At 70.3% G+C, this 112,399-nt stretch carries 112 protein-coding genes and 1 tRNA gene; 48 read left to right on the forward strand and 65 right to left on the reverse strand.

Annotated features, from left to right (window positions below; translation table 11 throughout):
• The coding region (locus BU204_RS11725) for a VCBS repeat domain-containing M23 family metallopeptidase (protein WP_143229460.1) at nt 1-977 on the reverse strand (977 nt) is incomplete at its 3' end.
• Nucleotides 978-1,119: 142 nt separating this feature from the next.
• On the opposite strand from BU204_RS11725, the gene BU204_RS11730 reads away from it, so the two are divergent.
• Nucleotides 1,120-4,167: an AfsR/SARP family transcriptional regulator gene (locus BU204_RS11730; protein WP_075125659.1), complete on the forward strand. Its 3,048-nt coding sequence runs from the start codon at nt 1,120-1,122 to the stop codon at nt 4,165-4,167.
• A gap of 16 nt (nt 4,168-4,183) precedes the next feature.
• On the opposite strand, the gene BU204_RS11735 is transcribed toward BU204_RS11730, so the two are convergent.
• Nucleotides 4,184-4,438 carry a hypothetical protein gene (locus tag BU204_RS11735; protein ID WP_075125660.1) on the reverse strand — a complete coding sequence of 85 codons (255 nt, stop codon included), beginning with the start codon at nt 4,436-4,438 and terminating at the stop codon, nt 4,184-4,186.
• 29 nt (nt 4,439-4,467) lie between these two features.
• Nucleotides 4,468-5,439 carry an NAD(P)-dependent alcohol dehydrogenase gene (locus tag BU204_RS11740; protein WP_075125661.1) on the reverse strand — a complete coding sequence of 324 codons (972 nt, stop codon included), beginning with the start codon at nt 5,437-5,439 and terminating at the stop codon, nt 4,468-4,470.
• Nucleotides 5,440-5,693: 254 nt separating this feature from the next.
• Here BU204_RS11740 and BU204_RS40020 point away from each other — a divergent pair, with 254 nt between their 5' ends.
• The 6 genes from BU204_RS40020 (at nt 5,694) to BU204_RS11765 (ending at nt 10,525) form a co-directional block, all read left to right on the forward strand.
• Complete coding sequence (locus BU204_RS40020; protein WP_158073446.1) at nt 5,694-5,858, forward strand: hypothetical protein; 165 nt, start codon at nt 5,694-5,696, stop codon at nt 5,856-5,858.
• A 21-nt stretch (nt 5,859-5,879) separates the two neighbouring features.
• Nucleotides 5,880-6,584 (forward strand): DUF4142 domain-containing protein, encoded by a 705-nt coding sequence (locus BU204_RS11745; RefSeq protein ID WP_075125662.1) that lies wholly within the window; start codon nt 5,880-5,882, stop codon nt 6,582-6,584.
• On the forward strand, nt 6,581-7,411 hold the full coding sequence (locus BU204_RS11750) for a ferredoxin (RefSeq protein WP_075125663.1): 831 nt from the start codon (nt 6,581-6,583) through the stop codon (nt 7,409-7,411). The genes BU204_RS11745 and BU204_RS11750 overlap by 4 nt, the downstream gene beginning before the upstream one ends.
• Nucleotides 7,408-8,778, forward strand: a complete 1,371-nt coding sequence (locus tag BU204_RS11755; RefSeq protein ID WP_075125664.1) for an NAD(P)/FAD-dependent oxidoreductase — start codon at nt 7,408-7,410, stop codon at nt 8,776-8,778. Before BU204_RS11750 ends, BU204_RS11755 begins: the two co-directional genes overlap by 4 nt.
• Nucleotides 8,779-8,949: 171 nt before the next feature.
• Complete coding sequence (locus BU204_RS11760) at nt 8,950-10,392, forward strand: FAD-binding protein (protein WP_075125665.1); 1,443 nt, start codon at nt 8,950-8,952, stop codon at nt 10,390-10,392.
• Between the two features lie 60 nt (nt 10,393-10,452).
• Nucleotides 10,453-10,525 (forward strand) — tRNA-Lys (locus BU204_RS11765).
• Between the two features lie 60 nt (nt 10,526-10,585).
• Here BU204_RS11765 and BU204_RS11770 read toward each other — a convergent pair.
• The 12 genes from BU204_RS11770 to BU204_RS11820 all read right to left on the reverse strand — a co-directional run bounded on the left by BU204_RS11770 (nt 10,586) and on the right by BU204_RS11820 (nt 17,872).
• Nucleotides 10,586-11,764, reverse strand: a complete 1,179-nt coding sequence (locus BU204_RS11770) for a tyrosine-type recombinase/integrase (protein ID WP_075125666.1) — start codon at nt 11,762-11,764, stop codon at nt 10,586-10,588.
• On the reverse strand, nt 11,764-11,949 hold the full coding sequence (locus BU204_RS11775) for a helix-turn-helix transcriptional regulator (RefSeq protein ID WP_075125667.1): 186 nt from the start codon (nt 11,947-11,949) through the stop codon (nt 11,764-11,766). Before BU204_RS11775 ends, BU204_RS11770 begins: the two co-directional genes overlap by 1 nt.
• A complete protein-coding gene (locus BU204_RS11780) occupies nt 11,946-13,295 on the reverse strand; it encodes a replication initiator (RefSeq protein WP_075125668.1) in 1,350 nt (449 codons plus the stop codon). The genes BU204_RS11775 and BU204_RS11780 overlap by 4 nt, the downstream gene beginning before the upstream one ends.
• 6 nt (nt 13,296-13,301) lie before the next feature.
• The gene (locus tag BU204_RS11785; RefSeq protein WP_075125669.1) at nt 13,302-13,901 is read right to left on the reverse strand and encodes a DUF2637 domain-containing protein; all 600 of its coding nucleotides are present in this window, start codon (nt 13,899-13,901) and stop codon (nt 13,302-13,304) included.
• 11 nt (nt 13,902-13,912) lie between these two features.
• A complete protein-coding gene (locus BU204_RS11790) occupies nt 13,913-14,593 on the reverse strand; it encodes a hypothetical protein (protein ID WP_143229461.1) in 681 nt (226 codons plus the stop codon).
• On the reverse strand, nt 14,590-14,808 hold the full coding sequence (locus BU204_RS11795) for a hypothetical protein (RefSeq protein ID WP_143229462.1): 219 nt from the start codon (nt 14,806-14,808) through the stop codon (nt 14,590-14,592). The genes BU204_RS11790 and BU204_RS11795 overlap by 4 nt, the downstream gene beginning before the upstream one ends.
• Nucleotides 14,805-15,032 (reverse strand): hypothetical protein, encoded by a 228-nt coding sequence (locus BU204_RS11800; protein ID WP_075125672.1) that lies wholly within the window; start codon nt 15,030-15,032, stop codon nt 14,805-14,807. Before BU204_RS11800 ends, BU204_RS11795 begins: the two co-directional genes overlap by 4 nt.
• 1 nt (nt 15,033) lies before the next feature.
• Nucleotides 15,034-16,410 carry an FtsK/SpoIIIE domain-containing protein gene (locus BU204_RS11805; protein ID WP_075125673.1) on the reverse strand — a complete coding sequence of 459 codons (1,377 nt, stop codon included), beginning with the start codon at nt 16,408-16,410 and terminating at the stop codon, nt 15,034-15,036.
• Nucleotides 16,411-16,492: 82 nt separating this feature from the next.
• Nucleotides 16,493-16,696: a hypothetical protein gene (locus BU204_RS11810; protein ID WP_075125674.1), complete on the reverse strand. Its 204-nt coding sequence runs from the start codon at nt 16,694-16,696 to the stop codon at nt 16,493-16,495.
• Nucleotide 16,697: 1 nt separating this feature from the next.
• Nucleotides 16,698-16,961: a hypothetical protein gene (locus BU204_RS11815; RefSeq protein WP_075125675.1), complete on the reverse strand. Its 264-nt coding sequence runs from the start codon at nt 16,959-16,961 to the stop codon at nt 16,698-16,700.
• A gap of 4 nt (nt 16,962-16,965) precedes the next feature.
• The gene (locus tag BU204_RS40025; protein ID WP_158073447.1) at nt 16,966-17,139 is read right to left on the reverse strand and encodes a hypothetical protein; all 174 of its coding nucleotides are present in this window, start codon (nt 17,137-17,139) and stop codon (nt 16,966-16,968) included.
• 379 nt (nt 17,140-17,518) lie between these two features.
• Entirely contained in the window at nt 17,519-17,872 is a 354-nt protein-coding gene (locus tag BU204_RS11820) for a hypothetical protein (RefSeq protein WP_075125676.1), read from the reverse strand.
• Between the two features lie 142 nt (nt 17,873-18,014).
• On the opposite strand from BU204_RS11820, the gene BU204_RS11825 reads away from it, so the two are divergent.
• Complete coding sequence (locus BU204_RS11825; RefSeq protein WP_075125677.1) at nt 18,015-18,779, forward strand: GntR family transcriptional regulator; 765 nt, start codon at nt 18,015-18,017, stop codon at nt 18,777-18,779.
• Between the two features lie 12 nt (nt 18,780-18,791).
• Nucleotides 18,792-19,457, forward strand: coding sequence for a YdcF family protein (locus tag BU204_RS11830; RefSeq protein ID WP_233160067.1), 666 nt, complete (start codon nt 18,792-18,794; stop codon nt 19,455-19,457).
• Between the two features lie 344 nt (nt 19,458-19,801).
• On the opposite strand, the gene BU204_RS11835 is transcribed toward BU204_RS11830, so the two are convergent.
• The 5 genes from BU204_RS11835 to BU204_RS11850 form a co-directional block, all read right to left on the reverse strand.
• Complete coding sequence (locus tag BU204_RS11835; protein ID WP_158073448.1) at nt 19,802-22,693, reverse strand: class I SAM-dependent DNA methyltransferase; 2,892 nt, start codon at nt 22,691-22,693, stop codon at nt 19,802-19,804.
• 1,187 nt (nt 22,694-23,880) lie between these two features.
• Nucleotides 23,881-24,342 carry a hypothetical protein gene (locus BU204_RS39075; protein ID WP_143229463.1) on the reverse strand — a complete coding sequence of 154 codons (462 nt, stop codon included), beginning with the start codon at nt 24,340-24,342 and terminating at the stop codon, nt 23,881-23,883.
• Nucleotides 24,343-24,881: 539 nt separating this feature from the next.
• Complete coding sequence (locus BU204_RS11840) at nt 24,882-25,562, reverse strand: hypothetical protein (RefSeq protein ID WP_198942845.1); 681 nt, start codon at nt 25,560-25,562, stop codon at nt 24,882-24,884.
• Nucleotides 25,559-25,831, reverse strand: a complete 273-nt coding sequence (locus BU204_RS11845) for a hypothetical protein (RefSeq protein WP_075125679.1) — start codon at nt 25,829-25,831, stop codon at nt 25,559-25,561. The genes BU204_RS11840 and BU204_RS11845 overlap by 4 nt, the downstream gene beginning before the upstream one ends.
• Before the next feature lie 185 nt (nt 25,832-26,016).
• The gene (locus tag BU204_RS11850; protein ID WP_233160075.1) at nt 26,017-27,252 is read right to left on the reverse strand and encodes a helix-turn-helix domain-containing protein; all 1,236 of its coding nucleotides are present in this window, start codon (nt 27,250-27,252) and stop codon (nt 26,017-26,019) included.
• 85 nt (nt 27,253-27,337) lie between these two features.
• Here BU204_RS11850 and BU204_RS11855 point away from each other — a divergent pair, with 85 nt between their 5' ends.
• From BU204_RS11855 to BU204_RS39085, 4 genes are all read left to right on the forward strand, one after another.
• Nucleotides 27,338-28,081 (forward strand): haloacid dehalogenase-like hydrolase, encoded by a 744-nt coding sequence (locus BU204_RS11855; protein WP_075125681.1) that lies wholly within the window; start codon nt 27,338-27,340, stop codon nt 28,079-28,081.
• A gap of 577 nt (nt 28,082-28,658) precedes the next feature.
• Entirely contained in the window at nt 28,659-28,871 is a 213-nt protein-coding gene (locus tag BU204_RS11860) for a hypothetical protein (RefSeq protein WP_075125682.1), read from the forward strand.
• Between the two features lie 52 nt (nt 28,872-28,923).
• A complete protein-coding gene (locus tag BU204_RS39080; RefSeq protein WP_332888573.1) occupies nt 28,924-29,388 on the forward strand; it encodes a DUF6879 family protein in 465 nt (154 codons plus the stop codon).
• Nucleotides 29,385-29,636 (forward strand): helix-turn-helix domain-containing protein, encoded by a 252-nt coding sequence (locus BU204_RS39085; RefSeq protein WP_143229465.1) that lies wholly within the window; start codon nt 29,385-29,387, stop codon nt 29,634-29,636. The genes BU204_RS39080 and BU204_RS39085 overlap by 4 nt, the downstream gene beginning before the upstream one ends.
• Before the next feature lie 13 nt (nt 29,637-29,649).
• Here BU204_RS39085 and BU204_RS41900 read toward each other — a convergent pair whose 3' ends face one another.
• Nucleotides 29,650-30,117: a MarR family winged helix-turn-helix transcriptional regulator gene (locus BU204_RS41900; RefSeq protein ID WP_198942846.1), complete on the reverse strand. Its 468-nt coding sequence runs from the start codon at nt 30,115-30,117 to the stop codon at nt 29,650-29,652.
• Nucleotides 30,118-30,198: 81 nt separating this feature from the next.
• On the opposite strand from BU204_RS41900, the gene BU204_RS11880 reads away from it, so the two are divergent.
• Both BU204_RS11880 and BU204_RS11885 read left to right on the forward strand, forming a co-directional pair.
• A complete protein-coding gene (locus tag BU204_RS11880) occupies nt 30,199-30,663 on the forward strand; it encodes an ester cyclase (protein ID WP_075125685.1) in 465 nt (154 codons plus the stop codon).
• Between the two features lie 120 nt (nt 30,664-30,783).
• Nucleotides 30,784-31,899: a glycosyltransferase family protein gene (locus tag BU204_RS11885; protein ID WP_075125686.1), complete on the forward strand. Its 1,116-nt coding sequence runs from the start codon at nt 30,784-30,786 to the stop codon at nt 31,897-31,899.
• A gap of 7 nt (nt 31,900-31,906) precedes the next feature.
• Here BU204_RS11885 and BU204_RS11890 read toward each other — a convergent pair whose 3' ends face one another.
• Nucleotides 31,907-32,455, reverse strand: a complete 549-nt coding sequence (locus BU204_RS11890) for a TetR/AcrR family transcriptional regulator (RefSeq protein ID WP_075125687.1) — start codon at nt 32,453-32,455, stop codon at nt 31,907-31,909.
• A 51-nt stretch (nt 32,456-32,506) separates the two neighbouring features.
• Between BU204_RS11890 and BU204_RS11895 the strand changes: the two genes are divergently transcribed.
• The 3 genes from BU204_RS11895 (at nt 32,507) to BU204_RS11905 (ending at nt 33,805) form a co-directional block, all read left to right on the forward strand.
• Nucleotides 32,507-33,136 (forward strand): FMN-dependent NADH-azoreductase, encoded by a 630-nt coding sequence (locus BU204_RS11895; protein WP_198942847.1) that lies wholly within the window; start codon nt 32,507-32,509, stop codon nt 33,134-33,136.
• Nucleotides 33,133-33,447: a DMT family transporter gene (locus tag BU204_RS11900; protein WP_075125689.1), complete on the forward strand. Its 315-nt coding sequence runs from the start codon at nt 33,133-33,135 to the stop codon at nt 33,445-33,447. Before BU204_RS11895 ends, BU204_RS11900 begins: the two co-directional genes overlap by 4 nt.
• A 154-nt stretch (nt 33,448-33,601) precedes the next feature.
• On the forward strand, nt 33,602-33,805 hold the full coding sequence (locus BU204_RS11905; protein WP_075125690.1) for a hypothetical protein: 204 nt from the start codon (nt 33,602-33,604) through the stop codon (nt 33,803-33,805).
• Here BU204_RS11905 and BU204_RS11910 read toward each other — a convergent pair whose 3' ends face one another.
• Together BU204_RS11910 and BU204_RS11915 are read right to left on the reverse strand one after the other, a co-directional pair.
• Nucleotides 33,806-34,468 (reverse strand): response regulator, encoded by a 663-nt coding sequence (locus BU204_RS11910; protein WP_075125691.1) that lies wholly within the window; start codon nt 34,466-34,468, stop codon nt 33,806-33,808.
• The gene (locus tag BU204_RS11915) at nt 34,465-35,598 is read right to left on the reverse strand and encodes a sensor histidine kinase (protein ID WP_198942848.1); all 1,134 of its coding nucleotides are present in this window, start codon (nt 35,596-35,598) and stop codon (nt 34,465-34,467) included. The genes BU204_RS11910 and BU204_RS11915 overlap by 4 nt, the downstream gene beginning before the upstream one ends.
• A 119-nt stretch (nt 35,599-35,717) precedes the next feature.
• Between BU204_RS11915 and BU204_RS11920 the strand changes: the two genes are divergently transcribed.
• Nucleotides 35,718-36,917: an alpha/beta hydrolase family protein gene (locus BU204_RS11920; protein WP_233160077.1), complete on the forward strand. Its 1,200-nt coding sequence runs from the start codon at nt 35,718-35,720 to the stop codon at nt 36,915-36,917.
• A gap of 12 nt (nt 36,918-36,929) precedes the next feature.
• Here the strand turns inward: BU204_RS11920 and BU204_RS11925 are convergent, their stop codons facing one another.
• Nucleotides 36,930-38,066, reverse strand: coding sequence for a hypothetical protein (locus BU204_RS11925; RefSeq protein WP_075125692.1), 1,137 nt, complete (start codon nt 38,064-38,066; stop codon nt 36,930-36,932).
• Nucleotides 38,067-38,332: 266 nt separating this feature from the next.
• On the opposite strand from BU204_RS11925, the gene BU204_RS11930 reads away from it, so the two are divergent.
• From BU204_RS11930 to BU204_RS11945, 4 genes are read left to right on the forward strand one after another with little or no spacing between them, the layout of a single operon-like run.
• Nucleotides 38,333-39,706 carry a GH1 family beta-glucosidase gene (locus tag BU204_RS11930; protein WP_075125693.1) on the forward strand — a complete coding sequence of 458 codons (1,374 nt, stop codon included), beginning with the start codon at nt 38,333-38,335 and terminating at the stop codon, nt 39,704-39,706.
• Nucleotides 39,703-40,914, forward strand: coding sequence for an MFS transporter (locus BU204_RS11935; RefSeq protein ID WP_075125694.1), 1,212 nt, complete (start codon nt 39,703-39,705; stop codon nt 40,912-40,914). The genes BU204_RS11930 and BU204_RS11935 overlap by 4 nt, the downstream gene beginning before the upstream one ends.
• A 50-nt stretch (nt 40,915-40,964) precedes the next feature.
• A complete protein-coding gene (locus BU204_RS11940; protein ID WP_075125695.1) occupies nt 40,965-42,536 on the forward strand; it encodes a class I SAM-dependent methyltransferase in 1,572 nt (523 codons plus the stop codon).
• Nucleotides 42,524-42,787, forward strand: coding sequence for a DUF6752 domain-containing protein (locus BU204_RS11945; RefSeq protein WP_075125696.1), 264 nt, complete (start codon nt 42,524-42,526; stop codon nt 42,785-42,787). Before BU204_RS11940 ends, BU204_RS11945 begins: the two co-directional genes overlap by 13 nt.
• A gap of 12 nt (nt 42,788-42,799) precedes the next feature.
• Here BU204_RS11945 and BU204_RS11950 read toward each other — a convergent pair whose 3' ends face one another.
• Together BU204_RS11950 and BU204_RS11955 are read right to left on the reverse strand one after the other, a co-directional pair.
• Entirely contained in the window at nt 42,800-43,426 is a 627-nt protein-coding gene (locus BU204_RS11950) for a DUF1349 domain-containing protein (RefSeq protein WP_075125763.1), read from the reverse strand.
• A 74-nt stretch (nt 43,427-43,500) separates the two neighbouring features.
• Nucleotides 43,501-43,989 (reverse strand): beta-class carbonic anhydrase, encoded by a 489-nt coding sequence (locus tag BU204_RS11955; protein ID WP_075125697.1) that lies wholly within the window; start codon nt 43,987-43,989, stop codon nt 43,501-43,503.
• Nucleotides 43,990-44,203: 214 nt separating this feature from the next.
• Here BU204_RS11955 and BU204_RS11960 point away from each other — a divergent pair, with 214 nt between their 5' ends.
• Complete coding sequence (locus tag BU204_RS11960) at nt 44,204-45,463, forward strand: glycosyltransferase family 87 protein (protein WP_143229466.1); 1,260 nt, start codon at nt 44,204-44,206, stop codon at nt 45,461-45,463.
• On the opposite strand, the gene BU204_RS11965 is transcribed toward BU204_RS11960, so the two are convergent.
• A complete protein-coding gene (locus BU204_RS11965) occupies nt 45,396-46,553 on the reverse strand; it encodes a trans-sulfuration enzyme family protein (protein ID WP_075125699.1) in 1,158 nt (385 codons plus the stop codon). The two genes, BU204_RS11960 and BU204_RS11965, sit on opposite strands and share 68 nt — an antisense overlap.
• A 180-nt stretch (nt 46,554-46,733) precedes the next feature.
• Between BU204_RS11965 and BU204_RS11970 the strand changes: the two genes are divergently transcribed.
• The 5 genes from BU204_RS11970 to BU204_RS11990 all read left to right on the forward strand — a co-directional run bounded on the left by BU204_RS11970 (nt 46,734) and on the right by BU204_RS11990 (nt 51,329).
• Complete coding sequence (locus BU204_RS11970) at nt 46,734-47,711, forward strand: thiamine pyrophosphate-dependent dehydrogenase E1 component subunit alpha (RefSeq protein WP_075125700.1); 978 nt, start codon at nt 46,734-46,736, stop codon at nt 47,709-47,711.
• 25 nt (nt 47,712-47,736) lie between these two features.
• Nucleotides 47,737-48,765, forward strand: a complete 1,029-nt coding sequence (locus BU204_RS11975; RefSeq protein WP_075125701.1) for an alpha-ketoacid dehydrogenase subunit beta — start codon at nt 47,737-47,739, stop codon at nt 48,763-48,765.
• Between the two features lie 23 nt (nt 48,766-48,788).
• Nucleotides 48,789-49,184, forward strand: a complete 396-nt coding sequence (locus BU204_RS11980) for a nuclear transport factor 2 family protein (protein WP_075125702.1) — start codon at nt 48,789-48,791, stop codon at nt 49,182-49,184.
• Nucleotides 49,185-49,189: 5 nt separating this feature from the next.
• A complete protein-coding gene (locus tag BU204_RS11985; protein ID WP_075125703.1) occupies nt 49,190-50,626 on the forward strand; it encodes a tryptophan 7-halogenase in 1,437 nt (478 codons plus the stop codon).
• A gap of 67 nt (nt 50,627-50,693) precedes the next feature.
• The gene (locus BU204_RS11990) at nt 50,694-51,329 is read left to right on the forward strand and encodes an NAD(P)-dependent oxidoreductase (protein WP_075125704.1); all 636 of its coding nucleotides are present in this window, start codon (nt 50,694-50,696) and stop codon (nt 51,327-51,329) included.
• Here the strand turns inward: BU204_RS11990 and BU204_RS11995 are convergent.
• Nucleotides 51,326-52,033, reverse strand: a complete 708-nt coding sequence (locus BU204_RS11995; RefSeq protein WP_143229467.1) for a hypothetical protein — start codon at nt 52,031-52,033, stop codon at nt 51,326-51,328. The two genes, BU204_RS11990 and BU204_RS11995, sit on opposite strands and share 4 nt — an antisense overlap.
• A gap of 495 nt (nt 52,034-52,528) precedes the next feature.
• On the reverse strand, nt 52,529-52,915 hold the full coding sequence (locus tag BU204_RS12000; protein ID WP_075125706.1) for a nuclear transport factor 2 family protein: 387 nt from the start codon (nt 52,913-52,915) through the stop codon (nt 52,529-52,531).
• Between the two features lie 92 nt (nt 52,916-53,007).
• On the opposite strand from BU204_RS12000, the gene BU204_RS12005 reads away from it, so the two are divergent.
• Genes BU204_RS12005 through BU204_RS12015 form a run of 3 tightly spaced genes read left to right on the forward strand, consistent with a single transcriptional unit; the run spans nt 53,008 to nt 60,609 of the window.
• Nucleotides 53,008-53,712, forward strand: a complete 705-nt coding sequence (locus BU204_RS12005; RefSeq protein WP_075125707.1) for a hypothetical protein — start codon at nt 53,008-53,010, stop codon at nt 53,710-53,712.
• Between the two features lie 45 nt (nt 53,713-53,757).
• Nucleotides 53,758-58,941, forward strand: a complete 5,184-nt coding sequence (locus BU204_RS12010; protein ID WP_075125708.1) for a type I polyketide synthase — start codon at nt 53,758-53,760, stop codon at nt 58,939-58,941.
• 12 nt (nt 58,942-58,953) lie between these two features.
• Nucleotides 58,954-60,609, forward strand: coding sequence for a (2,3-dihydroxybenzoyl)adenylate synthase (locus BU204_RS12015; RefSeq protein ID WP_075125709.1), 1,656 nt, complete (start codon nt 58,954-58,956; stop codon nt 60,607-60,609).
• Nucleotides 60,610-60,635: 26 nt separating this feature from the next.
• Here BU204_RS12015 and BU204_RS12020 read toward each other — a convergent pair whose 3' ends face one another.
• The 7 genes from BU204_RS12020 to BU204_RS12050 form a co-directional block, all read right to left on the reverse strand.
• Nucleotides 60,636-61,211, reverse strand: a complete 576-nt coding sequence (locus BU204_RS12020; protein ID WP_075125710.1) for a toll/interleukin-1 receptor domain-containing protein — start codon at nt 61,209-61,211, stop codon at nt 60,636-60,638.
• 438 nt (nt 61,212-61,649) lie between these two features.
• Nucleotides 61,650-62,510: an LLM class flavin-dependent oxidoreductase gene (locus BU204_RS12025; protein WP_075125711.1), complete on the reverse strand. Its 861-nt coding sequence runs from the start codon at nt 62,508-62,510 to the stop codon at nt 61,650-61,652.
• Entirely contained in the window at nt 62,510-62,890 is a 381-nt protein-coding gene (locus tag BU204_RS12030; RefSeq protein ID WP_075125712.1) for a SchA/CurD-like domain-containing protein, read from the reverse strand. Before BU204_RS12030 ends, BU204_RS12025 begins: the two co-directional genes overlap by 1 nt.
• A gap of 24 nt (nt 62,891-62,914) precedes the next feature.
• Nucleotides 62,915-63,667, reverse strand: a complete 753-nt coding sequence (locus BU204_RS12035) for an SDR family NAD(P)-dependent oxidoreductase (protein ID WP_075125713.1) — start codon at nt 63,665-63,667, stop codon at nt 62,915-62,917.
• Nucleotides 63,664-64,602: an amidohydrolase family protein gene (locus BU204_RS12040; protein ID WP_075125714.1), complete on the reverse strand. Its 939-nt coding sequence runs from the start codon at nt 64,600-64,602 to the stop codon at nt 63,664-63,666. Before BU204_RS12040 ends, BU204_RS12035 begins: the two co-directional genes overlap by 4 nt.
• 6 nt (nt 64,603-64,608) lie before the next feature.
• Nucleotides 64,609-65,094, reverse strand: a complete 486-nt coding sequence (locus BU204_RS12045) for a cupin domain-containing protein (RefSeq protein ID WP_075125715.1) — start codon at nt 65,092-65,094, stop codon at nt 64,609-64,611.
• 130 nt (nt 65,095-65,224) lie between these two features.
• Nucleotides 65,225-66,487 (reverse strand): MFS transporter, encoded by a 1,263-nt coding sequence (locus BU204_RS12050; protein ID WP_075125716.1) that lies wholly within the window; start codon nt 66,485-66,487, stop codon nt 65,225-65,227.
• A gap of 255 nt (nt 66,488-66,742) precedes the next feature.
• Between BU204_RS12050 and BU204_RS12055 the strand changes: the two genes are divergently transcribed.
• Genes BU204_RS12055 through BU204_RS12070 form a run of 4 tightly spaced genes read left to right on the forward strand, consistent with a single transcriptional unit; the run spans nt 66,743 to nt 71,043 of the window.
• The gene (locus tag BU204_RS12055) at nt 66,743-68,302 is read left to right on the forward strand and encodes an MDR family MFS transporter (protein ID WP_075125717.1); all 1,560 of its coding nucleotides are present in this window, start codon (nt 66,743-66,745) and stop codon (nt 68,300-68,302) included.
• On the forward strand, nt 68,295-69,731 hold the full coding sequence (locus tag BU204_RS12060; protein ID WP_075125718.1) for a DHA2 family efflux MFS transporter permease subunit: 1,437 nt from the start codon (nt 68,295-68,297) through the stop codon (nt 69,729-69,731). The genes BU204_RS12055 and BU204_RS12060 overlap by 8 nt, the downstream gene beginning before the upstream one ends.
• A gap of 4 nt (nt 69,732-69,735) precedes the next feature.
• Nucleotides 69,736-70,290: an NUDIX hydrolase gene (locus tag BU204_RS12065; RefSeq protein WP_075125719.1), complete on the forward strand. Its 555-nt coding sequence runs from the start codon at nt 69,736-69,738 to the stop codon at nt 70,288-70,290.
• 18 nt (nt 70,291-70,308) lie between these two features.
• Nucleotides 70,309-71,043 (forward strand): class I SAM-dependent DNA methyltransferase, encoded by a 735-nt coding sequence (locus tag BU204_RS12070; protein WP_075125720.1) that lies wholly within the window; start codon nt 70,309-70,311, stop codon nt 71,041-71,043.
• Nucleotides 71,044-71,051: 8 nt separating this feature from the next.
• On the opposite strand, the gene BU204_RS12075 is transcribed toward BU204_RS12070, so the two are convergent.
• Together BU204_RS12075 and BU204_RS12080 are read right to left on the reverse strand one after the other, a co-directional pair.
• A complete protein-coding gene (locus BU204_RS12075) occupies nt 71,052-72,170 on the reverse strand; it encodes a DegT/DnrJ/EryC1/StrS family aminotransferase (protein WP_075125721.1) in 1,119 nt (372 codons plus the stop codon).
• The gene (locus BU204_RS12080; RefSeq protein WP_233160079.1) at nt 72,167-72,616 is read right to left on the reverse strand and encodes a sugar 3,4-ketoisomerase; all 450 of its coding nucleotides are present in this window, start codon (nt 72,614-72,616) and stop codon (nt 72,167-72,169) included. Before BU204_RS12080 ends, BU204_RS12075 begins: the two co-directional genes overlap by 4 nt.
• A gap of 93 nt (nt 72,617-72,709) precedes the next feature.
• Here BU204_RS12080 and BU204_RS12085 point away from each other — a divergent pair, with 93 nt between their 5' ends.
• The 3 genes from BU204_RS12085 (at nt 72,710) to BU204_RS12095 (ending at nt 76,424) form a co-directional block, all read left to right on the forward strand.
• On the forward strand, nt 72,710-73,882 hold the full coding sequence (locus BU204_RS12085; protein WP_075125723.1) for a glycosyltransferase: 1,173 nt from the start codon (nt 72,710-72,712) through the stop codon (nt 73,880-73,882).
• Between the two features lie 159 nt (nt 73,883-74,041).
• Nucleotides 74,042-75,388, forward strand: a complete 1,347-nt coding sequence (locus BU204_RS12090) for a nucleotide sugar dehydrogenase (RefSeq protein ID WP_075125724.1) — start codon at nt 74,042-74,044, stop codon at nt 75,386-75,388.
• A 49-nt stretch (nt 75,389-75,437) separates the two neighbouring features.
• Nucleotides 75,438-76,424 carry an NAD-dependent epimerase/dehydratase family protein gene (locus BU204_RS12095; RefSeq protein ID WP_075125725.1) on the forward strand — a complete coding sequence of 329 codons (987 nt, stop codon included), beginning with the start codon at nt 75,438-75,440 and terminating at the stop codon, nt 76,422-76,424.
• Between the two features lie 55 nt (nt 76,425-76,479).
• Here the strand turns inward: BU204_RS12095 and BU204_RS12100 are convergent, their stop codons facing one another.
• On the reverse strand, nt 76,480-77,025 hold the full coding sequence (locus tag BU204_RS12100; protein ID WP_083661233.1) for a DUF2269 family protein: 546 nt from the start codon (nt 77,023-77,025) through the stop codon (nt 76,480-76,482).
• 217 nt (nt 77,026-77,242) lie between these two features.
• On the opposite strand from BU204_RS12100, the gene ccrA reads away from it, so the two are divergent.
• A complete protein-coding gene (gene ccrA / locus BU204_RS12105; RefSeq protein WP_075125765.1) occupies nt 77,243-78,577 on the forward strand; it encodes a crotonyl-CoA carboxylase/reductase in 1,335 nt (444 codons plus the stop codon).
• 153 nt (nt 78,578-78,730) lie between these two features.
• Here ccrA and BU204_RS12110 read toward each other — a convergent pair whose 3' ends face one another.
• The 6 genes from BU204_RS12110 to BU204_RS12135 all read right to left on the reverse strand — a co-directional run bounded on the left by BU204_RS12110 (nt 78,731) and on the right by BU204_RS12135 (nt 84,687).
• Entirely contained in the window at nt 78,731-79,090 is a 360-nt protein-coding gene (locus BU204_RS12110; RefSeq protein ID WP_075125726.1) for a hypothetical protein, read from the reverse strand.
• A 297-nt stretch (nt 79,091-79,387) separates the two neighbouring features.
• Nucleotides 79,388-80,161, reverse strand: coding sequence for an SDR family NAD(P)-dependent oxidoreductase (locus tag BU204_RS12115; protein WP_075125727.1), 774 nt, complete (start codon nt 80,159-80,161; stop codon nt 79,388-79,390).
• 16 nt (nt 80,162-80,177) lie between these two features.
• Complete coding sequence (locus BU204_RS12120) at nt 80,178-81,026, reverse strand: GNAT family N-acetyltransferase (RefSeq protein ID WP_083661234.1); 849 nt, start codon at nt 81,024-81,026, stop codon at nt 80,178-80,180.
• Between the two features lie 16 nt (nt 81,027-81,042).
• The gene (locus BU204_RS12125; protein ID WP_075125729.1) at nt 81,043-82,341 is read right to left on the reverse strand and encodes an erythromycin esterase family protein; all 1,299 of its coding nucleotides are present in this window, start codon (nt 82,339-82,341) and stop codon (nt 81,043-81,045) included.
• Nucleotides 82,342-82,423: 82 nt separating this feature from the next.
• The gene (locus BU204_RS12130; RefSeq protein ID WP_083661235.1) at nt 82,424-83,458 is read right to left on the reverse strand and encodes a methyltransferase; all 1,035 of its coding nucleotides are present in this window, start codon (nt 83,456-83,458) and stop codon (nt 82,424-82,426) included.
• Between the two features lie 44 nt (nt 83,459-83,502).
• Complete coding sequence (locus BU204_RS12135; RefSeq protein ID WP_075125730.1) at nt 83,503-84,687, reverse strand: RCC1 domain-containing protein; 1,185 nt, start codon at nt 84,685-84,687, stop codon at nt 83,503-83,505.
• 187 nt (nt 84,688-84,874) lie between these two features.
• On the opposite strand from BU204_RS12135, the gene BU204_RS12140 reads away from it, so the two are divergent.
• Nucleotides 84,875-86,083 (forward strand): cytochrome P450, encoded by a 1,209-nt coding sequence (locus BU204_RS12140; RefSeq protein WP_075125731.1) that lies wholly within the window; start codon nt 84,875-84,877, stop codon nt 86,081-86,083.
• 18 nt (nt 86,084-86,101) lie between these two features.
• The gene (locus tag BU204_RS12145; RefSeq protein ID WP_233160100.1) at nt 86,102-86,284 is read left to right on the forward strand and encodes a ferredoxin; all 183 of its coding nucleotides are present in this window, start codon (nt 86,102-86,104) and stop codon (nt 86,282-86,284) included.
• 199 nt (nt 86,285-86,483) lie between these two features.
• On the opposite strand, the gene BU204_RS12150 is transcribed toward BU204_RS12145, so the two are convergent.
• Together BU204_RS12150 and BU204_RS12155 are read right to left on the reverse strand one after the other, a co-directional pair.
• A complete protein-coding gene (locus tag BU204_RS12150; RefSeq protein WP_158073449.1) occupies nt 86,484-87,635 on the reverse strand; it encodes a DUF418 domain-containing protein in 1,152 nt (383 codons plus the stop codon).
• A 204-nt stretch (nt 87,636-87,839) separates the two neighbouring features.
• Nucleotides 87,840-89,063: a CaiB/BaiF CoA transferase family protein gene (locus tag BU204_RS12155; protein ID WP_075125733.1), complete on the reverse strand. Its 1,224-nt coding sequence runs from the start codon at nt 89,061-89,063 to the stop codon at nt 87,840-87,842.
• A gap of 186 nt (nt 89,064-89,249) precedes the next feature.
• Between BU204_RS12155 and BU204_RS12160 the strand changes: the two genes are divergently transcribed.
• Nucleotides 89,250-90,647, forward strand: coding sequence for an SLC13 family permease (locus BU204_RS12160; RefSeq protein WP_075125734.1), 1,398 nt, complete (start codon nt 89,250-89,252; stop codon nt 90,645-90,647).
• A 339-nt stretch (nt 90,648-90,986) separates the two neighbouring features.
• On the opposite strand, the gene BU204_RS12165 is transcribed toward BU204_RS12160, so the two are convergent.
• From BU204_RS12165 to BU204_RS12205, 9 genes are all read right to left on the reverse strand, one after another.
• On the reverse strand, nt 90,987-92,606 hold the full coding sequence (locus BU204_RS12165; protein ID WP_233160102.1) for an outer membrane protein assembly factor BamB family protein: 1,620 nt from the start codon (nt 92,604-92,606) through the stop codon (nt 90,987-90,989).
• A gap of 144 nt (nt 92,607-92,750) precedes the next feature.
• Nucleotides 92,751-93,218, reverse strand: a complete 468-nt coding sequence (locus BU204_RS12170) for a hypothetical protein (RefSeq protein WP_075125735.1) — start codon at nt 93,216-93,218, stop codon at nt 92,751-92,753.
• 13 nt (nt 93,219-93,231) lie between these two features.
• Nucleotides 93,232-93,567 carry an antibiotic biosynthesis monooxygenase family protein gene (locus BU204_RS12175; protein ID WP_075125736.1) on the reverse strand — a complete coding sequence of 112 codons (336 nt, stop codon included), beginning with the start codon at nt 93,565-93,567 and terminating at the stop codon, nt 93,232-93,234.
• Complete coding sequence (locus tag BU204_RS12180; RefSeq protein WP_075125737.1) at nt 93,564-94,799, reverse strand: beta-ketoacyl synthase N-terminal-like domain-containing protein; 1,236 nt, start codon at nt 94,797-94,799, stop codon at nt 93,564-93,566. The genes BU204_RS12175 and BU204_RS12180 overlap by 4 nt, the downstream gene beginning before the upstream one ends.
• Complete coding sequence (locus BU204_RS12185; protein WP_075125738.1) at nt 94,796-96,085, reverse strand: beta-ketoacyl-[acyl-carrier-protein] synthase family protein; 1,290 nt, start codon at nt 96,083-96,085, stop codon at nt 94,796-94,798. The genes BU204_RS12180 and BU204_RS12185 overlap by 4 nt, the downstream gene beginning before the upstream one ends.
• Nucleotides 96,082-96,972 carry a cupin domain-containing protein gene (locus BU204_RS42150; protein ID WP_075125739.1) on the reverse strand — a complete coding sequence of 297 codons (891 nt, stop codon included), beginning with the start codon at nt 96,970-96,972 and terminating at the stop codon, nt 96,082-96,084. The genes BU204_RS12185 and BU204_RS42150 overlap by 4 nt, the downstream gene beginning before the upstream one ends.
• A 14-nt stretch (nt 96,973-96,986) precedes the next feature.
• The gene (locus tag BU204_RS12195) at nt 96,987-97,232 is read right to left on the reverse strand and encodes a phosphopantetheine-binding protein (RefSeq protein WP_075125740.1); all 246 of its coding nucleotides are present in this window, start codon (nt 97,230-97,232) and stop codon (nt 96,987-96,989) included.
• Between the two features lie 11 nt (nt 97,233-97,243).
• Nucleotides 97,244-97,594, reverse strand: coding sequence for a TcmI family type II polyketide cyclase (locus BU204_RS12200; protein ID WP_269844638.1), 351 nt, complete (start codon nt 97,592-97,594; stop codon nt 97,244-97,246).
• A gap of 219 nt (nt 97,595-97,813) precedes the next feature.
• A complete protein-coding gene (locus tag BU204_RS12205) occupies nt 97,814-98,827 on the reverse strand; it encodes a medium chain dehydrogenase/reductase family protein (protein WP_075125741.1) in 1,014 nt (337 codons plus the stop codon).
• 196 nt (nt 98,828-99,023) lie between these two features.
• On the opposite strand from BU204_RS12205, the gene BU204_RS12210 reads away from it, so the two are divergent.
• Nucleotides 99,024-99,500: an ester cyclase gene (locus BU204_RS12210; RefSeq protein WP_075125742.1), complete on the forward strand. Its 477-nt coding sequence runs from the start codon at nt 99,024-99,026 to the stop codon at nt 99,498-99,500.
• Nucleotides 99,500-100,408, forward strand: coding sequence for an NAD(P)-dependent oxidoreductase (locus BU204_RS12215; RefSeq protein ID WP_075125743.1), 909 nt, complete (start codon nt 99,500-99,502; stop codon nt 100,406-100,408). Before BU204_RS12210 ends, BU204_RS12215 begins: the two co-directional genes overlap by 1 nt.
• 180 nt (nt 100,409-100,588) lie before the next feature.
• Here the strand turns inward: BU204_RS12215 and BU204_RS12220 are convergent, their stop codons facing one another.
• Genes BU204_RS12220 through BU204_RS12235 form a run of 4 tightly spaced genes read right to left on the reverse strand, consistent with a single transcriptional unit; the run spans nt 100,589 to nt 104,977 of the window.
• Entirely contained in the window at nt 100,589-103,177 is a 2,589-nt protein-coding gene (locus BU204_RS12220; protein WP_083661239.1) for an ABC transporter permease, read from the reverse strand.
• Nucleotides 103,174-103,959 (reverse strand): ABC transporter ATP-binding protein, encoded by a 786-nt coding sequence (locus tag BU204_RS12225; protein WP_075125745.1) that lies wholly within the window; start codon nt 103,957-103,959, stop codon nt 103,174-103,176. Before BU204_RS12225 ends, BU204_RS12220 begins: the two co-directional genes overlap by 4 nt.
• Nucleotides 103,959-104,498, reverse strand: coding sequence for a hypothetical protein (locus BU204_RS12230; protein ID WP_075125770.1), 540 nt, complete (start codon nt 104,496-104,498; stop codon nt 103,959-103,961). The genes BU204_RS12225 and BU204_RS12230 overlap by 1 nt, the downstream gene beginning before the upstream one ends.
• A gap of 23 nt (nt 104,499-104,521) precedes the next feature.
• The gene (locus BU204_RS12235; protein ID WP_075125771.1) at nt 104,522-104,977 is read right to left on the reverse strand and encodes a DUF1707 SHOCT-like domain-containing protein; all 456 of its coding nucleotides are present in this window, start codon (nt 104,975-104,977) and stop codon (nt 104,522-104,524) included.
• A gap of 181 nt (nt 104,978-105,158) precedes the next feature.
• Here BU204_RS12235 and BU204_RS12240 point away from each other — a divergent pair, with 181 nt between their 5' ends.
• From BU204_RS12240 to BU204_RS12250, 3 genes are all read left to right on the forward strand, one after another.
• Nucleotides 105,159-106,361, forward strand: coding sequence for a sensor histidine kinase (locus BU204_RS12240; RefSeq protein WP_158073450.1), 1,203 nt, complete (start codon nt 105,159-105,161; stop codon nt 106,359-106,361).
• The gene (locus BU204_RS12245; RefSeq protein WP_075125746.1) at nt 106,358-107,023 is read left to right on the forward strand and encodes a response regulator transcription factor; all 666 of its coding nucleotides are present in this window, start codon (nt 106,358-106,360) and stop codon (nt 107,021-107,023) included. Before BU204_RS12240 ends, BU204_RS12245 begins: the two co-directional genes overlap by 4 nt.
• A 153-nt stretch (nt 107,024-107,176) precedes the next feature.
• Entirely contained in the window at nt 107,177-107,887 is a 711-nt protein-coding gene (locus tag BU204_RS12250) for a hypothetical protein (RefSeq protein WP_075125747.1), read from the forward strand.
• Between the two features lie 66 nt (nt 107,888-107,953).
• On the opposite strand, the gene BU204_RS12255 is transcribed toward BU204_RS12250, so the two are convergent.
• The 4 genes from BU204_RS12255 to BU204_RS12270 all read right to left on the reverse strand — a co-directional run bounded on the left by BU204_RS12255 (nt 107,954) and on the right by BU204_RS12270 (nt 112,313).
• A complete protein-coding gene (locus BU204_RS12255) occupies nt 107,954-108,628 on the reverse strand; it encodes a response regulator (protein WP_075125748.1) in 675 nt (224 codons plus the stop codon).
• Nucleotides 108,625-109,353 (reverse strand): sensor histidine kinase, encoded by a 729-nt coding sequence (locus BU204_RS12260; RefSeq protein WP_075125749.1) that lies wholly within the window; start codon nt 109,351-109,353, stop codon nt 108,625-108,627. The genes BU204_RS12255 and BU204_RS12260 overlap by 4 nt, the downstream gene beginning before the upstream one ends.
• A gap of 92 nt (nt 109,354-109,445) precedes the next feature.
• Entirely contained in the window at nt 109,446-110,336 is an 891-nt protein-coding gene (locus BU204_RS12265; RefSeq protein WP_075125750.1) for a hypothetical protein, read from the reverse strand.
• 105 nt (nt 110,337-110,441) lie between these two features.
• Entirely contained in the window at nt 110,442-112,313 is a 1,872-nt protein-coding gene (locus BU204_RS12270; RefSeq protein ID WP_075125751.1) for an AfsR/SARP family transcriptional regulator, read from the reverse strand.
• Nucleotides 112,314-112,399: the final 86 nt, after the last annotated feature.

Here is a 112,399-nt window from a genome sequence, read left to right on the forward strand (position 1 = left end):
TCGCCCGATTCGGTCCGCCCGAGCAGGTCCGACTTCCCATCGCCGGTCACGTCGCCGAGCAGGACCGCTGTCATGCCGCCCCAGCCGTGGCTGACCTTGGTGTGCGACCGCCAGGTGGCTTCGCCGTTCACGGAGCCGGAGTGCGGGTAGAGCAGCAGATCGCCCGAGGCCGTCCGGCCGACCAGGTCCGGTCGTCCGTCGCCGGTGACGTCGCCGGGCATCATCGCGGTCATGCCGCCCCAGCCGTGGCTGACCTTGGTGTTCGACCGCCAGGTGGCTTCGCCGTTGACCGTGCCGGAGTGCGGGTAGAGCAGCAGATCGCCCGAGGCCGTCCGGCCGACCAGGTCCGGTCGTCCGTCGCCGGTGACGTCGTCGGAGGAGCCGCCCCCGCCGCCGCAGTTCCTGCTCACCACGTTGCGCCACTCGCCGCCGGCGCCGGGGCCGTACGCCACGCCGTTGAACCGGGCCGTCACCCGCTCGGCACCCGCGAAGCCCCAGCTGGCGCTGCCGTCACCGTTGCTGTCGTAGCCCTGCTCGTAGTGCAGGTGGGGAACGCCGTTGGAGGTGGGCCCGGTGTGCCCGACCCGACCGATCCCCTGACCCTGCGACACCCGGGTGCCGACCCCCACCGAACGGGACTGCAGGTGGATGTAGGTCGTGAAGTGACCGCCACCGTGGTTGATCTGGATCACGTTGCCGGCGTTGCTGTGGTAGAAGGACTGGTTCACCGTGCCCGCCGCGGGCGCGATCAGGGGCTGGCCTTCGGTGTTCGACTGCGGCTCGTGCACCATGTCCAGCGCGGGGGCGTGGCCGCTGTCCCAGGTGTTCAGACGCCACTTGTCGTTGCACTGGAAAGGCAGTTGGAAGTTCGGTGCGGCGGACGCCGTACCAGGGGCGACGATGGCGATCCCGGCGGCTAAGCCCACGGCCGCGACGGCGCTGCCCACCACCCTCGCGAGCCGAATATTGCGGAACATGGCACTCCTTGCAAGAAGTTAACCGAACCTGGTTTCTCTAGGTAAGAATCGAACGAGCACAGAGTGGTCTTCGCCGCTGACGGCTCGTTGAACCGGCGCTGACGGCAACGGGTGCGCACCGCTGTTCGGAGATGAGGACGTGATGCGGTTTCAGGTACTCGGCCCGCTCAGAGTCGCGACCGGCTCCGGCTGGACAGCTGTCCGGGCGCGACAGCAACGCCTCGTCCTCGCGATCCTGCTGACCGAGTCCGGCAAGGTCGTCAGCACCGATCGGCTGACGACCGAGCTGTGGGGAGATCGTCCGCCATCCTCCGCGCTGAACACCGTGCAGGCCTACGTGCTGCGGCTGCGGCGGCTGCTCGGCGACGCCGGCAGTGCGCTGCTGGTGACGGCGGGCAGCGGCTACCAGCTGGTGGCCCCCGACGACGAGGTCGACTCCCGCGTGTTCACCCAGCTCGTCCACGATGGACAGCAGAGCCTGGCCGCGGGGCGACTGTCCACAGCGGTCGACCAGCTGGCCAGGGCGGAAGCCTTGTGGCGTGGCCCCGCGCTGAGCGAGACGGCGGACACCCCAGCCCTGGCTGCGGAGGCCGCCCAACTAGAACGGCTGCGTCTGGTCGCCGTCGAGACCAGGATGTCGGTCGAGCTCGGGCTCGGTCGGCACGCCGACGTGGTCGGCGAGCTCGCCCGCTTGGTGACCGCCCATCCGCTGGTCGAGGGCCTGCGCGGCCAGCTGATGCTGGCCCTGGCCAGGTGCGGGCGCCGGTCTGAGGCGCTGACGGCGTACCAGCAGGGGCGCATGGTGCTCGACGACGAGCTGGGCATCCCGCCGATGCACGAGCTCGCCGAGCTGCACCGGGCGATCCTGGCCGGTGAGCCGGTACTCGCCAGCCCCTTCGAGCGGTGCACGACCTCGGTGGCGGCTTCGCCGCCCGACACCGCTCCGGCGCCCAACCAACTTCCGCCGGACATCGGGGACTTCGTCGGCCGCGAGGACGAGGTGGGTGCGGTCGTCGATGCCCTGACCGGCGGTTTGTCCACCACCGCCACGCCGGTGCTGGCGGTGACCGGGCAGGGCGGGGTCGGCAAGACGACGCTCGCCGTGCACGTTGCCCACCGGCTGCGGGAGTCCTTTCCAGACGGTCAGCTCCACGCCGACCTGCGCGGCACAGAGCCGGAACCGGCCGACCCGGCACGCGTACTCGCCCAGTTCCTGGTCGCGTTGGGCATGGACGGTCAGGCGCTGCCGACCGGTGTGGAGGAACGGGCGATCGCCCTGCGCATGCTGCTGGCCGACCGCCGGGTGCTGCTCGTGCTCGACAACGCGGCCGGCGAGCAGCAGGTTCGCCCACTCCTACCCGGCAGCGCCACCTGCGCGGTGCTGGTAACAAGCCGCACGACGCTCACCGGGTTGAGCGCTCGGCAGGTTCCCCTCCTTCCCCTCGACCACGCGGCGGCGGTTCGGCTGCTCGCGACGATCCTCGGAGAGGAACGGGTGGCGGCCCAGCCGGCCGACGCCGCGGCGATCGTGGCCAGGTGCGACTACCTGCCGCTCGCCGTGCGCATCGTGGGCGCGCGGTTGGCGGCCCGGCCGGCCTGGCCGTTGGCCCGCATGGCGGCCCGGCTCGACGACGAGGCGCAGCGGCTGGGCGAGCTGGCCACCGGCGACCTCGCCGTCCGGGACAGCATCGAGGCGAGCTACCGGAAGCTCGACCCGGACAGCCAGCGGGCCCTGCGCATGCTCGCGCTGTTGGAACTGACGGCCTGGCCGACCTGGCTCCTCGCCGCGTTGCTCGATCTCCCGCCGGCCAGGACGGACACCCTGCTCGAGCGGCTCGTCGACACCCAGCTGCTGGTCGGCACGGCCACTGAGACCGGACATTTCCACTACCGCCTGCACGGCCTGGTCGGTCTCTACGCACGCGAACGGGCCGAGCACGAGGAGACCGAGCAGGAGCGGGTCGCCGCGCTGACCAGGGCTCTGGACACCCTGCTCGCCGTCGCCGGGGTCGCCGACCGGGCGCTGGCGGAGCACATCGTCTGGCCGGGTGAGGCGCCCAGCTGGCACCCGGACGAGAACCTGGCCGCCGAGGTGGTCCGCGACCCACTGACCTGGTTCGACACCGAGCGCGGCACCCTGGTCGCGGCCGTCCGCCAGGCCGTGCGGTCCGGGCTCACCACCCACGCCTGGAAGATCGCGGTCCAGGTCGTCGACTACTACGCCCACCGCGGCCACTACGACGACTGGCTGCTCACCCACCAGCTCGCGTCGCGGGCGTGCGTCGAGGCCGGAGACCGCCTCGGTGCGGCCGTCATCACGCGCAACCTCGGGTACCTGCAGGCCGTCGGCGCGCGGACCCCGCCGCTCGACCTGGAGGCCGCCGAGGCGACCCTTCGCGAGCTCGGCCACCGGCGCGGCGTGGTGGACGTGTGCGGCCTGCGTGCGCTGGTCAGCCTGCGCCGCGGCGACCTGGCCGAGGCCAACGCCCTCGCCCAGGTCGCGGCGCGGATGGCGGAGGGCCTCGGCTACGAGTTCGCCCAGGCCCGTCCGTGGCACCTGCGCGCCCTGACCAGCCGCCACCAGGGCCGATACGACGAGGCCACCGGCTGTGCCGAACGCGGCCTCGAGCTCGCCGAACGCACCGGCAACATGTACGACCGGGTGCTCGCTCTCGTTGAGCTCGCCCGTGCGTGCACGAGCCGGGCCTCGGCCGCGCCAGTACTGAGCAGGCTCGACGACGCGGTCGACCGGTACTGCCGGCGGCGCGAGCCGCTGCTCGGGACCTCCCTGATGCTGGCCCGCGCGGAGCTGGCGGTGCGCCTGGGCCTGGCCGTGAACCGCCGGACGATCGAGCGCTGCATGGCCGTGTTCGACCAGCACGGTGTTCTCTGGGGACAGGCCACGTGCCTGAGGCTGCTGGGAACCCTCGAGACCCGGGCCGGGCGGGCGGCCGCCGGCATCGAGCTCCTCACGAGGGCGGTCGAGCTCGCGGAGCGACCGGGCCTCGATCTCGAGCTGGCGCAGGCCCTCACCGCACTTGGTACTGCCCACCAGGCCGACGGCGACACGGCGCGCGCGGTGCACGCCTTTCACCAGGCCCTCGCTCGCTACGACCACCTGGGCAACGAGATCGAGGGCCTGGCCGTGTTGGCCCTGATCCCCGAGGACAGACCCGCTCCGCAGCGGTGAGGCGAGCTCCGGACGCCTACCCGTCGTTGCTCGCGAACGAGACGACATAGGCACCGGTCGCGCTGTCCACCTCGGCCTCGCCGGTCGAGACCCCCCGGCTCTCCCCGGTCGGCAGCTCGATCCGCGTCGCCTCGCGCGCGCGTTCCCGCTCCTCCTGACCGACGACGATGGTCCCCTCCCACAGACGCTTGCTGGTGCGGATCGTCGCCTGGCCCTCGATCGTCGTCTCGTCGCGCATGACCAGCGTCGCCTGGCCCTGGTAGCTACCCATTCGGCGATTCCACCACGGCCGTTGCGACCTCACACCGTGAGCACGACCTTGCCCCTGGCGTGCTCGTCCTCCAGGTACCGGATCGCGGCGGCCGCGTCGGCCAGGGGGAAGGTCCGGTCGACGACCGGGGTGACCGTGCCGGCGGCCAGCAGGTCACGCAGGACCTCGAGGTCGGCCAGGTTGCCCTTGGCCAGCATCGGGGTCAGGGTCTGGCTGCCGAACAGCGACCGCACGGCCAACGTCAGCGGCCCGGTGAGCGGGCTCACCCACATGCCTTTGATCGGTCCGCCCACCGAGACCAGCACGCCTTTGCGCGTGAGCACCCGCTTGATCTCCGAGGGGGTCCGGCTGCCCGCTATGTCGATCACGGCGTCGTACCGGGGCTCGCCGGCGGTGAAGTTCTCCGCCGTGTAGTCGACGACGTGGTCGGCGCCGATCGAGCGGACCAGCTCCACGTTCCTGGTGCTGCACACACCGGTCACTTCGGCGCCGAGCGCCTTGGCGACCTGGACCGTGAAGGTCCCGACGCCCCCCGACGCCCCGTTGACCAGGACGTGCTGGCCGGCCCGCACCCCTGCCTTCTTCCGCAGCGCCTGCAGGGCGGTGAACGCGGCGATTCCGACCGCACCGGCCTGTTCGAAGGTCAGCCGCTCCGGCTTGGGCAGCAACACCCCGTCGGCCCGGAGGGCGACGTACTCGGCCCACGTGCCGGTTCCGTAGCCGAACACCTCGTCGCCCGCCCGGTAGGTCGTCACGTTCCGGCCCACCGCCTCGACGACCCCGGCCAGGTCCGCGCCCAGCCTGCCCGTCCTCGGCCGGGGCAGGCCCATCACCGCCCGGACCAGGTACGGCTCACCGCGCATGAGGTGTGCTTCCAGGGGGTTGACCGAGGTTGTCCGTACCCGCACCAGGACGTCGTCGTCGCCCACCGGCGGCGGATCGAGGTCCACGAGCTCGAGGACATCGGGTGGACCGTACCGGCGGTAGTGGATCGCCTTCATCGTGCTCCCCAGGAGATGGCGTGGTCCCCGACCGACGTCGGCGATCATCGCAGAGACGCCGTACGCGAACCATGCTCACAGTTGTCCTGAGCTGCCTGTCTCCGCGCGGAGGCGGCCGAGGAGCTGGCGAAACGCCTGACGGCTGAAATGTGACCTGCATCACTCCGCGTGGTCGTGATCGCGTTGAACGTCGTCCCGTTATCCGCCGTATATAGAGGCGTCGACCGGCGACCAGCTCTGGAAGGAGCAGTGACATGAGGACTCGGGTGGTGGGACTGGTGACGGTGACCGCCATGGCCGTGGCCGCGCTCAGCGCCTGCAACCTGCGTGAGGGCACCAGCAGTGAGTACGGGGCGGTGCCCGGCTCGTCGGTCGACCACCCGACGCACGACATCGTCGGCCAGAACTCCACGAACTAAATCGTCGAATTGAGAAACAGAATGCGTCGCGCGGTTATTCGCTCGGTTGCGGCCGGGGTTCTCGCGATCCTCCTGTCGGCCTTCCCCGCGGCTTGGTTGGCGTTCGCGCAACCAGCCCAGACCAACTCGAAGGAGCTTGACGCGCGGGACCGGGAGTTCCTCTTCACGATCAAGTTCGCCAACCTCTGGGAAATCCCGATGGGCGACCTCGCGGCAGAGCGCGGCAACTCGGAGAAGGTCAGGGAGGTCGGCCGGACCCTGTCCACCGACCACAAGCAGCTCGAGGTGCAGATCGCGGAGATCGCGGAGGAGTTCGGGGTCGACCTCCCGGACGCCCCGGGCTCCAAGCAGCAGCAGTGGATGGACGAGATCTCCGCGGCGTCCGGCGACGACTTCGACCGGGTGTTCGCCAACCGGCTGCGTGCCGCGCACGGTTCCGTCTTCGGGCTCGTCGCCGAAGTCCGGGCCGGCACGCGCAACGACACCATCCGCGACTTCGCCCAGGCGGCCAACGACATCGTGATGAAGCACATGACGATCCTCGAGGGGACCGGTCACGTGATGTCCAACGGCCTGTTCGGGGAGGCCTCGGCGCGCTCGCTGGACAACCCCGAGAACCAGCTGGGCGGCAGCGACCTCGCTCTCGCCGGAATCCTCGGCGTCTTCGCCGTCGGGGCGACCCTCGGCCTGGTGCGGACGTTCAGCGCGCACGGAGCCGAGAGATGACCCTCGAGCTCGCCCTGCCCGGCCACGACGTCGGGGTGCGCGAAGTCGCCGCCCTCTCCGCCCGGGCCGCCTACGTCCTGATGTGCCTGACCCTCTGCTGGGGCATCTTCACCGCGACCGGCTGGATCAAGCGACTGACCGGGTACCAGGCCATCCGCTCCGGGCACATGATCCTGGCCTCGTTCACGCTGGCCGCCGGAACCACGCACGCGATCGTCTTCCTCCTGCTGCGCGAGCAGGGACTGGACCTGACCGGCATCGCGGTGCCGTTCAGCGGGCTGTTCCGGCACACCCTCGGCATCCTCGGCCTCGAGCTCATGATGGCGATCGCGATCGCCGTCGGGCTGAAGCGGTTCGTCAACTACCGCCGCTGGCTGCGGTTCCACCAGCTCGCGTACATCGCGGTGGCGATGCTCGTGCTGCACTCCTGGTTCGGCGCGATCGCCAACGGTCACCTGTCCACTCTCTGGCTGGGCGGGTTCACCGTGCTGGTCCCGGCGGTCACGTTGACCGTGCTGCGGTGCGTGCCGCCGCGGGTGCTGATCCGCGCCGGTCTGCTCGGAGCCGCCCCGGTCGCCGCCTCTCCCGTGCAGGAGCCCTCGGGAGTCAGCGGAGGCGCCCGGCAGGTGCGGGTGGCGGTCGACAACCAGCGGTGCAAGCGGTACGGCATCTGCCAGATGGAATCACCAGAACTGTTCACGCTTCTGGAGGACGGACGGTTGCGCTACGTCCGCGATCCGGATGACGACAGCCGGGCCGGCGCGCAGGCGGCAGCCCGAGCCTGTCCTATGCGGGCAATCCAGTTGCAGGAGGTAGGGAGCAAATGAGCCGGCTCGAACGAGTTGTCGTGGTGGGCGCCGGACTGGCAGGCCTGCGCGCGGCGGAGCGGCTCCGAGAACTCGGGTTCAACGGTGAGCTCATGATCGTGGGATCCGAGGCGACCCCGCCCTATCACCGGCCGGCGCTGTCCAAGCAGCTGCTGACCGGGGCGATGAAGCCCGCGGACCTGATGTTGCCCGCGTACCGGGAGATCGGTGCGAAGTGGCGGCTCAGCACCCCGGCGGCGTACCTCGTGCCGCAGAAGCGCGTCGTGCGCCTCCCCGGCGGCGAGGACGTCCAGTACGACGGGCTGGTGATCGCGACCGGCATGGAGGCCAGGCGCATCGCCGGCGTGCCGTACCACGACCCGCGCGTGCTCGGCCTGCGGACGATGCAGGACGCGCTCGCGATCGAGCGGGCCGTGTCCGCCGGCCGCGGCCCGATCGCGATCATCGGTGGTGGCTTCACCGGGTGCGAGATCGCCTGCAGCCTGCGTCACCTCAACCGGGAGGTGACGATCATCGGCCGCGGCCCCAACCTGCTTGGGAACGTGCTCGGCCCGCAGCTGGGCAACTGGATGACCGAGATGCACCGCAACCACCACGTCGACCTGGCGATGGAGACGTCGGTGCGGCACTGGGTGCCCCGGCCCGACGGCATCGAGTTGCACCTGAGCGATGGCACGTACATGCTCGCCTCGTGCGCGATCGTCGCCGCCGGTACGGTCCCGGCGACGTCCTGGCTGCGGGGATCCGGGTTGCCGCTGGACGACGGCGTGGTCTGCGAGCCGACCTGCCACGTGGTGGGTGCCGAGGACGTGGTGGCCGCCGGTGACGTCGCGCAGTGGCCGAACCTCCGGTTCGACGACAAGCCGCGGCGCATCGAGCACTGGCTGAACGCGGTGGAGATGGGTCGGGCCGCTGCCGAGAGCCTGCTGGCCGGCCGCGCCGCCGCCCGCCCGTTCACGCCGATGCCGAGGTTCTGGACCGAGCAGTTCGGCGTGCGCATCCAGGCCGCCGGCGTGCCGAAGATGGGTACGGAGACCATCTCGCTCGGTACGCCCGCGGAGGGCAACGGCACGGTCGTCGGGTACGTGAAGGAAGGCCGCCTGATGGGCGTGATCGGCCTCGACAGCCCGGGCGCCGTGCTGACCTGGACCGAGACCGTGATGCGGCACAACCCCGCCCCCGGCGAGCGGCCCGTCCCGGTCGACCCGCGCCCGATTCCGGCCGAGGCGATGGCCGCCCGTCAGCCCAACCGCGCCAGGGCGACCGGTCGCCACTCGCTGCCCACGCAGCGCGACCTGCACAAGGTGGACAGGCCGGCCCAGCGGGCCAACCCCGTCCGCTCCCCGCAGTTCGCCCCGGCCTACTGAGGGATGGACCCGGCGGGTGGGCGCGCCCCCGCCCGCCGGGGACCCTCCTCATCGTCCCAAGTGGACTGGTCCGCCGTTCGTTCCATGCGGACCTGGCAACAGGGGTAACGGATCCCCGTTGTGGTGAGTTATGGTGCGCCGGCCTCCAATCGAGCCGAAGGAGAGACCGCGATGGACTCCCGCCTGGGCCGGCGTGCGTTTCTGACTGGTGCTGCCGCCGTGGGGGTGGTCGCGTTCGACCCCGCCGGGACCGGCTGGGTCACCGCCGCCGAGGCCGCGCCGGACGCGGTCCGGCTCCCGGAGCTGGACGGGGAGCTGGTCGTCGACGAGGCGTCGCTCGCCGAGGCCGCGGACGACTACGGGCACATCGTGCACCGGCGGCCGGTCGCCGTACTGCGGCCGGGTTCAGTTCGGGACATCGTGCTGGTCGTCCGGTACGCCAACCGGCACGGGCTGCGGGTGGCCATGCGCGGGCAGGGCCACTCGACGTTCGGCCAGGCCCAGGTCCGCGGCGGCGTGGTGATCGACTCGCGGACGCTGGCCACGGTGCACCGGGTGGAGGCCGACCACGCGGTCGTGGACGCCGGCGTGCAGTGGCTCGAGCTGGTGCGGGCGTCGCTGCAGAAGGGGCTCACACCCCCGGTGAACACCGACTACCTCGGTCTCTCGGTGGGCGGCACGCTGTCGATCGGCGGGATCGGCGGCGCCTCCTCGCACTTCGGCCTGCAGGTGGACAACGTGCTGGCCCTCGAGGTGGTGACCGGTGAGGGCCGACTTCTCCGGTGTTCGCCCACGGAGCGGCCCGACCTGTTCGATGCCGTCCTGGGCGGCCTCGGCCAGTTCGCGATCATCGTCCGCGCGACCGTACGGCTGGTGCCGGCGGAGACCACCGCGCGCGTCTACAACCTCTTCTACCCCGACCTCGAGTCGATGACCGCCGCCCAGCGCCGGGCGCTGGCCGACCGCCGGTTCAGCTACCTCGAGGGCCAGCTGCTCCCCGCCGAGGGCGGCGGCTGGCAGTTCATGCTCGAGGGCGTCGAGTACTACACCCCACCCGCGGCGCCCGACGACGCCGCACTGCTGGCCGGCCTGGACCCGGCGTCGACCCAGGTGTCCGAGGTCCCGTACTTCGAGTGGCTGAACCGGGTGTACGCGCTGGTCGAGCAGCTCAAGCCGTTACGGCTGCCGGGCCCGTGGATCAACGTGTTCCTACCCGACGGGGCGGTGGATGCCTACGTCACCGAAGTCCTGGCCGACCTGACCCCAGCCGACACCGGCGGTGTCGTCCTGCTGTACCCGGTGCCACGTGACCTGGCCACGCGGCCGTTCGTCTCCCTCCCCGACAGCGAGGTGGTGTTCCTGCTGGCCATCCTGCGCACCGTGCCCACGCAGGACGAGGCCGAGGTGCGCCGGCTCCTGGCGGTCAACCGGACTCTGTACGACCGCGCCCGGGCTGTGGGAGGCACCCACTACCCGGTAGGCGCCATCCCCCTCACCCCAGCGGACTGGCGCGCCCACTACGGGCCGGACTACGGGCGGTTCGCCCGGGCCAAGCGAACCTACGATCCGCGGCACGTTCTGGCCCCCGGCCAGCGCATCTTCGACCACCGGTGAGCCAAGTCCGGCCATACCGGACACGCTCCCCAGGACCTCGGTAGCATGACGCCCAAGTACGGGCCGTTAGCTCAATTGGTAGAGCTGCGGACTTTTAATCCGTAGGTTCTGGGTTCGAGCCCCAGGCGGCCCACTCTTCTGCCTGGTCAACGAGGCTGTTCAGCCGGGAACCTTGATCGACTCCCACCGAAACTCACCTCTTTCCCAGAGTGGCGTCCAGCGCGTTCGCGCCGTCGCGGCTGGCCGCCTGCCGTCCCATGTACACGTCCTGGGTCATCGACGGGTGTGCGTGGCCCAGGATGTCCGCGATCTGGCGTGCCGTCAGCCCCGCGTCGTCGAGCAGGGTCGCCACGGTCTTGCGGAAGGTCCGGAAGGTCACCCACTCGAACCCCGCACGCTGCTTGAACGGGTTCCACGCCCGGTTACGGACGTTGGTCGCTTCGCGGATCGTGCCGGTCGTGCTCGGGAAGATCGGACCGGACGTCGGCCGCCCGAGCAGCTCGTGCCGGTCGACGAGCATCGTCACGCACCAGCGCGGGAGCGGGATCGGCCGCTCCGCGTTGTCCGTCTTCCCGCGGTTGACGATCCTGCCCTTCCCCGTCGCCCGAATCACATTGCCGGCCATCGTGAGTTCCCCGGCATCAGGGTCGAAGTCGCGCCAGTCGGCGGCGAGCGCTTCGCCGGTCCGCTCACCGGTGGCCAGGAAGAACCGCACGAGGTCGGGCAGGTCGGCGGCCACCGCCTTGTCGTCGGTGTCGAGCTTGCCGAACAGCTCCAGCACCTCGGACGTGGTCAGCGCTCGCGGCCGTTGTGGCCGGTTCCTGGCTTTCTTGGACTCGATGCGGCCGATGTCCCGGGCCGGGTTGGTCTCGAACGCGCCGACCCGGACGCCGAACATGCACACGTTCCCGATGACCGACTTCACGATCTTGGCCGAACTGGCGCTCATCCTGTCGCGCGTCTTCTGGCACACCTGGTCGAGCACAACGGGAGAGGTCGCGATCTCCCGAGCCCGCAGTTCGCCGATCTCCGGCAGGACGATCAGCGTCAGCCGGTTCCGGTACGTGTCGACGGAGCCCCACGAGTTGAACCCGCGGCCGGCGTCTCGCTCGAACTCCGCGAGCCACCCGAGAGCGACATCTCGGAACCGGCTGTCCGGTCCGAACGTGCCTGCTTGTGCGGGCGTCACCCAGTCCCGAATGGCTTCCTTGAGCCGGTTCACGGCTGCCGTCTCGGAGCCGGCGTCCCGCTGAACCTGGTAGACCTTCCCGTCGTAGTGGCGGTACTTGCACCGCGCACGGAACCGCCCCGGTGTCACCTCGTTCACCTTGATCTTCCCGTAGGTGCCGAGCGGCATCGGCGGCCGAGGCATCAGGCGACCTCCGCGGGAAGCCTCTCGAACCACTCGATCACGTCGGCCGGGCGGAAGCGGACGTACTTGCCGACCCGGCGTCCGGGCGGGCCGTAGCCCTTGGTGCGCCACTGGTAGAGGGTCTGCTCGGGGATTCCCAGGTACTCCGCGACGTCTTTGATGCCCCAGAGCTTGTTGGTGGTCATGCTGCTGGTTCCTGTTCTGCTCTGTGCCTTGTGAGGCGCGATTGCCGGGTGCGATCGGCGATGGCTGCGGCGAGTTCGCGTTCGGCGTCGTCGGCGTAGCCGGTACCGGTGAACTCCCAGTCGTTGATCACGGTGATGTCGTCGAAGTCCTCGGCGGGAATGCCCAGGGCGGTCAGGCGCTCGGCGAGCTGGTGCGCTTGTCGATCACCCCGGAGGGCCTTGAAGGTGGTCGAGTAAGCGCGGGACTTGGTGAGGAAGTGGCCGCGGAAGCCGAGCATGTGCGCCCAGCGCCGCAGGTTCAGGTCCTCGTACCGGTCGAGCCCACCGAGGTTCCACGCGGTTTGGATCATGCGCCGGTGGTGGTCGGAGACGCGCAGGTGGTCGATGTCCAGTTGGGAGCGGATGGGGCGGTCGGCGGCTTCGGTCTTGCCGGTTCCTTTGGTGGCGTACTTGGCGATGTAGCCGGCGAGGCGTTTCTCGCTGATCTGCCCGTCGTCGTCCTCGACGTCGTGTTCGCGGGTGATGGGGCGGATGTCGACTTGTGCGCCCCACGCGAGCTGGAGAACACCGCCGTCGGGTCGGACGGTCTTGACCTCGGCGGCGGCTGCCGCCGCTCGGATGGAGGTTTCCAGGAGGTCGGTGGTGGCCCAGGCCGGCGGAGTGTCGGCCGCGCCCTCGGGGCCGTCGAGGCGGACCACGGCATGGAAGTGGACGAGGCCGCGTCGCTGGTACTCGGCCACCTTGCCGTAGGAGAGGCGGGCGACCTGGGCGAACTCGCGGACGCGGATGCCGGCGCGTTTGGCGATCTCGCGTCGGAGGCGCGTGACGAATCGGTGCCACAGGACGCCGGTGTGGGCTTGCCAGAGCACCGCGCCGGGGTAGTCGTAGTGGTCAGGGTCCAGCGGTGTGCCGATGCGCGGGTCGTGCTCGTGGTGACGGTCGCCGCAGGGGCAGCGCAGCGGGCGGCCGGCAGAGCTGAACGCTCGGTTGTGGACCTGTCCGAAAGAGGGCGGGGTGAGGGTGACGAACGCGCGTGGGCGGTCGGTGACCGATTCGGGGACGCCTTTGGAGCCACCGGAAAGGCCAGCGCGAACGAGGTGGAAGGCGTCGGCGGCGTAGCGGTCGGAGCAGGTCGGGCAGATCGCGCTGCGGCGGTTGCCGCAGGGCACCCAGGCCGTTCCCGCGTGCTCGTCGACCAGGGCGCCGGTGGGGGTGTGCACGAGGCGGGAGGAGCCGAGGAGCCGGATCGGTTTCGCGCATCCGCCGATCGCTTCGACCCGTGTGCGCCAGTCCTGGTAGTCGGCGGCGCGGAGCCGGGCGGCGATTCGATCGTCTGTTGTGAACAGAGGGCATCACCTCCTTGTGTCTGTTGTTTCGAGGACTCGCCGGGCGAGGTCGGCCGGCACACGGGCGAGACGTTGGATGTCCTCGGGGGACGGTTCTCGGCCGTCCGCTCGTGTTGTCGTGATCGCGGCGTCGATGCGTGCGGTGATGTCCGCTGGGAGCTTGACGCGCGCCGGTGTTGGCTCAGCCGGTGGGAGCGCGGGCGGGGTTGGCTGAGCGGGAGTGTCTGGTGTGGACGTGTGGGGCATCCGTCGCATGAGGAGCTTGACGACCGCCAGGAAGCCGAGTGCTGGCATGGCGGCGACCAGCCAGCCCGCCGGGGAGCGTTCGGCCTCGGCGACTTGGGCCGTCATCTGGACCAGGACGCCGAAGACGAGCACCAGCATGGGGAAGGTGAACGGTCGGCCGGCGGAGCGGTCGTGGTGGATCTCGATACCGGCGACGATCGCGATGCCCTCGATCACGACCGCTGTGGCCCAGGCGAGCCAGCCGGTTTGGCCGTGGTTCGCGGCCCAGTCGTGGGTGTGGGTGAAGCCGGCCGCCGCGCCGATCCCGCCGAGCACGACCGCGACGCCGATCCGGATCGTGTCGGCGAACCGAGCACGCATGGTCCCTCCAGTCAGGTGATGGCGCGTCGCACCGCGGCGACCGCTTCGGCCGGGGTGAGGTCCAGCTCGCCGGCCCAGCTCGTGACGTGCGCCCAGTGGCGGTGGCCGGGTCCGGTGGCGCCGGCCGCGACGTGTTCGGCGAGCACGAGCGCGGTGGTGGCCTGGTTGTGGGAGACGGTGCGACCCGGCAGCCAGGAGACCCGCCACCGCCCGTACGGCTTGTGCTTGTCGACGGCGTGAGCGGTGTGGCCGCTGGTTCCGTGCATGGTCGTCTCGCCGCCGGTGATCTTCATGGGTTTGGCTGGGGTCAGCGCCTGCCAGCGGTTGAGCAGGGCGTGTCCGCGTCTGGTCAGCCGTAGCGGTGTCACTGGGCGACGGACCGCGCCGTGTCGGCAGGTCACGGTGTCCCGGACGGGTCGCCGTTCGATGTAGTCGCCGGCCGTGAGCGAGGCCAACACGTTGTCGTCCGCGGCGAGCCGGACGCGGGTGTCGTCCTCGAACACCACGTACCGGTCGCTGTCGTCGAGCATCCCGTAGCGGCCCTGGTGCACCTCGGCGAGGACATCCGCCGCAACCTCTGGCCGCCCCGACGAGCGTGCTCGACGAGCGCGAGCGGGTGGAGACTGCCGAGTGGAGGTGCCCGACGCCGGCCGGGGTGCGGCGCCGAAGAGGTCGAGCTGGTCGCGGCTCACCAGAACCACCACCAGTGGCCCCGAGCGTCGAACGCCCACTCGCGCAGCAGCCCACGCACGGCTAGGAGGTCGAGCAGGATCGCGGCGATCACGGCGAGGGTGAAGGGGTGTGTTCCGGGACTCCAGACCAGTGCCGCGAGGCCGACGAGCGCGGCCAGGATGAGCGTGACCTTGAGCCAGGTCCGCAGGACCCATGCGGTGGTCGACCACATCACGCGACCTCCCGCCGTACCGCTGGCGCCGGGACGCGGTGGACTGGTTCGGGTGTTTCGAATCGGGTGGTGTGCCAGGCCCAGATCAGCCATCTGATCCCGCCGAGTCCGGCGAGGACCAGCAGCACGAGCAGCAACAGCGCGACGAGGGGGATGGCCGCGCTCACTGCCCCGAGGACGCAGAAGGCGAGCAGGGCGCGGGTGACGAGGGTTCGTTCGGTGTGCATGTCAGGCCACCACTTCCAGGTTGGTCCGGCCGGGGTTGCCGGCGCGGACGAAGGTGACGAGCTGGTCGATCTCGCGGTCGTCGACGTAGGCGGCGCGAACGCGGACCGGGGTACGGGTCCGGGGGCGCACGACGTAGCCGATGCCCGCGGTTTCGGGGACGTTGGGGATCTCGTCGGCGAGCGCGCCGCGCAGTCGGGCGTCCTCGCCGAGCACGCCGTCGACCTGACCGGCCGCGGTGAGACGCAGGCAGACGCGGACGGTGAACAGGTCCCGAACGGGCACGGTGTCCTTGGTGGGCTCCTGAACGAACCCGACCATGTGATGACCCGACGAGCGGCCCTGAGAGCCGACGAGAGCGAGGTTGCGTCGGTTCTCCCGGGCGTGGTCGCCGTACGCGAGCAGCGCGCCCAGCTCGTCGGCGATCAGCAGGTTGATCGGGTTCTCCGCACTGACCGAAAGCTTCCGCTTACCGCGCCCGGCGAGCCGCCGTTGCCCCTCGCCCAGGTCGGTGACGTAGTCGGCGATCAGGTCGGCGCAGTCCTCACCGGTCGCGGCGTAGCGGTGAGCGATCGGCGCGAGCTTGGCGAACTCCATCTGCTTCGGGTCGCACACCCACAGCCGCACCAGCCCGTCGCGCAGCATCGGCGCGAGCGTCCGCAGCAGCGACCACCCGATCGAGTTCTTCCCCGCGCCGGTCGCCCCGGCGACAAACCAGTGGTTGCCGGTCAGCGACTCGCGCCACTCCCCGCCGTACTCGTCGTCACCCAAGTAGATCGATCCGAGGTCGACGGCGTCGGAGTCGGCCGGCATCTCCGGGGCGTCGATGATCTCGGTGAACGGTTCGGAGTGCTGGACGATCAGCCCGATCACCCGCGGCTTGACCTTCTCGACGCCGACCCGCTCGACGTTGAGCGCCGCGCACAGCTCCTCCACGCGGTCGGTGAACGACCGCATCGACTGACCGCGCGCCAGCTGCACCCACACCGTGTCCACGGTCGGCGAGTGCGCCCGCACCTTCAGCACCCGCGGGAACCGGTCCACTCCGGTCTTGCGGTGGGTGGTGAACAGCTCGCAGTCCTCCATGGCCCGCCGCCACCGCGCACCCATGTAGGTCCACCATCGGCGCCGCCAGGACCGCAGCTGCGGAGCCACCCACCGGTCGAACGTGTCGGGGTGAGCCCGGTACCAGGCACCCAGCACCACCGCCGCCGTGCCAGCTCCCGTCCCGACCGCAGCCGGCCCCAGTTCGGCGGTCCCGACCCCGATCGCTCCCGGCACCGCGAGGCTGCCCGGATGTCGTACCGCCCAGGCCGCCGCACGCCACTCCGCACCCGGCCGGCGCCGCGACTCACCGCCCGCCCTGCTGGTCTTGCCCATCTCGTCACCTCACGTGCTCGAGGCAGCAGAAGGCCCCGACCACCACCTGTGGGTGATCGGGGCCGACCGCTGCTCCTGTGTCCTACCGCTTCCGGCGCTTGCCCTCCGACGCGATCACCGACCGCGAGTCCGACAACGCCACCGTCAACTCCGCGACCCGCCGCGCCATCCGGTCGTGGTTCGCCTTGAACGCCCGCCGCCGAGCCGGGACCTCCCTGATCGCCTGCCGCAGCTGGGCCATCGCCTTGTCGAGGTCCTCCAACGTCCGGTCCAGCTGGTGCGCCACCTCAGAGCCTCCATTCGCGGGAGATCAGCTCCGCCTCGTACTTCTTGCTCTTGCGCCGCAGCCGCTCCAGCTCCTCGAACGCGGCCCGCCGCATCCCGCGCAGCTCCTCCTTCGTCGCCACCGTCCAGCCCGGCCCGGCCGGCTTGCGCTGTACCTGGTTGATCAGTGCGTTGGTCTCGTCCAGGGCGTGCAGGACCATGTCCATCGCGCCCACGAACGTCCCGTACCGCTCCCGGGCACGCCGGTTCAATGCCTCGATCTGCATCGCGCTACGCCGCCTTCCGCGAAAGCGTCGAAGCGAACTCCCCGGCAGTCGTCAAATCCACCGTCAGGAACTTCACCGCGTTACTCACCAAGTCCCGCACCTCACGATCCGGCTCTGTCGCGACGAACTCCCGGTAAGCCGCATTAGCAACCTCGATGATCTGCTGAATTTCCCGCATCACCGACCACCCTCTCGAACGATCACTCGCGCCACCCGCAGACCCGCGAGGTAGCCCTGCCGCCACCCCACCGGCTCAACTCTTGTTATCTCCACCTGCGCATACTCGCGATCCAGCCGCGCCACGATCCGCGCTCGCAACACCGCCGGCCGCACCCGTCTCGACACGATCCGTCCACCTCCACTGAGTCGAGGAAACGCCACGAATGCCCCCGCGCGCCCGAATCAAGACGCGCGGGAACAAACGAAACACATCCTCTTCCGACACCTGTTTCAGCACCGGAAGAAGGCATAGATCGGCCCACTATGGAGTTATCAAGGAACAAGCAGCCGACAACCGGCTTAGAAACTCAAGCGGCGACAGAGTCAGCCGCTACGACTCAGGCGACCGGCTTGATACCCGTCGCACGCCACGCGAGGCCCGACATCTGCCGACCGTCGATCTCGTTCTCCCAGTGCGACACCCGAGGGTTGATCAGCTCCACCAGGTCACCCTCGGACACCTCCGCGCCCGGATCGGTCTCCAGCGTGCACTTGATCTCCGCACCCTTACCGGCACGGCCCTGGTCGTTGGGACGCGGCTTCACGAACAGCACAACCACGTACTGGGTGGCCCCGCTGTAGTCCGTGACGACCTCGGGCTCACCGTTGCGCCCGTCCCGCATCTTCACGGTCGGAGCCTCGGTCACGAGCACCTTGTGACCGGACAGCTCCACCGGGATGTTCCGCAACATCGCTGCCTCCAAGCAGGTAGATTAGAACTATCTCTATAGAACAGCATCGCTCGACAGCTGTCAATAGAACTAGCTCTATAAGGCTGCGGAAGCCGGGTTGCGCAGTAGAGATAGAGTTATCCGCAACCTGAGGAGGCGACCCATGGGCATCGGCTACCGCGAGCTGGCGTCAGCACTACGCGACGCCATCCAGGCCGGGACCTACCCGGCCGGCAGCACGCTGCCCAAACAAGACGAGATCGCTGAGGAACACGGCGTCAACGTCAACACCGTCCGCAAGGCGGTGGGCGTCCTCGAAGCCGAAGGCCTGGTCACCCCGGTCCGCCGCAAAGGCACCGTCGTCCGCGACCGCCCCCCGATGAGGCGCCTCGGCGTCCAGCGCTACGCCAAGAGCAAATGGAAGTTCGGCCTGGTCGCCTTCGCCGCCGACCGCGAGCAGTCCGGCCGCGACTGGAAGCCCACCGACCAGACCAACAAGGTCCAGCGCACCGAGGCCGACGCCCACACAGCCGAGGCCCTCGGTGTCGAGATCGGAGCACCGGTCTACGAGCGCGCCCGCCTGGTCAAGGACGCCGGCACGCCGACCCACACGCTCACCAGCTACTACCTCCCCGAACACGTGGAAGGCACCCCGTTGGTCGACCCGACACCCGGCCCAGCCACCCCCGGTGGCGGTTTCGCCGTCCTCACGATGCAGGGCTACGAGCCAGACCACATGACCGAAACCTTCCACGCCCGCATGCCCACCCCCGAGGAACTGGCCGAACTCGAACTACCCGCCGGTGAGCCCGTGATGGTCCTCCACCGCACCACATACACCGCCAACGACGTGGCGGTGGAGTTCGCCCGAGGCATCCACGCCGCCAGCCGCTTCTCGTGGTCCTACAGCTTCAAACTCCCCGACTGAGAGAGGACGACCGTGCCCGACACCATCCCGGCCGAAGTCCGTGCCGACGTCGAGACCCTGTGGAACTACCACCGCCTCAACCACAAGCTCAAGCCCACGGATGTCGGCATCGGCCTAGGCAGCCACGACATCGGCGTAGCCGACTACACCGCCGAGCTCTACCACCGCGGCCTGTTCCCCCTCATCGTCTTCACCGGCGCCAACGCCCCCACCACCATCGACCGCTTCCCCCGCGGCGAAGCCGTCCACTACCGCGAACGCGCACTAGAGCTGGGCGTCCCCGACGAGGCCATCAAGGTCGAACCCCAAGCCCGCAACACCGGGGAGAACCTCCTCCTCACCCGCGACCTCCTGGCCGCCGAGGGCATCACCCCAGCGTCCATCACCCTCATCTCCCGGCCCTACCAAGAGCGCCGCGCCTACGCCACCTGCCGCAAACTCTGGCCCGAAGTAGACGTCACCTGCACCTCCCAACGCATCACCCTCGACGACTACGCCGCCAGCATCGGCGACATCCCCCGCATGATCAACGTCATGGTCGGCGACACCCAGCGTATCCGCCTTTATGCGGAGAACGGCTACGCCATCCCCCAAGACATCCCCGCCGACGTGCAAACCGCCTACGATCGTCTCGTTAGTGCCGGTTACAGCTCCCATCTCATACCGGAAGCTGCATAGCGCGCGTTCGGACCTACCGCCACGGCCGGGCAATCAGAAACGTTTAGCGCAGACCGCATCCGTCGCACTCTCATGCCGAAACCAGGCACCCGGCCGCCGCTGCGCGCGCGATCGGATGAGTTCCGACAGCGCTATTCAGCATGCTAGGAGCTCACATCACCCACCGGTCATCAATCGAGCAGCTCGGCAGGCGCTCAACCGTAGACCATATGCCTGACTGGTCATATCATCAACTATTTGGGTCGCATCCCAATGTCCGAGTGGTGGAGGACGTTCGACCGCATTTGAAACTCCTCTAATCCTTTGGTAGTTGGACTAGAATCACACGTGCACCAGGCATGACGTTACGATCGTCCCCATTCTTGCAGCGTCGTAAAAACAAATTCGCTCTCCAGCTCGTGGCCCCGGTCAAGACTCTTTAGGAGGGCCGTGGACCTCGTCATGCGGTCAGGATAGTAAAGCTCTGGTGCCAGGCACGTGGGGCAGTCGCTCAGAAGACAGAACGGTGACAGCGGGAGGGGCATGTCGTGTTGAGTGATGAGGTAAAGATGGTCGTTTGCCAAAGGACGCGAGGTGTCGAAGGTAAACATTTCGAAGTCAGGGTGATCGCCCATCAGGGCCAGACCCGAAACTCGAAACCTTCCGGAGGTGGGTAGCCATTGGAGGCGCTCTGTATGAACCCACCGGGTACGGGCGAGGAAGGCGCATCCTGACAGGCTGCTGAGCATCGGCGTTTCAACGCGCCCAAGGCTCTTTTCCAGCTCTGCCCGTGTCCGAGGGCCCGCGCCGTGCCGAATTTTGTTGCGCAGCTTAACCAGTTGCTCGAGATCGGCGATCAGGCCCGTGCCGCCCTTCTTGCGGGCGGTCGCCTCGACGAGGCCGACAGCAGGTTCACCGTGCTGCCGGGCATCCTCAGCCACTGCTTTGACCACCGCCAGCCAGTGTCCGAGGGAGACGCCGCCCTGCTCAACGGACTGACTCCACTGCACGATGGGTGGCAGATCCTGACGACCTCGGTCGGCGGCCACAGCAAGCGCCATGATGCCCAAAGAGAGGATCAAAGCCTCGGTACATTGGATCGCCGCCTCGTGCTTCTCGGCCAGGGAGAGAGAGTGCCGGAACTTGCGTACTGCGCGGGCGACCGCGTAGGGGTATGACTCCTGGAACAGCATGTAAGGATCGTTATGCCGACGCAGGTTCTGCGCTGTCAAGGAACTAATCGCGGCGGCATCATCCAAACGAATTCGCCGCGCTGATCCCGACCCACTTTCAAAGATTCGGGTCCGAGCCCGGCGGAGTTCGTCCTGAATGTGCGCGGCTTCCCGTTCCCCTTCCTCGAGCCTGGCAAGAGAGGCGCGGATCTCTGATGGGTCGCCGTCGCACTTGGGGATCCAAATGTCAGCCATCTCCCGCGCCTTGATGCGCGGGATAGTTCCATACTTAGGAAACTGCTGTTCAGCCAGCGGGCTGGACAGGTATGCGATCAAGTATTCGAGGGGAAGAACCTCCTGGATAATCCTGATGATAATCAGGCCCTGGCCAGGCTGTACACCGTCGTACTGGCTTGGGATAGGCGTCCAGTGACGCGCTCCGGCAAGATCTCGCCCGACGATGTCGCCCTGTCGCAACCGGTGCCGAGGATCACGCGCGTCTGCACGTACGGGAAGTTCAGCCACGTCCGGCAGCGTGCTGGTCAACAAGGTCGGTGTCAGAACTCGCCTTCGTTCATCCGTATCAGTCGAGTTCGGCTCCTTGTCCAGGTCGGAACTGCGCACTGCCCCGGAGAAAGTCTCAGCGAAGTCTCCGAGTCGAATACCTTCCTGAGCCACCTGCCGCAACTCATGGGTCTGGCGGAAATGCTCTAGCGTCAAATTGTAATTCTCCGCGGCGATCTCCGCTCTGATCACGCAGAAGCTTTGATCGGTCCGAGCGCGCCCACGCTCGTTGCTGTGTCGCAGCCGCCAACGCCGCAGGAGATCTGGGAGGTTGTTGCGCGCGTGATCGCCAGCATCGAGCGTGCTGTCACGCGACAGCCCGAGCTTGTTCTCTGCCAGTAGAGGTGCTCGCCGGTTGGCCAAGCTCCATCCGTCTGCCTTGAGTTCGTAGAACCACACGCTGTCTGCCTGTCCTGCATCCTTGATAAAGAATAGGATCGCACCTGACACTCCCGAGTACGGCTTGAAAGCACCGTTAGGAAGCTTGACCACAGCCTCCAGTCCATGCTCGTCGACAAGCATCCGACGTAATTCAACGTGAGCAGCACTCGTGCCGAACAGCAGCCCGGCGGGGACAATCACGGCCGCACGTCCCCCTCGCTTCAACAGCCGCAAGATCGCAGCAAGGTGAAGAAGGTCGGAATTCCTCGTTTGGACCAGTTCCAGCAACTCGGGCGCCACGGCCTTGTAATCGATGTTACCGCCGAACGGCGGATCGGCCAGAACGACCGAGTATCGCTCGTCGTCCCCTCCAGGCCTATTCACGAGATTGTCTCGGTGCCGCAGATCGGCACCTTCGCGGCCCTGAAGCATCAACCGCATGCTGCTCAACCGCAACATGGTCCTGTCGAAGTCGAAGCCATGCAGCCTGCTGCTCACTTCCAAAGCGCTTCGCTGCGAGGTGTTTGGGTCAGACCGGTCCACGAACTGAGCCGCAGCGCTCAGCAAACCGCCCATGCCACATGTCGGATCGCACACCTCGTCATCGGGTCCAGGCTCAGCCATAGCCACCATCAGAGCCGCCAGATGGCGAGGGGTAAGGAATTGACCCATGGCACCTGCCGTGAGCGCCTTGGCAAGCAGATGCTCATATAGATCGGCCGCGTCGCCGGCCGAGAAACTCTCTTCGAGCAGGCTGACAGTTTTGGCCAGTAGGCCGGGGGTCGGGATTGTAAAACGAGCGTCCTTGACGTGTTGCGAATACACTACTCCAGCGATCGTGTGACTGCGTAGCCATGGGAACACCTCGTCGGCCATCGACGTGTACATGCGTTGAGGCGTCAGGCGGAGGAAATGAGACCAGCGAAGGTGCTGGTCGCCTTGGGCAAAGATCGATCCTCCCTCAGGCATCTCCGACGGCGCGACCCGCTGGTCCCAGTGTTCTTGCAGGCGGTCCAGTTCGCGGAGATACAAGAGGTGGGAGATTTGTTCCACGGTCTCCACAGGATTGGAGATCCCTGCTGCCCAGAAGGCGTCGAAAAGCCGGGCGGTGAGAGTGCGCGAGAAACCGTCGTTCGTCACGTACTGGAGACTATCCACCTGCACACGGTTCGACGGCGAACCCCACCGACCTGTCCCGCAGGCGGGGCAAGTGCACGTCTCAGGGAGCCTACAGCCCTTCTCGGTCACGGTCCATCCAAAGTCATGTTGTCCATGATGTCGTCGAGCACGACCAGCGAAGACTAATGTGCTCATGGTAAGCCAGGACAGCAGGATGGTGGCATTGCGAACAACGTCGCCGCTGTCCGCCCCCTGAAGCGCCGGCCTGGGAGCGGCCTACGCGTACATGGATGAACACGGCTGTCTTCGTCATGCTTACGTGTTCAGACTTTCTCTACTTGTTCAAGGCGGGCGCCTTTGGCGCCCGCTGGCCCGCTGTGCCTATGGCCGACGCGGCACTGCGCGCTGGGCGTGCGGCTGCCGCCGGTCCCAGCGCGCGCTGGTCGGCCGGAGGCGGGCCAGGGGGAGTAGGCCCGCGCGGAACTAGAGAGAAGACGTGTCCTCGCCGGACGGGCAGGCCAGCAGGATGGCGAAGCTGCGGTCCTGTTGCGGTTCGTCGGGGGACGTCCTGCCATTCCGTGGACCCCTCAAGGGCTATCGCATCGCGTCAAGGGGGCAGGCCGCGAGGTGGGTGCTCCTTCGACCCGGCGCGATCGGGCTACGCCAGATCGACGGGATGGCAGGGAAGTCCGCTCCCTGGCGTGGAGGGATACGCCACTACCCTTGACTACTTCCTAAATTTCAGGCGTGCGAAGTGAATAGTCAAAAATATCGCGCTCACAATTCCTAGCCCTGCGGCTACGTAACCTTCTGCCGCGCTATGAGGGCCGGGTGTGAAGGCCAGAGAGTAGGCGGAGGCTAGTGCGCCACCGCCAGTGAGGCCGCCAAGTGTGTTTGTCACCGCTTCGGTAACGCTAGTTCTGTCAGAGCCAGAAACTAGTCGAGCGTTGGCTTCATTCACGTGATTACGATCAACCGTCGACAGGTTGTGATTTCGGGCGATCGATATGGCAAGCTGTCCGAGGTTGCCAAGGTATTCGCCGTGAAGCAACTCAAGCTGTTCCCTCGCTTGCGGGCTGAGAGACATTCGTTCTTTGGGCCGGCGTACCAGTTCTTGATTTATGCTTTGAGCAGCCGCCACTAGGTTCGCAGGGACTTGGGTTGCCTGCCCAGAGGGTTCCCACGTCGCTGGTGATGAATCCTGTGGGTCAGCCACGTTTCCTCGTCCTCTGATTTTCTGAGATCAAGTTGTGAAACAGGGCTTGCTGGGTCGCCAGTGAACGAATCATAGCCCGTAGCTCGTGATCTTCGATCCAACGGAGATCGGATCGGTCTGCAGTCGATATGTCACGTTTATGGCGTCGGATTGTGCGCTCAAGGAATACAAGTGCCAGTACCATCGAGACGGTCGTGGCTGTTATAAGTGCGATCCAAACGCCCGCTTGCTCGACTATGGCACTGGCTGCTATTGTCAGGGCGGCTATATTAAGGAGTAGCGCCGCGAGGGAAGGAAATGCGGTAAGATCTCTTGTCTTTGCTCTATGTCTTGCGGCGATTGCCACCTCGCGTTCTAGCGAGAATGTAATTGCCGCTCTCGAACTGGGCTCCTCGTGGCTGAGATCGACCACGTGGAGTAGCTCGGAATCTCCCTTGTCGTCGTCATCTGACATGCGCCGCTCCGCTGCTTGAGGTCGCCATGGCTGTCAGGATCTTCATCGCTGTCGACGGCGACATGTTATCGCGCGCGCTCCAATTGATGACAGGCACGGTGAGTCTCCGATGCTGGACGTCTCGTCGCGGTGTGCGCCGGGCCAAGGATGGCGCTCGAACAGGGGGCCAGGGTGAGGCTCACCCCTACGCCTGATCGTCGAACAGGGCCACCACGGCATCAAGGACGCTGCGCGCCGCTACGCGGTGACTACGTCATCCTTGACACCGTGGCAACCCTGCTCAGGATGGCTTGTGTCGGGGTGAGGGAGGTGTAGGCGAAGCGCAGTGTTGCCGATCTATTGCCAACTATCGACGGCAGACGACCGCAGGCGCCAACCACAGACCGGCGACGCGGAATCCTGTTCGCTCAGATGAAGGCATGTTTCCGCAGGTAACCACGGAGGACGCTGGGCTCCGGCCCTAGATCAGAAGGCTCTGTAGTCGATCCTTCAATAGAACCTGACAGAAGTAACGCGTCGATCCAGGCTTGAGTTGCGCTTCACAGCAAATCTTCCAAAGGGATGACGGTGCAGTCGTGAAACTGGCGCACAAGGTTCATAGCGCGTGCCCAGCGGATGGACGGATCGTCGTAGCGGATGACTGTATCCTCGACGGGCATAAGGGTTTTGCCCCAGTTCCGGTAGACCACCGCTCGTACACCAGCGATAGGATAATTCCGGACCCGGAGTGCGACCGCGCCTTGTCGTAGTGCTGGACAGAGGCGGGTTGCGACATCAACACAGCGGACGCAAACTGGGGGCTCGGTCACAGCCATCTTTTCCGGCCAGGACGGCCACTGGTCGCTTTCGTCTTTGAGTAGCCATAGGACGCCGTCGTCGTTCACATCGGCTGGTGCGGCGCAGACCTGGCATAGGAGGCGGCGCATGGCGCGGCGTTGGCGCATGGGATGGACGCGACCGAAGTCGGGGCGGCCCTGGCGGGGGTGGGAGGGTACTCGGAACCAGAGGACGCCCTTGTCGTCTCGGTCGGTCAGCAGCTCGTCGGTGTAGGCGATGCCGACGCCGGGGCGTTCCACCAGTGTGGAGGGCGGCTCTGTCTCTGTGGTCCATGCGGTGATGTAGGGCGCGATGACTCGGTTGTCGGGGGCGGGATCTTCGGGGGCCGGGGCGATGGGAGGCGTTGCGCTCGCGTCGTTGGCCGTCTGTGGGCTGGCGGTCACGAGGGCTGGTCGGTGGTTTCGGCGGATAGGAGCTGGGTGGTGCCGTGTTCGTCTCGTAGGTCGGCGCGGGCGTTCATCGCTTCGGCTACTTCGGTGAGGCGGGACGCCAAGGCTCGTTCCTCGGAGGTGCTCATCGGTGTTCGGCGGCCGGCGTCGGCGTCGAGGTGGCCGATTACGTATCGGGCTAGCTGGGTGTTTACCTCTGTCACCTCGTGCATGAACAGGCCGTCGAGGTGGGCTGTCTCATCGGGTGGCGGTACGTCGTTCATCTTCTCCCCAGGGCGGGACGCGGGTTGGTCGTGGAGGCACCCGGCGCCGGGGTGGCCGGGGATGACAACGGACGATCGGCGTCGGTTGCGCACTCCCTCCCGGCGCCGGGTGCCATGGCTTCAACGCTAGGAAGCAGGTGGGCCCTCAGCCCTGACTGTCAGTCCGGGATGACCAGTAGTCCGGGTTAGGCGACTGGTGCGCCGAGCCGCGTCGCGAGGTGGGCGGCCCGGCGGGCGATGTCACCGCGGGCGCGTTGCACGACGGTGTTCAAGGCCGTTCGGGCTGCGGGGCGGTACTTGAGGTCTTCGGGGGCCTCGGTGCTGGCGGCCTGGAGCATGACGAGTGCGCCGGCGTAGTCCTGGCGCTGGTTGTAGCCCTTTGCCTGATCCAGGCGGAACGCCACTCGTCGCTCGATGGACAACGTCGGTTCGGGTTGGATGCGTTCGGCGAGGCGTAGGCCTTCGGTGGCGTTGCCAGCTTCAACCTCGACGTTCACGGCGTACATTGCGACGTTGGTCGGGCCGAACGCGGTCCAGCAGACGTTGCGCTCGCCAGTCCGTTCGGCGATCGGGACGACTGAGCGGATCCGGTCATGGGCGGTCCACATGTTTCCGAGGCGCATGCTGGCGACGGCGGCCAGCAGGCGCAGGGCACCGAGGAGTGCGAGTGCGTCCAGGTCTTCGGTGACGTGCCGCTCGACGGCTTCTGCCGCGTGGAGGGCAACGGCTTCGGCGCCTTCGGGTTGGTACTGGGCGAGCAGCACGTGGGCCAGGTTCCATCGCGCTGATGCCAGCCGGACGGGGTCGTTGGCGGTTTCTGCCGCGGTGATGCCCCGTTCGGCGGCGAGTAGGGCGAGGTCGACTCGGCCGACTCGTTTGGCGAAGGTGCGCACCAGGCCGTACAGGTCGACGGCACAGGCTTGGGCTGCCTGCTCGCCGGTCGCGTGGTCGGCGCTGCGCAGCTTGCGCAGCTGCTCAGCGGAGGTGATGAGGGGCGGAAGCTGATCGGCCAGCCGGCTGTAGCGCTGTGCCGAGGTCTGCCAGGTGTGCCACGCGGCGTGGACCTGGTCGCGGAGCCCGGCGACGTCAACATCCGAGTTCTCCGTCGTGGACGGGTGTGTCAGAGCGCGATGGATGGACTCGCCGGATTCCAGCGGAGGCGTGGTCCTGGTCGGGGTTGTCTCGCCCAGCAGGTCGGACACCGACACCCCCAGCACGTGAGCCAGCTGCACCACGACTGGCAGTGCTGGGAGCTTCTTTCCCCGTTCGATTTGGTAGAGGTAGTCAGCGGTGATGCCGGCCAGGCCGGCGACCACCGTCTGCGACTTGCGGATGGCCTGGCGGGCGAGGCGGACTCGTTCGCCGAAGGCGGCCGCCAGCTCGTGGCTCATATCGATCTCCCCAGACCTCTTGACCAGCACCGATAGTACGCACGCGACTACGAATCAGGAACGATGGCACACTCTGGGGGTGTCACCCAGCGCTCCGGCACGGCCCCGCCTCCTCGTGCTGTGGGACGTCGACCACACCCTGATCGAGACGCGCGGCGTCGGACTTGCCATCTACCGGCTCGCCTTCCCAGCGGCCACCGGACGTCCGCTCGCGGAGCTGGCCAAGATCTCCGGCCGGACCGAGCTGGACATCATCCGTGAGACGTTGCGGATCAACGGTGTGGAACCCACGTCCGCCGCGGTCGACCGACTGGCGACAGCGCTCATCCAGGGGTACGAGGACGCTCGTGCCGAGCTGGCCGGCCAGGGGCGGGCCCTTCCCGGTGCCCATGACGTCCTCACCAGCTTGGGCGCCAACCCGGCGATCTTCCAGACCGTGCTGACAGGCAACCTGCGGGAAGTCGCCCGGATCAAGCTGGAGGTCTTCGGACTCGACGCCTTCCTTGACCTCGACGCCGGGGCGTACGGCGACGACCACCAGGAGCGCGCCATGCTGGTGGCCCTCGCCCAGGAGCGCGCCCGCCAGCGCAGCAGGGTTCCGTTCGGCAATGACAGGACGGTGCTCGTTGGGGACACTCCGAACGACGTAGCGGCCGGCTTGACGGCGGGAGCGCGCGTCCTCGGGATCGCGACCGGGAAGACCAGCCTTGACGAGCTTCGCGACGCGGGGGCGACGTACACGGCCAAGGACCTCGACGAGGCAGCGTCCCTGTTGACCACACTCGCCTTCGAGGTGCCTCGCCAGGAAGATCATCCCCACCTTTACCCCAACAAAACCACCACGAATGACGGCGGCTGACCGGGTCCGTCCAGAGGTGGCCGGGACACGTTCTGCCAGGTCACGAGGGATGTTAGTAGGGGATGACAGACGGCCGATGAGAGCGATCACGAAACCGTAGGTTCTGGGTTCGAGCCCCAGGCGGCCCACTCTTTGCCTGGTCAGCGGACTCCTCGTCGTTCCGTACGACCACGAAAACCCGTTCCCGTCCACTTTCCGTCCACTTTCGTTCGCGGGTGCTCGGAGCGAGGGCGGGCGCGCTGAGCGCTCCCCTTGGTCTGCATGCGGCCATCCCCGCTGGCCGGAAGTCGCTCGACCAGCTCGTCGAGTTCCTCGGCCGAGAAAGAACCCTCCTCGCCGGCTTCGTTGTCGGCGTCCTCGCGGCTGCTGTCGCCCAGTGGGAGTGGGGGCCGCTGGTCCGCATTGACGCACTGCACTACGCCGCCGTCGCCGCGCCAATCGTCGAGCTCCCCGCGGCATCACGGCTCAACCGACGGCGCAATGTGCTGAGGTCTACCCGATCGGCCGTCCCGAGAGGCGACCTTCATCGGTTTGATCACCTCGGGACCGCCGCTCATCCGCGCGAACGGAGCATCTGGTGAGAGTCACACATCTGGGTACCGTCGACTCTGGCAAGAGCGGCTCCCCGGCCGCGTTCGCCAGGGACCGAGGGACCTACCTGATCCAGGGCTACAAGAGCACCGACGAGGGGGCGCTAGCCGAGGTACGTTGCCACGGCCTGCCCGACCACGAGGATGTCGTCGAGGTGTCGCCCAGCGTGCTGCAGTTTCTGACGCGACAGGAGGGGTGATGCTTTCGCGCGATGAGTTCGAGCAGCTGTTCCAGGAGTTCACTGCCTCGGCCTGGCGCCTGGAGATCCAACCGCCTACGACGAGCCGGAGGAGCGCGAGCCGCTCCGACGTTGGCTCGCCGGCGAGCCGGACGACCTGACGTGGATGGCCGACTGGTGGGAGTGGATCAGCGACGTCCGGGAATCCGGCCGGCAGTTTGGCAGGGTGCGCGTGCTGTACGAGCCGCCGTCGGACTACCAGCGGTACGAGCTCGAGGTGCTCACCCCGCCGGCGGTCGACGCCGGCGAGGACATCCGTCTGTTGCCCGGGGCGCGTGCTCGCGAGCTGCGGTTACCGGAACGGGACTTCTGGCTGTTCGACGATGCTCGCGTGGCCGTGATGCACTTCGGTGCGGACGGCGTCCACGGCGCCGAGCTGCTCGACGACCCGGCCGCGGTGGCACCGTTCCGCGCTGCACGAGCTCGTGCATGGGACGCTTCGATCCCGTACCGCGAATGGGCCGCCAACGCCCCATGACCTTGACGCGGCGGCTGCGGCTCGGAGACGAGCTGGCCGCCCTGCGCAACGCCGCCGCCCTGCAGGCGAAAGACCTTGCCGCCGCGCTCGGCTGGGACGCATCCAAGGTGAGCAAACTCGAGCGCGGCAAGCAGCTGGCCAGCGACGGCGACCTCGTCGCCTGCGCGTGCGGTCGGCGGCGAGGACCAGCTCGAGTCGATGCGCGAGTAGCTCCGGGAACCGCGCATCCCGACCGCTCACTTCCCTGACCAGCCGCCGGTCCTACGGTGTCGACAACCGCCGGGCCTGCTCGTTGCCCACCTCGGTCGTGCGCCGCAGGTACCGCTCGATCACCGCGAGCTCGTCGTCGCCGAAGTCCTGGAGGGCTTCGGTGAACGCGCCGCCGGGTGAGGCCCAGGCGGTGTTGATCTCCGCGCCGCGCTGGGTCGCGAGTGACACCAGCGCTTTGCGGCGATCCCGCGGATCGGGTACGCGCGTCACCAGACCAGCCTCCTCCAGTCTGTCCACGAGCCGAGTCGCCGAACCAGAGGTCAGGCCGAGCAGCTTCGCGATCTCGCCGGTGGACAGCGGTTCGGGCTCGAGGTCGAGCAGGCTCACGCACTGGAGGTCCGTCGGATGCAGCCCGAGGCGGTTGGCGAGCGCCTGGTTGAACAGCGCGTAGGCGGCGTAGTGCCGCCGGCCGGCCACGGCGATGGCCGCGAGGAGCTCCGCGCGATCCCGGTTTGACACGTCTGTTCCATCCATCCTAAAGTATCTGCGTCACGCAGTTATTGCGCCATGCAGATATATGTCCACAACAGGAGTAGCACCATGAACACCTTGCCCGACAGCAGGCTTCGCGATCTCTACGGGCGCTGGTCCGACCTGTGGCGCGGCGACTTCAGCCAGGCTGAGGACATCCTCGACCCGACCTTTGTCGTGCACCAGGCACGGCCGGACGGCAGCGACTCGGAAGCCACGACGGGACCGGCGCGACTGCTCCCGGAGATCGAGCAGACCATGGCGGTCTTCGGCGACATCACCATCACGGTCGACCTCGGCCCCATCATCGACGGCGATATGATCGCGGCGAGGTGGACCATGAGCGCCACCTACGAGGGCGGCCTCCCCGGCGCCACAGCACCCGCCGGCACGAAGATCGCTTTCAGCGGCCACGACATCCTGCGCGTGTCCAACGACAAGTTCGTCGAATACTGGACCTGCACCGACATCCTCGACGGCCTCGCCCAACTTGGCGCCGTCTCCGGCCCCAACGGACCCGGTCGTAGCCACTAGCGAGACCAAACGGGTTCGCACCTGAGCCTGCGAACGGGGACTACGGCCTGGCAGTGGGCTTGACACCCCCGGGTGCGGAATCGGTTTGCCTCCCCGGCCTTGGCCTGGGAGCCTCGCCCGGTGTCGTCCTCCCTGCTGGTCAACTTCGTCTACTGTCACCCGATCGGGCACGTCGTCGAGGCGTTGCACTACGCCAACGGCTACCGGGCGGCTGACCCGGGGCAGCGGGTGTCGGTGGCGCTCAACGAGAACACGGCCACCGAGCTGGCCGACCACGTGTCGTTCGTGGAGGGGGTCTATTCGGTCCCCATGGACGTCTTCGACGGCGCCGCCGACCACTCCGCCACCCTCTCCGCGCTGCCGTCCGCATGGGACGTCGTGGTCTCGGACTTCCGCGGCTACGACCCCACCCAGCGGAGCCTGTTCCCCGGCATCGCGTCCTGGTTCGACGCCAGCACGGCCTACTTCTCCGGGCAGAAGGGCTTCGCCGGCTTTCCCAAGCCCGTTCCCTACTCGCCCGGGGAGCACTGGCGGTTGTCGATACCGCCGGCCGACGCGCGTTTCTCCGGGGACGGGCCGCGGATCGCCGTGCTGCCGGGCGGAAGCGCGCCCCGCTCGTTCTACCCGTCGACCCGTTCGTGGGAGCTGGTCGTCGACGCGCTCGCCAAGCAGTTCCCCACCGCCACCTTCTGCCTCGTCGGCAAGCTGCGTGCGGACACCCGGACCTCGACCACCTTCACGGCCGAGGAGATGGACCGCATCCGCGCCGCCATGCCCCGCCGCGTCGACGTCGTGGACGAGCCGCTGCTCGACCAACTCGCCGCGGTGGCCGCCTGTGACGTGCTGGTCTCCCCGCACACCGGGTTCGGCATGGTCGCGCTCGCCGCCGGGACCCCGTGGCTGACGATCGGCGGCAACCGTTGGCCGGAGTACTTCTTCAACGGCGTGCCCTTCTACACGGTCATCCCGGACGTGTCCCGCTTCCCCGCCTACACGATGATGTCGGCCAACCCGCCGATGGTCGACGACGACGGGGAACGCTCGCCCAGCATGTCCCGCACCCGGATCGAGGCCGATCTCGACGAGCTGGTCGAGGCCGCCGCCACGTTGGTGTCCGGCGGGCTGGACTACGACACGGCCCTGCGTGCTCACGCGACGCGGATGCTCCCGGTCGTCGGCGGCGACCCGGCCCAACTGTGGTCCATCGACAACGTGCTCGCCGCCTCGCTCGCCTGACCGGGCGTCACCGCAGCAGGGCGGGGAGCTTCAGGAGCGCCTCGGTGATCTGCCATGGCTGGAGGCCCCTCTCCTCGCGCTGGTAGGTGTAGACCTCGGGAGCCAGCGGCGCCAACAGAATTTCCACCAGGGCCTCGACCTCCTTCACCTCCGCGGCCAGCAGGAGCGAGCGGACGTGGGCGCGCCAGAAGCCGTACGCCCCGGTCTCGAACCGTGAGCGGCCGACCTCACTCCCGAGGACCAGGTGCCGGTGTCGCTCCAGCAACTCCACCATCGCCCCATAGAAAGCGGCGAGGCGGTCGGCGGGAGCGGCGCCGGGGCCAAGCGGTGGAGCTCCGCGCAGCATCCGCTCCTGCAACTCCCGTTCGTGCTCGTCGAGCAGGGCCACGGCAATGGAGGCCCGGTCGGGGTATCGGCGGTAGAGCGTGCCCCTCCCCACGCCCGCCGCCCGGGCGATGTCCTCCATCGTCACCTCGTGGGGCGGGCGCGCGGCGAACAGGTCGGCTGCGGCCGTCAGGATGCGCGCCCGGTTGCGTGCGGCGTCTGCCCTCTCCACGGACGCAGTCTAACTGGACACGCCGTCCGGCTCCGTGATTAAGTGGACGCCATGTCCAGTTTGCTGCATCTCGACGCCAGCGCCCGTCGTGCGTCCTTCTCGCGCAGGCTGTCCCACGGCTATGCGCAGGCGTGGCGGGCCAGGAATCCAGGCGGGCGGTACGTCTACCGCGACCTCGCTGCCGACCCCGTTCCGCACATCGGCGAAGGGTGGACGGAGCTGTGCGACCACGTGCTGCGCCACCAGATCACCGAGATCCGCCGATACCGCGAAGCCGTGCGGACCCAGCGGCAACGGGAGGCGTGGGACGTCCTCGAGCCGCTGCTCGATGAGGTCGTCGACGCCGACGAGGTGCTGATCGGCACGCCGATGTACAACTTCTCGATCCCCTCGGCCCTGAAGGCGTGGATCGACCAGATCACGTTCCCGCGGATGTCCCTCGCGGGGCGCTCCTTCGTCGTGACGTCCGCTCGTGGCGGTGCTTACGGCCCCGGCACCCCGCGCGAGGCCGTCGACCACCAGGAGCGCTATCTGCGTGACTTCCTCAAGGGACACTTCGATGTCGAGGACGTGCGGTTCATCACCGTCGAGCTGGTCAACGCCACGCTCGACCCCGCGTTGGCCCATCTTCGGGAACAGCACACCGCATCACTGGCGGCGGCCATGCGGGAACTGCGATGAGCTGGCTCGTCCTGACAGCGGCCGGACTGGTGGAGGTCGCCTGGGCCCAGAGCATCAAGCCGACGCAGAACTTCACCCGGCCGCTGCCGACATTGCTCTGCCTGCTGCTCATGGTCGTCGCGGTCCTGCTGCTCTCGCTGGCGATGAACTCCATTCCGGTCGGGACCGCGTACGCGGTCTTCACCGGGATCGGTGCGGTGGGGGCGATCGCGGTGGGCATCCTGTTGCACGACGACCCCGTCACCACGGGCAGGATCATCGCGCTCACGTTGATCACCGGCGGAACGGTCCTGGCTCACGTCACCGGATAGCGCGTGGATTTCGTCGAACCGGCTGCGGCGGGTGGTCACGAGCGGAACACTGGGCGGCGTGGAGACCTGGCGGGAGCACCAGTGCGACAAGCGACACGACACCTTCCGATCCTTTGCGAAATGCGCCTGGTGGAAGAGCGGGATATCCCTCCAGGTGCTCGGGAACGGCGAGTACGCCTCGCTGAACCTCTGTCGGGACACCGACGGCATTCCCCGCCGCCAGCGGGAGATCTCCGCCTACCTGTACCCCTCCCCGGAGGCGGCGGAGCACGCCAAGGCGTTCATCGACTCCCGCACCTGCGGCACACTCTGCCGGCGCAGGCACGAGATCGTTCGGCTCGAGCTGCCGGCGGGGTGATCACTGGCCGGCCGGCGCAACGATCTGGTGCTCCCAGGCCCAGGCGGCGACCTCCACCCGGTTGCGCAGCCCCAGCTTCGCCTGGATGCCCGACACGTGCGTCTTCACCGTGCTCACCGAGATGAACAGCTCCGACCCGATCTCCTGGTTCGTCCGGCCCCGCGCGAGCGCCCGCACCACCTCCAGCTCCCGGTCGGACAGCGGCCGCGCCGGCTCGCGGCCGGCCGGGCGGCCGCCGGTGGTCAGGCGGCGCAACAGGCGCACGGTCACGGACGGCGAGACGAGCGCGTCGCCGGCGTTCGCCGCGCGGACGGCCTCGGCCAGCAGAGCAGGCCCCGCGTCCTTCAGCACGAAGCCGACGGCGCCACCGCGCAGGGCGCCGTAGACGTACTCGTCGTGGTCGAAGGTCGTCACCACCACGACGCGCAGCGGGTCGTGGACACCCGGCCCGGCGAGGGCCCGCGTGACCTCGAGGCCGTCCAGGCGCGGCATCCGAATGTCCACCAGGCACACGTCCGGGCGCAGCCGGCGCGCGAGCGACACCGCCTCCACGCCGTCCGCCGCCTCCGCGACCACCCGGATGTCGGGCTCGTCCTCGAGCAGGAGCCGCATTCCGCCGCGGACGATCGCCTGGTCGTCGGCGAGCAGGACGCTGATCGTCATCGGACCTCCGGGAGCCGGACGGGCAGGGTGGCCCGGACGCGCCAACCGGCGCCCGACCGCGGGCCGACGTCGAGCCGGCCGCCGAGTGCCTCGACCCGCTCGCCCATCCCGACCAGGCCGAAACCGGCCCGCGTGGTGTGCCGCGCCGGTCTCCCGTCGTCGAGCACCTCGACCGTGACCGCCCGCTCGTCCTGGGTCACGCTGATCGTCACCGAGCCCGCGTGCGGGGCATGGCGCACGACGTTGGTCAGCGACTCCTGGACGACCCGGTAGACGGTGCTGCCCACCTCCGGCGGCCACGCCGGTTCGCCGTCCGGCAGGTGCAGCCGCACCGCGGGGCCGTGCGCGTCGAACCGCCGGACGAGGTCGTCGAGCCGCTCGGGCGCCGGGCTCGCGGAGACGGCGTCGTCGGTGTCGCGCAGCAGGCCGACCACGCGGCGCATCGCGTCCATGGCGCTCGTGCCGGCGGCCTCGATGCCGGCCAGCGACTCCTCCAGCCGCTCCGGGCACCGGCGGCGGACGACCCGCGCGGCCTGGGCCTGGAGCACGATCCCGGTGACGTGGTGCGCCACGACGTCGTGCAGCTCCCTCGCCAGCTCCGCCCGCTCCTCGTGGCGCACCCGCTCGGCCACCGCCTGCTGGCGGGCGTCGACCAGCCGCAGGCCCAACCCGACCGCCACGGCGGTGAACCACCCCAGGCCGTTCAGCACGGTCACCCCGGGCAGGCCCGGTGCCGCCGGCGCGAGGAACGCCGTGGCGACGACGACCGCCGCCCCGCCCCCGGCGACCGCGCTGGCCGTGCGGGCGGGGAGCCGGCGGACCGAGGCGCCGACGAGCACGGACAACCCCAGCAACGTCGCCGGTCCGGGTTCGCTCGGCAGCTCGGCCGCTCGGGCGACCACCGTCGCGCCCGCGGCGACGGCGAGCCCGGCCCAGGCGGCCCCGGCGCCGATCCGTCCGCGGAACTCGGCGAGCACCCACACCACGAGGCCAGCGGCGCAGCCGAACCACCAGTAGCGGCCGCCCCAGCTGGTCGCGACCGCGACCGCCTGGAGCACGAGGGCGACGGCGAACCCGACGCCGGCCCCGACCCGGACGGCGATTCTCGCCGGTCGTCTCCCGATCTCCACGGACAGAGGCTAGGAACCGTCACCCGCCCACCGAATCGGCCGAAAGTACGGTTGCCGCTCGGGTCGAACCGTGCCACGGGCCGATGCCGGCCCCGCGGTCGCTGGAAACCATGGCCGACATGTCATCCATCCCCATGCGGTACCGCCTGATTGCCGCGCTGCTCGCCCTCGCCAGCTGCTCGCCGGTCGCGGCGGCAGCTGAGACGGCGACCAAGACGGCGGCCGAGGCAGCGGCCAAGACGGAGCCCACCGACACCCCTCACCTGCCCGCGCCGACCGGCCCCCACCCGGTCGGCACCACCTCCCTGCACCTGGTCGACACCGCGCGCCAGGACCCCTGGGTGCCCGAGGCCGGCGCCCGGGAGCTGATGGTCTCCCTCTGGTTCCCGGCGACCGCCTCGGGGACGCGCCGCGCGCCGTACCTGACGCCGACCGAGTCGCGGCTGCTCCTCGAGGGCACCGGGATCACCGGCGTGCCCTCCGACGTCTTCAGCCGCACCAGGACCAACGCCTTCACCGACGTGCGACCGGCCCGTACCCGCCGCGGCCTGCCGCTCGTCGTGCTCTCGCCCGGGTTCACCTGGTCCAGGAGCTCGCTCACGGCACTCGCCGAGGAGCTCGCGAGCCGGGGCTACGTCGTGGCCGGAATCGACCACACCTACGAGACGTTCGCCACGACCTTCCCGGACGGACGGGTCACCACCTGCGAGGCCTGTCGGCTGGAGGACGTCGCCGACTTCGGCGCGACGGCGGTGCGGAGCAGGGCGGCCGACGTGTCGTTCGTCCTCGACGAGCTGACCGGGCGGCGGCCGGCCTGGCGGGGTGGACCGCTCCTCGACCGGTCGAGGATCGCGATGGTGGGCAGCTCGCTCGGCGGTGCGAGCGCGGGCGAGACCATGCTCCGGGACCCGCGGGTGCTGGCCGGAGCCAACCTGGACGGGACGATGTTCGCGCCGCTGCCGGAAAGCGGGCTGTCGCGGCCGTTCCTGTTCCTCGGCCAGCAGGCGCACAGCCCGGGCAGCGTCGAGGACCCCAGCTGGGACCGGGACTGGCGGCGCCTCACCGGGTGGAAGCGCTGGCTGGTGGTGGCCGGCTCGGTGCACGCCTCCTTCACCGACTACGACCTGCTGGCCGCCCAGGTCGGCGTCGACCTGGGCAGCGGTCTCGCCGACACCCGGTCGGTGGAGATCACCCGCGAGTACGTCCGCGCCTTCGTCGACCTGCACCTTCGGCACACGCCGCAGCCCCTGCTGGACGGTCCGTCCACCCGCTACCCCGAGGTCCGGTTCTGCGCTCCGCCCGCCGCGACCTGCGGTTGACGCCTGGCGGGATCAGTCGAGTGCGCCCACGTCGACGTACCAGAGACCGTCGTCGGTCAGCACGTAGAGGGTGCGGCCGACCGTGGCCGTCGCGCTGACCTGCCCCGTCGGGCCGTTGGCGCGGGTCGTCGTCCACGGCGCGCCGTCCGTCCACCGCAGCACGGTCACCTCGTCGCCCTCCGTCACGACCGCGGTCAGCTGACCGTCGATCTCGGCGGGGGCGGCGAGGTCCGCGTCGTCGGGCACCCGGATGTCGGGAACGCCCTTGATCCGGCGCCACGCGCCGTCGCGCAGCTCCCAGAAGGCCAGGGTGCCGTCCGAGCGCCCGGCCACGGCGCAGCTGGACTCCCAGCAGCGGATCGCCACCGCCGCGGCCGCCCGACCCCCGCCGGGCAGCCGGGTCATCGTCCAGTCGCTGTCGCCGAACCCCGAGTGCCAGACGACCGGGTGCTGGCGGCTCCCGTCGCCCGCCTTCGCGAGCTCCCAGCCGGCCACGGCGACCCCCTGGCGCAGTACGGTCGCCGCCATCGGGAACCGCAGCGACTCCCGCGAGTTCTCCAGGGCGGTTCCGGCCGAGCTGCGTCGTACCCAGGTGGCCCCCTCCGGCGTCCACACCGCCGTGTCCAGGCCGGCGCGCGCGCTCTGCCAGGTGCCGACCAGGGCGGGGCCGGCAGGCGTGATGACCGCGTCGATCAGGTCCCCGGCGCCCAGCCCGCCGAAGGTGTTGAACGTCTGCGGCTGCTCGTTGATCCCGGCGTCGGTACCCGACCACACGCTCCACCGGACGTTGCCGTGCGCCCCACCCCGCCGCCCGCCGACGGCGACGATCCGGCCCCCGTCGGTCGCGAGCGACTCCCACTCGGCCTGCCGGCCGTAGGGCTCGGCCGGGTGCACCGCGACCTCGGCCACCTCACCGTCCGGCCCGCGGCGGAGCAGGCCGGGCACCACCGGCGCGTCGTCCCGGCGCACGCCGATCAGCAGGGCGTCGTCCATCGCCGCCAGCGCGACCGGCACGCCCCCGGCCGGCAGGTCCAGCCGGGTGAAGGGCACCGCGCCGGATGGCTCAGCGGGTTCCTCGGCTCCGCACCCGGCCAGGGCGACCAGCGCCACGGCCAGCGCCACCAGGAGCGGAGCCGAACGTCTGTGCATGCAGACAGTATCCATGCGATCACACAACGCCCACCATCGTTGCGGGGGAGAGATCTCGCACGGCTGGCGGCCCCGGATCACACACACGGGTGGGAAGCCGAGCATGAGCGGCGGGTTTGCCCTATCTGCCAAGGAAAAATCTCGCTCCGGTGACGGAGCCGGCTCCGCCGGGCCAAGGTCACGAATGGAGTATTGACCAGCCCCGCGGCACGGTCCAGGCTGCCTGAGCCCGGTTCACCCCACTGCTCCCGGAGGACCGCACCGCGATGACGACTCCCGCCATCCCCGAGTTCCCGGACGGGTTCCTGTGGGGGGTCGCCACCTCGGCCTATCAGATCGAGGGCGGGGTCGACGCCGACGGCCGCGGGCCATCTACATGGGACACGTTCTGCGCCAGGCCGGGCAGCGTGCTCGGGGGCGACACCGCCGCCGTCGCGACCGACCACTACCACCGCCACGACGAGGACGTCGCCCTGATGACCGAGCTGGGCCTCGGCGCCTACCGGTTCTCGATCTCCTGGCCGCGGGTGCTGCCGGCTGGCTGGGGCGAGGTCAACCAGGCGGGGCTGGACTTCTACGACCGGCTGGTCGACGAGCTGTGCGCGGCGGACATCGCCCCAGCCGTCACCCTGTTCCACTGGGACACCCCCCAGGTCATGGAGGACGCGGGCGGCTGGCTGGCCCGCGACACGGCCAACCGGTTCGCCGACTACGCGGCGCTGGTCGGCGGGCGGCTCGGGGACCGGGTGAAGCTGTGGATGCCGCTCAACGAGCCGATGGTGCTCACCCTGTTCGGCTACGCCCTCGGCGTGCACGCGCCCGGCTGGCAGCTCATGTTCAAGGCGCTTCCGGTGGCCCACCACCAACTCCTCGGCCACGGCCTCGCGACCCAGGCCCTGCGCGCCGCCGGCGCGAGCGGCATCGGGATCGCCAACCACCACACGCCGGTCTGGCCGGCCTCCGCGGCGCCGGCGGACCAGGAGGCGGCTCGCGCCTACGACGCCCTCGTCAACGAGCTGTTCGCCGCGCCGGTGCTGCTCGGCGAGTACCCGACGGCCGAGCTCGCGGCCGCGATGCCCGGGCCGGTCGCCGACGACCTGTTGGTCATCTCCACGCCCCTGGACTGGTACGGGGTGAACTACTACCAGCCGAGCCGGGTCGGCGCGCCGCGCGCGGGCGCGGGCGCCGCGGTCGTCGACGGGAGCACGATGCCCGACGGGCTCCCGTTCGACCTTCCCGCGATCGAGGGCTACCCGCTCACCGACTTCGGGTGGCCGGTCGTGCCCGACGGGCTGCGCGAGGTGCTGGTGACCCTGCGCTCCCGGTATGGCGCCGCGCTGCCGCCGGTGTACGTCACCGAGAACGGCTGCGCCTACGGGGAGCAGCCGGACGGCGAGGGCAGGGTCGGTGACGCCAGGCGCATCGAGTTCCTCGCCGGGCACCTCCACGCCGCGCGGCAGGCCATCGACGAGGGTGTGGACCTGCGCGGGTACTTCGTCTGGTCCTTGCTGGACAACTTCGAGTGGGCGGCGGGCTACTCGCAGCGCTTCGGCTTGGTGCACGTGGACTACGAGACGTTGGTACGCACCCCCAAGGACTCGTTCCACTGGTACCGAGAGCTGATCCGGACGCGGCGTTGACGCTCACGGCCGAGCCGACCGAGCGCGTCCCCGCCCGCTGGACAGCGCTGGTCTCGCTCGCCACCGTCGGCCTGTTCACCGCGCTCTACGGCCCGATCCAGGTTCTGCTCGGCCAGCAGGCGCAGGCGCTCGCCCCGGAGGACAAGGAACTCGCGCTCGGGGTCGTCGTCGGCCTCGGTGCCGCCGTGTCGGTCGTGGTCAACCCGCTGTTCGGCGCCGTGTCCGACCGGACGACGTGGCGGGCGGGCCGGCGTCTGCCGTGGACGGCGATCGGCGCCGCCGGCGGGGCGGTCAGCCTCGTGCTGCTGCCGTTGGCGCCGAGCGTCCTGACGATGGCGCTGGCGTGGTGCCTGGCCCAGCTGACGCTCAACGTCATGAACGCCGCCGTGACGGCGGCCGTGCCGGACCACGTTCCCCTCCGCCAGCGCGGTGTCGTCGGCGGCTGGCTCGGTGCGGGGCAGACCGTCGGCATCGTGCTCGGGGCCGGCCTCGCCGCTGCGACCGGCGGGCTCACCGCCGGCTACCTGGCGTGCGCCGCGTTCCTGCTCGTCGCGACCGTGCCGTACCTGTTGCTGCGCCGGGACACCGTGCTCGACGGGGAACCGCCGCCGCTGTCCTGGCGCGGCTTCTGGATCAGCCCGAGGCGCCACCCCGACTTCGGCTGGGCCTGGCTGACCCGCTTCCTGATGAACCTCGGCAACAGCATCGCGATCGTGTACCTGTTGTACTTCCTGCAGGACGCGGTCGGTCACGACGACCCGGACGGCGGCGTGTTCGTGCTGACCTCGATCTACGCGGCGACCCTGTTGTCCACAGTGGTTGTCGGCGGCCTGTGGTCGGACCGCGCCGGACGACGCCGCGTGTTCGTCTGCTGGTCGGGTTGTGTGATGGCGATGGCGGCCGCGCTGCTCGCCCTGTGGCCGACCTGGCCCGGCGCGGTCCTCGCCGCGGCGGTGCTCGGCCTCGGCTTCGGCGTCTACACCTCGGTGGACTTCGCCCTGATGACCGAGGTCCTGCCGAACGCGGCCGACCGCGGCAAGGATCTCGGGATCGTCAACGTCGCCAACACCCTGCCCCAGGTGCTGGCGCCGGCACTCGCCGCCCCGGTCGTGACCCACCTCGGCGGCTACCCGGTGCTCTACGGGCTGGCCGCGGCGGTAGGACTGGCCGGCGCGGTGCTCGTCTACCGCATCCGTTCCGTCGAGTAGGTTCACTGGCATTCCATCTGTTGTTCACTCGCTGTTAGAGTTCCCGGACCATGGCTGCATCCGAGTCCGCAACCGACAGTGCCGCGAGCGTCGATCGGGACGGTGTTCTCGTCGCCGGCGACCAGCAGGCGGTCATCGACGTGTCGTTCGGGGGCCAGTGGGTCTGGTCCTTCCATGCCGGTCGCGACACCAGGCCGGAGGCGGGACGGGCTCGCGCGCCCTGGCCGGTGAACCTGCGGCCCTTCCTGCGTGGCACCGGGCACGTGACCGTCCGGGAGCGGTTCGGCGACCGCGTGCTGTTCGACGGCGAGTACGCCTTCGACGGCAGCGACCACCGGGTGGCGGTGGTGGACGGGCAGGGACGGCCGCTGATCGTGGACAAGGCCGGCGACCTGCAGTGCGGCTTCTCCGAACGCGGTGAGCCGACCGTCCAGGCGTTGCTCGACGCCATCGAGGACGTGCTCGGCCGGCTACGTGACGAGGGCGGTGTGGACGCCTTCCTGGCCTTCGGCGCGCTGCTCGGCGCGGTCCGGGACGGGAGGTTCATCCCGCACGACTCCGATGCCGACGTCGCGTACCTGAGCCGGCACACGAGCCCGGTCGACGTCGCCCGCGAGTCCTACGAGCTCGAGCGGGTGATGATCCGCGCCGGCTACTGGACCTGGCGGTTCTCCTCGGCCGACTTCAAGGTGATCGTGCCGGACCCCGAAGGCGGGCGGGCGATCGACGTCTTCGCCGGCTTCGTCGTCGAGGGCACCTTCTACCTGATGCCCGAGGTGCACGCGCCGAACTTCGACACCGCCGTGATCCTGCCGCTCGGTGAGGTCGAGCTGGAAGGCCGGCGGATCACCGCGCCGGCCGATCCCGAGGCGCTGCTCGAGATCACCTACGGCCCACACTGGCGAATTCCGGACCCGTCGTTCAAGTTCGAGACGCCGCACCCGGTGCGCCGCCGCCTGGACGGCTGGACCCGCGGCAACAACACCGCTCGCGGGCACTGGTGGCCGTTCTACTTCGGACGCTCGAGCTCGACAGTCTCCGAGCGGCCGTCGCCGTTCGCGGAATGGGTGCACCTCCGCGAGTCTGCCGATGTGTCTATAGTGGACATTGGCTCGGGTACTGGGCGGGACTCGCTGTGGTTCGCCAGGCAGGGACACGAGGTACTGGGGCTGGACTACATCCCGGCGGCGACCGACCGAGCTGGCAAAGTCGCGGCGGCGGAGGGTATCCCGGCGCGGTTCAAGACCCTCAACCTGTACGACCTGCGGCAGGTGCTCGGTATGGGCGGGGAGCTGGCGCACCGGTCGGAACCACCGGTCCTCTACGGGCGGTTCCTGATCCACGCGCTCGAGGACGTCGGCAGACACAATCTCTGGCGCATCGCGGGTATGTGCCTGCGCCGCGGCGGTCGGTTCTACGTCGAGTTCCGCACCGGTCTCGACGCGGGCGTGGAGAAGGAGTTCGGCGAGCACTTCCGCAAGTACCTCGACCCGGAGGTCGTGGTCGCGGAGATCGAGGCGCGCGGCGGACAGATCGAGCACCGCGAGGCCGGCTACGGTCTCGCGGTCTACAAGAACGAGGACCCACACGTATGCAGGCTGGTGGCCACATGGAAACGGTGAAGACGAAGCTGCGCACCGGCAGCCGCGAGGTCGTCAGGCGGCTGGCCAGGGTCAGCGGCGTGGACGACGAGCTGCGCCGGCTCCGTGACCGGGTCGCCGAGCTCGAGCGTGAGGTGCAGGAGAGCCGCCGCCTGCACCAGCGGCTCGCCGAGCTCACCGACGTGGTGACCGAGGTTCTCGTCCCGGCGGCCGACCGCGAGGACGAGAAGATCCGCGCGATCCTGGCGACCTACAACCGCGAGTCGTTCTAGGACCTAGCCGCCTCAGCTGCCGTTCCGCAGGTCGTGCAGGCGCTCGCCGGTGAACTGGATGTCGTCGAAGGTGACGGCGCAGCCATCGCCGGTCGGCGACTGGGCTTCGAAGCCGATCGAGGCGGGCGTGGTCGTGGCGTCGATGGTGAAACAGCGGATCATCCGCCAGGTCCTGCCGTCGAGGGAGGCGTGGTAGGCGAAGACGCGGTCGATCCGGGAGACCCGCAGCCACACCGTCCGGCCGTCGACCACGAAGGCGTTGGCGTCGTCCGCGACCCCGCGGGCGACGACGGAGACGATCATAGGTTCGCCGTCCGGGGAGTACTCGAAGCAGAGTTTGCCCCAGTGTCGCTCATCGATCCACAGGAGCAGCACGCCAGCGTCGAAAGTGGACTGGAAGTCGACGGTGACGCGGGCGCTGAACTGGAAGTCGCCGTCCGGGGGGACGCCGAGAAGGGTCGCGGCGTTGAGCATCGACTCCGCGTTGAGCTGGGAGTCCGCGCCGGGGTCGATGAAGATGTCGCTCCGGGCGGTCGCGGTGACGGCCACCGTGGCGGTGTCCTCGTCGATGGTCCACGCCCCGCCGGGCGACGGCGTGAGGGTGAAGGGCAGCCCCGGCACGGTGCGGGCGATGGTCACGGCGTTTCCCTCCTGACAGGGTCCGCTGTCCGCCCAAAGCTCGGCGTCGAGCGCTCCGCCCACCGTAGCGGTGCTCACTCCACCTCGGTGAGTCGTCCGGTCGCCACGTCGAAGACGAAGCCGCGGATCGAGTCCTTCCTGGGGATGAACGGGCTGGTACGGATCCGGGCGATGGACTGCCGGACGTCGGTCTCCAGGTCCGCGAACGCCTCGGCCGCCCAGGTCGGCTTCACCCCGACCTCGTCCTGGATCGCCTGCCTGAACTGGTCGTCGGTGAAGGTGAGCATGCCGCAGTCGGTGTGGTGGATGAGGATGATCTCCTCGGTGCCGAGCAGGCGCTGGCTGATCGTGAGCGACCGGATCTCGTCCTCGGTGACCACGCCCCCGGCGTTGCGGATGACGTGGGCGTCCCCCTCCTGGAGCCCGAGCACCCCGTAGACGTTGATCCGGGCGTCCATGCACGCCACGACGGCGACGTGCTTGGCGGGTGGGAGCGGCAGCGGGCCGGTGAAGCGTTCGGCGTAGGCGGCGTTGTTGGCGAGCAGCTCGTCGGTGACAGACATGCCTCAAGTCGAGCCCTGACCGACCTCTTGCGCAATCAGCGTCCAGATCGTGGACACCGGCCCACGCCGTCCCGGTGTTCCCGGTCGGGCAGGGACCGGAGACCCGTGACCGTGGGACGACGCTGGCTCGACACTGAGGAAAGTCGAAATTTCTTCGCATCGCTGGGTCGGCACCCCGCGCGCCGGACGAGCGTCGGATCAGGGAGTGAACCAGATGCACACGAGCGAGAGTCGAAAAACCGCCGTTCTGCGGTTCTCTCCACTGCTGCTCATCCCGCTGGCCGTCGGCCTGGCGGTGGTCGCCCGGCTGTGGATCGCGGCCGGGCGGTGGACGATGATCGACCTGAAGATCTTCCAGTACTCCGGCCTGGCCACCTGGACCGGCGCCGACCCATACCACCTTGGCATGGAGGGCGTCCAGTACAGCATGACCTACCCGCCGTTCGCCGGTGTCCTTCTCGGACCACTGGCACCGTTGCCGGAGGAGGTGGCGCGGATCCTCTGGCTCACCGGGATCTTCCTGGCCCTACAGGCGACGGTCTGGCTGGTGGCCCGCCGGCTCGGCGTGGCGCCCGGCACGAGGCTGCTGCTGGTCGTCGCTGCCGCGTCGGCGGCGCTGTTGCTGTTCGACCCCGTCTGGAGTGAGCTGTTCGCCGGCCAGGTCAACACGTTCCTGATGCTGGTGATCCTCGCGGACCTGTGCCGGCGGTCGGGGTCGCGGTGGCGAGGGGTGGGGATCGGCCTGGCGACCGGGTTCAAGCTCATCCCGGGCCTGTTCATCGTCTACTTCGCCGTCACCAGGCAGTTCCGGGAGATGTGGACCGCCCTCGCCGCCTTCGCCGCGACCGTGGCGGTCGGGTTCGTCGCGATGCCCGGGCACGCCTGGTCGTACTGGACGGAGTACGTGTGGCAGACCGACCGCATGATGTGGTTCTTCGGCACGCCCCGCAACCAGAGCCTGCGCGCCACCCTCGAGCGCTTCGGTCTGGGCGCGGGGGTCTGGCTGGTGGTCGCCGCGGTGGTGCTGGTCCTCGGCATGCTCCTGTGCGTGCGCCTGTACCGGCGGGGCTGGGAGCTGGAGTCCGGGCTGGCGTGCGCACTGCTGATGCTGCTGGTGTCGCCGGTCTCCTGGGTCGAGTACTGGGTGTGGCTGGTGCCGGTGCTGACCCTGGCCGCCGTGTACGCCGTGCGGAGCCGGGCCTGGCCCTGGGCGGCCGTGTGGGTGGTGATCGCGGCGGCCGGCGTGGTCGCCCCCTACACGTGGCTCGACTTCAACGCCCTACCGGACGACCTGCTGTCCCACCTGCAGGCCGACACGTTGGTGCTGCTCGGTGTCGGCCTGCTGGCCGCCGCGGCGGCGCTGGGTACCCGGCCGCCGACCGCCGCGACGGCGTCGTGCGCTCCGGCTAGACCTTGGCCAGCGCGCGACCGAGGTCCTCGACCAGGTCGTCGGAGTGCTCGATCCCGCAGCTGAAGCGGACCAGGTCGTCGTGGACACCCGCCCGCTCGCGGTCCGCCGGGCTCATGCCCGCGTGCGAGGTCAACGACGGGCGGGTGACCAGCGACTCGATGCCGCCCAGCGACGGGGCGACTGCGGGCAGGCTGAGCGCCTCGAGGAACGCCTCGGTCGCGTCCACGCCGCCGCGGAGGCGGAAGCTCAGCATGCCGCCGAACCCGGACAGCAGGCGGCTGGCATGGGCGTGGTCGGGGTGATCGGGCAGGCCGGGGTAGTTCACCGCCAAGACCGCCTCGTGCCCGGTCAGGAACTCGGCAAGGGCCTGGGCGTTCGCGTTCTGCGCCCGGACCCGCAGGGCGAGCGTCTTCAGGCCCCTGGCCAGCAGATACCCGGCGTGCGGGTCGAGGCTGCCACCGTAGAGGTTGAGCGTGCGCCGGACGCGGTCGACGAGCTCGGCCGAGCCGGCGACCGATCCGGCCACCAGGTCCGAGTGGCCGTTGAGGTACTTCGTCGCGCTGTGGAACACCAGGTCGAAACCCGCCTCGACCGGGCGGAAGTTGACCGGGCTGGCGAAGGTGTTGTCGATCACGCTGACCAGGCCCTCGGCCTTGGCGAAGGTCACCACCTCGGCCAGCTCGCCGACCCGCATCAGGGGGTTGGTGATCGTCTCGACAAGGAACGCCCTGGTGTTCGGCTGCCTGGCCGCTGCCCAGCTCGAGGGGTCGTGCGGGTCGACGAACGTGTAGCTCCAGCCGAGCCGTTGCGCGTGCTGGGTGAGCAGGTTGTGCGTCCCGCCGTAGAGCACGTCACCGACCAGCAGGTGGTCCCCGGCACCGAGCAGCGCGTGCAGGATGGTCGTGATCGCCGCCATCCCGGACGACGTCGCGAGCGCGGCCTCCGCGCCCTCCAGGGCGGCCAACTTGTCGTGCAGATAGGACTGCGACGGGGTCGAGTTGAGCCGCAGGTACTTGATGTCGTGGTAGCTCTCGCCGGGCTCGGAGCGGTAGACGGTTCCCTGGAAGATCGGGAACACCACCGAGCCCTCGGGCCCGGGGGTCCGCTCCCCGGCGTGGACGGCGAGCGTCTCGATCCGTGCGTCGTCGTGCACGAAGACCTCCTCAAGCAGTACGTCAGCCCAGCGTACGTGGGGTGCTGACACCTGTCTGACGGGTTGTGGCCCGAGGCGGTCGAGCGTTGCTCGACCTTCGAGGGGAACTTGCGCAAATCGCCCTAGCCTCGAATTCGGGCTTCACCACGACCGCCGGAAATTCGGGAAAGGAACCGTCCCATGGCGACAGAATCCGCCGGGTCACTCGGCCGCGAGGAACTGATCGAAGCGTACCGGGTGATGCGGACCATTCGCGCTTTCGAGGAGCGGGTTCACACCGAGTTCGCGAGCGGCGAGCTGCCCGGCGCGGTGCACCTCTACGCCGGCCAGGAGGCCGTCGCCGCCGGGGTCTGCGGCGCGCTCGTCGAGGGCGACTACATCGCCAGCACCCACCGCGGCCACGGGCACGCGATCGCGAAGGGCTGTGACATCGGCGCGATGATGCGGGAGCTGTACGGCAAGGCGGGTGGCTCCTGCAACGGCAAGGGCGGCTCGATGCACATCGCCGACTTCGAGCGCGGCATGCTCGGTGCCAACGGTGTCGCGGCCGGTGGAGCCCCGCTGGCCTGCGGCTCGGCGCTGTCGGCGAAGGTGCTCGGCAAGTCGCACGTCTCGGTGGCCTTCGTCGGTGACGGTGCCGCCAACCAGGGCTCCTTCTCCGAGAGCCTGAACCTGGCCACGGTCTGGCAGCTCCCGGTCGTCTTCGTGGTCGAGGACAACTTCTACGCGCAGGCCACCGGTACCCGCTACCACCTGCGTGGCCTGGACGTCGCCCGTCGGGCCGAGGCCTTCGGCATGCCGGCGGTCACTGTGGACGGTACCGACTACTTCGCGGTCCGTGACGCCGCGGCGACCGCCGTCGAGCGTGCGCGCAGTGGCGGTGGCCCCTCGCTGGTCGAGTGCAAGGCCGGCCGGTTCTTCGGCCACATGGAGGGCTTCGACCAGCAGGGCTACCGCGGCGCCGGCGAGGTCGACCGCCTGCGTGCGGAGCAGGACTGCCTGGTGAAGTTCGTCACGGCCGCCGGCCTGTCCACGTCGGAGACCGCAGACGTCGACGTGACCGTCGACGCCGCGGTCGAGGTGGCCGTTGCCGAGGCGAAGGCCGCTCCCTCGCCCGAGCTCACCGAGCTCCTCACCGACGTCTACGTGTCCTACTGAGACCCACCCAGGAGAGAGAGCAGAGATGACTCAGCCGCAACGAGTGCTGTCCTACCTGGAGGCACTGAACGAGGCGCTCGCGCAGGAGATGGCGGCCGACCCCTCGGTCGTGGTGTTCGGTGAGGACAACATCGGTGGGACCGGTTGCGACGGCACGCTCGGCCACGCCTGGGGGCCGACCCGCGGCCTGCACAACCAGTTCCCGGACAAGGTGTTCGACGCCCCGATCACTGAGGCCGCGTTCGTCGGCGCGGCCGTGGGTGCCGCCGCGACCGGCCTGCGTCCGGTCGCCGACCTGCTCTTCGTCGACTTCGCCGGGGTCTGCTTCGACCAGATCCTCAACCAGGCGGCCAAGCTGCGCTACATGGTCGGCGGCAAGGCGAAGGTCCCGATGGTGCTGCGGGCCATGTGGGGCACGGGAATGCGCCGCGGTGCGCAGCACTCCCAGGCGCTTTACTCGATGTTCACCCACATCCCCGGCCTGAAGGTGGTCGCGCCGTCCAACCCCGTGGACGCCAAGGGCCTGATGGCATCGGCCATCCAGGACGACGACCCCGTGATCTTCTTCGAGCACAAGCTGCTCTACTTCGGCAGCCGCGGCGTCGTGCCCGAGGAGCGCTACACGATCCCGCTCGGCGAGGCGAAGGTCGTCCGGGAGGGCGGCGATGTCACGATCGTCGCGATCGGACGGATGGTCAACGAGGCGCTGGCCGCCGCCGAGCAGTTGGCCGCGGACGGTGTCGAGGCCGAGGTCATCGACCCGCGCACGCTCTCGCCGTTCGACTTCGACGCGGTCTACACGAGCGTGGAGAAGACCAGCCGGCTCGTGGTGGTCGACGAGTCCAACCCCCGCTGCTCGATCGCCACCGACATCGCCGGGAACGTCGCGGAGAACCGGTTCTCCGCGTTGTCCTCCGCCGTGCGGACGGTCACCTCCCCGCACGCGCCGGTGCCGTTCAGCCCGGCGCTCGAGGACGCCTTCCCGCCCAACGCCGGCAAGATCGTCGACGCGGTGCGCTCCACCCTCGCCGCCTCCCTGTCGAAAGCGTCCTGACCCCTCAGTAAGGAGACGAACACATGTCCGACCACCCGAACGTCCAGCTGATGGAGAAGGTGTACGCGTCCTTCGGCGCCGGCGACGTCGAGACCGCGGGGACCTACTGGCACGAGGACTCCGTGCACCACTACCCGGGTCGCAACCCGCTCTCCGGTGAGCACGTGGGTATCAAGGACTCCACCGCTTTCGCCAACAAGATGTGGGAGCTGACCAACGGCAACCTCCACATGGAGGTCAAGGAGATCGGCGCGAGCGACAACCACGCCTTCGCCATCCTGCACACCCGCTACGAGCGCAAGGGTCTCGTGCTGGAGATGCCGTTCATCAACGTGGCCAGGATCGTCGACGGGAAGATCAAGGAGTTCTGGACCTACCCGAACGACGTCTACGCCGTCGACGAGTTCTGGAACGCGTGACGCACATGAAGATCATCGCTGTTGGCGCGAGCGTCACCGGCCTCGCGGCGGCCGCCGCGCTGGCCGACGCCGGCCACGAGGTGCTCCTGGTGGAGCGGGAGGCCGTCGATCCGCCGTCCACCCTGGACGAGGCGGCTGACGGGTGGGCCAGGCCGACCGTGCCCCAGGCCGCGCACTCCCACGCCTTCGGGTCGCGGGGGACCAACCTGCTGCGCGACCGGCTGTCCGACGTGTACGAGGCGCTGCTCGCGGCAGGTGCGGGCACGGTCAACCTGGCCGACTACCCGCCGCCGATGCTCGGCGACTTCGAGCGCAAGCCCGAGGACGACGACCTCAACATGCTCACCGTGCGCCGCTCGGTGTTCGAGTGGGTGCTGCGGGAGCGGGCCCTGTCCCGGCCCGGGGTGTCGGTCCGCAGCGGCGCCACCGTGCGCGGCCTGCTCACCGACGGCGGTTCGGTCACCGGCGTTCGGCTGGCCGACGGCGCCGAGCTGACCGCCGACCTGGTACTGGACACCAGTGGGCGCAAGAGCTCGGCACACCAGTGGCTCGCCGCGGCCGGTCTGCCGGTGCCCGAGCAGACCAGCGAGAGCTGCCGCATCACCTACTACACCCGCTACTACCGCCGGCTCACCCCCGCGCCGCCCGGCCCACTCAACCGCGGGTTCGGCGCGGGCGGGCTGTGGGACAGCTACACGGCGGTGCTGTTCCTCGGTGACAAGGACACCTTCTCCATCTCGCTCGGCGTGCTGCCGGACGACAAGGAGATGAAGGCGCTGCGCACCGAGGAAGCGTTCACCGCGGCCATCCGGGCCACCCCGCTGCTGGCGGGCTGGGTCGCACCGGGGAACTCCGAGCCGATCTCCCCCGTGTACGCCATGGGTGGGCTGGACAACAGCTCGCGGCTGGCCGACCCGGGCGGCGACCTGCCGGTGGGCTTCTACGGCCTCGGTGACGCCGTGTGCACGACCAACCCGGCCTACGGCCGGGGCGTGTCGCTCGCGCTGGCACACGTCTTCGAGTTGGTCGACCTGCTCGCGGCACACCCGGCGGTGGACCGCGGCCAGGCGGCGAAGTTCGCGGGCGCCAGCAAGGCGCTGCTCGCGCCGTGGCTCGGCGAGTCGATCGCCAACGACCGCGGCCGGGCCGGGCTGTGGGAGGCGACGGTCGCCGGCGAGCGTCCGCAGCAGCCCCCGCCGGGCGTGGTGACCTTCGGCGCCGTCGTCGCGGCGTCCACGAAGGACGCCGAGATCTGGCGGCGGGTGGCGCAGGTGATGATGTCGCTGGTGTCGCCGGCGGAGCTGTACGCCAACGACGAGATCAAGCAACGGGTCGGCAGGGCGCTGGCCGGCGGTCCGCCGCCGCAGCTGCCCGGGGCGAGCCGGGCGGACCTGGTCGCGGCGGTGCGGGCCGCGGGCGGGGCCACCGAGCAGGCCGCCTGACCCCCGCTGTCCGTGGCACCGCCGGCTCCGGCGGTGCCACGGGCACCTCACGAGGAGGAGACTTCCCATGCGGCTGGCCGTGTTCGGGGCGACCGGGGGCACTGGGCGAAGCGTGATCGCGCAGGCCCTCGCGGCGGGTGACAAGGTGACGGCGCTGGCCCGCGACCCGTCCGCGCTCGCCGAGTTCGGCGATCGGATCACGGTCGTCGGCGGGGACGTGCTCGACCCGGCGGCCGTGGCCGCGGTCGTGGCCGGCTCGGAGGCGGTCGTCTCCGCGCTGGGGATCGGCATGCACCGGCACGCCACGACCGTGTACTCCGTGGGCACCGGCAACATCCTGGACGCGATGGCGGCCGAGGGCACGAGCAGGCTGCTCGTCGTGTCGACGACGTCGCTGGAGATCCCGTCGAGGCGGCAGTTCGCCGAGTGGTTCCTGGCGAGGTTCCTGCTGCACAAGATCCTGGCCAAGCCCTACGCGGACATGGCGGAGATGGAGCGGCGGGTGCGGGCCAGCGACCTCGACTGGACCCTGGTGCGGGCGGCCCGGCTCACCACGGGCCCGGCCACCGGCCGCTACCGCACCGCGCTCGGCGAGAAGCTGCGCGGGTGCTGGTCGATCTCCCGCGCCGACGTGGCCCACTACCTGCTGGCCCACGTCGGCGACGCCTCGACCTTCCGCACCACCGCCGAGATCGCCTACTAGTCACGCTGGTCACGCTGCCCATGGGCGAACACGCCGGCCAGCAGCCAGACCGGGGCCAGGCTGGCGGCCAGCAGGGCGACCGAGAGGTGCTTGGTGGTCTCGTTGCCCTCGCCGAACACCGCGGTGAGGTACTGGACGACGGTGACGCCGACGAGCGCGATCGTGACCAGGGCGAAGCCGCGCCGGAGGGTGCCGGGTTTCGAGCGGCGGGCCAGCACCACCGCGGCGGCGAGGCAGCCCAGCCAGTAGGCGGCCACGCCGGGGAACCCGGTCCAGGCGAGTGAGTGGGAGACGGTCGGCAGCAGGCACAGGCGGCATTCCTGGCTGCCCGGTGGCCGACCGGAGAACTCTCCGTAGCTGCCCAGGTAGTCGGGGCGGAAGGTGAAGTAGTCGTTGGCACCGGCGACGATGATCCGGACGACCATGCGCGGGTGGTCGAGCAGGTAGTCGCGCAGGTTCTCCCGGGTGATCAGGTCCTCGTGCTCGGCGAAGCGCGGGTCGCCGCGCATTGGTCGAGGGCTCCACCAGTGGGGTGCCGCTGTAGCGCCCGAAGTCCTCCGGCAGGCCCAGGTCAGCGGCGGCCCGCGCCGGGTCGCCGCCGAGGTGAGCGAGACCAGGGCCACCGCCGGCAGCAGCAGGATCGAAGCCCTGGCACGCCCCGTGGGCAACCGGCGGGTCAGCAGGAAGATCGCGAGCGGCGCCACCAGCGTGATCGTGGACAGCTTGGCTGTGACGGCCAGTGCCGCGCCCGCCGTGGCGACCAGGAACGCCGTCCGCAGGTGCTCGCCACGACCGCGGCCACCCCGGCGAGCGCGAACGTGACCAGCCCGATGAACGCGGCCGGCTCGGTGTACGGCGACGCCGCAGGCACCGCGTGCCCTCCGGCACCTCGGTGTACACGAAATCGACGAAGTCCCACCGGGCCGATCCCGCAGGCGGGGCGCCGCTGTCGGCGCCGAGCCTGCACATCAGCGGGAGGCGTCGCCGTTGTTGGCATTCCCACCGGCGTCACGGCCAGCTGCCGCACGGTCATCAGCGCGGCGGCGAGCACGGCCGCGAGCCCGTGCCACGTTCGGGGCGCCGTCACCGGTTCGGCGGGCGCCCCGACAGGCTGCTGTTCTTCTCGAAGCCCCCCGGAAGTTCCCATCACCCGTATTCGTCGACCGACCTGGTCGTCCGTTACAGGTGTCGGAAGAGTGTCAGCCCTTGGGGGGACGGCCGGGCGGTGGGCCGAGCGGGCCGGACAGGTGGCAGTGCGCGAGCGCCCAGCCCTCGCCCTGCCGGGACAGCACCAGCGTGGCGCGGAACTCCCCGGTGGCCGGGTGGCCGTTGTAGCTGCCCTCCTGGCGCTGGACGGCCACCACGACGGCGGTGTCACCGAACTCGCGAACCTCCGGGTCGCGCAGCTCGAAGGCGGTCGGCACCAGCGCGCCGGACCGGTAACGGTCGATCCACTGGTCCTTGGTGAGCACGAAACCCAGTGGCCCGACGCCACGGAAATCGGCAGCGAGGATTCTCTCCAACGCCTCGGTGTCGGCCTTGAGCTCGGCGGTGGCGAACTGCTCGATCGTGGCGGTAACACTCATGACCCGACCATACTGCCGATTCTCTCGAGGGCCGCTCGATGGGCGATCAGGAACTCTCGCCGGGAATTCCGCCGCGAACCTACGCTCTGCCAATGACGTCAACGGTTCCGCGGGAAACGCACACGTCCACCGAAGCCGGTTCCTCGGTCGCCGTCCCGGCCGTCGTCACCGTCGGGCTGTTCCTGGCGAGCCTGGTGGCCGGGCTGGTGTCCGCCGGTGCCGTGTACACCTCGCCGTTCGTCGACGACGGCGACATCGGCGAGTTCTACGCCGAGCACACCTCGCTGGTCGCCTGGGTCGGCCTCCTCCAGTTCGCGGCCGGGCTCGCGCTGGCCGTCTGCACCGCCACCCTGGTCACCCGGCTGCGCCTGCTCGCTCCGGAGGCCGCGGCGCGCACCGCCACGGCCTTCGCCGGCGGGCTGCTCGCCGGCGCGTTCCTCGCGCTCAACGGCCTCGTCCAGTGGGTCATGGCACACCCGGGCGTCACCGCGGAACCCGCCGTGCGCCGGGCCATGCACTACCTGTACTTCGGGCTCGGCGGGTTCGCCCACGTGGCCGCTGGTGCCGTGCTGGTCGGTGCGGTCGCGCTGGTCGCCCGTCGGTCCCGGCTCCTGCCGGTGTGGCTGACCGCGACCGGGCTGGCGATCGCCGTGGTGTCGCTCGCGTCCGGCCTCACCTTCGTCACCGAGGCGGCCACCACGTTGATCCCGATCGGACGGTTCGCCGCGCTGTTGTGGCTGGTGGCGGTCGGCTTCCTGCTGCCGAGGCAGCGCCGGGAGGTTCCTCGCCGGGTGTGACTGCGGACCGATGCGGACGGGACGGCCCGGTCGGATGATCGAAGCGTGGAGACCTCCCGCGACGACATCGCGATCATCGGCATGGGCTGCCGCCTGCCCGGCGACATCACCTCGCCGGAGGCGTTCTGGAACTCGTTGGCCGGGAGTGTGGACGCGATCGGCGAGGTGCCGGCCGAGCGGTGGGCGCACTACCGGGAGGTCAGCCAGGAGAACGCCGCGGCGTTGCGCAAGACCACCGGCCTCGGCGGCTTTCTGTCCGATGTAGACGGCTTCGATGCCACGTTCTTCGGCATCTCCCCGCGCGAGGCCGCCCTGATGGACCCGCAGCAGCGGATGGCGCTCGAGGTCTCCTGGGAGGCGCTGGAACACGCCGGCATCGTGCCCGGTTCGCTCGCCGGGTCGGACACCGGCGTGTTCATCGGGGTGAACAGCGACGACCACGGGCGCAGGCTGCTGGAGGACCTGCCGCGGATCGAGGCCTGGACCGGGATCGGCTCCTCGATGTGTGCGGTCGCCAACCGGATCTCCTACGTGCTCGACCTGCACGGCCCCAGCATGGCGGTGGACACGGCCTGCTCGTCCTCGCTGGTCGCGCTGCACCTGGCGGCGCAGAGCCTGCGCACGGGCGAGACGCCGGTCGCGATAGCCGGCGGGGTCATGCTGATGGTGGCGCCCGGCCTGACCATGGTGATGGACGCCGCGGGCGCGCTCGCTCCCGACGGGCGGTCCAAGTCCTTCGACGCCGCCGCGGACGGCTACGGCCGCGGCGAGGGCTGCGGCATCGTGGTGCTCAAGCGGCTGGCCGACGCGCGCCGCGACGGTGACCGGGTGCTCGCGGTGGTCCGCGGTAGCGCGGTCAACCAGGACGGGCGCACCAACGGGATCATGGCGCCGAGCCGGGACGCGCAGGAGTACGTGTTGCGCCAGGCCTGCCGGCAGGCAGGCGTGGCGCCGGAGTCGGTGGACTACGTCGAGGCGCACGGCACCGGCACCCGCGCGGGCGACCCCATCGAGGCCGGTGCGATCGCCGCGGTCTACGGCACCGGCCGGCCCACCGACCGCCCGTGCCTGATCGGTTCGGTGAAGTCCAACATCGGCCACCTGGAGGCCGCCTCGGGCATCGCCGGGGTGATCAAGGCCGTACTGGCCATCGAGCGGGCGGCCATCCCGCCCAGCATCAACTTCACCAGGCCGAACCCGGACATCCCCTGGGACGGCTCGGGTCTGCGGGTGGTCACCGAGCTCACGCCGTGGCCGAGCACGGGCGGGCCACGCCGGGCCGGGGTGTCCGGCTACGGCTACGGCGGCACGATCGCGCACCTGGTCCTCGAGCAGGCGCGCGGGCAGGACGTCGTGCGCCCGGCTCCGGACCGGGGTACCGCGCTGCGGGTGTACCCGCTGTCCGGCGCCTCCCCGGAGTCCGTGCGCGACTACGCGGGCTCGCTGGCCGACTGGCTCGTCGCCGAGGGCACCGAGACCGCCGACGTCGCGCACACCCTGACCAGGCGCCGCGCCCACCTCGGCCACCGCACGGCCGTGCTCGCCGCCGGCCGCGAGGAGCTGGTGGGCCGGCTGCGCCAGGTGCCGCTCGGCGAACCACGCGACGGTCTGGTCTCCGGGCGGGTCCTGCCCGGCGCGGAGCGCGGCGCGGTCTGGGTGTTCTCCGGCCACGGCTCGCAGTGGATCGGGATGGGGCGGGAGCTGCTCGCGACCGAGCCGGCGTTCGGTGCCGCGCTCGACGAGCTGGAGGCCATCTGCCTCGCCGAGATGGGTGTGTCCCCGCGCAGGGCGTTGCTCGAGGGCGACCTCCTGCACACCGACCGGATCCAACTGCTGATCTTCGCCGTGCAGGTCGGGCTGGCCAGGGTCTGGGCGGCCCGGGGGCTCGCCCCGGCCGCGGTGCTCGGCCACTCGGTCGGTGAGATCGCCGCCGCGGTGGTCGCCGGCGTACTCGACATGGCCGACGGCGCCCGGCTGATCTGCCGGCGGTCCACGTTGCTGCGCCGGGTGGCCGGCCGCGGCGCGATGGCGATGGTGGACCTGTCCTTCGCCGAGGCGCAGGCACGGCTGGCGGCCGTGGACGGGGTGTCCGCGGCGATCGCCGCCGCACCCTCGTCCACCGTGATCGCCGGGGACACCGCCGTGCTGGAGGTGGTGGTCAAGCAGTGGACCGCGGACGGCCTGCACGTCCAGCGGGTCAACTCCGACGTCGCGTTCCACAGCCACCACATGGACCCGCTCGTCGACGAGCTGGCCGACGCCGTGCGGGACCTGTCGCCGAGGGCGGGTGCGGTGCCGGTGTACTCCACATCGCTGGCCGACCCGCGGGGCGAGGATCCGCGCGACGGGGCCTACTGGGCGGGGAACCTGCGCAACCCGGTGCGGTTCGCCGACGCCGTTCGGGCAGCGCTGGCGGACGGGTTCCGCGCGTTCGTGGAGATCGCGCCGCACCCGGTGGTGTCGTACTCGATCAACGAGGTGCTCACCGCCGAGGGGATCGCCGACGCCGTGGTCGCGCACACGCTGCGCCGCAACCGGCCGGAGCAGGCGAGCCTGCTGACCAACCTCGCGGTGTTGCACTGCCACGGGGTCCCGGTGGACTGGTCGGCCGGCGAGCACGGCGGCGGGCTGGTCGACCTGCCGGTGACCGCCTGGCAGCATCGCGCGCACCGGATGGAGCGACCCAGCCGTGGTTCTGTCTACACGAGACTGCACGATGTGGACAGCCACACCCTGCTCGGCGCGTCGCTGATCGTGCACGGCACCTCCTCGGTCCGGGTCTGGCAGACCTGGCTCGACCACGGCAGCCGGCCCTACCCGGGCGACCACCCGGTCCAGGGAACCGAGATCGTGCCGGCGGCGGTGCTGCTCAACACGTTCTTCGCGGCGGCGGGCGGGCACACGCTCACCGACGTGTCGCTGCGGGTGCCGGTCTCGCTCGCCGCCGCGCGGGAGCTGCAGATCGTGCACATGGACGGCACGCTGCGGCTGTGCTCCCGGCTACCCGGCGAAGCGGGCCAGGGCGAGGCCGGTTCGGAGGAGGCCGACGCGGGCTGGCTCACCCACACCACCGCCGCGGTACCCGCGGTGGCCGAGGTCCCGGAGCTGGCCGCGCTGCCGCTAGCCGAGCTGCGCAGCCGGTGCACCGAGCGCCTGGACCCGAACTTCGTGACCGACCGGCTGGCCTCGATCGGGGTCGCGGCAATGGGCTTCCCCTGGCGCATCGAGCGGATCCGGCGCGGGCCCGGCGAGCTCTTCGTGCGCGTGCTGGCCGACCCGGACGGGGTGCTCCCACCGACCTGGGCCTCCATCCTGGACGCCGCGCTCTCGGCGGCGTCGGTGGTCTTCGAGGGCCCGGCGACGCTGCGGATGCCAGCCCACATCCGGCGGATCGCCGTCGGCGGGCGTGCCCCCACCGAGGCCGTGCTGAGCGTGCGGGTGCGCCCCAGCTCGACCGACACCGTCGACGTGGTGGTCGCCTCCTCGGACGGTTCGGTCGTCGCCACGCTCGCCGGGTTGCGCTATGGCGTGCTGGACGGTGACGTCGGCGCGGCCGCGAGCCCCCGGCGGCTCGTGCACCGGATCGCCTGGCGGCCGTTCGAGCCGGCCAGCAGGCCGCTGGCGCCGCTGGAGCAGGTGGTGCTCGTCGGGGACACCGGCCTGGCCCGCGACCTCGCCGGGGCCTGGCTGGCCGCCGCCGACGCCACCGAGCTGGACGCCCTGCGTGACCGGGTCGCCCCCGGCGCCGCGGTGCTGGTCGCCCCGAGGCCCGGCGGGGACGCGGCGGCCGCCGCCTGGCTGTTGGCCGCCACCGCACGGGTGCTGGCCGGGTGGACCGACCCACCCACGCTCTGGTGCCTGACCAGAGGCGTCCGCGAGGCGGCGACGCTGGACGCGGTCGCCGAGTCGGCGCTGTGGGGGCTCGGTCGGATCATCGGCGGCGAGTACCCGGCGCTCTGGGGTGGCATCGTCGACCTGCCGGCGACCGACCCGCTCGCGTCGGCCGGCCTGGTGCGCCGGGTACTCGCCGCCCGGCCGGGCGAGGACGTGATCACGGTGCGGCACACCGAGCTGGCCGTCGCCCGGCTCGAGCCGCTGCACGGCGCGCCCACCCGGACCCCGGTCAGCTGCCGGCCGGGGAGCACCTACCTCGTCACCGGCGGCCTCGGCGCCCTCGGCCTGGAGGTCGCCGCCTGGCTCGCCGGGCGCGGCGCCCGCCGCCTGGTGCTCGCCGGCCGCACCGCGCTACCGCCGCGCACCGGCTGGGACCGGGTCGAGGACCCCGAGGTCGCCCGCCGGATCGAGGCGGTCCGCGCGCTCGAGGCCACCGGGGTGACGGTGCGCACCGTCGCGCTCGACATCGCCGACCCGGCTCAGGCGGCCCGCGAGCTGTCCGCGGCGTCGCTGGGCCTGCCGCCGATCCGCGGTGTCGTGCACGCCGCCGGCGTCGTCGACAACCGCCTGCTGCCCGACGTGGACGAGACCTCGTTCGAGGCCGTGCTGCGCCCGAAGGTCGGCGGCGCGCTGGTCCTGCACGAGCTGTTCCCGCCGGGCAGCCTCGACTTCCTCGCCCTGTTCTCCTCGGCAGGGCAGCTGCTCGGGCTGCCGGGACAGGCCGGCTACGCCGCGGCCAACGCCGTGCTCGACGCGCTGGCGACCCATCGGGGTGACGCGCTGAGCCTGGGCTGGACCTCCTGGCGCGGCCTCGGCATGTCGACCTCGTCGGCCGCGATCGACGCCGAGCTGGCCGCCCGAGGCACCGGCGACATCACCGCCGCCGAGGCCTTCCGGTCCTGGGAGTACGCCGAGCGGTACCCCGTCAACCACGTCGCCGTGCTGCGGACGATCCCGAGGCTGCCCGGCATGCGCCGCCCACCGCTGCTCGCCGAGCTGGGTGTGGAGGAGCCGCAGGTCCAGGTCGCCGCCGAGACGCCCTGGGCCGGCCTGCGCGACGCGGAGCTGCGCGAGTACCTCGTGCACGAGGTGGCCACCCAGGTGGCGGCGGAGATGAAGCTCGCCCTCGACGAGCTCGACGTACGCCGGCCGCTGGTCGAGATGGGACTGGACTCGGTGATGACCCAGGTCATCCGCGGCCGGCTCGAACGCCAGTTCCGGGTCAGCCTGCCGGCCACGCTGCTGTGGAACAAACCCACCGTCCAGGCGATCAGCGACTTCCTCGCCGAGCTGCTGGCCGGCGAGACGCCACTGCCCCCAGCGGTCGCGGCATAAGGAGGACCAGAGATGAAGCGTGACGGGTTTACCCCGTGGCCCATCGAGTTCGTCGAGCGGTACACCGCGGCCGGCCATTGGCGGGGCAAGCCGCTCGGCCACTGGACGTGGTCCTGGGCGCAAGAGTACGGCGAGCGCACGGCCATCGTCGACGGCGAGGTGCGCCTGTCCTACCGGGACCTGGCCGAGCACGTGGACGCGCTCGCCGACAGCCTGCTCGACCTCGGCCTGCGCGACGGGGACAACATCCTTGTGCAGCTGCCGAACAGCTGGGAGTTCGTCGCGCTGTTCCTCGCCTGCCAGCGCATCGGTGTCGCGCCGGTGCTCGCGCTGCTCGCCCACCGCGAGCACGAGCTGGCCTACCTCGCCGACCTGGCCGACGTCCGCGCGATCGTCGTCCCGGACACCTGGCAGGGCTTCGACCACCAGGGGCTGGCGGGTGAGCTGGCCGCCTCCCTGCCACAGCGGTGCGGTGTGTTCGTCCTCGGGGACGACGTCTCGAAGTCCAACGTGGACCTGCGCTCGCTGCTGGAGCGGTGGCAGGACCCGGCCCGGTTGCGCGCCCGGCTGGACGCCACCGCGCCGGACCCCGGCGAGATCGCGCTGTTCCTGCTGTCCGGCGGGACGACCGGAACACCGAAGATCATCGCCCGGACCCACCAGGACTACGAGTACAACGCCCGGCAGAGCGGGGCGGTGTGCGGGTTCGACGCCGGCACCGTCTACCTGGTCACGCTGCCCATGGGGCACAACTTTCCGCTGGGTTCGCCCGGCATCCTCGCCACGCTGATCCAGGGGGGCCGGGTGGTGATGATTCGCTCGCCGAAGCCCGAGGTGGCGTTCCCGGTCATCGAGCGCGAGGGGGTCACGGTCACCTCGCTGGTCCCCGCGATCGCGCAGCGGTGGGTGGAGGCGGTGGCCACCACCGAGCACGACCTCTCCACGCTGGAGCTCGTGCAGGTGGGCGGTTCGGTCCTGGACCCCGCGTTCGCCGCGCGGATCGGCCCGGCACTGGGCTGCACGCTCCAGCAGGTCTACGGGATGGCCGAGGGCCTGCTGAACTACACCCGGCGCGACGATCCGGCGTCGGTCACCAACCACACGCAGGGCCGCCCGATCAGCGAGGACGACGAGATCCTGATCGTCGACGAGGAGGGCTCGCCGGTGCCCCTCGGTGGCACCGGCGAGCTCCTCACCCGCGGCCCGTACACCCCTCGCGGCTACTTCCGCGCCCCCGAGCACAACGCCAGGGCGTTCAGCCCGGACGGCTGGTACCGGACCGGGGACCTGGTTCGCTGGCACGAAAGCGGCAACTTCGTCGTCGAAGGCCGAGTCAAGGACCTGATCAACCGCGGCGGCGAGAAGATCTCCGCCCCGGAGGTGGAGGCCGTCGTCGACACGCTCCCCGCCGTGCGTCGGGTCGCGGCGATCCCGCTACCGGATCCCGAGTACGGTGAGCTGGTCTGCGTGTGCGTCGTGCTCCAGCCCGGGCGGTCGTTGACACTCGAGGAGGTCCGCGACCTGTTCGCCGCCGAGGGCGTGGCCAAGTTCAAGCACCCCCAGCAGTTGGAGATCGTCGCCGACTTCCCGCTGACCGCGGTCGGCAAGGTCGACAAGAAGGCCCTGCGCCAGCAGATCCTCACCCGTAGCGAGGAGCAGGCCGCGTAGGCCGCCCGCGCCGGCGGCCCACGCGGTCAACGGCGAGAGGCGTCGGTCTCGCTCAGGTAGATGGTCCGGCTTCCGCCCCCGCCGGCGTACGCGACGCCGCCGGCCGGCTCGAGCTCTCCCGCCAGCACCGGTGCGGTGCTGGCGGGAAGCGCCGCGTCGAGCCGGTGGACGAGCCCGTCCACGTCGGCGGCGAAGGTCTGGTGGCGGATCCGCCAGTAGTTGGACAGGCTCAGCAGCCGGATGTCGTGCGGGAGCTGGTTCTGCCGCGGTAACGGCGTCTCGTCGAGCAGGACCGGGATCACCGGCACGTCGTGCTCGAACGCCAGGCGCAGCTCGGTGCGCACCCAGTCCCTCGGATCGTCGATGCGTCGGTGCCCTCGGCCGTCCCCGGCGGACAGCCAGTGCGGCCCGATGATCGCGAGCATCTGGTCGGAGCTCCGGACGGCCGCCCGGATCTTCCGCGGGTAGATCGCGCCGGGCGCCAGGGAGTCCTGGTCCCGGAAGACGGCGGATCGTCCGAAATGGAGGGCCAGCCGCTCCGAGATGACCATCGTGGCGTGCACGCTGTCGTCGGTGCGGTAGCTCAGGAAAAAGCCGGTCATCTGTGTACTCCTCAGAATCTCACCCCGGATTGCTAACCACTAGATCGCGGGGTGGGCGCCTGGATTACACAACGCCGGTTGAGAAATATTTCCTGTTGAGGAAACGGCGGACCACGGCCGCGTCCCCTTTTTGTCAGAAGCCGATGAGGGGTGGGAGATCATCCCTCGGTGCAAAGCGTTGCGGCCAAAGGACTTCCACGATCCAGAGAGGACACCGGTGGCCATTCGGCCCAGCGGACGGAGGCCAGTTGGGGGCGGCGAACACTCTCCGCAACCGGCCGGAACTCCTCCACGCGGAGGAGGAACGACGGGTCGCCCGTCCCTCCGGCGTGCGTTTCTCGGCGGCACCATCAGGCATCCGTTGGGGCAAAGCGGATGGCGGACGTGACTCGGCGGCCACACTCCGTCCGGGAGTGCGGCCGCCGAGCAGTGGTGTAGTTACTTGCCCAATACCGTGCGTAGCTCCTTGAGCTGGTCGAGCCCGGACCCGCACGGGGCCAGCAACACCTCGTCGCAGCCGATCTCGGTCAGCCGGTCGAGGGTCTCGCGCACCTTGGCCTCGCCGACCGCGGCGTTGCGCAGCACGAGCTGGGCATAGGGCGGAGCGAAACCGTAGTAGTCGCTGAGGTACTGGTCGGCCAGCTCCTCGGCCCGCGGCCCGAGCGCGAAGTAGGTCAGCGAGACGACCTTCGGCGTGCCCTCGCGGCCCGCCTCCCGCCACGCTGCCCGCAGGGCCTGGACCCCGTGAGCGAACATGTCGACGCCGCCACCGCCGGAGATCCACCCGTCGGCCAGCCGGGCGGTTCGGGCCAGGGCGGCCGGCGAGTGGCCGCCCATCAGGATCGGCGGTGCCGCAGGGATCGAGGGACCGATTCCGCCGGCGAACCCGCGCCGCTCCCCGGACCAGATCGCCCGAAGCTCCGCGACCTGCGCCTCGATCCGCTTGCCGCGGCCGGCCATCTCGACGCCGCTTGCCCGGAAGTCGTCCGGGCGCGAACCGGCGGCGAGGCCGAGCACCAGGCGCCCGCCCGACAGCCGGTCGATCGTCGCCGCCTGCTTGGCGAACAGCGCGGTGTTGGTCTGCAGCGGCGAGATCAGGATCGACGTGGTCAGCCGCACCTGCTCGGTCACCGCCGCGGCGGCGGCCAGCGTGGTGAGGCTCTCGTAGTTGTCGTAGACCAGGCGGTCCAGCGTGGCGAGGCTGGAGAACCCGGCCCGGTCCGCCTCGGCAGCCCACTCCAGCACCGTGTCCCCGGACACGTCCCGGATGACGCTGGGCAGCCCGACACCGACGTCCATCAGGCCGCCGCCTCGTGGCCCGGTGCCCGGCGGTTGAGCACGTTCTCCATGCCCGCCTTCTGGAAGAACGCGCGGGCGCCCTCCGGGGTGAGCATGTCGCGGCCCTCGGTCAGGTGCTCCTCGAGCTGCCGCTCGAACTCCTTGACCTCGGGCTGGCGGCTCATGTGCGCGGCCACCAGCGGCAGCGGCCCCTCGACCTCGATGACCCGGATCGCCGAGCCCTCGCCGACGAAGGCCATCGTGGCAAGCAGGCGGCCGACGACCTTGCCGTCCGGCGAGGTGATCTCGAAGTTGGGCCGGCCGCTGTTGCGGAACAGCTCCTTGACGGCCTCCTCGCTGCCCGGCTTGATCGGGTAGTGCAGCGCGTGCCAGGTGGACATCCTTACCTCCGTAACAAGGGGTTTTCAGTGGCTGGCGGTGACGCCGCCGTCGACGTAGATGACCTGGCCGTTGACGAACCTGGCGAGTGGCGAGGCGAGGTAGGTCACCGCGCTCGCCACCTCGTCCGGCTCGGCGAACCGGCCGATCGGGATCCGTTGCTGCAGGCGCGCCACGAACTGCTGGTTCTGCTGCGCGGCCTCCACGAAGTCGGTTCGCATGAACCCGGGGGCCACCGCGTTCACCGTGACACCGCGCCCGCCCCACTCCGTCGCCAGCTGCTTGACCAGGAGGTTCACCCCGGCCTTGCTCGCCCCGTAGGCGGAGAAGCCCATCCGCCCGCCCGCGTCGCCGCGGACCGAGGAGAGGTGGATGATCCGCCCGCCACCCCGCGCGAGCATGTGCCGGCCGACCCCCTGGGACAGCAGGAACGCCCCGACCAGGTTCGCCTGGACGACCTCGACCCACTGCCGCTCGTCGAAGTGCTCGGCAGGCACCGTGATCAGCTTGCTCGCCGAGTTGACCAGGACGTCCACGCCGCCCCAGGTGCTCTCCAGCTCGGACACCGCGGCGGCGATGCTCGCCGAGTTGACCACGTCGATGGCGAGCGGCAGCGCGGTACCACCGTTCGCGGTCAGCTTCTCGGCGAGCTCACCCGCCTTCTCCCCGGACCGGCCGGCGACCGCGACGTGCGCGCCCTGCTGGGCGAACTGCTCGCAGATCACCGCGCCGAGCCCGCCGTACCCGCCGACGACGAGCACCCGCTGGCTCTCGCTCATGACGCCCTCCTCAGCTCGTTCGCGCTGTCCAACCCGAACAGCTGCTCGGCGTTCCCGCGCAGCACCTTGGCGGTGTCCTCATCGGACAGACCGAGGGCGGCGATCGCGCCGAGAGCCGCGTCGAGCGGGGTGGCAAGCGGCGGGGAGTCGGTGCCGAACAACATCCGATCCGGCCCGAACACCTCCGCGGCGGCACGCAACGCGGTAACCGACGGTGTTCCGGTGTCCACATAGATCTGACGCAGCTGGGCGGAGACCGGTGGTCCCTCGACGCCGTCCCGGCGTTGGGCCATGTCCAACTTCTCCGCCAGCAGCGCGAGCGCGCCGCCCGCGTTGGGGGCGATGAGCTTCAGCCCCGGGAAGTCCCGCAGCCGACCGGCGAGCAGGATCGCGGCCACGCCCATCGTGATGTCGCAGGGCCGCGCCACGTGCTCGATCGCGCCGACCGCCTTCACCGAGGACGCCCCGACCGGGACCGCCGGCGGGTGCAGCAGCACGGGGGCACCGGTCTCCGCCGCCATCGCGAAGAACTCGTCGCTGCGCGGGTCGTCCAGGAACTCCCCACGTACGCTCGAGTTGACGATGAGACCGACGAACTCGGGCAACGCCAACAACTCCGCCGCCCGCGCCACCGCAGCCGACCCCTCGAGGGGGTTGAGGTAGACGTAACCAGCGAGCCGACCCGCCCGCTCGCGCACGGTCTCGGCGACCCAGTCGTGGAAGCTCGCGAGCGAGTCCGCGGACTGGGCGTAGTTGTCGATTCCCGGCACCGGGAGCATCGTGCCGGCGCCGACCGGGCTGCCGACCACCGTCGTCGTGATGCCCAACGCGGCCTTGCGCTCCACCATGCCGTCGATGTCGCCCAGGCTCGGCGGCATCGGGAACCTCTTCAGCAGCTCGGGCGGGGTGACGTGCCCGTGAACGTCGATCGTCATCCTTGCTCAGTCCCGCGGCGGGCCGAGCACCTGGCCGCCGTACTTCTGGGTGGAGGCGATGACGGCACCGAAGTCCGGGAAGGTCGAGGGGTCGAACGCCGGGATCTCCAGGGACTCGGCCGGGCTGCCGGTCTCGAAGAACCAGTTCTCGTAGCCCGCCGGGGTACCGAGCACCAGCGTGCGCACGGTGTCGGACTCCACCTTGTAGGAGTGCGGGATGTTGCGCGGCAGGAACACTGACGACCCGGCCGTCGCGTTGAACAGCTGGCCGCCGACCTCGATGCTCATCTCACCCTCGAGGATGTGGAAGAGCTCGTCCTCGCGAGAGTGCACGTGGACCGGCGAACCGTAGCCGCGGTTGCAGGACATCTCCGCGAGCCAGTACTGGCCGCCGGTGTCCTCACCGGTCGCCCGGAACACGACCAGCGAGCCGAAGTGCCAGATGGCGCGACCCTCCTGCGGACCGCACAGGAACGGCTTCTCCTCGGACATGCTCACTCCTAGCCTCGTGCTGCGTTGTGACTCGGACATACCTGTTCTACGGAGGCTGCCTCGAGAGATGCGCAACGCCGGATCGGAGCCTGTCCGCCTCCGCGTTGCGGGAGTACGAAGTGGACCAGGTTCAGGCGGGCTGCTGCACCGGCACCGCGTTCGGCGACGGGACGGCGGGTTCCACGCCGGGCACGGACCCGCTCACGCCGGCCTTCTCGACGAACAGGGCGACCGTGGCGAGAACCCCGACCACGGCAAGGCCCATGCAGATCACCAGGGCCCACGAGTAGCCGAGCGAGCCGGCGAAGCCGAGGATCACGCCGGCACCAGCGAACCGCACGGCGTAGGAGATGCTGGTCTGCACGGTGAAGTCGGAGCCCGCACTCGCCGGCCGGGCGTAGTCCATGTTGATCGTGTACATCGCGGCGTAGCCGGCCGTGTTGAAGACGTTCAGCAGCACGATCGCAGTCACCACCCAGACCATGCCGCCGCTCCAGACCACCGGGAGCACCGCGGCGATCGCCACGACCTGCCCCAGCCCGTAGAGCACCAGGGCACGCTTGCGGCCCAGCCGGTGGATCAGCATGCCGGCCACGATCGCCGCCCCGCAGCCGACCACGCCGCCGAGACCGTTGGTCAGCAGGCCTACCGAGCCGACCGACACGCCGGCGTCGATCATGATCGGCACCAGCAGGCCGTACGCGCCCGGCATACCCAACGCCATCAACGGGGTCAACACGAACGCCCAGCGAGCCGCCCCGGGCTGGCGGAACAGCGACCGCAGGGAGGGACGCGGCGTGCTCGGGGACACCTGGACCAGCTCCGGCTCGCGGTAGCGGGCGATACCGAGGATCGGCAGCGCGGTGAACACGGCCAGCGTCAGCACGGCCGGGGTCCAGCCCCACACGTCGTAGACCACCAGCACCAGACCGCCGCCGATGATGTCACCGACGAAACCGCCGCCGACCTGCACCCCGTTGATCCCGCCCCGGTTGCGCCCGGAGATCGTGCGGACCGCGATCGCGTCGGTGGCGACGTCCTGGGTCGCGGACAGGACCGCGACGACGGCGAGCAGGGCGAGGATCACCCAGATGTCGGTGACCACGTCGAACGGGATGATCGTGAGCAGTGCCAACGCCATCAGCGGCTGCGTCCACAGCAGCCAGGAGCGGTAGTGGCCGCGTCGGCTGGACCCGAACCTGTCGACCAGCGGGGCCCAGAGGAACTTCACCGCCCACACCATGCCGAGCACGTAGATGGCGCCGATGTCCTCGAGGTCGCCGCCCTGGTCGCGGGAGATCGCCGTGAGTGCGGTGAAGAGGAATCCGATCGCCAGGAACTGGCTCATGTACAGGGGCACGAACAGACCCCAGATCGCTCGTTTGTCGTTCATCGCACCACGCATTCTCGTGACCAGCTCGAACCCGCCTCATAGGACGTTCCAGCGAGTCGCTCGAACCTCGTTCAAGCCTAACTCGAGGGATCGACCGTATGCGGACCATCGCCGCCGGTCACCGCACCGAAGGGCAGATTCCCAGGCACAGTGGGACATCCGGGGGACTCCACTGGGACGCGGTGCGGGGCACGCTGGAGCGACCTACGCCCAGCCCAGGAGGAGGCCCCGATGGCCGCAGGCAACTCTCCAGACATGCGGTCTCCGCAGGTCGGGCTAGCCCCGTGGCAGCTGCGGACCGTTCTGGTCGTGCTGCTCACCGGGCAGCTCCTCTCCGCGTTGGACCAGACGATAGTCGGAACCGCGCTGCCCACGATGGTCGGCGAGTTCGGGCAGATCGACAGTTTCTCGCTGGTCGTCACCTCCTATCTGCTGACCACGACGGCGGCTATGGCGCTGTACGGGAAGCTCGGCGACCTCTACGGGCCGAAACCCGTCTATATGGCCGCGATCGGAATATTCACCGCGGGCTCCCTGCTCGTCGGTTTCAGCCAGGACATGACCCAGCTGGTCATCTTCCGCGCCGTACAGGGGGTCGGTGCGGGAGGCCTGGTCGTGCTCGCGTTCACGATCTCCGCCAGCGTGGTGCCGCCCCGCCAGCTCGGCCGCGTGCAGGGCATGGTCGGTGCGATGTACGCGCTCGCCTCGCTGGTCGGGCCCCTGGTCGGCGGCGCCTTCACCGAGTTCGTCTCGTGGCGGTGGTGCTTCTGGATCAACGTGCCGATCGGCGTCATCGGGCTGGTGGTGCTGGCCACCAACCTCAAGCTGCCCAGGATCAGCCGGCCGACCTCGATCGACTACGTCGGTGCCACCCTGCTGGTCGCGACGATCTCGGTACTCGTGCTGATCAGCATCTGGGGCGGTACCGAGTACGCGTGGAGCTCGCCCCAGCTGCTCGCGCTGATCGCCGCGGCGGTGCTGCTCACGGCGCTGTTCCTGCTCTGGGAGCGGCGCGCCAAGGACCCGATCGTGCCGCTGGCGCTGTTCCGCAAGCCCGAGATCGCGCTCGCGATGGTGATCACGTTCGTGATCGGCGTGGCGACGATCGGCGCCTACTTCTTCCTGCCGATCTACCTGCAGATCGTGCGCGGCGACGACCCGACCGTGGCGGGGCTGAACCTGTTGCCGCTGATGATCGCGGTCATGCTGGGTTCGGGACTGTCCGGCTGGCTGATCGCGGCGGTGCTCGGGCGGACCAAGGTGGTCGTGGTCGCCGGGGTCGCCACGATGACCGGAGGGCTGTACCTCCTGTCGATGCTCGACGTCGCCACGCCGGCCTGGCAGCTCTGGCTGTACCAGGCGGTGCTCGGGGTCGGAATGGGCATGGTGATCTCCAAGCTGATCATCGCCGTGCAGAACCTGGTCGACCGGCGCGAGCTGGGCACGATCACCGCCCAGGCGAACTTCATCAGGGTCATCGGGTCGGCGATCGGCGCGGCCGCCTTCGGCGCCGTGCTGGCCGCCCAGCTCGGCTCGGCCTGGAGCTCCAACGCCGTCCTCGACGCGCTGCCCAACGCCGCCGGTGTGCTCTACCAGGACCCGGCGTCGATCAAGGAGCTGGCCAGGACCCAGCCGGAGGTCTACCCCGAGGTGGTCGAGGCGTTCGCCGGGGCGCTCAGCACGGTGTTCCTGGTCGCGGCCGGACTGATGGTGCTGGCCTTCGCGCTGGCCTGGTTCCTGCCCAACACCACGCTGCGCAAGGACCACGGGCACGGGGGTGCCCCGGAGCGGGAGAAGGTGGGCGCGGGTGAGTGACGCACCGCCGCTGGATCGCAAGCTCCTCGGCGTCGCCCTGATCGTCGCGCTCGGGGCGGTCACCGCGATCATCGACATGACGATCGTCGGGGTGGCCCTGCACACCCTGTCCGACAGCTTCGACGTCGGCCTGTCCACGATCCAGTGGGTCACCACCAGCTACATCCTCGCCGCGGCGATGGTGGTTCCACTGACCGGCTGGGCGACCGACTTCTTCGGCGCGCGCCGGCTGTGGCTGGCCTCGGTGGTGATCTTCTCGGCCGGTTCGCTGCTGGCCGGGCTCGCCTGGTCGGTGCCGAGCCTGATCGCGTTCCGGGTGCTACAGGGGATCGGTGCCGGGTTGATCGGCCCGGTCGGCACCTCGATCGTGGCCAGGACCGCCGGGCGAGAGCGCATGGGCCGGGCGATGAGCGTGGTCGGCGTCCCCCTGGTGCTCGGGCCCGTGCTCGGGCCGGTGATCGGCGGGATCCTGGTCGACGCGGCCTCCTGGCGCTGGATCTTCCTGGTCAACCTGCCGGTCGGGCTGGTCGCGTTCGCGCTGGCCTGGTTCGTCTTCGACCGGGATCCCGCGCCGGAGCGGGGCGGCGGCGTCGACACGGCGGGATTCCTGCTGCTCTGCCCGGGGGTGACCCTGCTGGTCTACGGAATCGTGACCATCTCCTCGGTCGCCGACCTCGCCTCGGTTGACTTCCTGCTGCCCGGCGGTGCCGGCGCGGTGCTGCTGGCGGCGTTCGTCCGGCACGCGCTCGCCACGGAGAAGCCGTTGCTCGACCTGCGCCTGTTCGGGAACCGGACCTTCACCGCGGCCGCCGGGATCCAGTTCCTGATGAACGCGACGCTCTCCGGCTCGATGATGCTCTTCCCGCTCTATTACCAGATCGTGCGCGGCGAGTCCCCGCTGGTGGCCGGTCTGCTGCTGGTGCCGCAGGGCCTGGGCGTCGCGATGACGATGCCGATCGCCGGCCGACTGGTGGACCGGGGGCGGCAGGCGCCGCTGGTGCTGTCCGGCATCCCGTTGCTGGTGGTCGGGTTCCTCTCGTTCACCCAGGCCGGGCCCGACGCGAGCTACCTGCGGCTCGGCCTGTCGCTCTGGATCATCGGTGTCGGTGCCGGGTGCACGATCATGCCCGCGATGACCGCGGCGTACCGGGCGCTGTCGCCGATGAAGATCCCGCACGCCACCGCGACGTTCTCGATCGTGCAGGAGATCGGCGCGTCCAGCGCGGTCGCGTTGTTCGTCGTGGTGCTGGACACCAGGCTCCGCCTCGCGCCGGACCCCGCACCCGCGTTCGACCTGGTCTTCTGGCTGCCGTTGACGCTGACCGTCCTCGGTCTGCTGCCGGCACTGCTGCTGGCCAGGCGCCGGCGCTCCCGGGACGCGGTTCCGGCCCAGGAGCCGGAACCGGTGCCCGCCGCCGGTCGGGGGTGAACCGATGCGGTGGACCGTGCACGGGGAGCGCCGGCTGTACACCAGTCCCTGGGTGGACCTCGCGCTGTCGGACGTGGAGCGCCCGGACGGGGTGCGCTGGGAGCACCACCTGGTGCGGTTGCCGGCCTCGGTCGGGATCGCGGTCGTGGACAGCGCCGATCGAGTCCTGATGGTGTGGCGCCACAGGTTCACTACAGACACCTGGAACTGGGAGCTTCCCGGTGGTTGGGTCGATCCCGGCGAGTCCCCGCTGGACGCGGCCGCCCGGGAGGCGGAGGAGGAGACCGGGTGGCGGCCCCGCGAGCTGCGCGAGCTCGCGTACCTGCAGCCGGTCGCCGGCATCACCGACGCCGAGCAGTGGATCTACCTGGCCGAGCGCGCCAGCTACGTCGGCCCGCCGGCGGACGCCTACGAGTCCGACGCGGTGGGCTGGGTCCCGCTCGCGGAGGTGCCGGAGCTGATCCGCCGCCGGCAGATCGTCGGTGGCGTGTCGGTCGCCGGGTTGTTGCAACTGATCGTGGACCGCGCGCGGGTGCAGCCCCGCCAGTCAGCGGCCTGAGGAGACGAGGACGAGGCGATGCACGACCCGAGGCCCGCGTTCGACGACCGCTACGCGACCATCTACGACCTGATCTACCAGGGCCGCGGCAAGGACTACGCCGCCGAGGCGGCGGAACTGACCAGGCTGATAACCAGCCGGCGGCCGGACGCGTCGTCGCTGGTCGACGTCGCCTGCGGCACGGGCCTGCACCTGCGGGCGTTCGCCGACCTGTTCGAGCACGTGCAGGGCGTCGAGCTGTCCGAGGACATGCTCACGATCGCCAAGGGCCGGCTGCCGTTCGTCCCGCTGCACGTCGGGGACATGCGGGAGTTCGACCTCGGCCGCACCTTCGACGCGGTCACCTGCCTGTTCGCCGCCGTCGGCCACATGCGCACGCTGGAGGAGTTGGGCAAGGCCGCCTCGCGGCTGGTGGCGCACCTGGTGCCCGGCGGTGTGGTGATCGTGGAGCCCTGGTGGTTCCCGGACAACTTCCTGCCGAACTACGTCGGCGGCGACATCGTCGAGCGCGACGGCTACACGATCGCGCGGGTCTCCCACACCACGGCGAAGGGCCTGGTGACGACCATGACCGTGCACTACGTCGTGGCAACCCCGGAGCAGGGCCCGCACCACTTCACCAACACGGTCGTCAACACGCTGTTCACCCGCGAGGAGTACGAGAACGCCCTGCGCGCGGCCGGGTGCGCGAGCGTCGAGTACATCGTCGACGGGCCCTCCGGGAGAGGGCGTTTCGTGGGCGTCCGGGGCTGACCCGCCGCTCAGGCGGCGGCGGCCCTGCCGATCGCGCCCATCGCCCGACGGACCTCGGTGATCACGGTGCTCACCTGGTCCTCGGTCAGGTGCGGACCCATCGGCAGGCTCAGCACCTCGTCCGCGGCCTGTTCGGCCAGGGGGAGCGAGCCCTTCGGCCAGCCGGCGTCGGCGAAGGCCGGTGCACGGTGCGCGGCGACCGGGTAGTGGATCAGCGTGCCGACGCCGGCGGAGTCGAGCAGGTCCTTGAGCCGGTCGCGTCGCGACGTGCGGACCACGAACAGGTGCCACACCGGGTCGGCCCAGTCGGGCACCTCGGGCAGCACCAGGCCGTCTACATCGGACAGTTCGGTCAGGTAGCGCTGGGCGATTGCCCGCCGCCGGTCGTTCCAGGCGTCCAGGTGGGGCAGCTTCACCCGAAGCATCGCGGCCTGCAGCTCGTCCAGGCGCGAGTTCGTGCCCTTCACCTCGTGCTGGTACTTCACCCGCGAGCCGTAGTTGCGCAGCAGCCGGACCTGCTCGGCGAGTTCGGCGGAGTCCGTCACGAGCGCGCCGCCGTCGCCGAGCGCACCGAGGTTCTTCCCGGGGTAGAAGGAGAACGCGGCAGCGTGGCGGGAGCCGATGCGGGCGCCCCGGTAGTGCGCACCGTGGGCCTGGGCCGCGTCCTCGAGCACGGGGACGTTCCCGGCCGCAGCGGCGATCGCGTCCAGGTCGGCCGGCTGCCCGTACAGGTGCACCGGTACGACGGCCTTGGTGCGCGGGGTGATCGCGGCCGCCAGCCGGGCCGGGTCCAGGTTGAGCGTGCCGGGGTCGGGTTCCACCGGGACCGGTGTGGCACCGGTCGCGGCCACGCCCAGCCAGGTCGCGATGAACGTGTGGGAGGGCACGACCACCTCGTCGCCCGGCCCGACCCCCATGGCCAGCAGGGAGAGCTCGATCGCGTCCAGGCCCGAGCCCAGCGCCACGCAGTGGTCGGCACCGCAGTAGGCGGCGAACTCCTCCTCGAACGCGGTCACCTCGGGGCCGAGCAGGTACCACCCGGAGGCGAGCACCCGCTGTGCCGCGGCGTTGAGGCCTGCCGCCAGCTCGTGGTAGGCCGCACCGAGGTCGAGGAACGGGATGCTCATGCGATCGCCTTCGCGTCCTTGAGGTACTCGTCGTAGTCCCGGTAGTACTCCGACTCGTCGTACGGTTCGGACACCAGCCACAGACCGACGGTGCCCGGCGCGAAGTTCACCATGTCCCGCCAGACCATCGGTCCGACGTAGAGCCCTCGGCTCGGGTTGTCCAGCCGGAACCGGCCGGTGGCGAAGCCGTCGTCCACGACGACGTCGAAGCTGCCGTGCACGGCGACGATCAGCTGGCGCAGCCTGCGGTGCCCGTGCGCCCCGCGCTCGGCGTTCTCCGGCACGTGGTGGATGTAGTAGGCACGCCTGATCTCGAAGTCGATCTCCTTGCCGGGCTCGACCACGGTCAGCTTGCCCCGCGGATCGGTGTGCTCGGTGAGGTCGACCATGCGGCACGGGGAGATCCGGCCGACAGCGGGTCCGGTCGTGGGAAGCACATCGGTCACAGGTGAGGAATATGCCGCATTCGACTCGGGGGCATCTCGAGGGGTTCTCGAAGGGACAAGGCATTCCGCTGGTCCCTGGCTAGCATCGAAATCATGCGAGTACTGTTCTCCAGCCTCTCGGCCTACGGACATTTCTTCCAACTGCTCCCGCTGGCCGTCGCGGCCCGCGAGCGGGGCGACGAGGTCCTCTTCGCCACCGGCGAGGTCAGGCACTCGCTGTTGAGCCAGCTCGGTCTCACCCCGGTGGTGGCCGGTCGCTCGACCGACGAGGTCGTCGGCGAGGCCGTCGCCGCGGTGCGGGCCAAGCACCCGGACTTCGACGAGCTGCCCCAGGAACAGACCCTGGAGCTGATCTCCACGAAGTTCAGCCGGTTGATGCCGCAGGCGTTCGTCGACGCCCTGCTCCCCGTGTTCGACGCCAACCGGCCGGATCTCGTCGTGCACGGCGGTTACTGCCCGGGTCCGGGTCTCGCGGCCGCGGTGGCCGGGATACCGGCCCTGTGCCACGGCACCGGCCGCGCGAGGGCCGACAACGACGAGATAATGGCGCGGTCGGTGGTGGTGCTGCGCGACTATGCCGCCGAGCTCGGGGTCGAGCTGCCCGAGGCCTACCCGACCTTCCTGGGGAACACCTACCTCGACATCTGCCCACCGTCCATGCAGAACACGCACTTCCTCGCGACGGCGGACCGGGTGGAGCTGCGCCCCGTCCCGTTCAACCCGCCGGCCGAGCTGCCCGGCTGGGTGCTCACCCGCGAGCGTGACCGGCCGCTGGTCTACCTGACCATGGGCACCGAGTCGGACTCGGTCGAGATGCTCCGCCACGCGATCGGCGGACTGTCGCGGTTGGATGCGGACGTCCTGGTGGCCACGGGCAAGCTCGCCGTGGAGGTTCTTGGCGAGGTGCCGGACAACGTCGTCGTCGAGTCCTGGGTGCCGCAGGCCGACCTGCTGCCGTACACTGACCTCGTCGTGCACCACGGCGGCAACGGCACGACGTTCAGCGCGATGTCCGCCGGCCGGCCGCAGCTGTTCCTGCAAAACCGCCCCGGCCCGGACCAGCTGCTCAACGCAGAGATGGTCTGCGCCGCCGGCGCCGCGGACCGCCTCCTGTTCGAGGAGGTCACCGCCGAGGCCGTGGCCACCCGTGCCCGCGCCCTGCTCGCCGAGGAGTCCCGCCGCGAGGCGGCCACGGCGATCGCCACCGAGATCGCCGGCATGCCCTCCCCCGAGGCCACCGCCGCGCTCCTGAAGTCCTTCACCTGAACCCCGGGGCCTCGGGTGAGGAATCCTCGGTAGGACCGAATCCCACCCCGGTCGTGATCTCTGGCCCACGACGCGGGGACGGCGCGCGGAGAACCTTGGTCTGTCGACCCTCGAGCCGCGGCCCGGTCCGGGCGTCAAGTCTGCCTTAGGAGCCAGAGAATGCGATTTGTTTCCGGCAAAAAGGACCTGAAGGTTGCGGTCATCGGGCTCGGCTATGTCGGCTCGTGCATCGCGGCCACGCTGGCCGACCGTGGCCTGGACGTCGTCGGCGTGGACACCAACCCGAAGCTGGTCGAAGAGCTGGGGAGGCGGTACTGCCGGTTCGCCGAGCACGGGCTGGCCGAGCTGCTGTTCGCCGGGCTGGACTCCGGCCGGCTTCGGGTGACGACCGACACCGCCGAGGTGACCGCGGCCGACATCGTGCTGATCACGGTCGGCACGCCGGTGCGCGAGGACGGCTCGCTCGCCGACGAGCAGCTGCAGGGCGCCTGCCTGGAGCTGAGCACGCGCATCCGCCCTGGGCAGCTGCTCGTGCTCAAGTCGACGGTCCCGCCCGGCACGACCCGCGGCATGGTGCTGCCCCTGCTGCAGCGCAGCGGCCTGGTCGGTGGCCGCGACTTCGGCCTCGCGTTCACCCCCGAGCGCCTCGCCGAGGGCACGGCGCTGCACGAGCTGAACACCTTCCCGATCGTGGCCGGCGGACTGGACGCCGATTCTGCGGCGGACGCGGCGGAGTTCTGGCGCTCCGCGCTCGGCGTCGAGGTCATCCCGCTCGACTCGCTCGAGGCGGCGGAGATCGTCAAGCTCGCCGACAACTGGTGGATCGACCTGAACATCGCGCTCGGCAACGAGCTGGCGAAGTTCTCCGCGCTGTTCGGGGTGGACGTGCTGGACGTGATCTCCGCGGCCAACTCGATCCCCAAGGGCAAGGGGATGGTCAACATCCTGCTGCCCAGCGTGGGCGTCGGTGGCTCCTGCCTGACCAAGGACCCTTGGATGGCCTGGTACTCGGCCCGGGAACGCGGCCTGGAGATCCTCACCGCCCCGGCCGGCCGGCAGGTCAACGCGGGGATGCCGGAGTACACCGCCCAGCTCGCCATCGACGAGCTGACCAAGCAGGGCAAGGACCCGGCCACCGCGAAGATCGCCGTTCTGGGCCTCGCGTTCAAGAACAACACCGGCGACCTGCGGGCGACGCCGACCAAGGACGCGGTGACCGCGTTGGTCAAGGCCTGCGGCGAGGTGCGCATCCACGACCCGCTGGTGGACGTCGCCGAGGCCGAGGAGCTGTTCGGCCAGCCGCTGACCGGCTCGGTCGAGGAGGCTGTCCGCGACGCCGACTGCATCGCTGTGCTCGCCCTGCACCGGGACTTCGCCGACATCGACTTCGCGGCGCTGCCCGTCGCCGAGGAGTGCCTGGTGCTCGACGGCCGCGCCTACTACTCGCGGGACAAGATCGCCGAGCTGCGCGCGCTCGGCTACACCTACCGGGGGATCGGGCGATGAGCGGGATCTTGGCGACCAACAGGGCCAACTGCGGAGAGGCGGACCTGCGATGAGCCGGGTCGTGGTGACCGGGGGCTGCGGGTTCATCGGCAGTCACCTGGTGGAGCAGCTTGTCGCGCGGGGTGACGAGGTCACGATCTTCGACGGGACCCCGCCGCCCGCCTGGCAGGAGACCGCGCGCCAGCACGCCCGGTTCGTCCAGGGCGACATCCTCGACCGGACCGCGCTGGCCGGGGCGATCACCTCCGGGGTGGACGTGGTCTACCACCTGGCGGCCGTGGTGGGCGTGGACAACTACCTCGCCCGACCGCTCGACGTCATCGACGTCAACTTCACCGGTACCCGCAACGTGCTGGACCTCGCCGCCGACGCCGGAGCCAAGGTGGTGGTGGCCAGCACGAGCGAGGTGTTCGGCAAGAACCCGGCGGTGCCCTGGCGCGAGGACGGCGACCGCGTGCTCGGCGCCACCGCCGCCGACCGCTGGACCTACAGCTCGAGCAAGGCGCTCGCCGAGCACCTGACGTTCGCCTTCGTCCGCCAGCGCGGCCTCGAGGCGACGATCGTGCGCTACTTCAACGCCTACGGCCCCCGGCAGCGGCCCGGCTTCGTCGTGAGCCGGTCGGTCCACCGGGCGCTGAACGGCAAGCCGGTCGTCGTCTACGACGACGGCCTGCAGACCAGGTGCTTCACCTACATCGACGACGCCATCGCGGGCACCCTGCTCGCGGCGGACAGCCCGAAGTCGGTCGGTGAGGCCTTCAACATCGGGAGCATGACCGAGACCACGATCGGCGACGCGGCCGAGCTGGTCGTCAAGCTGGTCGGCCCGGAGACCGAACTCCACCACGTGGACACCGGTGTCCGGCTTGGCAAGTCCTATGAGGACCTGGCGCGCCGGGTTCCGGACAACACCAAGGCCCGGACCGTTCTCGGGTGGACCTGCGAGACCTCGCTCGAGGACGGTCTCTCGAGGACCATCGAGTGGTCACGGCAGAACCCCTGGTGGCTCGCGCTTCCCGACAGCGGCGCCGAGTAGGGGCGCCGAGTAGGAGGTCACGGCCGGGCCGTCCGCGGCGACCCGGCCGCCCACCTCACCGTCCCCAGCGGGTGCGGCCCCACGGTTTCACCAACGACAGCACCACGCAGATCGTGTAGATCGAGGTCGAGACGATGCCGGCGGAGATCATCGACATCTCGTCCAGCGGGACGAGCTGGTCGGCGGCGGAGCCCTCCACGGCGTCGCGCCGCGACTTGAGCTCGGGCACGAGCGAGAAGGTGGTGAGCAGGACGACCACCGTGGTCAGCACGAACTTCGTGAGCACCCACTTGTGCCTGACCAGGCCCCACTTGGTGCCGAGTGCGAGCAGCAGACCGGTGAGGAACGCGGCCCACGCGATCGGGATCAACACGACGTCGGCGATCACGCCCAGGCCGCGCAACATGGCGTGTTGCAGCTCGGGGTCGTCGGTCAGTAGCGCGGTGGCCCCGAGCGCGAGGTCCCCGAACGTGACCCCGAGCCAACCCACGGCGGTGATCACATGGAGGACCAGCACGGTCTTGCGGACGGGCGGCGGCATCAGCCCGGCGCGCCGGGCCGACGGCCTGGTCCGGCCGGCGGTCTCGCTTTCAGTGGTCACCGGAGCTCTCCCTGGCGCAGGAACCGCTTACCTCCTCATTAAACCGCACCGGCGGTCCCGCCCGGTCGTGGTCGCGGCGACGCCGCAGCTCGCGGGTCCGCGTCTCGAGCGCTTCACCAACGGGCCACGATCCGACAGCAGCATTGTCGTCTGGAAAAGCAGGAACTCACCTCGGCCCACCGCGTCGGCCGTTTCTGATGACGAATAGGGGATGGACATGGATGCGTTGGGTCAGGCCGTCGTCGACGGCGCGACGCCCGAGCAGCTCGAGCGTCTCGACGTGCCGAGCGAGTACTACGCCGCGCACCTCCATCGTGACGACGTCGACATGTTCCGCGGTGTTGCGGACAAGGACGTGCGCAAGTCGCTGCGGCTGGGGCGGGTTCCGATGCCGGAGCTGGCGCCGGACGAGGTCCTGGTCGCCGTGATGGCCTCGGCCGTCAACTTCAACACCGTCTGGTCGGCGATCTTCGAGCCGCTGCCGACGTTCCAGTTCCTCAAGAGCATGGGCCGCAGGGGCAAGTGGGAGGCCCGGCACGACCAGCCCTACCAGGTCGTGGGCTCGGACGCGGCCGGCGTGGTCGTGGCGATGGGCGACGGTGTTCGCGGCGGCTGGCGGATCGGCGACCACGTCGTGGTCAGCCCCGGCTACGTCGACGACCAGGATCCGGAGGCCCAGAACGACTCGATCAAGTCGGGCACGCTCGCCTGGGGCTTCGAGACCAACTTCGGCGCCTTCGCGCACTACTGCGTGGTGCGGGCGAGCATGCTCATGCGCAAGCCCGCCCACTTGTCCTGGGAGGAGGCCGCCTGCAACCCGCTGTGCGCGGGAACGGCCTACCGGATGCTGGTCAGCGAGCACAGCGCCCGGATGAAGCAGGGTGACGTCGTGCTGATCTGGGGCGCCACCGGCGGCCTGGGCGCCTACGGCGTGCAGTTCGTGAAGAACGGCGGCGGCATCGCGGTCGGCGTCGTCAGCTCGGCGGCCAAGGAGGAGCTGGCCCGCAAGCTCGGCTGTGACGTGGTGATCAACCGCGAGGAGCTCGGGATGGCCGGCTACAACGGCGACGATCCCGCGCGGACCGTGGAGATCGGGCGGCGGCTCGGCAAGATGATCCGCACCCAGGTCGGCGAGGACCCGGACATCGTCTACGACTACGTCGGCCAGAAGACGTTCGCGATCTCGGTGTTCGTGGCCAAGACCGCGGGTACGGTCGTCACCTGCGGGTCGAGCACCGGCTACCAGCACCAGTTCGACAACCGCTACCTGTGGATGCGGGTGAAGCGGATCGTGGGCAGCCACGGCGCGAACATGAAGGAGCAGCTGGACTGCAACCGCCTGATCAACCGCGGGCAGATCCTTCCGACGCTGTCCACCGTGTACCCGCTCGACGAGGTGCCGGAGGCGGTGCGGCTGGTGCAGACCAACGGCCACGCCGGCAAGGTGGGCGTGCTCTGCCTGTCCCCCGAGGAGGGGCTCGGCATCACCGACCCGGCGCTGAGGGCGAGGATCGGCGAGGATCGGATCAACCTGTTCCGCCACGCCGCCTGAGCCACGGTGACCGGCAGCGACCCGGTGCGGCGCAGCCGCACCGGGTCGCCGCCGTACGGGAGCCGGCGCCAGCGGGAGAACGACAGGACGAACAACAACCGCCGGATGCGAATCGCATCCGGCGGTTGTTCGGTCGTCGGTGGGTTCCTCGCCTCAGGACGCGGACTCCGACTTCGCCCGACGGAAGGAGGCGATCGTGGCGAGTACGCCGAAGACCAGCGCCGTGAGCGCGCCGAGCAGGCGAATCCAGTCGCCGGCGACCTCCAGCGTCCCGTGGTCGGCGCTGCCGATACCCGCGAAGGACGGGATCGCCTCCATCAGCGCACCGAGCACGGCGACGATAGGAACCCAACGCCAGGGGGCGGCGAGGAGCAGGATCACGGCCACGAGGCAGATGACCGCTCCCGGCGGCACGGCCGGCATCTCGACACCGGCGATTCGCAGCAAGACGATGCCGATGATGATGCCGACCAAGCCGACCGCGGTCAGGTTGCGGGCGGTGGGGTAGTTCATTTCCTCACTCCTTCGACATTACTGCACCGGTATCGTGGACACTCCCGGCCAAATTTCCCTTTTTCACGAAGCGTAGAGCCACAAAGCGCCGCGTCGGTCGAAGGCGGCTCGTGCCCACTCTCCCTGCTGGTCGTTCGCACGCTGTCATTGCGAGAAGAGTCCCAGTTCGGCCGGGCCGGGTCGTCGGGCACACGAATGCTTCCCGGCTACTCCCGGGGACGTAGACCACCCGCGGCAAACGCTCCACCGGCGGTAGCCGCCTCGAGGAGGCCTCGAGGCGGCCCTGCTGCGGCCCTGCTACAGCATGACCTTTCCGCCCGCCACGTCGATCGTCTGACCGGTGACCCACCCGGACGCGTCCGAGGCGAGGAACAACGCCGCGTCGGCACAGTCCTGCGGCGTGCCCCACCGCGCGATGGTGAACTGCTTGGCCACCTGCTCCCGCACGTCCGCGGGAATGCGCTGCTCCTGCTTGTCGGTCAGGATCGCGGACGGCGCGATGGCGTTGACGCGGACACCGCGCGACCCGGCGTCGAGCGCCACCCGCCTGGTGAACATCAGCACCCCGGCCTTGGCCGCGGAGTACGGGATGGACGCACGCCCGGGGAGCCGGCCGGCGGTCGAGGCCATCGTGATGACCGAGCCCCCGCCGCGGGCCATCATCCCGGGCAGGAAGGCCTGCACGGTGAGGAAGGTCGCCGTGAGGTTGCCGTCGATCACCGCGTGCCAGGTCTGCTCGTCCACCTCGTCCAGGGCGCCCTGTCCCAGGTCGAAGCCGGCGAACGCGGCCAGTACGTCGACCTGGCCGAACTCGCGCTCGGCCGCCGCACGCAGCTCGTCGACCGCGTTCCTGTCGGTCACGTCGGCGGCGATCCCGGTGGCGACGCCACCCGAGGCGGTGACGCCATCCACAACGGACTGGATGGCGTCCTTGTCTCGGCCGCTCACCACGACCTTCATCCCGTTGGCCGCGAAGTGCCGGCAGGCCTGCGCGCCGATGCCGCGGGATCCTCCGGTCACCACCGCCACCTTGCCGTCGAGGTCCGGGTAGCGTGCCACGTTCGAGCTCATGTGGTCCCCTTCGCGCTTACTCGTAGATGTGCTCGACGACGTCGAGCACGCGGCGGAAGCCCACCTTTTCGACCACCGCCTGCATCGACTGGTACTGCAGGAAGTGGGTGCAGACGCAGGCGTCCGCGCCACCCTCCAGGGCCCTGGCCACCACCTCGCCGAGCACCAGCGAGGCGATCCCGCCGTCCCGGTGCTCCGGTGCCACGAACACCCCGGACGGCCGGACCACTCCGTGCAGCGGCGGGTTCCACCCGGCAGCGCCGGCGGGGGCGCCGTCCGGGGTCTCCCACACCAGGAGTCGCTGGTTGGCGATCTGTCCGCCGACCATGTGCTGGGTGCGCCGCCTGATCTCCTCGGGGGACAGGCCGCTGTCGCGCATACCGGCGGTGAACCACTCCGCCACCGTGTCCAGGTCGTCCTGGGTGGCGAGGCGTGGCCGGCCGTTCGGGTTCTCCGGCCGGGTCGTCTCGGTGCACTGCATGATCCACTGCGCGCGTTCCTGCCGGATCTGCTGTCCGGTCAGCTCGGCCCAGCGGGTGGAGAACGCCACCGCCGCCTCGGTGGGACCGTTCACGCCCGGCACCGGCTCGGACTCCTTGGCCAGGTGCTCGGCGAGGGCGACGGCCGCCTCGGCGGGCATCGCGGAGATCGTCATCCGGTACGGCGAGCGGGCGAAGGCCGCGCCCACCACGGTCCCGTCCTGGTTGGTGATGGTGGCGAAGACCGGCTCCCGGTCGCCCGGCGGCACGCCGTTCGGGTCGAGCCCGTGCACGAGCAGGACGTTGTTCTCCACCGGCGCGGCGACGAGCCAGTCGCCGGCAGCGGCCATGAACTCCGCCGGGTCCGGAGTGGACGTTACCTTCATCAGCTTCTCCCGCTTGTCACTGGACCTGGGTGGGGGTGAGTTCCTTCTCGTGGAGCAGCACGTCGTACCACTCGGCGAGCGAGCCCCCGGTCATGTAGTAGCCCTCCGCCGGCTGGTCGGCCGCGCAGATGGAGCCGATCACCCTGGCCTTCACCGGCCTGGCGAGCCACTCACGCACGACCTCCGGCGCTCCCCGGCGCAGGTCGAGCAGGTAGCGCGGCGAGGCGTAGTTGTGGAAGGCGGGCTCGACGAACCCGTCCGCGAGCGCGGGTGCGGGGATCGGCCGGCTGGCGAACGGCGGCAGCCCCCATCCCGAGTTGACGGTGCCCTGGGTGAACGTGATGCCGATCGAGAGGTACCGGCTCCCGAACTCGTCCCGCAGGTGCCCACCGGTGGGCTTGAAGGCCAGCGTGCCGCGGGGCGGGACGTTGATCGTGAGCTCGTCGGCCCGCACGCTGTGCGCACTGGTGGACCAGTAGGCGATGCGGTGGCCGGTGTGGCGGTGCCACCAGACCAGGTTCTCGGCCATCTTCCGGTCGCGGTAGCCGTCGTCGGTCAGGTGGTACGCGTAGTGCTCGTAGAACGCCACGATCTGACGCGCCTGCTGGACGATCCAGTCGTGTCGCCGCACGTCCTGTTCCGTGTCCCCCGGTGGGAGCGAGGCGACCAGCGCCTCCGCGGCGCGGGCGTGCTCGACGTAGCGGTCCTTGTCGGCCACCTGGGAGATGAACCAGCGGACGTGGTCGGGCCGGGTGGGCGTGACCACCTCGAAGTGCTCGGTCAGCTCGGCCAGCCGTTCCGGCGCGGTCGCCTCGACGTAGCCGCTCACCTCGGTGTACAGGGCAGGACGGGTGTCGATCACGCCGACGCCGACCAGCCGCACCGGGTCCTCGCCGTGGTCGGCGTTGTAGCCCCGGATCCACTCGATCAGGTCCCGCACCTCGCGCACCCGCCAGGGGACGCCGGTGCCCGCCAGCAGGGCGTCCAGCTCGCCCTCGCCGGTCAGCACGTAGTGGTCGAGCTCGCGGATGACATCCCAGTCCTCCTCGGTGGCCACGGTGCGAAAGCCGAGGCGCTCCACCAGGATTCGGATGATCCGGTGTGTCTGGGTGAACTGCTCGTGCCCTCCGTAGGTGGACGGCCCGATGCCGACCACGTCCGCGTCACCGACCATGCCGGCGAGTGGCTCGAGGTCGCGAAGGGGTGCCTCGACCTCCGCTGTGGACAGAGGGAGCCCGTACTGTCGGATCCACTCCGTGACCTCTCCCCGGACGGTCGCCTCGTCGGTCGTGGTCGGCTCGCTGTACGCAGTCACGATCGTCTTTCTCCTCAGGCCAGGACGGGCACCGGCCACCAGTGGTGGCCGGTGCCGTCGTTGTGCGTTTCGCCAGCCGGCCCTAGTCGACCGGCACGGCCTCGATGATCGAGAACGCGGTCTCGGTCGGGACCACCCGGCGCAGCTCGTAGCCGGCCTGCTTGAACACCTCGGCGTACTGCTCCTCGGTGCGGAGGAAACCGGCCATCGTGACCAGCATCATCACGTCGAAGTACTTCACGAACTTCTGCACGCCCGGCCGCAGAACCAGCTCGGCCGCCGCGATGCTGGCGGTGGGCGAGGCGTCCCGGCACCGCTTGAGCACCGAGAGCAGCTTCTCGTCGTTCCACGAGTGCGTGATCTGCTTGCAGACGTACAGGTCCACACCGGCCGGAACGCTCTCGAAGAAGTCACCGGCGTGGAAGTCGAGGCGACCCTTCTCGATGAGCTCGGCGAGCTCCGGGCGTGCCTTCGCCTGCTCGATCACCGGCGGCAGGTCGGCGAGGACGCCGCGCTGCACCGACGGGTACGCGGTGAGGATGTTGGCGAGGAACGTGCCGGTGCCGCCGCCGAGGTCGGCGACCACGCCGGCCTTGCCGAAGTCGGCGTACCCCGACACGATCCGCGGGCCGAGCGTGGCGGAGAACTCGTTCATGGCCATGTTGAACTCGCGGCCCTTGTCCGGGTTCTGGCCCATGTAGGCCCACAGCGTCTTGCCGTAGGCCTCCTCGAAGGCGGCCTTGCCGGTCTTGACGCTGTAGCCGGTCTTGGCGTAGCAGTTCCACAGCCACTCCGACGCGGCGAACTGCGACATGACGAACTGCGAGTTCGGCACGCCCGGCCGCAGCAGCTCCGAGCGCGACGTGTTGGCGAACACGCCGGGCTCGACCTCCTCGAAGATCCCGTCCTCGGTGAGGATCTGCAGTGTGGACTGGAGTGCGTGGGCGTGCGCGCCGGTCTCCGCGGCGAGGTCCGCCGCGGAGCGCGGTCCGTCGGCCAGTAGGTCGGCGATCCGCAGCTCGGCGGCGATGCCGAGGCACTGCCCGGACGTGGGGAACATCAGGTCGAGCAGAACCTGGACGTCCTTGACCGTGGTGTCGGTTCCGTCGGTGCTCATGACTTCACGTGCTCCTAACCCTGTTCTTTGGTACCGGGGGGATGTCACTGTCCACTGTGGATGACGATGGTGCTGCCGCCGCCGGGCAGCTCGCGGAAGCCGGGCACCTCGCCCGAGACCGTGACGTGGCTGACACCGGAGACGCCGGGCACCTGCGCGGGCGTGGTCTGCAGCCCGACATCCGGCAGCCCGAGCTCGCCGAAGTTGTTGTTGCCCCAGCCCCACAGCGTGCCGTCGGCCCGCACCGCGACGCTGTGCCCGTAGTCGCCGGGGTTCTCGTCGCCGCCACCGCCGGTCGCGGTGATCTGCACGACGTCGGTCAGGCCGACCACCTCGACCGGCGCCGAACGCTCGACGGTGGAGCCGTCGCCGCACTGCCCGCGGTCGTTGATGCCGCAGGCCCGGACGGTGCCGTCCTGGAGCAGGATGAGCGTGTGGTGGTAGGCGCCCGCCACCGCGCGAACCCCGGAGACGAGGGCCTTCACCGGGGTGCGGTACTCGCGCTTGCGGTTCTCGGTCACGCCGTCGCCCAGCTGACCGCAGTCGTTGAGCCCCCAGGTGAGCAGCGAGCCGTCCTCGAGCACCACCAGGCTGTGCCCGCCGCCCGTGGCGACGAAGGTCGCGCCGCTGATCCCTTCCACCGGCTGGGGCAGCGCGCGGATCGGGTACTCGCGCCCGGCGTGCACCTGGACCAGCGCGCCGTCCCGCTTGCCGGTCAGGTCGCCGTCGGCCAGCTGGCCGCAGTCGTCCCGGCCCCAGGCCCAGACGGTGCCGTCGTCAAGCAGGGCGAGCGCGTGGCTGCCGCCGGACACCAGCTGCACGATGTTGGTCGGAGCCTCGATCTTGACCGGAACCGGGTGCACCCGCATGTTGTCCGGGCCGAGCATGCCGAAGAAGCCGGCTCCGCAGCCCCAGACCGTGCCGTCCTCGAGCAGGTACAGCGTGTGCCCGCCACCAGGTGCGACGGCCTTGACGCCGTCCAGCTTCACCCGGGTGGGCTCGAGCTGCTGGTCGGTCGAGTAGTCGCCGATCTGGCCGAACCCGTTGCGGCCCCACCCGTAGGCCGAGCCGTCCTCCAGGATCGCGATGACGTGACCGCTGCCCCCCTCGACCGTGCGCACACCCTCCAGATCCTTGATCCGTTGTGGGGTGCCCACCTGCTCACCGCTGCGCCCGTTGGCGAGCTGTCCGTTCGTGTTGTCGCCCCATGCGCTGACGATCTGGTTCATGTCGTCCCTCTCGTTCCCAGGGGATTCGCGGTCCGGCCGGGTGGTCTCGATTCCTCCTCGATGATGAGCATCCGGACAAATCAACGCCAGCAGTCTTGAATGGTTCTCGAGCGTCCAGTCAAAGGGGCGCGTCATGGTAAAGGCAGACAAATATCTTTTCCGGGAAATCAGAAGCAGAGAGGTTGCCATGGCGCCGGCATCTTCGTTGCCCGACCTTCCGCGTTCTCGTACCCACCCGTTTCACCCGCCGCCGGAGTACGAGCAGCTGCGCAAGGAGTCGCCGATCTCGCGGTTCCTCTGGCCCAACGGCGTCGAGGGGTGGCTCGTCACCGGCTACAGCGAGGTCCGCACCCTGCTGGCCGACCCTCGGCTGTCGATCAACCGGTTCAACAGCCCGCCGCCGTCCGTGTCGGTGGTCAAGGACCGCAAGCCCGAGGCCATGCTGCCCCGCTCGCTGGTCGCCATGGACCCCCCGGAGCACACGCCGTGGCGCCGGGCCATCGTCAAGGAGATGACGCCTCGCTGGGCGCGCTCGATGGAGCCGAGGATCGCGGCGATCACCCACGAGTACCTGGACCGGATCCGCGAGGCTGGACAGCCGGCCGATCTGGTCACGGACCTCGCGCTGCCGGTGCCGTCCAGGGTGATCTGCGAGGTGCTCGGCGTACCGGCGGCCGACCAGGCGTTCTTCCAGGAGCAGGCCGAGGTGCGCAGCCAGGTCGGCGCACCGCCGGAGAAGGTGAACGCGGCGACGACGGCGCTGTACGAGTACCTCGGCCAGCTGGTCGCGGACAAGCGCCGGACCGGCAACCGGGAGGACGTACTCGGCCGGCTGGTGCACGCCGAGATCGCCGGTGAGCCGGCGCCGCAGGACATCGTGGTCGGGCAGGCCATGCTGCTGCTCATCGCCGGGCACGAGACCACCGCGAACATGATCGGCCTTGGCGTGGCGACCCTGATGGACAACCGCGAGCTGATCGCCGACCTGGCGGACACGGCGAAGGGCACCGCGCTGGTCGAGGAGATCCTGCGGATGCACGCGATCATCCAGTGGGGCATCATCCGCCGGGCCACCGACGACATCGACGTCAACGGGGTGCGCATCGCCAAGGGCGACTGGGTGGTGTGCTCGCTCTCCTCGGCGAACCGGGACGAGAGCCGGTACTCCTGCCCGCACCTGGTCGACCCGGGTCAGCCCCAGGCGCCGCACCTGACCTTCGGCTACGGGGTGCACCAGTGCGCCGGGCAGAGCCTGGCCCGTACCGAGGTGCGGGTCGTGCTGCGGGAGCTGTTCGCGACGTTCCCCGAGCTGCGGATCACCGTGCCGGTCGAGGAGCTGCGGTACCGCTACGAGATGTGGGTCTACGGCCTCTACGAGTGCCCGGTGGTGTGGTGAGCGATGCCCAGGGTGATCGTGGATGAGAATCGGTGCTGCGGCGCCGGGCTCTGTGCCCAGGAGCTGCCGGATGTGTTCGACCAGGGTGAGGACGCGGTCGTGGTCGTCCTGGAGGAGAACCCGCCCGCCGAGCTGGCCGAGCGGCTCGAGGCGGTGACGTTCGCGTGCCCGTCCGGCGCGATCCGGTTGGTCCGCGAGTAGTCCTCCAGCCGGGCAGGCTGTCGGGCCCGGTGGCGTATGCCACCGGGCCCGATTTTCTTCCTCGTGTCGTTCCTGTCGTGCCTTTTCCGCCGGTCCCGGTGTGGTTGTGGCACGGTCTCGCGCGGTCGGTGCCGGGCACCGACCGCGCGAGGTCTCAGAGTGATTTCCGGCCGTCGTGGAAACCGTCGGCGAAAAACGGTCAGACGCCGGCGGGAACCTGCGGTTTGCTGGGCGAGCCCGTCGACATCTCGCGACCGTAGGTGAGGCGCCGGTAGATCACCTCGATCGGGCCGCGGATGCCCCGGCGCTGCATGAAGTCGCTGGCCACGAGCGCGACCAGCCACACCACCGCGCCGACGCCGAGCGCGCCCAGGTCGGACATGGAGTTGCCGAGGCCGAGCAGGTAGGGCGCACCGAGCACCACCCAGCACAGCGACTGGAACAGATAGCCGGTCAGCGACCGCTGGCCGGTCGCGACCAGCGCGCTGACGAAGCGGGGACGCCGCTCGCCGATGCGGGCGGCGAGCAGGCCGAACAACGCGGCGAAGGCGAACCCACCGAAGTAGCCGCCCATCTGGTTGATCCAGTACGTGCCGTTGTAGACGATCTCCGACTGGGTCATGATGAACCCGCCGTTGATCAACGCGTACGGCATCCCGGCGACGATCGTGATCAGGAAGCCGTACGCGACCACCTTGCGCAGGAACGGCCGGTGCGCGGCGGGCTCGTCGAGCACGCGCTTGCGGGCGGCCCAGATCCCGACCAGGACCGGGAACACCGCGCCGAGGACGACCAACGGGATCATTGCCGGCCACTGCAGCCGGTAGAGCATGTCCGACACCGGGGTCGCCGGATCGGCGGGCTGGTTCAACGACATGAACACCCGCGGAATGCCGAACGCGTAGATGAGGGTGCCGGCGGTGAGGAACACGCTGCCGGTGATCCAGAGCGCCCGTGCGTTCCACCGCAGCGCGCCGACGAACAGCAGCGTGACCACGCCGTACGCGGCGAGCAGGTCACCGAAGAACAGCAGGACGGTGTGCAGCAGGCCGAGCACGATCAGCCAGAAACCCCTGCGTTGGAGCAGCGCCCGGAAGCCCTTCCACTCGTGTCCGCGCTGGGAGTACCGCAGGTACATCTGCGAGAGGCCGTAGCCGAACAGGAAGGCGAACAGGGCGGCGCCTCGGCCGTCGAGCAGGACCGCGGAGACCACGTTGTAGATCGCGGCGATCGGGTCGTCGTTCGAGTAGCTGTCGCCGGCCCACGCCGCACGCAGCACCGAGGAGTGCCCGAGCGCGATGAGCAGCAGCATGAAGCCGCGGGCCAGGTCGGGGGCGAGTGAGCGCGCCAAGACCGACTGCGGTCCCAGCGGTGTCGGACTGGCCGTGACCGGGTCACGGGATAAGTTGGGAGCACTGTCAGCCATGGGTGTCCGCTTTCGTGTCGGCCGGATGACTCCGGTTTGCCCAGGTCCCCGAGCGGGGGATGCACATCCGCCTCAATAGACCGCAGTGCGCTCGACGTGGCCGCAACGTCCACTCGAGAGCGGGCCGGGTCAGCCGGTCCGCCGGCGCGCCGCGTCCTCCGGGGTGTGGACGACCCCGCGGCGGTGCAGGTCGGCGATCTCCGCATCGCCGTAACCCAGCTCGGCGAGCACCTGTGCCGAGTGCTCGCCGAGCTCCGGCGGCGGGGAGGTGACCTGCGCCGGCACACCGTCCACCCAGATCGGCCCGCGCACCAACGGCGTCTCGCCGCCCTCCGGCAACGGCGTCTGCCGCACCATGCCGAGCGCCTCGACCTGCGGGTCCGCGAAGACCTGGTCCATCCGGTACACCGGGCCGGCCGGAATTCCCGCCGCGCGCAACAGCGTCACCCATTCGGCGACGCCGCGGCCGGCGAGGGCGCGCTCCAGGTCGTGGCGCAACGCGTCGCGGTTGACCACCCGTGCCGCGCCGTCGGCGTACTCGGCGCGCTGGAGAAGGTGCTCCGCTCCCAGCTCGGTGCACAGCGACACCCACTGGGCGGGAGTGCCGGCGGCGATGTTGATCGGGTCGTCGGCGGTGTCGAACGTGCCGTAGGGGCTGATCACCGGGTGGTCGTTGCCGCTGGCCGGGGGGACCTCGCCGGCGCCGAGGAAACGCTGCGCCTGGAAGCTGAGCACGGCGATCGCCGACTCGAGCAGCGAGGTCTGCACGTGCCCGCCCACACCGGTCCGCTCCCGGCGGGCGAGCGCGGCGGCCACCGCCAGCGCGGCGACGATCCCGGAGATGCTGTCCACGACCGGCACCCCGACCCGCATCGGCGTGTGCTCGCCCGCCCCGGTCACCGACATCAGGCCGGACATGCCCTGCGCGATCTGGTCCAGCCCTGGCGTGTCCCGTTCCGGGCCGGTCGGCCCGTACCCGCTGATGCTCGCGACCACCAGCCTCGGATGGTCGGCGGCGAGCCGTTCGGGTGCGAGCCCGAGCTTGGCCAGCGTGCCCGGCCGGAAGTTCTCCACCAGCACGTCGCAGTGCGCGAGCAGCCGGGCCAGCACCGCCTGGCCCGCCGGGTCGCGCAGGCTCAGCGCGAGCGAGCGCTTGTTGCGGTTGACCGAGGCGAAGTACTGGCCGCGGCCGGCCGCGAAGGGGCCCCATGCCCGCGCGTTGTCCCCGTCGGGCAGTCCCTCCACCTTGATCACGTCGGCGCCGAGGTCGCCCAGCAGCGCGGTGCAGGTGGGGCCGGCGAGCACGCGGGTGAGGTCGAGCACGCGGACACCGGTCAGCGGCAGGTCGGGCATCACAGCACTCCTCGGGCCGGAGGCGTGAGGTGGTCCGGCCGTCTTCGCCCGAGTGAACCAGCGCGTTGTCCAGACCCGGTCGAAAACCACCACACACCGTGCTGACCAGGCCTTTCAGTGACCCACCAGCCGGTCTGGCTCGGTCCTGCCCACGATGCCTCAACTGTCCATCCTTAAGGAGCGCCCATGGCTGCTCAACTCGTCGCACTGCTGGTCCTCGCCGCGGCCTTCCTCATCGCGACCGTGCGACCGGTCCACCTCGGTGCGCTCACGCTGGCCGCGGCGCTGGCCGTGGGCACGGCGCTGGCCGGCCTTGGCGTCAAGGACGTCCTCGCCGGGTTCCCCGTCGACATCCTGTTGTTGCTGCTCGGCGTCACGTTCCTGTTCGGCATAGCGCGGGCGAACGGGACACTCGACTGGTTGATCGAGGTCGCGCTACGCGCGATCGGCAACCGCACGACGTTGCTGCCGGTGCTGTTCTTCGTGCTCGCCGCGGGGATCGCGAGCCTCGGCTCGCCCCTGGCCGCCATCGTGCTCATCCCGGTGGCGGTGTCCTTCGCCGGGCGCAACCAGCTCAGCCCGGTGGTGCTCGCGCTCGCCGCGACCACCGGCGGCTCGGCCGGCGCCTTCGCACCGACCAGCCTGTTCGGCATCATCACGGCCGGCACGGCGCGGGCCGGCGGCGTGGACTTCGACGGGTTGTTCCTGTTCGGCGTCGCGCTGGCGATCAACCTCGGCCTGTTCGTCGCGGCATGGGTGCTGTTCGGCAAGTACCTGGTCAAGGAGTCCGCTGAACCGGACAGCCCCGCGAACGGCGGCGCGCCCGAGCCCACGCCTGAGCCCGAGCCGCAGCCCGGGTCCGAGCCGAGGACCGACACCGCCTCCGCGTCCGACCCGCTGCCCGCCTCCGGTGGCGTGGCCACGGTCACCCGCCCCGCGCCGGCGCCGGCCGCGGCACCCACCCGGCTGTCCGCCTTCCAGGTCGCCACGGTCGCCTCGCTCCTGGTGCTGGTCTGCTCGGTCATCGGCCTGGCGTTCTTCGGCGTCGACCTGCACGTCGGCGCCGTCGCGCTGGGCCTCGCCGTCCTGCTCACGCTCGCCTTCACCACGGAGACGGCCGGTGCGGTCAAGGAGGTCGACTGGTCGACGATCCTGCTCGTCGGCGGAATCGCGACCTACGTGGGCGTGCTCAACGAGATGGGTGCTGTAAAGCTGGTCGCCGACCTCGGCACCAAGATCCAGAGCCCGCTGCTGGCCGCGTTCGCGCTGTGCGTGTGCGGCGCGCTGATCTCTGCCGTCGGCTCCACCACGGCCTTGCTGGCCATCATCATCCCGCTGGCCCTGCCGCTGGTGGAGGCCGGCGGTGTACCGGCCGTGGGCGTGATCTGCGCACTCGCCCTGTCCTCCTCCCTGGTCGACATCAGCCCGCTGTCGACGGTGGGCGCGACTGCGGTCGGGGCGGCCCCGGAGAGAATCCGTCCGCGGATGCGGCGGTTCCTGTTCCAGTGGGGCTTCTCCATGGTGTTGGTCGGCCCCGTCCTGCTGTGCGCGTTCCTCGTGCTGCCGGGATATCTCGCCGGCTGAGGTACGGCGTTGCCGAAAACCACCGGCCGCTCGTGGCGACACGAGCGGCCGGTGGTTTTTCCGTCCCGCCGTCCCGGGAATTGTTCCCCGTTTCCGGTGAGCTGGATCGGGATAGCATCAGGTTGTTTTGGGTGAGAGTCGCGGTTGGCGGAGGTGTGCGGGTGAAGCTTGGCAGAATGGCTGCCGTCCTTCTGTTGGTCATCGGTGGTTGCCGCTCCCGGCGAGCACCACGCGGGCCACGACGGAACGTCAGGATCTGACCGGGGCGCGGGCAACCGGCGGAGAAGAAAGAACCGGCCCGGCGGCTGTGCCGCCGGGCCGGTTCGCGTTCGGGTGTGGCTACTTCAACCCGAACGCCAGCATCACCGTGCCCTTGTCGGTCGGGTAGAAGGGGTAGTAGCCGGCCATCACGTAGACCATGCCGTTCGCGATGACCGCGCCGCCGTTGCCGGACAGCGCGCTACCCCGGCCCGGGACGCCGTTGACGCCGGCGAAGTCGCGGATGGCGTCGAAGGTGAACAGGACCTCGCCCGTGCTCGACGAGAAGATGCGGAACTTGCCGTCGCCGCTTCCCTCGTAGATCAGGCCGGGGGTTCCGCTCGGCGCGGGCGTGAAGATCGGGAGGCACATCTCCTGGAACTGGGCCGCACCGCCGGTGGTGCACCCGTCGGCCGGGTGGGCCGCCTCCCAGACGACGCGACCGGTCGCGGCGTCCAGCTTGATCAGGCGGCTGGGGTCGTCGTGCCAGGTCGCCCCGTAGATGTAGCGGCCGTCGAACACGCTGCCCCACTGGACACCGACGCCGCCGTGCGGACCGGGCGCCAGCTCGGTCTGCCAGGCGACCCGGCCGGTGCGGGCGTCGAAGGCGTAGTACATGCCGTTCTTCTGCCCGATCGTCACCAGCGTCCGGCCGCGGACGGTGATCACGTTCGCGGACGCGCCGAAGTCGGCGTCCAGCGCGGTCGTGCCCTGGCCGGGGCAGTACTCGCCCGGGTCCTCGAGCTCGCACGCCGTCGTGTAGGTGTCCGGGAACGTCATCCGGTTCTTCCAGCGGACCTTGCCGGTGTCCATCGACAGGGCGATCACGCTGTCGATGTCGCCCTCGGCGCCCGTGGTGTTCTGCCCGGTGCCGACGAAGATCGTCCGGGTGCGCAGGTCCGCCACCGGGCTCGACCAGACGCTGCCGCCGGAGGGGGCGTACTTCTTCGCCCCGCTGGGCCAGGTGCCGACCTCCTTGGCCGGCGGGAGGGTGTAGTAGTTCCAGATCCGCTTGCCGGTCCGGACGTCCAGCGAGACCACCTGGCCGCGGTGGCGGCAGCACGGGTAGTTGAAGTCCCGGGCGAACCCGGCCTCCAGCGTCGACACGCCGATGAACAGGCGGTCGCCCACCACCAGCGGAGAGCTGGTCATCGCCGAGTTCGGCTGCTCGCTGGCCTGGCTGACCCAGACCGCCTTGCCGGTCCGGCGGTTGAGCGCGAACACCCGGCCGGTCGAGTCGCCGAAGAAGACCTTGTCACCGGAGACCGCGGCGCCGTCGCGGATGCCGTTGGGGTTGCCGTCCGGCAGCGGTCCGGTGACCGCGTTCGCGTCGTAGGTCCACTTCGTCCGGCCCGACCTGGCGTCCAGGGCGACGAACTTCCCGTCCGGCCCGCCCACGTACAGCGTCCCGTCGGCCACCGCCGGCTGGCTGCCGACGCGGGAGTACGGCACGTTGCCGAAGGTGTAGGCCCACTTCAGCTCGAGCCGGCCCACGTTGCGGGGGGTGATCGTGCGCTCGTTCACGTTGAAGCGCGTGCCCTGGGTGTTCAGCTGCCAGGTCGGCCAGTCGGCCGAGCGCCAACCGTGGTTGGTGCCCGCGTCGCCGCTCGCGACCGTGGTTCCGGACGCGGCGGCGACGCCTAACGCGGCCATCGTCACGGCGGCGAGGCCGGCGCCGAACGCCCTGACCCTACGCCGCACGCTCTTGGGGTTCCCTAACTGCACGACACCTCCCGGTGTAAGTCCAAAGTGGTCCAGAAAACAATGGTCCCCGCCCGGCGTGCCGGGCGGGGATCTCTCGACCGCGTCGAGCGGCCCACTGTCAGCGATCCTCGAGCGTCCTGGTCAGACGGTCAGGATCGCTGCGATGTACGCGGCCACGGCGAGGATGCCGCCGTAGGTGCGCACCTGATGGGCGATGTGCCAGATGTGGCGCTTCTTCGCCCACTTCTCGTCGTCGACCGTGTCGATGCTCCACTTCTCGATCTGCCGCCAGATCGGCCGGTTCACGCCCTCGGACGCCACGCCGACGATGAGCATGCCGACCGAGCCGATGATGAACAGCGCCGCCGAGCCGGCACCAGGCGTGGCGAACGCCGCGATCACGCCGACGCCCGCCGCGATGACCCCGTTCCAGACCGCGATCGGGTGGAAGACGTGCATGTCGATGCGCTGGCAGGTGCTCACGTAGCGGTCGTAGGGCAGGCCGTTGAGCAGGGGCAGGATCGACAGCTTCATGATCCAGAGCGTGCCGAGCTGAATGCCGGACGCGGCAAGCACCCAGACACTCATGATGGTGAGAGTCGTGTCCATTTCTTCTCCTGTGTCAGCCAGCCAGCCGGGTGGTCGTGTTGCTGGTCTCTTCGCGGATCTCGAACTTGATCGACTTGGCCTCGGTCATGCAGGCCCGCATGGGCCCGGCCAGGTCGCGGTGTCCCGGGCTCCGCTCCCAGGCGACGAAGTGCTCGAGCGACTCCCACTCGCTGGTGATGAGCCACTGCTCTGGGTCCGCCGGGGACTGGCAGACCTGGTCCAGGATGTGCCCTGGCACGCCCCCGGCCACCTGGTAGCGGATCCGCTCGTAGGCGGCCAGGAACCGGTCGGTGTCCTCAGCCGGAACCCGGACCAGGAACACGATGCGTGCTCGTGCCGGCGTGCTCATACCGCCTCCTCGTACCGGCCGACGACGAGGGAGGTGTTGAACCCGTCGTAGCCTCGTGCGTTGACCAGGGCGAGCGAGGTCCGCTGGGCGGTCTGCTCGGTGACGAAGTTGAGCTCGCAGCCCGGCGCGGGGTCGGTGAGCCCGGGGGTGGCCGGCAGCACGTCGTAACGCATCGCCTGTAGCGCGGTCGCCACGTCGAGTGCCGCCCCGCCCTGGTACATCCGGCCGAGCTGACCCTTCTGGGTGGTCACCGGCACGTCCTCGCCGAGAACCTCCCGGATGGCGGCCGCCTCGACCCGGTCGCACTCCGGGACGCCCACCGCGTCCGGGAACACCACGTCCACGTCGGCGGCCGACCGGTCGGCGCGCTCCAGGGCCAGGCGCATGGCCCTGGCGACCTGGGTGACGTCGCCGCCGTCGCCGGGGCGGCTGGCCCGCCCGTCGTGGGTCGCGGCCCAGCCGAGCACCTCCCCGTGGATCGCCGCACCCCGCTCCAGGGCGTGGTCGAGGTCCTCGACCAGCAGTACCGCGCCGCCCTCGGACACCACGTAGCCCGCCGCACCCGCCGCGAAGGGCTGGTAGGCGGTCGCCGGGTCGGTGCTGGTGGACAGCCGTCGGGTGGACAGCTGGCAGGTGAGCGCGTATGGCGAGAGGGGTCCCTCGGTGCCGCCGGCCAGCACCGCCTTGGTGCCCCGCCGGATGGTCCGGACGGCCTGGGCGAAGCTGTCCAGGCCGCCCGCGCTCTCCGCCACCAGCACGCTGCACTGGCCCTTGAGCTGGTGCAGGATCGAGATCTGGCCCACGCTGGCCGCGTAGAACCAGGCGATCGACTGGTACACGCTGACCGCGCCGTCCGGCTCGGCCCACAGCGCCTGCAACTCGCCCTGGCCGAACTCGTTCCCGCCGGACGACGACGCCAGCGCGACCGCCGTCTCGTACGGGTCCATCCCGGACAGGTCGATCGTGGAGTCCTCGAGCGCCTCCTGGGTGGCGGCGAAGCCGTGCCAGGTCCAGCGGTCGGTGGCCACCTTCAGCCGGGGCGAGACGTACTCGTCCGGGTCGAAGTCGGGCACCTCGCCGGCCAGCGTCACGGGGTAGCTCGACGGGTCGAACCGGCTGATCCGGCCGAGCCGGGAGCTCCCGTCCAACACCGACTTCCAATGCGCGTCGGCACCGATGCCAGAGGGTGCGATCACCCCGATCCCGGTGATCACCGCGCGTGCCGCGGTCATGCTGCCTCCTTCAGGCGACTGAACACCATCGCCGACTGGAACCCGCCGAACCCGCTGCCCACCGACAGGGCGACGTTCACCCGCTTCTCGCGGGCGGTGTTCGGCGTGTAGTCCAGGTCGCACTCCGGGTCGCGCTGCGACCAGTTGGCCGTGGGCGCGATGGCGCTGCGGTCGATGGTGAGCGCGCAGGCGGCCATCTCGATCGCGCCGATGGCACCCAGCGAGTGCCCGATCATGGATTTGATCGAGCTCACCGGGGTGCGGTAGGCGTGGTCGCCCAGCGCCTTCTTGAACGCCGCGGTCTCGTGCCGGTCGTTCTGCTTGGTGCCGGAGCCGTGCGCGCAGATGTAGTCGACGTCGGTCGGGTTGGTCCGGCCCTGGTCCAGCGAGACCCGGATGGCCTCGGCCATCTCGAGCCCGTCCGGGCGCAGCCCGGTCATGTGGAAGCCGTTGGACCGGCTGGCGTACCCGGTGACCTCGCAGTAGATCTTCGCGCCGCGCGCGAGCGCGTGCGAGAGCTCCTCGAGGATCAGCACCGCGCCGCCCTCGCCCATCACGAAGCCCTTGCGGGTCGCGTCGAACGGGCGGGAGGCGTGCTCGGGGTCGTCGTTCTCCGGCGTCGTCGCCTTGATCGCGTCGAACGAGGAGACCGTGACCGGCGAGATCGGGCTGTCCGACGCGCCGGCGATGATCACGTCGGCCTCACCGTCCTGCACCAGGTGCCAGGCGTAGCCGATCGCGTCGATGCCCGACGTGCAGCCGGTGGACACCACCTGGGTCGGCCCGTGGGTGCCGTACCGGTGCGCGATGTCGGCCGAGAGCGAGCTCGGCACCAGCGCCTGGTACAGGAACGGGCCGGCGTAGGTGTGGTCGACCAGCCACTCCTTGCCGGTGTTCGACACGGCGACGTACTCGTCCTCGAGGGCCATCGTGCCGCCCACCGCGGAGCCCATGACCACGCCGGTGCTGTCCAGGGTCCGCTCGTCGAGCTCGAGCCCCGAGTCGGCCAGCGCCTCCCGGGCGCAGGCCAGGCCGAACTGGACGTAGCGGTCCGCGCGCCGGATCTCCTGGGCGGAGAGGCCGGCCGCGACCGGGTCGAAGTCGGCCTCCGCGGCGACCCTGGAGCGGAACTTGGTCGCGTCGAAGAAGCTGATCCTCCTGGTCGCGGTGCGGCCGGCGGTCAGGGTGGACCAGAACGCCTCGCGGGTGACGCCACCGGGGGCGACGACGCCGACCCCGGTGACGACGACCCGGCGCGGGCCGTGTTGGCCACTACCACGGCTCATGACTGCGCCTCGCGGGCCGCCAGGATCTTCTCGGCGACCGCGGCCGCCTCCTCGCGGGTCTCGGTGTCCACGTGCCCCAGCTCGGGCCGGGGCGCGAGCGGGCCGAGGTGGAAGACCGCGAAGACCTCCTCGGTGCCCACGTTGCGCAGCCGGTGGCGGGTCTCCTTGGGGACGTAGATGGCCGTGCCGGCGGGCACCGGGACGACCACGTCGTCGATGTCGGCCTCGAGCTCACCCCTGATGCAGAAGACGAACTCCTCGCTGTAGGGGTGGTAGTGCTCGGCGATGGCCTCGCCCGGCTGCAGGGTGGCGCCGCCCATGAAGCCCGAGGTGCTGCCGACGGTGCGCGGCGAGAGCAGGGTCTGGATGGTGCCGCCGCGCCGGTGGTCCTGCGGGCAGTCGTGGATCGAGACCGTCCGGTTCTCGGAGGCCCGGCGCGAGTGGTACGCCTTCTCGATCTTGTCCTTGATGATCTGGAGCTGGACCTTGGAGTTCTTGTTGATGTTGTTGACCATCCACTCGTCGTCCACCGGGGCGGTGTCCTTCATGTGGAAGTCCTGCACCCAGCGGAGGACGACGCCGCCCTCCACCTCCTCGTAGAACCACTCGAGGAACATGTACTCGAACGGCCCGGTCTCCACGCGGTGGGACTTCGTGCGCTTCTCGTCCAGGAACTTGGTCCGCTCGCTGACCCAGCTCCACACGGTCCCGTTGTCGTCGGGGTGCATGGTGAGCCGGAAGGTGACCGTGTCGCCCTCCTGGCTCAGCACCTCGGTCGCCGCGTACTCGGTGAACAGGTTCGGCCAGTTCGGCACGTCGTTGGTGATGTCCCAGACCAGCTGGAACGGTGCCTCGATACGGATCTGGTTGTCGGTGTGCCCAGCCATGTCGACCCTCCCCCTCACGCAGCCTGCTCGTTGGCGTTGTTGATGAACTCGACGATCTCGCCGACGTTCAGGCCGCCGGACTCGTCGGGGATCTCCACCCCGTACTGCTTGGTGATCACGATCTGCAGCTCGAGCACCGCAAGCGAGTCCAGGCCGAGGTCCTCCAGGGAGTTCTCGGGGGTGTCGGCCAACGTCTGCGGGGCCAGACCGACCTTCTTGACCAGGATCGACTCGATGTCGTCGAACGACACGTCCGCCATTGCGGGGCTCCTTATTTCTCGTAGGTGTAGAAGCAATGAGCCTGGGCATCCTTCGGCGAACGCCAGGTCGACAGGTAGGGCGAAATGAACTCGCTGAGCTTCTCGGAGATGCCGACGAACTCCGGGTGCCCCTTGATGCGGTCGATCGTCTTCTGACCGGGCTCGGCGGTCTCCAGCAGCTGGATGTAGACGTCGCCGAGGGTCCACAGGGACCGGTGCTCGACCCCCGCGATCCGCGGCAGCTCGGTGGCGTCTGAGTCGGCCCAGATCTGGGCGACCTTGTCCTGCGAGTCGGGCATGATTCGAGCGACAATCAGTGATCGGTGCACGCCAGTCTCCAGCTTCGACAGCGCTCGCAGCATGGTTTCGCCATATGGTCGAGCGGCGTATTCGGGTGGTTTGTCTCAGAAAGGATGCGTCGCGGCCGGTCCCAGGGTCATGAGTCGGCCGTCCCGGCGGGCTGGGCAGATGCCTCTCCTCCACCGGAATTCGAGCGGATCTCCACGGAGAATGTGACGCAGACGACAAATGCCGGCCGAACGAGCCGGCCGGCATTTTGTCAGAAATGCGTCAGAGAATTGTCAGGTGCAGTTCAGCACGAGCTTTCCGGTCACCCCGCGCTCGGCCCTGGCGAGCGCCTCGCCGGCCTCGCGCAGCGGCAGCGTGTGGATCTCCCGCGGCGCGATCTTGTCCGCGGACAGCAGGTCCAGCACCTGGGCCAGGTCCTCCCGGTAGGCCTGCGGCTGGGACTTCTCCAGTGACCAGGCGTTGTAGAAGCCGGTCTTCTTCCCGTCCGGCCGCAGGTTGGGCAGGATGATCCCGCCGAGGAAGCCGACCGCGCCGATGAACATGTTCGGCTTGCCGTCGCGCAGCGCGTCGTTCTGCCCGTAGGCGACCAGCCGGCCGCCGCGGCGCAGCACGCTGTAGGAGCGGAAGAAGTGCGGGCCGCCGATCGGGTCGAACGCCGCGTGCACGCCGCCGACCGAGTCGCGGATGGCGACGGCGAAGTCCTCGTTGCGGTAGTCGACGGCGACGGCGCCGTGCCGGCGGACGAGGTCGAGGTTGGCCGCGGACGCGGTGCCGAACACCGTCACCCCGCCGATGTGCTCGGCGAGCTGCAGGAACGCGAGCCCGACCCCGCCGGAGGCGCCGTGCACGAGGATGCTCTGGCCGGAGGAGATCCGCGCGACGCGGTGCAGCATCTGGTGAGCGATGAAGTAGTTCAGCGAGACAGCCGCCGCGCGGACCGGGTCGACGCCGTCGGGGACCGGCACGAGCCGTTCCGCGGGCAGGTTGATTCCGGTCGTGTAGCCACCGGAGACCACGAGCGCGGCCACCCGCTGGCCGACCTCGAGGCCGGTGACCCCGGCGCCGACCGACTCCACGACGCCGACGAGGTCGCAGCCGGGGACGAAGGGCGGCTTGGGTCCGCCGGGCACCACGCCGCGCTGGAAGAGCACGTCGCCGTAGGAGACCCCGGCCGCCTCGACCCGGACCCGGGCATGGCCCGCTGGCGGCGCCTCGAGGTCCGTGGTGCGGACCTCCAGGCAGTCGGTCTGCTGCCGGTTGACGGCGTACACCTGGGTCGTCTGCATCTGGGTCCTCCGTCACGAAATACAAGTGGTCAGGAAAAAGGTAAGGCTGTCGCTTGTCGGGCAACAAGTGGTTCCCGCTCGATCGGGGAACTGTTCATCGGCGCACCGGGACATTCGGTGGCAGACGTCGGGATTTCCGCGTGAAACGGTGGGCGGGACTGCAAATTCGACTGTTGTCAGTGCGCGGAGGTCGTAGATGTCCGAAGAGAACATCGAGCTGGTCCGGTTCGTGACCGAAGAAGGACTGAACAAGGGGAACCTCGGATTCATCAACGACGTCTTCTCCGACGACTACGAGGTGCACACCGCTGGGCTGGCGCTGCCGAAGGGACCGGCCGCCTTCCAGATGGCGGTCGAGTTCTGGAAGCGGGCGTTCCCCGACTTCACCTGTGGCATCCAGGACATGTTCGCCTCCGGTGAGCTGGTCGGGCTGCGGTTCCGCACCACCGGCACGCATACCGGCCCGCTGATGTGGATGCCCCCGACCGGGCGGACGTTCGTCGTCGAGGGCGTCGACCTGCACCGCGTGCGCGGGGGCAAGGTCGTCGAGTCGTGGATCAGCGACGACTTCCCGCGCATCCTGTTCGAGCTCGGCATCGTGGAGGAGCCCCGGCCGCCGGCCGGCGCCGCTCCGCCGGCGGGCGTGGCGATCCCCGAAGCGAAAGCAAGCTGATGGCGAGCAAGATCGCTTTCGTCGGCCTCGGCGCGATGGGCGGGGGCATGGTCTCCCGCCTGCTCGCCGCCGGGGCCGGTGTGACCGTCTACAACCGGACCCGGGCGCGCGGTGAGGCGCTGGTGGCGGAGGGCGCGGAGCTGGCCACGACGCCGGCCGCCGCCGCTCGCGGCGCCGACGTGGTGTTCCTGTCGCTGGCCACCAGCGAGGTCGTCGAGCAGCTGCTGTTCGGCGAGAACGGGGTCGTCGAGGGCCTGCCCGAGGGCGCGGTGGTCGCCGACATGTCCACCGTCGCCCCGGACTTCGCGGTGTCCCTGCAGGCACGGCTGGCCGAGACCGGCCACCGCGGACTGGACGCCTGCGTGCTCGGCAACGCCCAGCACGCCAAGGACGGCGAGCTCCGCTTCATGATCGGCGGCGAGGCGGCGGACGTCGCCGCGCTCGAGCCGGTCATCGAGCCGCTCGCCAAGGAGGTCGTCCACCTCGGGCCCGGCGGCATGGGCGCGACGGCCAAGCTGGCGCTGAACCTGCTGATGGGTGTCCAGATGCAGGCGCTGGTCGAGGCCATCGCGTTCGGCGAGCGGGCCGGGCTGGACCGCGCCACGTTGATCAGGCTGATCGCCGCCGGCGGCTACAGCAGCCCGATGATGAAGTTCAAGGCCGGCGTGATGGGCAGGCGGGCGTTCGAGAAGCCGGACTTCCGCCTGAAGCTCATGCGCAAGGACCTCGGCCTGGTGCTGGCCGAGACCCAGCGGCTCGGCGTCCCCATGCCGACCACCGCCACCAGCTACGACTGGCTGACCGCCGCCCAGAACCGCGGTCTGGGCGAGCACGACGTGGCGGCCCTGCTCGCGTTCATGGAGTCGGTTTCCGACCTCGACTACCCCTGGCCGGGCGAGGCCGCGTAAGCCCCGGAAAAACCTCGGCCGCCCCTGTATCCAGCAGGGGCGGCCGGCCTCTTTATCCATGGGGGCCGACGAGGACCGGATCCGTCCTGGGGAGAACGGACACGGTCTCGCGGTCTGAGGGGGCCGAAGGCCGCCTCCGCTCGGGGAGTGGCGGAGGCGGCCTTCGGGCTGTCCGGGGGTTCACCGGTCGCCGATCGCCGCGAGGATGTTCACCCTGGCCGCCCTGGTCGACGGGGCGAGCGCCGCGACCAGCCCGGCGAGGATCGCGAGGCCGAGGAACAGGGCCAGCGAGGCCCACGGCACGGCCAGCACGGCGAGGCCGGCCACCGACACGAACGCCGCACCGGCCAGCGTGCCGAAGGCCAGACCCACCAGCCCGCCGAAGACCGACATCACCAGCGACTCGGCCACCACCATGTGCACCATGTGCGACCTGCGCATACCGATCGCGCGAAGCAGGCCCAGCTCGCGGGTGCGCTCGAGGATCGATAGCGCCATCGTGTTGACCACGCCCAGGATGCCGATCACCACCGAGAGCCCGAGCAGGACGTAGAGCATGATCTCGGCGATGTCGAGGCGGCTGGAGGCGTCCGAGGCCAGCTGGGTCTGGTCGGCGACGGTCACCTCGGGGTTGTCCGCCACCAGCTCGGATACCGAGGACTTGACCGCCGCCGCGTCCGCACCGGGCTCGAGCTCGACATAGCCCAGCGCCGGCAGCGGCGAGACGAACCGCTCGGCAGCGACCTCCGGTGCCAGGACGGGGCCGCGGAGCAGGAAGTTCGGCTCGTAGCTGCCCACCACCCGGTACTCCTGCCACCCGGCGCGCTGGGTCGAGACGCGGATCCGGTCGCCGACGGCGAGACCCTGATCGGCCAGCGTTTCGGTGTCGACCACGACCTCGTCCCTGGCGAGCGTGCGGAGCGTGCCGTCCACTGCCTCCAGACCGAGCACGGACTCCAGCCGGGACAGGTCGCCGGCGTTGCCCGGGCTCGGGCCGGGCGCCCGGCCGTCGAGCTGGACGGTGTCGACGTACTGGGCGGTGGCGACCGCGACGCCGGGGACCTCGCGAGCCCGCTCGACGACCTCCGGCGCGAACGTGGGCATGATCCGGCCGTCGGCGGCGGTCGGCGGGCCGCCGGACTGACCGCCCGCCCGCGCGCTCACGCCGTCGCCGGAGATCACCAGGTCGGCGGTGAGGTCGCTGGCGACCACCGACGACACGTCGCCGCGCAGCGACTCGGCCACCACGCCGACGCCGCCGACCAGCCCGAGCGTGACCACCAGCGTGGCGACGGTGATGGCGGTGCGCCGCGGGTTGCGCTCGGCGTTGCGCCGGCCCAGCTTGCCCGGCGTCGACCAGCTCAGCAGCCGGCCCACCGCGGGCAGCAGGTACCGGCTGGCCACCGGGGTGAGCAGGGCCAGGCCGAGCAGTGCCAGCACCACCCCGCCGCCGAGCGCGAGCCAGCGGAAGTCACCGGCGATCCCGGTCACCGCTGCGACGAGCCCGGCCGTGCCGAGCGCCGCCGGCACCGCGCCGGCCACGGTGATCCCGGTCAGCGACCGCTGCTCGGCGGCCGCCTCCCGCATCGCGGCGACCGGCGGGACGCGGGAGGCCCGCACCGCCGGGACGAGCGCCGCGACCAGCGTGACCAGCACGCCGACGACGAAGGCCAGCACCAGGTCCGGCATCGGCACGGTCAGCCCGACCGGCAGCTGCGCCCCACTCTGAGACTCCATGAACGACTTCAGCAGGGTCGAGACGGCGATCCCCGCACCCACACCCACGGCCGAGGCCAGCACACCGACCAGCGCGGCCTCCACGAGCACCGAGCCGACGATCTGGCGCCGACGGGCGCCGAGCGCGGCGACCAGCGCGAGCTCGGAGGTGCGCTGGGCGACCAGGATCGAGAACGTGTTGAGGATCAGGAAGATCCCGATCAGCAGGGACAGCCCGGAGAAGGCGAGCAGCACCATCCGCACGGTCTCCAGGAACGCCTGGCCCTCCGAGGCGGTCTGCTCGGCCAGCTCGTCGCCGGTCCGAACCAGGTAGGAGGACCCCAGCACGTCGGCGACCTGGTCCCGGAGCTTCTCGGGGGACACCCCGTCGGCCGCGGTCATTGTGACCGAGGAGTACACGCCGGTCCTGCCGAGGATCAGCTGTTGGGCCACCGGCTCGGTGAACGCCACCTCCGTGCCGCCGCCCATGGTGTCCAGGCCGTTGCGGTAGCCGTAGATACCGACCACCTGGAAGGTCTGCCGCGGCCGGAGGGTGAGCACGTCGATGGTGCCGCCGACGCCGAACCCGCCCTGCTCGGCCAGCCCGGCGTTGATCGCGACCTCGTTCGCGGCCCGGGGTCCCCGCCCCTCGCGCAGTCGGGTCATGCCGGTCTCGCCGGCCCAGGCCACACCGAGGCGGGGCGGCCCCTGGACGGAGATCACCTTGCCGTCCGGTCCGATCGGTCGTGCCCCGTCGGCCGACACCACGCCCGTGACGCTTTCCGCGTCGCGCACAGCGTCCAGCTCCTCGAGGACCGACGCCGGCAGCGGTGGCGCGAAGGTGGTCGACTCGTCCACGTTGGGCCGGGCCGAGACCGACACGTCCACATCGGACGCAGCGGTCGCGAAGATCGCGTCGAAGCCGTTTCCGATGGTCTCCGTGGTGACCATCGCCGCGGACACCGCGGTGACCCCGAGCACGACCGCGAGCCCGGCCAGCGCCAGCCGCAGCTTGCGGGCGAGCAGTCCCTTGAGGGTGGCGCGGAGCATCATGCCCTCGCCCGAGGCTCGGCGTCCTGGCCGAGCGCGTCGAGGGCCTTCATCGTGTCCAGCACGTCGTCGGCGTCGGGGTCGCGCAGCTCGTGCACGAGCCGGCCGTCGAGCAGGAACACCACCCGGTCGGCGAAGGCCGCCGCGTTCGGGTCGTGGGTGACCATGACGATCGTCTGGTTGAACTCCTCGACCGAGCGGCGCAGGAAGCGCAGGATGTCGCCGCCGGAACGGGAGTCCAGGTTGCCGGTCGGCTCGTCGGCGAAGATCACGTCCGGCTTGGGCAGCAGTGCCCGTGCGCAGGCCACCCGCTGCTGCTGCCCGCCGGAGAGCTCGCTCGGCCGGTGGGTCAGCCGGTCCGCGAGGCCGACGGCCTCCACCACCGTGTCGAACCAGCGCGCGTCCGGCCGACGGCTCGCGATCGCCAGCGGCAGGGTGATGTTCTCCTCCGCGGAGAGTGTCGGCAGCAGGTTGAACTGCTGGAAGATGAACCCGACCCGGTTGCGGCGCACGTCCGCGAGCGCCTTGTCCCCGAGGCCGGTCAACCGGGTCTCCCCGATCCACACCTCGCCTGAGTCCACTGTGTCCAGTCCGGCCAGGCAGTGCATCAGGGTGGACTTGCCCGAGCCGGACGGGCCCATAATCGCCGTAAACTGTCCACGTTGGACGTTCACGGTGAGGTCATTGAGGGCGGTTACCGCGGTCGCGCCGGTACCGAAGGTCTTGGTCACCCCGTCCGCGCGAGCCGCCAGGCCGGTGATCGTATGCTGGGACACGGTGGTCATCACGACTCCTGGATGCGTTGTTGGGGAGCGAGATCGCGGCGCCAGGGGATGCGGCCCCACGGCTTGCCGACCGACAGCACCGCGGCGACGAACGTCAGCCCGGCCACCACGGCCAGCATGCCGACCAGGCTGATGCCCTCGCCCTCGGTCAGGGTGCCGGCGTCGGCCAGCTCCGCCGCGCCGCGCACCGAGTTCTCGAGGGTGGCGGTCCCGGCCACCAACAGGGCACACCCGATCGCGAGCTTCACCGCCACCCAGTAGTACCGCAGCAGGCCCCACCGGGTGCCGAGGCCGAGGACCAGCCCGCTGACCAGCATGAGCATCGTGGCCGGCAGGAAGAGCACGTCGGCTAGCAGCACCGCCGCGTCGTAGGCGGTGCGCCGGGTGGCGAGGTCGTCGGTGCTCAACCCGACCACCGCGAGCACCAGCACGCACAGCTCGATGCCGAGCCAACCGACCGCGCTGACGATGTGCACGAGCTGCCAGACCTTGCGTGGCGCACCGTGCAGCGGCTTGATCCGGACCGTACTGGGCGACATCGTCACACCCGTTCCGTCGGGGGTCACCGTTCAACCCCCCAGGGTGGTGGCCGCCACTGACGAACCGCTCGACCGCCGCCCCGCAGGTACGCCGCGTGCGCGAACACGGTGCCCCACAGCAGCAGCATCGGTCCGGCCGGCCAGAAGAACGGCACGCCGGAGGCGACCCAGCGGAGGACCAGGAACACCGACAGCACGGCGGCGACCGTCACGTGGACCCGGAGCCGGCCCGGCGCCACGACCGGCCGCCGGGCCGGCGGCGCCGGTGCGGACGCGGCCGGCAGGTCCGCGACGAACCGCTCGAGCTCGTGTCGGTAGGTGCTGGCGTAGATGAGGTTCATCCGCTCCTCGGCCTCGGCGAGGCTCAGCCGGCCCTCGCCGGCCGCGTCGCTCACCGCGGCGGCGACGCGCTCCCGCTCGGCGTCCGAGGCGCGGACCGGAGCGGTGCTCTCCGGCGTCGTCCCGCGTGGCTCGTTCATGGTGTCCACTGTCGCGCGCGGCGGCGTTCTCGTCGTCGGACAGCCGACTGAACCCGCACTACCGTGGCCGGCGACGACCGGGTCGCCGTCCTGCGCCCGGGGGCGTACGCCTCCCGGCGGAGGGTCGTGTCCTGATCGAGCCCTCCGGCCGGCCGGGGCCGGCCTCATCTACGGTCGTGGCATGGCCGCACCGGCACCTCGCCCCTCGCGGGGGTTCAACCTCCACGGGCTGCCGCCGTTCGCGATCGTCATCCCGGTCGCGTTCGTCCAGTACGTGGGCACCTACCCGGCGGCGAAGTTCCAGGGCGACGAGCACCTGGTCAACGGCCTGACGCAGCTGCTGGTGCTGATCGGGCCGCTGTTCCTGGTGATGCGCCGCTCCCGGCCGCTGCTCACGCTGCTCGCGACGGTCGCGGTCACGATCGTCTACCTGCTGCTGCACTTCCCGTGGGGGCCGGTGGTCCTCTCCCCGGTCGTCGCCGCGTTCAACGCGGTGCTGCACGGACAACGGCTGATCGGCTGGCTGTCCGCCGGCGCCGCGCTCGCGGTGGTGCTGACCGTGGGCGACCTGACCAAGGCGGACTACAACCCCGGCCTCACCGAGATCGGGTTCGGCGTGGCCTGGCTGACGCTGATCCTGGTGTTGGCCGAGATCATCAAGGTTCGTCGCGACCGTGCCGACCAGGCCGCGCAGGCACTCGAGGAACAGTCTCTGCGGCGGGCCAGCGAGGAACGGCTCAAGATCGCCCGCGAGGTGCACGACGTGCTCGCCCACCACGTCTCGCTGATCAACGTCCAGTCCGGTGTCGCGCTGCACCTGATCGACGAACAGCCCGAGCAGGCGCGCCAGGCGTTGTCGGCGATCAAGCAGTCCAGCAAGGAGGTGCTGGTCGAGCTGCGCAGCATCCTGGGCGTGCTGCGGGACGCCGACGCGGACACGGGCGGCTCCGCCCCCCGTCAGCCCGTCGCCAGCCTCGACCAGCTCGACCGGCTGCTCGAGCGGATGCGCGAGGCGGGCCTGCCGGTGCGGCTCGCGGTCACCGGCCAGCGCCGCCAGCTCCCCAGCGGGGTGGACGCGGCGGCGCTGCGGATCGTGCAGGAGTCGTTGACCAACACCTACCGGCACGCCGGTCCGACCGAGGCGGTCGTCCGGCTCGACTACCTGCCGGGCGAGCTGACCATCGAGGTGCTCGACGACGGCCGCGGCGCGCTGGCGCCCGGCTCGTCCGACGGCACCGGCAGCGGGCTGGTGGGGATGCGTCAGCGGGCCGAGGCGCTGGGCGGCACACTGTCGGCCGGGCCGCGGCCCGGCGGCGGGTTCCGGGTCGTCGCAACGCTGCCAACGGGCTCCACCGGTGGGATCGAGACCGAGGACGGTTCATGATTCGAGTTGTGCTAGCCGACGACCAGGCGCTGGTGCGTGCCGGGTTCCGGGCGCTGCTGAACGCGCAGGGCGACGTCGAGGTCGTCGCCGAGGCGGCGGACGGGAACGAGGCCGTCGCCGCCGCCCGGGAGCACCGTCCCGACGTGATCCTGATGGACATCCGCATGCCGGGTCTCGACGGTCTGGAGGCGACCCGGCAGATCGCCGCCGACAGCACGCTGTCCGATGTGCACGTTCTCATCCTGACCACGTTCGAGGAGGACGAGTACGTCTTCGAGGCCATCCGGGTCGGGGCGAGCGGCTTCCTGGTCAAGGACACCGAGCCGGTCGAGCTGGTCCGCGCGGTCCGGGTCGTGGCGGGCGGCGACGCGCTGCTCTCCCCGGGCGTCACCCGCCGTCTGATCGGCGAGTTCGCGACCCGGGCGAAGAAAGCACCGCAGCCTTCCACTTTGGACGTTCTGACCGACCGCGAGCGCGAGGTGGTCGCGCTCGTCGGCGAGGGCCTGACCAACGACGAGATCGCCCAACGCCTCGTGGTCAGCCCGGCGACGGCCAAGACCCACGTCAGCCGGGCGATGATCAAACTCGCCGCGCGGGACCGGGCCCAGCTCGTCGTGTTGGCCTACGAGTCCGGGCTGGTCCGTCCCGGCTGGGCCGACTGAGTACCGCCGGGGGCGCAGCCGCGCCTCGGCGTCCCTACGTCTCGAAGCGTAGGCGCGAAGCCTCCGCTGGTCCGAGGTGTTCGTCAGCGCGGGCTGGCACGCTGGGGCCGGCCACGGCTGTGGCACGTCTTGAGTCGACAACGGAGGACCGCGATGACCGCCACCCGACAACCCCGCCGCGGGAGTCCGGGCGTCCTGACGGGTTCCTTGTTCGTTCTGCTGTGGCTGGCCGCCTCGGTCGTCCAGGCGATGGCCGGAGCGAGCTTCCCCAGACCGACCGACGACATGGCCACCGTCGGTGACGCGATGCGCGATGGCGCGGCTCAGCTGGAGCGCAGCGCCGGCCTGCAGGTGCTCAGCGCGGTGGCCCTGCTCTGGTTCGCCGGCATCCTCGCCGCGTACCTGCGCCGGGCCGGCCGGCCCGGTCCGTGGCCGGACGTGGTGCAGGCGGGCGGGATCGCCGCCACGGTGACGCTGATGGCGAGCGCGGCCGCGACGCTGGGGCTGGGCGGCACCGACCTGGTGAACGACGACGCCTCCGCCCAGCTGCTGTACCAGCTCACCTTCTGGCTGGGTGGGCCGATCCACGTGGCCGCGCTCGCCACCCTGATCCTCGGCGCCGCCCGCGGCCTCGTCCTGCCGAAGTGGTTGACGATCGCCGGGCTGGTGATCGGCGCGGCCGGCGTGCTCGCCGCGCTGGCCCCGATCGTGCCCCCGCTGGTGCTGTTCACGCCGATCGGCCGCTTCCTCGGGTTCTTCTGGATCGTCGGAGTCACCGTGCTGATCGCGTTCCGCGGAACCCCGGCCGCCACCACGGAGGAGACCGTGTCCCCGGCGGCGTCGGAGTCCTCGGCCCGGGTCTGAGCCGAGCGCCACACCGCCAACACGAGAGGCCGGGCCGCACGGGCCCGGCCTCTCGTGTTTCGCAGTTCAGTTGCCAAGACCCGCCCGGCGGGCCTGCACGGCGGCCTCGGTGCGGTCGGCGATCTGCAGCTTCGCGAAGATGCGGGACAGGTAGTTCCGGACCGTCTTGATCGAGAGCCCGAGCCGCCTGGCGATCGAGGCGTTGCCGAGGCCGTCGGCGACCAGCTCCAGCACCGCCCGTTCCCGGTCGGTCAGCTCGGGGAACGGGTTGGCCGACTCACGGGGCTTGTTCAGGTAGTCCAGCGCCCAGTTCGCCACCGCGGCCCCGAACACCACCCCGCCACGGCGGACCGTGCCGATCGCCTGGCCGATGTCCTCCGAGGAGGCGCCCTTGACCAGGTAACCGCGCGCACCCGCCCGCATGGCGGCGAGGAACGTGTCCCGGTCCTCCAGCATCGAGAGGATGATGACCGAGGTGTCCGGGCAGCGGGAGGCGAGCGTCTTGGTCACCTCGATGCCGCTCGTGCCCGGCATGTTCACGTCCATCAGCGCGAGGTGCGGCCGGAGCCGGTAGACCTCGGACAGCGCCTCGGGACCGGTGCGGGCCTCGCCGACCACCTCGACCACGTTGATCAGGTCCAGCAGCATGCGCAGGCCCGACAGGTACACCGGGTGGTCGTCGGCGATCACCACGCGGATCTTGGCGATTGTCGGCCCGCCGGTCTCGATCGTCGCTGTCATGAGTAGGTCTCCTCCGCTGGCGAGGGAGCCGGCAGGTAGGCGGTGACGGTGACACCAAAGCCGTTGTTCCGCACGCCGTTGTCCACGATGTCGCACCAGCCGCCCAGCTCCGTGGCGCGGCTGCCCATCGAGGTCAGGCCGACCCCTGGCCGGTCGAGGCCCGCGCCGCCGATGCCGTCGTCGGTGATCTCCAGCCGCAGCCCGTCCTCGCCCCACACACGGAGCTCGCAGGTGCGGGCCTTCGCGTGCTTGACCACGTTCGTGAGCGCCTCCTTGGCGATCCAGAACGCGGCCACCTGGGCGGCCCGGTCGACCACGGTGACGGTCTCGTCGACCTCCACGGAGACCACCAGGGTGCCGCCGCTCGCCCGGCTCATCCGCCTGCCCAGCGTCCGCAGCGCGTCGTCGAGCTCGTGGCCGTCCAGCTCGGCCGGACTCTGGTCGGCGAGCATGCGCCGGAACTCGGCCATGAACGCGGCGGCCTCGCGGCGCAGCTCGTGCAGCACCTCCTCGGCCGCACCCTGGTTCGCCGTCAGCAGCTGGGTGAGGACGTCGGCACGCACCATGATCCCGGCCAGCCCTGGCCCGAGCCCGTCGTGCAGGTTCCGCCGGAGCCGGACCATCTCCTGGTAGTGCTGGCACTCACCGGTCCGGCACTCGGCCGGCAGGCCGGGCTTCCTGGCGTGACGTTGTTTGCGGTTTTCCACGGTGAGGGCGCGGGGCACAGGGACCTCCGAGGCTTGGCTTACCTCTTGATGTTGTGCCGCGACCCTGGAAGCCACCTCGAAACGGGAGCAGGGCGGATTCGAGCATCCGGTCAGCTGTTCGCCGGCCGGCAGCGCAGCACCACGGGTCCGGTCGAGGCCAGCGCGACGTCCAGCGAGAGAGGCCGACCAGCGGTGACGGCGGCGTTGCGGGACAGCGAGGCAAGCTGGCGAACGGTGGCCCGGCCGAGCGAGTACCGGTACCGCCAGGCGACCGGGAGGCTCACGATGTGCGTCCCGCCGTCCGCTGTCACATGCGCCGTTGGCTTCCAGGCGAGCTGCTCGCGGATCGCGCCGCCGTCGGCCGGCACCTCGAAGGTGTCGGCCGGGGACTGTGCCTCGGTCAGCCCCCACCGGCCGTCCACCCGCACCGCGCGGTGGCGGTCCGGGTGGGCGTGCACCACGGCGGTCGCCGTCGCCGGCACGAACGGCTGCAGCAGCAGCACGCAGTTGCCGTGGGCGGTGGTCAGCCCCCAGCGGCGCGCGGCGGCGACGGCCTCCACCAGGGCCTCGGGCAACGCCTCGAGGTGCTGGTTGTACATGACGAGCTTGCCGGCCGACCCGGCGCGGACGGGGTCCGGGTTGGCCACCCCGAGGGTCAGCGGCCCCGAGGTCGGACAGTGGAGGGTGAGCATCCCGTGCGCCGCGGTCAGCAGCTGCTCGACCACGTCGTCCACCTCGACCTCGGGTGCGACCACGATCACGACGGTCGGTGCGACGGGGAGCTGGTCGAGCAGGCTCGCGGTCACCCCCACCTCGGCGCCGACCAGCGCGTGCCGGCGCGCCATCCAGCGGCCGACGGGGAGGACCCTCGCCCCCAGCCGCAGCCCGGCCCGCCCGCCGACCCGCTCGGACCGGGTGGCGGCGAGCACGGAGATGTCCGAACCACGCTGGATGACCTGACCATGGGGCCACTCGTCAGGGGCCCGAACCTCGGACTGCACAGCCGTTCCCCTTCTCGTCCCAGCCGACCAGTTATGGCCGCTTGGCCAAAACCTAGAAAGCCGAACACGAGAAACGCTCGACGCCGGATCGAGCTCCGCTCGAGCTCAGCCGGGGGAGAGGTGACCGGTCGTGCGTTTCCACCAGGAGCTGCCGAGCATGCCGGACAGGCCGACCAGCCTGACTAGCGGCGGCACCTGGTGCCGCGGCTCCGGCTCGTCGCCCTCGAGCTCCTCCACCAGGTCGGCGTCGACCAGCTGGTCCAGCACGGTGTGCACTGCGGCCGGGGTCATGCTCACCCGCTCGGCGATCTCGCCGGCGGTCAGCAGTTCGTCGTGTGCGGCGGCGAGCCGGCGGAAGACCCAGCGCTGCCGGGCGGAGAGCGTCTGGTAGGCCTCGGCGAGCCGGCCGAACACGTCGAACCCGCCGTAGCTCAGCTCGTTCATCCGGTTCCGCTCGTCGGTCATCCTGGCCACCATCCGCGACAGGTGCCACCCCGGCCGGCCGGCGAGCTTCGCGCTGACCGCCCGCAGCGCCAGTGGCAGCCGGTCGGTCAGCTCGACGAGCCGTTCCGCCGCGTCCAGCTCCTGGCTCACCCGCTGCTCGCCGACGGTCGTCGCCAGCAGCTGTACCGACTCCGGCACCGACAGCACCGGCAGCCGCAGCCGCACCGCGCCGGGCAGCGCGTCCACCGGCACCCTGCTGACGACGACCAGCCCGCAGCCCGAGCCGCTGGGTACCAGGTGGCGCAGCATGTCCGCGGCGCCTGCCTTGTCCAGCACGACGAGCAGGCGCCGGTCCGCTGTCCAGCTGCGGAACATCAGGGCGGCCTCGGCGACGCTGTTCGGCACGTCCGTCTCCTCCGCGCCGATCGCCTTGAGCATCGCGATCAGCACCTGCCGGACCGGCATCGGGCTGCCGTCGGCACCGGCGAGGTCGACGTAGAGCTGCCCGTCGGGGAAGTGCGCCCGCACCCCCCGGCCCGCCCTGGCCACGAACGCGCTCTTGCCGATCCCGGGCCGGCCCACCACGTTCACCACGCGCAGACCCTGGATGTCCGGCCCGGTCAGCAGACGTGTGAACGCGTCTATCTCGGCATGGCGGCCGACGAAGTCCGGTACCTCGGCCGGCAGTTGCGCCGGCACCAGATGTCCGACCTGGACGGTCGGCTGCGCGCTGTCGGCCGGCTGGGTGGCGCCCGCGCCGGTGCCGGGCAGGTCCAGCTCCGGGTCGGCCTCCAGCATCAGCTGGTGCAACCGCTGTAGCTCCGCGGCGGGGTCCAGGCCGAGCTCGTCCACGAGGGCGGTGCGGATCCGCTGGTACACGCCGAGCGCGTCGGCACGGCGACCGCTGCGGTACAGCGCGATCATCAGCTTGGCCGAGAAGTCCTCCCTGGTCGGCTCGCCGTTCACCAGGCTGGTCAGCTCGCCGATGATCTCCTGGTGCCGACCGAGCTGGAGGTCGGCTTCGATGCGCAGCGCGAGCACCGTCCGGCGCAGCTCCTCGAGCCGGGTGGCGTGCGAGTACAGCAGTGGTCCACTCGCGACTCCCTCGAGGAAGTCTCCCCGCCACAGGGAGAGTGCGTCGCGGAAGGTCTCCGAGGCGGCCTCGGTGTTGGCCGAGAGCAGCTCCTGCCGCCCGCGCCTGGCGAGCTGCTCGAACAGGTTCGCGTCGATCGAGTCGAGGTCGGGCAGCTGGAGGATGTAACCACCGGGGTGACTGATCAGCGTCGGGCTCGCCACCACCCCGTCGACCGGCTTGTCGTCGAGCTTCAACAGCTTGCGCAGCTGGTAGATGTAGGTCTGCACGGTGGTCAGTGCGCTCTGTGGCGGGCTCTGCTCCCACAGCTCCTCGACGAGTTGGTCGACCCGGGTGACCGAGTTGGCCTGGACTGCCAGCAGCGAGAGCACTTGGCGCAGCTTGGGCGCTGACGGGGTGACCACCTTGTCACCCCGCACGAGTAACAGCGGGCCGAGCACGCCGAGCGTGATAGCCCCAGGTTCCCCGGAGCGCGGCTGGTTCGCTACGATGCGGGTCGTCCCGGTGTGCCGCAGAAGTGTTGATG

This window comes from Actinophytocola xanthii (genome assembly GCF_001921205.1).
Taxonomy (GTDB): Bacteria; Actinomycetota; Actinomycetes; order Mycobacteriales; family Pseudonocardiaceae; genus Actinophytocola; species Actinophytocola xanthii.

Coding starts and splice junctions, on each gene's coding strand:
- BU204_RS12140 (WP_075125731.1), top strand. CDS start 84,875: ATGGCGCCGGCATCTTCGTTGCCCGACCTTCCGCGTTCTCGTACCCAC.
- BU204_RS12020 (WP_075125710.1), bottom strand. CDS start 61,211: ATGACCGGCTTTTTCCTGAGCTACCGCACCGACGACAGCGTGCACGCC.
- BU204_RS12030 (WP_075125712.1), bottom strand. CDS start 62,890: ATGTCCACCTGGCACGCGCTGCACTACCCGATCAAGCCGGGCAGCGAG.
- BU204_RS12240 (WP_158073450.1), top strand. CDS start 105,159: ATGGCCGCACCGGCACCTCGCCCCTCGCGGGGGTTCAACCTCCACGGG.
- BU204_RS11980 (WP_075125702.1), top strand. CDS start 48,789: ATGTCCGACCACCCGAACGTCCAGCTGATGGAGAAGGTGTACGCGTCC.
- BU204_RS39085 (WP_143229465.1), top strand. CDS start 29,385: ATGACCTTGACGCGGCGGCTGCGGCTCGGAGACGAGCTGGCCGCCCTG.
- BU204_RS12160 (WP_075125734.1), top strand. CDS start 89,250: ATGGCTGCTCAACTCGTCGCACTGCTGGTCCTCGCCGCGGCCTTCCTC.
- BU204_RS11760 (WP_075125665.1), top strand. CDS start 8,950: ATGGACTCCCGCCTGGGCCGGCGTGCGTTTCTGACTGGTGCTGCCGCC.
- BU204_RS11925 (WP_075125692.1), bottom strand. CDS start 38,066: ATGCACAGACGTTCGGCTCCGCTCCTGGTGGCGCTGGCCGTGGCGCTG.
- BU204_RS12040 (WP_075125714.1), bottom strand. CDS start 64,602: ATGACGATCGACGTTCACGGGCACGTCACCCCGCCCGAGCTGCTGAAG.
- BU204_RS12215 (WP_075125743.1), top strand. CDS start 99,500: ATGGCGAGCAAGATCGCTTTCGTCGGCCTCGGCGCGATGGGCGGGGGC.
- BU204_RS11800 (WP_075125672.1), bottom strand. CDS start 15,032: ATGCACACCGAACGAACCCTCGTCACCCGCGCCCTGCTCGCCTTCTGC.
- BU204_RS11845 (WP_075125679.1), bottom strand. CDS start 25,831: ATGAACGACGTACCGCCACCCGATGAGACAGCCCACCTCGACGGCCTG.
- BU204_RS12235 (WP_075125771.1), bottom strand. CDS start 104,977: ATGAACGAGCCACGCGGGACGACGCCGGAGAGCACCGCTCCGGTCCGC.
- BU204_RS11920 (WP_233160077.1), top strand. CDS start 35,718: ATGTCATCCATCCCCATGCGGTACCGCCTGATTGCCGCGCTGCTCGCC.
- BU204_RS11940 (WP_075125695.1), top strand. CDS start 40,965: ATGGCTGCATCCGAGTCCGCAACCGACAGTGCCGCGAGCGTCGATCGG.
- BU204_RS11815 (WP_075125675.1), bottom strand. CDS start 16,961: ATGCAGATCGAGGCATTGAACCGGCGTGCCCGGGAGCGGTACGGGACG.
- BU204_RS12205 (WP_075125741.1), bottom strand. CDS start 98,827: ATGCAGACGACCCAGGTGTACGCCGTCAACCGGCAGCAGACCGACTGC.
- BU204_RS12110 (WP_075125726.1), bottom strand. CDS start 79,090: ATGAACTACCCCACCGCCCGCAACCTGACCGCGGTCGGCTTGGTCGGC.
- BU204_RS12015 (WP_075125709.1), top strand. CDS start 58,954: ATGAAGCGTGACGGGTTTACCCCGTGGCCCATCGAGTTCGTCGAGCGG.
- BU204_RS12210 (WP_075125742.1), top strand. CDS start 99,024: ATGTCCGAAGAGAACATCGAGCTGGTCCGGTTCGTGACCGAAGAAGGA.
- BU204_RS11775 (WP_075125667.1), bottom strand. CDS start 11,949: ATGACCACCAACAAGCTCTGGGGCATCAAAGACGTCGCGGAGTACCTG.
- BU204_RS11975 (WP_075125701.1), top strand. CDS start 47,737: ATGACTCAGCCGCAACGAGTGCTGTCCTACCTGGAGGCACTGAACGAG.
- BU204_RS11745 (WP_075125662.1), top strand. CDS start 5,880: ATGCGTCGCGCGGTTATTCGCTCGGTTGCGGCCGGGGTTCTCGCGATC.
- BU204_RS42150 (WP_075125739.1), bottom strand. CDS start 96,972: ATGGCTGGGCACACCGACAACCAGATCCGTATCGAGGCACCGTTCCAG.
- BU204_RS12070 (WP_075125720.1), top strand. CDS start 70,309: ATGCACGACCCGAGGCCCGCGTTCGACGACCGCTACGCGACCATCTAC.
- BU204_RS12005 (WP_075125707.1), top strand. CDS start 53,008: ATGACGTCAACGGTTCCGCGGGAAACGCACACGTCCACCGAAGCCGGT.
- BU204_RS12120 (WP_083661234.1), bottom strand. CDS start 81,026: ATGAAGGTAACGTCCACTCCGGACCCGGCGGAGTTCATGGCCGCTGCC.
- BU204_RS11740 (WP_075125661.1), bottom strand. CDS start 5,439: ATGAAGGCGATCCACTACCGCCGGTACGGTCCACCCGATGTCCTCGAG.
- BU204_RS12135 (WP_075125730.1), bottom strand. CDS start 84,687: ATGAACCAGATCGTCAGCGCATGGGGCGACAACACGAACGGACAGCTC.
- BU204_RS12195 (WP_075125740.1), bottom strand. CDS start 97,232: ATGGCGGACGTGTCGTTCGACGACATCGAGTCGATCCTGGTCAAGAAG.
- BU204_RS11930 (WP_075125693.1), top strand. CDS start 38,333: ATGACGACTCCCGCCATCCCCGAGTTCCCGGACGGGTTCCTGTGGGGG.
- BU204_RS11910 (WP_075125691.1), bottom strand. CDS start 34,468: ATGACGATCAGCGTCCTGCTCGCCGACGACCAGGCGATCGTCCGCGGC.
- ccrA (WP_075125765.1), top strand. CDS start 77,243: ATGGATGCGTTGGGTCAGGCCGTCGTCGACGGCGCGACGCCCGAGCAG.
- BU204_RS12085 (WP_075125723.1), top strand. CDS start 72,710: ATGCGAGTACTGTTCTCCAGCCTCTCGGCCTACGGACATTTCTTCCAA.
- BU204_RS12255 (WP_075125748.1), bottom strand. CDS start 108,628: ATGACAGCGACGATCGAGACCGGCGGGCCGACAATCGCCAAGATCCGC.
- BU204_RS12155 (WP_075125733.1), bottom strand. CDS start 89,063: ATGCCCGACCTGCCGCTGACCGGTGTCCGCGTGCTCGACCTCACCCGC.
- BU204_RS11900 (WP_075125689.1), top strand. CDS start 33,133: ATGAGCTGGCTCGTCCTGACAGCGGCCGGACTGGTGGAGGTCGCCTGG.
- BU204_RS12065 (WP_075125719.1), top strand. CDS start 69,736: ATGCGGTGGACCGTGCACGGGGAGCGCCGGCTGTACACCAGTCCCTGG.
- BU204_RS39075 (WP_143229463.1), bottom strand. CDS start 24,342: ATGTCAGATGACGACGACAAGGGAGATTCCGAGCTACTCCACGTGGTC.
- BU204_RS40025 (WP_158073447.1), bottom strand. CDS start 17,139: ATGCGGGAAATTCAGCAGATCATCGAGGTTGCTAATGCGGCTTACCGG.
- BU204_RS12230 (WP_075125770.1), bottom strand. CDS start 104,498: ATGTCGCCCAGTACGGTCCGGATCAAGCCGCTGCACGGTGCGCCACGC.
- BU204_RS11955 (WP_075125697.1), bottom strand. CDS start 43,989: ATGTCTGTCACCGACGAGCTGCTCGCCAACAACGCCGCCTACGCCGAA.
- BU204_RS12050 (WP_075125716.1), bottom strand. CDS start 66,487: ATGAACGACAAACGAGCGATCTGGGGTCTGTTCGTGCCCCTGTACATG.
- BU204_RS11750 (WP_075125663.1), top strand. CDS start 6,581: ATGACCCTCGAGCTCGCCCTGCCCGGCCACGACGTCGGGGTGCGCGAA.
- BU204_RS12095 (WP_075125725.1), top strand. CDS start 75,438: ATGAGCCGGGTCGTGGTGACCGGGGGCTGCGGGTTCATCGGCAGTCAC.
- BU204_RS12045 (WP_075125715.1), bottom strand. CDS start 65,094: ATGTCCGAGGAGAAGCCGTTCCTGTGCGGTCCGCAGGAGGGTCGCGCC.
- BU204_RS11960 (WP_143229466.1), top strand. CDS start 44,204: ATGCACACGAGCGAGAGTCGAAAAACCGCCGTTCTGCGGTTCTCTCCA.
- BU204_RS12090 (WP_075125724.1), top strand. CDS start 74,042: ATGCGATTTGTTTCCGGCAAAAAGGACCTGAAGGTTGCGGTCATCGGG.
- BU204_RS11970 (WP_075125700.1), top strand. CDS start 46,734: ATGGCGACAGAATCCGCCGGGTCACTCGGCCGCGAGGAACTGATCGAA.
- BU204_RS12130 (WP_083661235.1), bottom strand. CDS start 83,458: ATGAGCACCGACGGAACCGACACCACGGTCAAGGACGTCCAGGTTCTG.
- BU204_RS11895 (WP_198942847.1), top strand. CDS start 32,507: ATGTCCAGTTTGCTGCATCTCGACGCCAGCGCCCGTCGTGCGTCCTTC.
- BU204_RS12025 (WP_075125711.1), bottom strand. CDS start 62,510: ATGGACGTCGGTGTCGGGCTGCCCAGCGTCATCCGGGACGTGTCCGGG.
- BU204_RS12175 (WP_075125736.1), bottom strand. CDS start 93,567: ATGAGCACGCCGGCACGAGCACGCATCGTGTTCCTGGTCCGGGTTCCG.
- BU204_RS12185 (WP_075125738.1), bottom strand. CDS start 96,085: ATGAGCCGTGGTAGTGGCCAACACGGCCCGCGCCGGGTCGTCGTCACC.
- BU204_RS11770 (WP_075125666.1), bottom strand. CDS start 11,764: ATGCCTCGGCCGCCGATGCCGCTCGGCACCTACGGGAAGATCAAGGTG.
- BU204_RS12200 (WP_269844638.1), bottom strand. CDS start 97,594: ATGCTGCGAGCGCTGTCGAAGCTGGAGACTGGCGTGCACCGATCACTG.
- BU204_RS12055 (WP_075125717.1), top strand. CDS start 66,743: ATGCGGTCTCCGCAGGTCGGGCTAGCCCCGTGGCAGCTGCGGACCGTT.
- BU204_RS12170 (WP_075125735.1), bottom strand. CDS start 93,218: ATGGACACGACTCTCACCATCATGAGTGTCTGGGTGCTTGCCGCGTCC.
- BU204_RS12115 (WP_075125727.1), bottom strand. CDS start 80,161: ATGAGCTCGAACGTGGCACGCTACCCGGACCTCGACGGCAAGGTGGCG.
- BU204_RS12000 (WP_075125706.1), bottom strand. CDS start 52,915: ATGAGTGTTACCGCCACGATCGAGCAGTTCGCCACCGCCGAGCTCAAG.
- BU204_RS11820 (WP_075125676.1), bottom strand. CDS start 17,872: ATGTTGCGGAACATCCCGGTGGAGCTGTCCGGTCACAAGGTGCTCGTG.
- BU204_RS11945 (WP_075125696.1), top strand. CDS start 42,524: ATGGAAACGGTGAAGACGAAGCTGCGCACCGGCAGCCGCGAGGTCGTC.
- BU204_RS11735 (WP_075125660.1), bottom strand. CDS start 4,438: ATGGGTAGCTACCAGGGCCAGGCGACGCTGGTCATGCGCGACGAGACG.
- BU204_RS12220 (WP_083661239.1), bottom strand. CDS start 103,177: ATGATGCTCCGCGCCACCCTCAAGGGACTGCTCGCCCGCAAGCTGCGG.
- BU204_RS12035 (WP_075125713.1), bottom strand. CDS start 63,667: ATGAGCGAGAGCCAGCGGGTGCTCGTCGTCGGCGGGTACGGCGGGCTC.
- BU204_RS12250 (WP_075125747.1), top strand. CDS start 107,177: ATGACCGCCACCCGACAACCCCGCCGCGGGAGTCCGGGCGTCCTGACG.
- BU204_RS11755 (WP_075125664.1), top strand. CDS start 7,408: ATGAGCCGGCTCGAACGAGTTGTCGTGGTGGGCGCCGGACTGGCAGGC.
- BU204_RS11730 (WP_075125659.1), top strand. CDS start 1,120: ATGCGGTTTCAGGTACTCGGCCCGCTCAGAGTCGCGACCGGCTCCGGC.
- BU204_RS40020 (WP_158073446.1), top strand. CDS start 5,694: ATGAGGACTCGGGTGGTGGGACTGGTGACGGTGACCGCCATGGCCGTG.
- BU204_RS12180 (WP_075125737.1), bottom strand. CDS start 94,799: ATGACCGCGGCACGCGCGGTGATCACCGGGATCGGGGTGATCGCACCC.
- BU204_RS11805 (WP_075125673.1), bottom strand. CDS start 16,410: ATGGGCAAGACCAGCAGGGCGGGCGGTGAGTCGCGGCGCCGGCCGGGT.
- BU204_RS11785 (WP_075125669.1), bottom strand. CDS start 13,901: ATGCGTGCTCGGTTCGCCGACACGATCCGGATCGGCGTCGCGGTCGTG.
- BU204_RS12075 (WP_075125721.1), bottom strand. CDS start 72,170: ATGAGCATCCCGTTCCTCGACCTCGGTGCGGCCTACCACGAGCTGGCG.
- BU204_RS11880 (WP_075125685.1), top strand. CDS start 30,199: ATGAACACCTTGCCCGACAGCAGGCTTCGCGATCTCTACGGGCGCTGG.
- BU204_RS11990 (WP_075125704.1), top strand. CDS start 50,694: ATGCGGCTGGCCGTGTTCGGGGCGACCGGGGGCACTGGGCGAAGCGTG.
- BU204_RS11985 (WP_075125703.1), top strand. CDS start 49,190: ATGAAGATCATCGCTGTTGGCGCGAGCGTCACCGGCCTCGCGGCGGCC.
- BU204_RS12245 (WP_075125746.1), top strand. CDS start 106,358: ATGATTCGAGTTGTGCTAGCCGACGACCAGGCGCTGGTGCGTGCCGGG.
- BU204_RS12225 (WP_075125745.1), bottom strand. CDS start 103,959: ATGACCACCGTGTCCCAGCATACGATCACCGGCCTGGCGGCTCGCGCG.
- BU204_RS11825 (WP_075125677.1), top strand. CDS start 18,015: ATGGGCATCGGCTACCGCGAGCTGGCGTCAGCACTACGCGACGCCATC.